This is a genomic window from Flavobacterium sp. UBA2787, from assembly GCA_002352205.1.
Lineage (GTDB): Bacteria > Bacteroidota > Bacteroidia > Flavobacteriales > Flavobacteriaceae > Flavobacterium.
In genome coordinates this window covers 403700-519042 of the sequence record DEHZ01000010.1, presented here as the reverse complement: position 1 = coordinate 519042, position 115343 = coordinate 403700, and the positions used below count along the sequence as shown (strand labels likewise).

Here is a 115343-nt window from a genome sequence, read left to right as displayed (position 1 = left end):
TGTCCATGTAAATGTTGTTCCTGCTAAACTAGATGTTAGTGAAATTGCCGTTGTTTCTCCTGAACAATACGCTAAATCGCCACTAAAAGTAGCGGTTGGAGTTGGATTAATCGTAACTGTCACCACACTTGAAACAGATTGAAAACAAAATGGACTTTGTAGCAATTCTGCACTCACCAATTGAAATGTTGTAGCGGAAGTTATTGCCTCAGTTGTTACAGTTGCTGTTCCGCTAGCATTCAAATCTATTGTTTGATTTGCTCCGCTATTTTGGTTATAAGTTATTTGTGTATTAGGTGTTCCGGTAAAGGTAAGCACAGTTGTCTCACCTTCACATATAGCTGATGGGCTAGCCGAAATGGCAGCGGTTGGCAATAGAACAACCGTAAACGTGATGGATTGATTTAACGTTTGCGAACAACCGCTTGCTCCCGTTGTTCTCACTTCCGTAAGTGCTACAACTGTAGTTGTAGTGATATTGGAAATCGCAACAGCTCTCTCACCTGTGGCATTTAAAACAGCAAACTGAATTGGTCCGCTGTTAATGGAGTAAAAAACTGTTGCGTTTGGGGTTCCAATAAATTGTATTGTTCCATTATCACCGGAACAAAGAGTGACATTACCTGAAATGGAAGCTGTGGGTGGTTGATTAACTGTAATGCTTACTGATCCTGAAATAGTTTGATTACAACTGGCTGAAATAGGCGATGCAATACTAACTAAACTATATGTAGAATTTGCGTTTAAAACCGGTGTCGTAATACTTGCAGAGCCACTTGAATTTAAAGTAATAAATTGGTCTACTCCTCCATCAATTTTATAGGTGATTTCGGCATCGGGAGTCCCATTAAAAGAAACTACCGTGCTATTACCGGCACAAATTGGACTTGTACTTGAAATCGAAGCGGTGGGCAGTGGCACTATTGTTAATTCTACCGGAATTCTTGTAGCACTTAAACAGTTTGATGTTAAATCAAACGTTTCAGCATAATAAATTCCGGCTGCAGAAGGCGTATATGTGGAGGAGTTTGATTGTAGCAAATTACCTCCGGTGGGTGCATCATACCAATTGACGCCCGAAGTGGCATTTGCAGTAACAGAAAGTGCCGGAAAAGTATCGTTACCACAAATTTCTATATCACCATTACTTATTGGAATAGTTGGTGAATTTAAAAATGAAACCGTGTAAACATTTGAAATAGTTGAACAAAAACTATTATTCAAATTGGCAATATCTTGAGCTGCTTTTGTTCTAAAATAAGTTGTGGAAGTGATGTTTGAAGCCGTATAAGTAGCAGAATTCTCTCCCGGAATATCTGTCCAAGTTGTTCCATCGCTACTGGACTGCCATTGATAAAAATGAGGCGAAGCACCTGTTGTAGCAGCTTGAAAAGTTAAAGAAAAAGGAGCTTCGCTAGAACACGCTTGAAAGGTCTGCCCTGACATCGGCGGACTAGTAATGGTGGTTAATTCTCCACAAGCTCTAAATTCAATGTCGTCGATTGCTAAATCATTTCCGCAACCTCCTAATCCATTGTTTTTCATTTTTAGAACGACTGAGGTTTCACTTCCTGTGGTAAAAACAAGAGCATATTGCAACCAAAGGGGTGATGCTGTTCCCATGATATTACCAGTATTACCTGAGCCTAACAGAACTGTTTCTGTATCATTCCATATTTCAAACCTTACATTAATAGGAATTTCACTTGCACCACAAAAACCCGAACCCGGATTATAAACATTCATTACCCAAGCCGAAAACTCAAACGTAGTGTTCACACATAATCCAGTTACTACGCGTCTGTAAAAATCTCCTGTTGTGTTAGCACTTGCATTCACTATCAATGTCTTTCCATTCACTCCATTGGTAGCGTCAGGTGTATGGTCTAACGAATAATGCCAAGTGCTGTAAAGATTTGTTCTGTAATATAGGGTATAACTCCCATCGTTGGGGTTTCCTACTACAAAGTTATAATTTGTTGTTCCGGCTGGTAAAGCAGGACCGTAATTTGTTCCATTTCCAAAATTTTCAGTAAAAATAGGTTCGCCTTTACTTCCCGTACAAAAACCCAATTGAGCAAAAGTGATTGATGAGGATAATAGAAGAAAAAAGGCAGTTATTATTTTTAAATGATTCATTTTTGGTAATATTATGCTTTGCAATTAACATTGAAGTAGATTTTTTTAAATAAAAAACTAATCTTCAATACTTTTTCTGATAGAATTATAACAATTTCTAAATTATGATTTAATGTTTAATACGCTTTATTGATGTAAATCCAACCTGTTTTGGCTTCAATATCTTCAAAATTGATAACATAGTAGTAAGTTCCATCCGGTAATTCATTACCCTTATTACACTGTCCGAACCATTCATTGCTATAATTTGCTTTGTTGTACACAGCAATTCCATAGCGATTGAAAATCTGTAATTCATTAACATTATATGAAGAAAGGTCAAAACTGTCATTAAGTCCATCATTATTAGGTGAAATACCTTTCTGTATACCACATAAAGTACTTATGACATTCACCATCTCCTCATTACTACATCCATTTTGTGAAACAACCAATCTGTATGTTCCTCCAGAAGAAATGGTAACCGAATCATTTGTTCCAATCTGAATATCAGACGGATTAAACCATGTGTAAGAAATAGTTCCATTAGTTGATTCAGCCACAGCACTTAACGTGTAACTCGAACCCACACAACCTTGTGAAATAGTAAATTGGGGAGCAGAAGTAACGGTAATCGTGAGCTCTGCATTCAAGGCACATTCTCCATCGGCTGGTGTAAAGGTATAGGTTGTTGTGGCTAAAGTATTTAATGATGGCGACCAAGTTCCGTTTATTCCATTAGTTGAAACCGTGGGCAATTCATCAATAGTAGAACCAATACAAATCGGTTCTATCACTTCAAACGTAGGAATTACGGGCGATGTGACTTGAATTGTAAGTACTGCTGTAGTCGCACATTGCCCTGCATTTGGTGTGAATGTATACGTAGTAGTTGCGGTGTTGTTTAATGCAGGTGACCAAGAACCTACTATACCGTCTTGTGAGGTAGTTGGCAATGGATTCAAAGTTTCGCCTGAACAAATTGGACTTACCGCTTCAAAATCAGGTGTTGATAATTGTAAAACTTGAATAGTTAAAGATGCATTTGAAATACAACTACTAGTGTCGTTCGGTGTAAATGTATAAGTAGTAGTGGCTGTATTATTTAGAGCCGGTGACCAACTGCCTTCAATTCCGTTTAAGGAAGTGGTTGGTAAAGCTGATAATGTACCTCCAGTACAAACTGCATTAACTGCATTAAAAGTTGGTATTACTTGCGGATTAACTGTTATTGTAACACTTTTTTCATACAAACAAGTTACAGTTTCGGCAAGGGAAATATCATCCAAAGCAAAGTCATTTCCATTATTAGCAAATTCTAAATTAAAAATACATATGGATGCTGTTGTGGAGGAACCGGAGTTCCATGAAAACGAATGCAGTGTCCATAAGCAGGTAGTTGAAGGAGCGTCCAAAGCGGCACCTAACGAAACACCATTAATCTCAACAACCATCGAAGCCGGATTTTCCGGTGCCACAGAAGCGATGTAGTAAGAAAAAGTATAATCTGTATTGGGTTCAACATTAATTAAATCTTCATTACACCATACTCGAATAGTTCCCGTTGGGTCTGTAGAACCATCAAAAACCATTAAATTTCCATCTCCGGTTGTATGATCACCACACGAAGCAAACGGTGCAAACCAAGCATTTGGATTTTGAACTATATCATAAGACGATTGAACTCCAAACGGATTTGGATTGGCAACTTGAGTGTAATCGGTTGTAAATCCTACATTTCCCAATGTGAAATCACCATTAAAAACCAAATTTGTCGGAGATATTTCAACACCTGAAGTAACAGTGTAAGTTGTAGTAACTAACGGACTAACATTCTGCGTAGCAGCATTTGGATCAGTAATAGAACTATCCGGTGGACTTGCTGTCCATGTATAGGAATTGATACCAGCACTCACTGTTAATTCTGTAGTTTCACCTTCACAAATTGTAGCGGGTTCACTAATGATTAAATCGTTTGGAGCAGCTAAAACAATATTATTAACGCTGTATTCCTCACCACTGCTGTCAATTATTGAAATAGTATAGGTTCCTTGTGGTAAATTGGAAAATATTCCGGTGGTATTTGAAAGTGTAACAGGTCCTATTAAATTGAAATTCCCATAAGGTAAAGAACCTCCAACTACTGAAACTGTGATGGAAGCATCTGTTGAAGTTGGACAAGTTGGATTAATAAATGTAAATGATCCTTCTAAAGGCAAAGATCCTTCTTCTATAACAAAATCATCAACTGCAAAATCATTTCCTAAAGCTCCACCATTAAGTGTTCTCAACCTAACTAAAATAGTAGGGGCTGTAGCAATAAAAGAATAACTAACTTTTTTCCAACCCTCTTCAGGTAGTGGAGCCAGATTACTTAAATTTGGTGGACTTATATTGTTTACACCAACAAAAAATGCTCCAATATTTGCTCGGGTAGTATTGCTAGTCACTTCATTAGAAACTGATTTAATCCAGTAGCTAAAAACATAACTAGTTCCTACTGTAAATCCGCCAATAGCTCCACCTGTATTACCCGTAGTCCAAAAGAACCCTCCTCCCGTTGTTGCACCATCAAATACTAACATATTTCCTGTACCGGTTGTATGGTCACCTCCTGAAATGTAATTTGTATTCATTAATGTTGGATTAGTTGTTCTTGCATATTGACCTGGACTACTTGTCCCGTTAACAGGGTTAATCAAAGTGTATGCTGTTACCAAAAAACCAACTCCGCTTCCACCCGACTCAAAATCGCCATTGTTGAGTAGGTTTTGAGCAAACAAATTTGAACTTAGTAATGATGTAAAAATGTATATCATTAAAAATGCTTTACAATAAGAGGGTATTTGTGATTTCATAAATTCAGTTTTTGTTATTCATAAAAATAGTTGTTATTTTTTTTTGAATTAAAAATTATGAGCTATAAAAACTATACAATTCATAATTTTATAACGATATAGTGCTGTTACACTCAAAACAATCATTCTACAACACAAAACCAATGTAAAATATGCTGTTTCTTTCATTTTGATGTAGTAATGTATAGTAGAAAGATGCCTATTTACTAAACTTTTTTTTATTAAATTTGAAAAATAACCAATAAATAGTAAAAAATGAATCCAATTTTTAAGAATATCGTAGCAGTTGTAATCGGAATTGTTATAGGAAGTACTATCAACATGGCCTTGATTAGCATAAGCAGCTCAATCATTCCTCCTCCTGAGGGAGCAGATATTACCACTATTGAAGGACTAAAAGCATCAATTCATTTGTTTAAGCCTATAAATTTTATTTTTCCCTTTCTTGCTCATGCATTGGGTACACTTATCGGAGCTTTTCTTGCTGCTAAATTAGCCGCTTCGCATCATATGAAGTTTGCTTATGGCATTGGCTTTTTTTTCTTATTGGGCGGAATAGCGAATGTATTTATGCTCCCTGCTCCAATGTGGTTTAATGTACTGGATTTAGTATTGGCTTATCTTCCAATGGCTTATTTAGGAGGAAAGATGGCAACCAAAAAGTAAAAAGATTGTTAATTATCATTATTTTAAAATCAATTTAACAGATAAAACAATAAGGGCGAGTATCTTTGAAAAATGAATTCACTAGAAGAAATTTTATCCCAACAAAGTGATGTGAGAGTTATTGACACCTCCATCCCTTATACAGATTATGTTCCCTTAGATTTGTCTGTAAATTCTAATGAATTAAAAAATCACAAACCTCAAACAGCCGATGAGTATGAAGCATTCATCACAAATTATTTATCCAAAAATCAAGGTAAAGTAGCCTATGGTGGTTATATGGAAAAACGAAATTTATACCAAAGAAGTTCAATTTTTAATTCGTTAGATACTTCTTCTGAAAGAAATATTCACATTGGTTTAGATTTATGGATTAAAGCAGGAACATCAGTTTTAGCCGCTTTGGACGGTGTTATTCATAGTTTTCAAAACAATAACGCATTAGGCGATTATGGTCCAACCATCATTATCAAGCATACGTTAAAAAATTGTGAATTTTATACGCTTTATGGACATCTTTCGTTAGAAAGTTTAGCTTTGCTAAAAATTAATCAACCGTTAAAAAAAGGGGATAAAATAGCCACCTTAGGAAACGCAAACGTAAATGGAGATTATGCTGCTCATTTGCATTTCCAAATCATTAATAACATAGGAGAATATCAAGGTGATTATCCAGGTGTTTGCAGTGAAAAGGACTTGGATTTTTACAAAAACAATTGTCCGAACCCCAATTTATTATTAAAAATTTAAGATGAAAAAAATCGCCCTATTATGCTCTTTAGTCTTGCTAATTGGCTGTAAATCGGGTAATACTTCCTCTTCAACAGCCAAAGAAGAAAAAAAACCCGAGTTTGTAAAACTCAACATAAACGAAGTCAATTCTTTTAAGAAAAATCGTTCTTACGAATTAGGTAAACGAGTGTTAATGACATGTAATTCTTCTGCTTTTAAACCTTTCACTAAAGAAGAAGCGACAGAAGAAGTGTTGAAAAAAATCAACAAAGATAAAATCGCAATGACATGTCAAAACATTTTACGTGTTTTTGGTCAGTTTCAAGATATGAAATTAGTGGAAGCCATTCGTTATGATGAAGATAAATATACGGTTTTCAGATACAAATGTGAGTACGAAAAGAAATATAAAATTAAAGAATTAAGAGTCTCAATTAACGACGAAAACAAAATAACAGCCATAACCACAAAAGACTGGAATGATACATACAACCCATAATGTCCTACTAAAATTCTATGATTCTTTCAGCAAACTCGATGCCAAGTCGATGGCCGAATGCTACCATCCCGAAGCCACTTTCTCTGATCCGGCGTTTGGTAAACTCAATCATGACGAAGTGTGTGCGATGTGGAAGATGCTCATCGAGCGAAGCAAAGGAAACTTATCCATTGAATTTTTCGATTTAAAAAGTTCGAAGAAAAATGGTACAGCCAAATGGATTGCAACTTATAATTTCAGCAAAACCAATCGAAAAGTCGTTAACGAAATCTATGCAAAATTCAAATTTCAAGACGGTTTAATCATCAAACACACCGATTCGTTTAGTTTGTGGAAATGGAGCGGAATGGCATTAGGTTTAAAAGGTTATTTACTGGGTTGGACACCTTTTATGCGAAATACAATCAGAGAGCAAGCCAAAGATTCATTGAATAAATACTTAGCCAAGTAAACTATAAGTTCAGCTGATTCACATCCCAATTCAAAGAAGGATTATAATTTAATTTTCCATTGACAACTTCCAGTGGACAATCAAAATTGTTGGTATAAAGTCCTCCGGTACCCAAACCTTGCGGCATCGGATTTTGAAGTGTAAACGTCCATTGAGCAATCGCATTCAATCCAATATTACTTTCTAAGGCTGATGTAATCCACCAATCAATTTGAAGCGATTCAGCAACATCAATCCACTCTTTTGTACCTCGTAAACCACCCACCAAACTTGGCTTCAAAATGATGAATTGAGGCTTAATTTTTTCAAGCAATTGCCTTTTTTCTTCCAATAAAAACACGCCAATTAACTCTTCATCCAAAGCAATCGGCAAAGGGGTGATTTTACACAGCTCTGCCATCCTGTCAGTATGGCTTTTTGCAATTGGCTGTTCGATGCTATGCAATTTAAAACCAGATAATTGATTTAATTTATCTAAAGCTTCATTTGAATCAAAAGCACCGTTCGCATCGACTCTAATTTCAATTGTTTTTTCATCAAAATGTTGACGAATATAACGCAATAATCCTAACTCTTTTTCAAAATCGATGGCTCCGATTTTCAATTTTATACAACGAAAACCTTGTGCTAATTTCTCTTCAATTTGAGCTTTCATAAACGACTCCTCGCCCATCCAAACCAATCCATTAATTTCCATATTTTTTTGACCGGAAGTAAATTCAGAAGGAAATAATTCAAACGGATTTTCACTTTCTAAAGACAAAAAAGCCACTTCAATTCCAAATTGAATCGACGGAAATTCGATCAAATTTTCCCAAAGTTCATCCACACCCAAATGAATGTTTTGACAAACCCATTTCAATTTTTCTTCATAATCGGCTCGGTCATCAATGCTTAATGTTCGCAAAATGCCACACTCGCCTATTCCTTTTTTACCGTCTTTTTCCAAGATGATAAACCAAGTTTCTTTTTGGGTTAAAACGCCTCTCGAAGTACCGGAAGGTCTTTTGAAGTCTAAAATATATTTGTGGTAAGAAGCTTTCAAGAATTACAACTCAATAAAATCCCCAATTTTCAACAACATCAAGTCTTTTCCACTGTTAAAGAATTTTTTAATCGCTTCTTCGTGATTGATTTCGATATAACCGAATGTATCGTAGTGAACGCCTAACACTTTATCACATTCAACAAAGTCAGAAGCAGTAATGGCATCTTCTACATCCATTGTAAAATTGCTTCCAATAGGAAGAATCGCTAAATCCAACTTCGTGCGAAGCGGAATTAACTTCATATCCATCGTTAAAGCCGTATCACCGGAAATGTAAATGTTTTTGTGTTCGCCTTCAATCACAAATCCGCCCGGATTTCCGCCATACGTTCCATCAGGGAAAGAACTGGAATGAATAGCGTTGACATATTTTACTTTCCCAAACTCAAAATCCCAACTTCCGCCGTGATTCATCGGATGGTTCTGAAAGCCTTTATTTCCGTAATAAGTAGCAATTTCCCAATTAGAAACAATTACTGCATTGGTGCGTTTTGCAATGGCTTCCACATCCAAAATATGATCTTGATGAGCATGTGTCAACAATATAAAATCAGCTTTCAACGAATGAATATCAATATGAGAAGCTTTTGGATTTCCTGAAATAAATGGGTCCACTAGAATGTGATTTCCGTTAACTTCAATTCCTAAAGATGAATGACCGTAAAATGTAATTTTCATAGCAATAAAAATTTAATTATTATACAATTATATCAGAGATAAAATAAATCAAACACAGCGACAACAATAGCGAAACCATAAAAGTACTAATTGCCAAACGTTTCAATTCCGGATCTAAATCAGCTGGATTTACTGTTCTTTTCACACGAAGTAAATGACTAATAATCGGAAGAAAAACAATCAAATAAATGTATTGATCAATCGCAAAATGCTGTAAAATACCAAAAACCAACAATAAAAGCATCGCTGTAATCACTAAGAAATAATGATACTGTCTGGCTTTTGCTCCACCAATTTTTACTACAATTGTATTCTTTCCGGCTTTTTTATCTGAAAACTCATCTCGCATATTGTTCAAATTGAGCACACCAACGCTTAAAAATCCGATGGCAATGGCCGGTAATAACAAATACCAATCGATGACTTTAGAAAACATAAAATAAGAACCATAAGTACTTACTAATCCGAAGAAAAAGAATACAAAAATATCGCCATAACCTTGATAACCATAAGCATTTTTACCCACAGTATAGCGAATCGCCGAAGCAATGGCAACAATTCCCAACACTAAAAAGATAAGTGAATAATAGAAGTTTTCTAATCCGAATGCGACATAAATCAACAAAACTGCTGAAATAAAAGTCAAAGTTGCTGTGATGATGATTGCTCTTTTCATTGCGGCTGGAGAAATTACACCACTTTGTAAAGCTCGTTTCGGACCGATTCTGTCTTCATTATCGGTACCTTTTACTCCATCGCCATAATCATTTGCAAAATTGGATAAAACCTGCAAACCGATTGTTGTTAACATCAACAACCCAAAAATTGTCCAACTAAAAACTTGTGTAGGCGTAAGTACATTTTCGGTTGGTTTTGACAAAGCGTAAAAACTTCCAACCAAAATTCCGGATACTGACAGAGGTAAAGTTCTAACTCTTGCGGCTTCAATCCAATGCTTCATTTTTATAAAATTTTATTCTGCAAAGGTAAGGGAAATTTAGTGATTTACATCCAATTTCGATCGGCTCGTTCAACTTCGTAAAGCCAATAATTAATCCACGGTTTTAGCGAAGAGTAATTCGCAAATTTGAACTTTAAATCGCCCGCAGCCGTGTGAAACGTAAGATGTACAATATCCGAACGCTTGTGCCACAGAAATTGTTTTGTAGAAATCCCTTGAATTTTAAACGGTTCAATTAATTGATGTTCAACATCCCATGCATTGCTTTTTATCACAATAAAATCTTTGCTCAACAACAATCTATAATTTCTAAATTGAAAAAATACGATGATGCCAATCATTAAAATATACGCCAAAAGCAATGGAAAATAGTTTTGCAATGGTTCATACACAAACAATCCCAAACAGATGAAAATGACGCAAGGCACAATTATTCCCAAACTAATCGCTTTAATTAAGTAGCGGAAATTAGGTTTAAAAACCTGTTCTGTTTTAGGCAATTTGCTCAAAATCATTTTCAAGATTTCGTCCTTCTCCACTCTACTGCAACCCGGAACTTCAATCGCATTGCTTCTTTTTCCCTCCTCATCTACCACATCGGAGGACGAAGCTTGCTTTAATTTTAAATCAATTAAATTAAGCTTTCGCTGAAAAAAATTCTGGCTATACGTCGTAATTTGAACTTTCGACGGTTTGAGTAACGTATTCTTTTTAGCAAATAATCCGAAATTAATCGCCAATGCTTTTCGTTGAACCACCATTTGATAATCGAAGAACTTGACAACCGTTCGAACTAAATTAATTAAAAGCACCAAAACCAAAATCGCCATTAAAAAAAAGGAAATCGAAAAATAGCCCATACCTTGATCGACTAAACCGTTGACTTCGTCTTCATCTACTTCAAATGAGGTGACAACATCTTGAAAACCGCCGTATAACGTACCAATAAAACCAATCAATAAGGCTATGCTTCTTCCGTAATTGGAAGTAATTCCAACTTTCAAAAGCGTCAAAAAGCTGATTTTTAAAAACGGTTTATTGGGTTCGATGCTTTCTTCTTCGGATGAAATACCTTCAGTATTTTTTTCAAAAGAGAGCAATTTATTTTTCAAATGCAACGCCACTTGGTTGTCAACCGCACGAATGCTGGCTTCTTTTTTATCGCTTCCGGCCGTATCAATATCCACACTATATACGCCAACTAATTTTTGAATAACCGACTGATTAATATTTACTTGCTGAATTTTATCTAATTGAATCGTAATCTTATTTTTGGAAATCACGCCCTTCTGAATCACAAATTCCTCTTTGGATTCATCTAAGAAAAAAGTAAAATTGATGTATTTTAAATAAGCGATTACGCCAATGATCATCATCAAAACCACCAAACCAATGATAAAATAAAGTAATTTATCCCAATCAAAACGGTAGATGATCAACAAAAGTGGCACCCAAAGACTTCGAATAATGCCTTGCAACGTATCGGCAAACATAATCGTAATTCCTTTGACCGATTGTCTTTGTGGCTGACTAAAATCGAATGATGGCATGTTAGTTCTTAGTTTCGTTTTCTGTATCCGATTCAGGCAATTTAGCAGATTGATGTTCAAATTGAATATCTTCTGAAGAAGTTTCTTCCAATTTTGAAGTCAATTCAACCGATTCTTTCTCCAACACAGTAATTTTATTCAACAAAAACGATTTGATGCTCTCGGCTTCTTCTTTCGGCAAACCCGGAATATGTAAGTCGCTGCTGCTTCCGCCGGCGGTGTAGACTTGTAATTCACTTAACTGATACATTCTCGAAAAAACACCTTCGTATAAAGCAACGTGCTGAATTCGGTTAAACGGAATCACCGTTGTTGTGGTTGATAAAATTCCCTTACGAAATAAAATATCTTTCTCCCGAAGAGCATACCCCTTTTTTCTAAAACTAATCGTTGAAGTCCAAAACAGCAAAGCAATGATTGCAAGCAAAATTGCAACCCAAACGATAACATTATCGCTGAAGAAATCATTAAAAATTAATAGAAAAGTAAGTCCCGTCGCCAGAAAAACAGAAAATATAGCGTTGCTGATATACACAACATTCAAATAATTCTTGTTTAACGGTTTAAACGGAACCGATTCAAATTTTGGCAACGAATCAAATGAAACCGTTGAATTTGTAAATTCTTCCAAAGTAGATGTATTTTAAAGGATTATGGAATCCATTTTTTCTCAAAGTTAGGCTTTCTTTTTTCCAAAAAGGCATTTCTTCCTTCTTTTGCTTCTTCGGTCATATAGGCTAAACGAGTGGCTTCGCCGGCAAAAACTTGTTGACCCACCATTCCGTCATCCGTTAGATTCATTGCAAATTTCAGCATTTTAATAGATGTTGGTGATTTCGCTAAAATCTCCTGAGCCCATTCATAAGCTGTATCTTCTAATTCGTCATGCGGAATCACGGCATTTACCATTCCCATTTCAAATGCTTCTTGTGCCGAATAGTTTCTTCCTAAAAAGAAAATTTCTCGAGCTTTTTTCTGTCCGACCATCTTGGCCAAATAAGCAGAACCATAACCACCATCAAAACTCGTTACATCAGCATCGGTTTGTTTAAAAATCGCGTGTTCTTTACTGGCTAACGTCAAATCGCATACCACGTGCAAACTGTGACCGCCACCAACTGCCCATCCGGGAACAACGGCAATCACGGCTTTTGGCATAAAACGAATCAATCGTTGCACTTCCAAGATGTTTAAACGGTGCATGCCATCATCGCCCACATAACCTTGATGACCACGAGCACGTTGATCGCCACCACTACAAAACGAATAAACGCCGTCTTTTGGGGATGGTCCTTCTGCGGAAAGTAAAACTACGCCAATCGAGGTATCTTCCTGAGCATCATAAAATGCCTGATACAATTCGGCGGTCGTTTTCGGACGAAAAGCATTGCGGACTTCCGGTCGGTTAAAAGCGATTCGGGCAACGCCATTGCACTTTTTGTATGTTATATCTTCAAATTCTTTTGCGGTTTGCCATTTAATTTCTGCCATAGTAATGTGATTTAAGCGTAAAAATACTATTTTTAACTTTTGAAATAAAGAAAACTTAGAATGAAAAATTACACCTCTTGGTTAAATGGTTTATTGTAAGTAGTTTATATTTCATTTAAAACTATAAAAAGTTAGTACATTTGAAAAAAATAATTTCATCAAAAGTTCTAAACTCTTTACTTTACCAGTTGTAAATTGTTTGATAAAAAAATATAACCTTAATTTAATTTTATGAAAAAGATTTTTATTGTGATGCTTTCCGTTCTAACCTATTCATCCGTTTTGGGACAAACAGAAAACCCATCTGTTTTTGTTACCAATTTATCAGAAGAAGCATTAGAAAGCAAAACCATCGTTAAAAAAGAGGAACTATCGATTGAAAAAATAAACTACATGACCGAACAAAACGGCGTGGTTATTTTGGCCTATGAATCAATTTATCCGATGGAATATATCAGTACATTAGATAAAGAAACTTTATCAAATCTACTTAAATCGATTAATCAAGAAGGTTTTGAAAAATTAAATGGGCTAATGGGAGCAACTCCTGAAAATGCGGTTGAAAAAAACATTAAATTCAAAAATGCTTCAGAAACCATTCAAACGACTGCAAAAGTAAATGGTTTGGACTTTGAATCAACCACACTCCGAAGTCAAAATAATTTTTTACAAATTATTTTTATTGGTGATGTAAAATCAAAGGATGCACAAGATTTTATGGCTCAATTAGAAATTATTGTTATAGAATAATGGTTGTAATTTTGAATTATTCATATTATAACAATAAGTATTCTTTATATAAAGTTGCTATTGTTTAACACAAAAAATGTTGAATTTTTAAAAATGAAGACGAGAGTATTTTATTCTGCTGTACATCCATTGACGAAAATAATACTTATTGGTTTTCCACTTATTTTACTGATATCGGCCGTTTTAATCATTTTAGATGAAAATCTAAAAACCGCCGATATATTCGCATGTTCCATCATGTTTGCAGCCGCACTATTTTTACTGTGGATTATAGCCGACACTAAATATGTCATCATAAACGAAACAATTCTGCACTACAACTCCGGACCAATTCGCGGTAAAATTGACATTCAAAGCATTCGAAAAATTGAATACCAACATGGATGGGTTTCCAAAAGTCTTTTAAAAGCATCCTTGGATAAAAACGGATTATATATTTACTACAACAAGTTTGACGACCTTTATGTTTCACCAAAAGACAAAGAAGCTTTTGTTAATTACCTGTTGAAAATTAATCCTAAAATTGATATAATTTAAATAATTTTAAGTTTAAAAAGTTTAGTTTTGTTTTTCCAACAAACTGAATACCCTATTTACGAATGTCTAAATTATCAATTGCTGTTGCAATCTCCATTATACTGTTCATTTTTTCCTGTCAGAAAAAAGAGGAAGCCCCGCTTTTAGCACAACATGTAGTGGAAGAAATTATACCTGTCGATTCTTCTTTAATTACCATTCCTTTTTCGTTAGAATTAAACCCTGTTTCAGAAGCTTATGCCTTTGAAAAAGAAAGACAGGTTTCAGAATTCTACAGCAAAAAAATAGGCTTATCCGATTTCAGCGGAGGTTTATTAGTCGCCAAAAACGGAAAAATTATCTTCGAAGACTATAAAGGCTATGCCAATTTTGCCAACAAAACAGCGGTTTCTGAAACTACAGCTTTGCATTTGGCTTCGGTGAGTAAAGTAATGACTGCCACACTAGTTTTAAAATTAGTGCAAGAAAACAAAATCGATTTAAACGAGAAAGTTCAAACCTACCTACCCGACTTTCCCTATCAAAATACAACCGTAAAAACGCTGTTGAATCACCGAAGCGGATTGCCACACTATTCTCGCTTCAGCGAAAGCGTAAAAGGCTGGAACTCGAGAAAAACCCTTACTAATGCTGATGTATTAGATTATTTAAAACGCTACAAATTTGCCTTGTTAGCCAAAAACGACACCAAATTCAATTACTGCAATACCAATTATGCCATGCTGGCACTCATTATCGAGAAAGTGACTGAAAAGAGTTATGCCGAAGCCATGCAAGAGCAAATCTTCACACCGTTAGGGATGAACGATACGTTTGTAATTGATTTTGAAAAGCAAAAAAAGGATGTTAGTCAATCCTACAAATCCAATTATGTCAATCACGGTTGGGATCAGTTTGATGCGATTTATGGTGATAAAAACGTCTATTCTACCCCTCGCGATTTAGTGAAGTTCGATTTAGCAACCTATTCTACAGAATTTCTCCGTAAAGATTTATGGGAAGAAGCCCTAAAAGGCTACAGCTACGAAAAACGTGGTGTAAAAAACTACGGTTTAGGCATTCGCCTCCGCGAGTGGGAAACCGGTCAAACCCTCCATTATCACAACGGTTGGTGGCATGGAAACACCTCATCGTATACTACTTTAAAAAAGGATACCATCGTAATTATTGCCTTGTCTAACAAATACACTCAAAAAACATATCAAGCGATGAAGCTTTCGGCTTTGTTTGGAGATTACCCTTTTGAGTTGAATGATAAGGAGTAGTTTTCGGTTGCAGGTTGCAGGTTTCAGGTTTCAAGTTTCAGGTTTCAGGTTTCAAGTTTCAGGTTTCAGTCGCAGATTTCACCCAATGTTGTCATTCTGTAGGAATATCCTCATAGTTTTCATCCAGTTTTGTCATTCCGTAGGACACGAGCGATAGCGAACTGGCGGAGCAATCTCCTCGTAGTTTTCACACAATCATGTTATTGCGAAACAATCTCACAAACAGTTTTTACCCAATTTTGTCATTGCGAAGCAGTCTAATTCCGTGCTTTTCGTGTTTTCTGTGAGAAAAAAGTCTTCACAAAATTTTTTAATTCTCTCGCAAAGACGCAAAGATTAAACTTTTAAACTTTTAAACTTTTAAACTTTTAAACATTTAAACATTTAAACCTAAAAACTATACTCCTCAAACCCAATCCCCAAATGCCTCAGTAAAAAAATCATACAAATAACATTCAGCAACAACCCAAACCAATGCAGAATATTAATTTCATACGTGTTTTTGATGATTTCCACACAATTCAGCAATGGCATAGCAAACACCAATAAAGTCGTTGGAATCCAGATGATATCAAACGTAACTCCGAACATGGTAATTGCAAAAAAACGCTTGACTATTCCCAAAAACAAAAGGATAAAAGCGAAGATGCTTAGCGAAAGGTATAGTTTGGGTTTTGTAATCATGTTTGGATGTTGGATTGTTGGATTGTTGGATTGTTGGATTGTTGGATTTTTGGATTGTTTGATGAGCACTCTATGTTTGTGAAATTTTACAAACAGCAACACAATGCCTTACTTCTCTACAAATTTGTTTTTTGCTATTTGCCCATCCTTCATAATTACCCAAAAGTTTACATCGGGTTGAGCGATTAAATCAATGTTTTCTATCGGATTTCCATCTACTAAAAGTAGGTCGGCCAACGCTCCTGGTTTAACAATTCCGATTTCACCCGTATAAGGACTTCGTTTACCGGATAGTGCCAATAATTGTGCATTATCGTAAGTAGCCATTTTTAAAATTTCATACGGTGTAAACCATTTTTTCAGTTTCAACAAATAATTATTCCGTTCATCATTCAACCAAGGTTCAAAAAGAAAATCTGTTCCCCAAGCGAGGTTGAGTTTCATTTTTTTAGCCATTGGCCACAACGCTTGCTGTCCTTCTATCACTGGCTTTCGTTTTTCTCGTCGCAACGGATCCATATCCGGAGTATCTTCCACAAGGTATTGGGTACTGAGCCACACTTTATTTTTCTTGATTAATCGCAACGTTTCTTTGTCTAAAAGTTGTCCGTGCTCAATACACTTTACACCTGCTTTTATGGCTCGTTGAATGGCTCTGGGCGTGTAGGCATGCACCGTAACATACGTTCCCCAGTCTTCTGCACTCTCTACCGCAGCCCTCATTTCATCAAAGGTATATTGTGTCACATCTACCGGATCATAAGCCGAAGAAGTACCACCACCTGCCATTAATTTAATTTGGCTGGCTCCAAATCGTAAATTCTCACGAACAGCAGTCAAAACTTCATCTCGTCCATCGGCTATAAAGGTAGCTCCAAGATTTTCTGCTCTTGAAATTGGACCAAAAAATCGTCGGGAACGTTCTTCCGGAGTTCGTAAATCGCCGTGTCCTGCGGTCTGACTAATCATAGCTCCTGAAGGCCAAATTCGTGGTCCTTTGCTTTTTCCTTCATCAATAGCTTTTTTAAGGTCAAAAACGGGTCCGCCTGCATCTCGTACAGAAGTAAAGCCTTGCATCAACATTTTTTCAGATTGTATAAATACTTTTCCAAATAAAGCTTCAGGTTTTGCATCGGGAGCCATCATATCTCCCATGGACAACGCTCCAAACACCATGTGTACATGCACATCAATTAATCCCGGCATAAGGGTTTTTCCTGTTCCGTCAATTACCAAGGTGTTGGGTGTTTCCTCCAGTGGCAGTGCCGAAATTACCTCAATTTTATTTCCTTTAACAAGTACATGCCGTTGCAGTAATAATGTACTATTTTTACCGTCAAAAATAGAAACATTCTTAAAAAGTATTGCCTCATGCGGTGCTTGAGCACAAATGGTATCCGTTGCAATAAGCAATAAAGAAACTGCAACAATTGCCTTCAACAAAAATTGATGTAATGCGTTAATTTGCTTCATAGTAGTGATTATTTTAAGATTTTAAAACCAACATTTTTAATAGTAAAAAAAGAGCTAGAGCCTTTCTTCCAACAAAATTGAATTAAAAACATTACCGTTTAAGTGTCCAAAAATCAAAACCCAATCCGATTCCAATGTATGGTTTTCGATTGTAATTCCAATCGTTGGTGTTTTTAGTCAATCCGATATCCCATCCATAAAAGCCTAATACCTTGAAGCCTCTAATGTTTAATCCAACACCAGGCGTAATAAATAAAATGAGACCTTCTTCTTCATTTGTATAATTTGCTCCGGAAAGTTGTGTGCTGCCTTCGTCTAATTTTACTCGACCCAACCCAAAACCCAAACCTGCGGAAATGCCATAAGTTCTTGTCTTGATGTCTAATCGTCTGTTTTTATAATATTCCCAATCATAATTTAAACTAAAAGAAGTTCCAATTTTCAACTCACTGGTTACTTGACTGTTTAAGCGATTTTTAATGGCGGGTCTAATGGTAAAAGGTATGGTAATGGCACTCCATTTTGTGTGCAAATGCGTTAAAAGCAATTCTTCATGAACGGGTAACGAAATATAAACCATTTGATTGAGTGGTGCATCTGACTCTTCAATAAAGGGAACAGGACTTAAATAAATTTTTCCCGGTGATTCGGCAGTATATTTGATTCCGGCTATTTTCCAATTCGATAAAACCGTCACGGTGCTATCACGAGGTGTAGAAATCAAAGTATCGTTTTCAAGCGTGCGTTGAATGGTAATTCCGGCTATTTCCTCTGTAATTGTCCAACCTGCCTTTAACTTCACTTTTTTTGTCCCGATGGGAACAATCACTTTGTCCTGATGTGGCCATTGATGATGCAACGTGTACACATTCACTATTTTTCGCTGCTGTTTCTGCTGACCGTAACACAGCACAACAGAGGACAAAAAAAAGATTGTAAAAAGTAAAAGAAACCTAACCGATTTCGGTTGGATTAATCCAAAAAACCAACCTAATTGAAACGTCATAAAGTGGAACTCTTAGTTGAATGAAAAAGCGTTTCGTACTGGTTAGGTGAGCTGCAACGCCAGACTCAAAGGTCTATTTTCAAAATTAATTAAAATTTAATTAATCTCATAACTTTTTTTTTATTAGTCTAGCAACAGGTAGAGTGTGCTTTTTGAGTAGTGTTTTTTTCTCGCAAAGTCGCAAAGACGCCAAGCAGTAAACCTTTTAAACCCTTAAACCCTTAAACTTTTAAACCTTAACCAAATAAATCCCATCCTCCCTAATCTCAATCAACTTCTGTCTATATAAAGCACCAATCGCCTTTTTAAACGTCTTCTTACTCATTTTCAACACCGTTTTAATATCCTCCGGATGGCTATCATCGGTAAGTCTAAGAAAACCGCGACTCGCTTTCAGTTCATCAAGAACAATTTGAGCATTCTCCTCAATACTTTCAAAACCTACTTTATGTAAAGAAACATCTATTTTACCATCGGGGCGAACGAGCTTCACGTACCCTTTTGTTTTGTCGCCCGGACGAATTTTATCATCATACACCTCATTCTTATACACTAAACCGCGAAACCTGCCATTAATAATCACATTAATACCAATATCGGTAATGTGCGAAATAATCAAATGCACTTCCTCACCGCTTTCCAACCCCGAAGGCTCTTTGTCTAAAAACTGATTAATCTTGCTGGAACCTACCAAACGATTCGTTCGCTCATCCAAAAACAAATGCACCAAATAGCGTTTGCCTTGCTCCATTGGGCGTGCTTGCTCTTTAAACGGAACAAACAAATCCTTCTCCAAACCCCAATCCAAAAAAGCACCAAACTGGTTGGTGTAGTTCACCCGCAAAAAGGCATAATCACCCAACGTGATATACGGTTTTAGCGTAGTAGCAACAGGACGTTCCTCATGATCTAAATACACAAAAACAGTAAGCTCCTGCCCTATTTCATAGTCGTTAGGAACATATTTAACAGGAAGCAACACATCGTCTTTTCCATCGGTTAAAAACAGACCCACTTGGGTACTTCGGTCAATTTTAAGGGTATGATGAACGCCAATCGTAAGCATAAGGATGATTTTGGGCAAAGGTAGGGAAAATGTGGCGATGTGGCAATTGGTTGATGGGGGGATGTGGTGATGTGCGAATATGGAAATGATAGATTTATTATTAATTGATTTTTTAGGATGACTTCTTGTTACAATAATTAATAATTTCCATTTCAAATAATTTGTCATTATGTCTCTAAAATATCAACAGCTTGCATATTTGTAACAAAAAATGATTAAATAAGTTTTATAATTAATTAGTCAATTATAAAATAAATTTAAATAAAAAATGGAAATAGACTACAACGCAATTAAAAGCAAAGTTGAAAGAGAAAGATGCACCGAACATAATCAAAATGCAAAATTTACAAAGACAAGAGATGGTTATTGTATAAAAACTTGCTGTGAGAAGTTTGAAAAAAAGATTGCAAAGAAAGCAGAAACATTTCTGGAGAAAGAAATAGAAAATTTATTAAATAAGATGCTCCGTTAGAAAACAGATAATTCTTTATTTAACCCAGCTTTTTTTGCATCTTCTTTGATAGCACGAAGAGCTGCGATGGTCTCGTTCGCTACAAGGTTCTCACGCATAAACATTCATAAATTTATAAATTCAGAGCAAATAACCAGTTGATTACTTTTGCTTTTTTTATTAGTAAAATAGTAATCAGCTAAGGTTTTTGTTTAGGTGAGAGATGAAACAAAGTTCCATAGTTGTTTAAAAAGGACTTCTTTACTTTGTGAGGTAATAGTAAAACAAAACTCTTTGTGATAGATATGAATAACTTTAATTGACATTATCAATGCTTTCAAGTAATTTTGGTCTTGTTAAAGAAATGATTTGAATTTATTACAATTGTAAGTATTTATTTAAGAATATGCTTTAAACATGCATTTTGTCGATAAAGTGCCGGGAAATAATTTTGTAGATTTTAATTAACTGTATTTATCAAGTAAATTTGAAGAATAAAAAAACCGGAAAATCTGACCTTTCCGGAATTTAATTAATGTTTAATATTTTTAAGAAGATTAAGTTCTTTGACTTTACCTTTCTGAGGATAAGGTTTAAGAACTAATCTAAAGGGAGAATGAGTAACAGGATGTTATTCGCTCCTCAGTTTAGAACCATCTGTTGTAGCAGGTGGTTTTTTTGTTGTACAAATATACAAATTGATTTTAAATATATGTCAATACTTTGACATAGTCATCGATTTTTTTTCGATTTTTAACGTTTTGTGGCTCTCATGTTACAACATATCTAAATTATTTTTGTATTGGAGCTATGCTCTGCTTTTTTTTCTTTGTGGTTTTACCTACATTTTTAATTTTACTTATGCTATTTTTTACTAAATCCACAACCTGCTCCGCAAAGTGTTCTAGCAAATATTTCCTATAAAAAGCTCCGCAAATGTCTCCCGACTTTGCAGAGTTTGAAAAAGTAAAAATAAAACTAAAATTGCCCCGCTGCAGCACAAATCCCTTCGTCTGGCAATTCAAAACCTCGAAGCAATTAATCACTCAATCACTTCACAATCAAACTATTTTGTATTTTTGATATAGCAATTCTCTCAAAAATGTGCAAGGTTTATAATTCAGTAGGTTGTTTAACGCAAATACAATCCCGCTTGCGTGAGCAAAACGTGGGTGGAAATGAATCTGTTGAGGAGCTAATTCATTTTCAACAGAATTATGGTAATGAGAGAGAAAAAATAATTGGTCATCATGCGTTTTTACTTGAACAGGAAAAAGAAAAGTTAAGCGAAGAAATCGTTCAGTTGACAATGGCTATCAACGCAACCAAAGGTGAAGTTGAAGAAAAATTAACTTTACAATTAGAACAGTTAAAGTTGAGATTAGAAAACTTACCTTCTACCCTTTCCACAGTAATGCAGGTGTATGAGTACTACTTTAAGAAAAGTGTTCTTTCTACAAAAATTTGGTTTTCGGAACTTCTTTTTAACTATCGATTAAACTATTCTATCCGGCATTTGAATCCACAATTAACCGAAAAAAACAATCGTTTTCAATATTTGGATTCTAATTTTGAGGAAGCATTAAACAATAGCAGTTTGATTTCGCTTACTACAGTTGACCAAAAGAAAAATATAATTGATGAGCTATCTAATTCCATCTATGGAGCTATTGGAGAACAAAAAGTGGTAGCAGAAATTGAAAAATTATCTAATGATTACATCTTAATTAACGATTTCAATTGTATTTTTAATCCTCCACTCTTTCATCCTGAACAAAAACAGAAAATCAATTCTATTCAGATTGATCATTTACTAATTGGACCTTCCGGTATTTTTTTAATTGAAACTAAAAACTGGAGTTTAAAGTCAATTGAAAATATGAACTTGCGTTCGCCCATTCAACAAATAAAAAGGTCTGGATATGCTTTATACAAACTATTGAATGGAAAAATGGCTACTTCAACATTTAATTTAAAAAAGCACCATTGGGGCGACCAAAAAGTTCCTGCAAGAAATGTACTTGTTTTATTAAATCATAAACCAAAAGAAAATTTCAAGTTTGTCAAAGTTGTTAACTTGTCGGAATTGTTGAGTTATGTGCATTATTTTGAACCCTGTTTATCAAATAATGAAACAACAAGTATTGCTAATTACTTGAATTGGCTAAATGGTAAAGTTTTGTAGAATATCAACGACAAGGCAAAGGTATCCGTGCGACTGCGGAAGTGACTTACAACCAACAACACTATGAATTTATTACAAATATAAAAACAAATAAATCAGCTAAATTGTGTTTCTTTAAACACGAGAATCCCTTTAGAATCAATACTACTAAGGTTTGCATTCTTGATATAAAAGTGTAAATTAGCCGAAAATTTTCGTTAAATAGCAGAGATTATTAAAAACGAATTATTTTATCAGCGAGTACTACAATTATATTATCTTATGAAAAAATTGGTTCTTAATATTTTTTTACTTTTTATTCCAATTATTGTTTTTGGACAAGAAAATTGTAACAATGGCATTGATGATGATGGAGACGGACTTATTGATTTAAATGATCCTGATTGTGTTTGTTCATCTTCTTCTCCTAACTTTATAAGTAATCATGATTTTGAACAACTAATTTATTGTCCTTTTGATTTTGCTCAATTCGATGCTGTATCCAATTGGTTTATGCCAAGTTCTGCAACATCGGACTATATCAATTCTTGTGATTTTGTTCCTGTATCTGCTTTAAATGCCGGAGTATATCCGTTACCCACTTCGAATGGAAATGGTGTTGCCGGAATATTAGTTTCTCAAGATTATAAAGAGTTTATAGGAATTTGTACTAATACTCCACTTTTAGCCGGAACAACGTATCAATTAAATTTTGATATTGCTTCTTCAACTTCCGGTAGAATTCTTAGTACAAGTCCTAATACTGGTAGTGTGTGTAATGATGGCATACTTAATGCCGGGAAAATTGATATAACTTTATATGGTAGATCATATTGTAATACCACTACTCCACCAAATACAAATAATTTTCCGGCAGGATGGCAACCTTTGGGAACTGCCACCTATTTACCTTCAAAAAACTGGAATCAGTTATCTATACTTTTTACACCTACCACCAATATTAATTCTATTATGATAGGTTCACCTTATACGTTACCCAACACTTATGTAAATGAAATTGGGTATTTATCATGTTTTCCTTATTTTTATTTAGATAATATTATTTTGGACAATGCATCTAATTTAGGAGTCAATATAAGTCAAACAGGAAGTTTTTGCGATAACACGTTAGTTCTTATTGCGGAAATAGATTCCAGTATTGGTTCAGGCTATTCTTATCAATGGTATAAAGATGGTATTGCAATTGTTGGTTCGACCTCCATTTCATTGCCTATTAACAATCAAACAAATAACATTGGAAACTACCGAGTTAAAATAACTAACTCAAGTTCATGTAAAATTAGTCCTTATATAAACGTAAATACTGTTTTTGATGTACCCGATTACAGTATTAATCAATCACATTGTTTTCCCGGAATTACTACAGTAAGTATAACAACCGAAGCGGATGAATATAGTTTTGACAATGGTGTTACTTGGTCTACTAATCCAATAAAAGAAAATCTAACAGCACTTTTTAATCCTATTAGAATTTTAGTTAAAAAAAATGGTTGTATATCTAACACAAGATTTCTAGTGTTAACTTACCCTCCAATAGAAACTGTCTATACGCAACCAGAAGTTGAAGTAGTCCAAGCTGGTTGCCAAACAAATGGATCTATAACAGTAACTACGCCAGCTCTGGAATATAGTTTTGATGGAGGCAATACATGGACAACAAATCCAACTATAATTATTTTACCTACTGACCCTTACCATGTATATAGTGTTAGAATAAAAACATTATTAGGTTGTATTTCAATTCCTAGAGGTGTTATAATGCATTCTTTTCGTTTACCCGAGCCAACATACGAAAAAACCAATGTTTTTTGTGGTATTGGTGGAAGTATTACTTTTACAACCTTAGCACAAGAATATAGTATAAACGGAGGTGCAACTTGGTCAACGAGTCCCGTTTTTACTAATTTAAATGTTGGTACTTATAATTTAATAATCAAGAATGAATTTAATTGTATTTCTTTTATCGAAGTAGCTTATATAGTTACAGATAATTTGCAAAAACCTCAAGTTTCATTTACCCAGCCCGAATGTGGAGTATTGGGAACAATTACTGTATTAACAAGTGCTGCTGAATACAGTTTTGATGACGGAGTAACATGGTCTACAAACAATATCGCAACAAATTTAACTTCAGGCTATTATAGAGTAAAAGTCAAAGATTCTCAAAATTGTACTTCATTAGCTGAAACGGTTTATATACAAGCTTTTCAACTAGATATTGATATTGAATTTACAATCACTAACTCCAGCTGTACTAATAATGGAAGTATCACAATTTCAACAGTTGCTCAACAATATAGTATTGACAGTGGATTAACTTGGACTTCTAACCCCATATTTACAAACCTTTCATCAGGGTCATATTTTATAAAGGTTAGAAATGGGTTAAATTGTGAATCAACCACAATGTATGTTGATTTATATGATTTTACAGATATTAGTCCTAATTATCAAATTACTGATGCGGGTTGTAACTCATATGGAAATATCACAATAACAACAGTTGCTGATTTTTATAGTTTTGATAATGGAATTACTTGGTCTGTAAATAATATTATTTCAAATTTATCAGGTGCTTCAACTTTTATTTTATTAGTCAAAAACGATAATTGTATATCTCAAGGAATTAGTGTTGATTTTAATTCAAATTATATTTCAAATCCAATAGTTAATGATTTTGATGCTTATGTTTGTGATAGCAACAATAACCAAATCGAGAGCGTAAATTTGACTGATTATAATTCTAATATATCTGAAAACGATACTAATCATGACTTTTATTATTTCACCAACTTGATAGATGCTCAGAATTTAAATTTTATAAACCAAATCCAAAATGTTAACAATTTTGAAATTACTTCTGGTTCTTTTGTATATGCACTAGTAGAATCTTCTGAAAATTGCTATAGTATTGCTGAAATTTATTTTACGCTATTACTTAGTCCAAGCATCAACTCTATTCCAAATGATATTATATTGTGTGAAAATAATACCGTTACTGTAAGTGCGGGAACAAATTTTGATAGTTATTTGTGGTCTACAGGTGAAAGTTCAAATTCCATTCTTATTGACCAACCTGGAAATTATTCTGTTACGGTTACTCATGAGTATTTTAATCAAACCTGCTCTGTAACTAAAGACTTTAATGTAAATTTATCGAGTCCTGCAAACATAACGAGTATTACTACTGAAGATTTTACTGATAGTAATAATGTAATAGAGGTTAATGTAACTGGTTATGGCAATTATGAATATTCTGTAGATGGTATTTTATATCAAGATAGTACTATTTTTAATAATTTAGAAAGTGGTATTTACACTGTTTACATTCGTGATAAAAACAATTGCGGTATAGTAACTGATGAAGTTTTTCTATTAATGTATCCTAAATTTTTTACTCCAAATGATGATGGATATAATGACACGTGGAAAATAAATTTCTCTGAGTTTGAAGCAGAACTGGTAGTTTCTATTTTCGATCGATACGGGAAACTTCTTAAAGTATTAAATCAATCATCAGCTTGGGATGGCAAGTTCAATGGTACTAATATACCGTCTGATGATTATTGGTTTGTTGTGAAACGAAAATCAGGTAAAGAATATAGAAATCATTTTACTTTAAAAAGGTAAAAAACTCATAATCATCTACTGTCCCAATTAGTAAAATTTTGTATTCATAATAGCCCAGCTCCCCTAAATCTTCTTAAATAGTACTAATGCTCTGCGAGCATATCCCGACCTCGCAGCAAATAATCAATTCCAATTTAAAAAAACATCAAACCAACTTTCAAATTTTTATTATATTTGATAATAACACCCGCTTTAGTACCAGAACGTTGGTGTGCATTTAATTAAACTAACTATGAAAAGAGAGAATGAGGTGTACAGTCTGAGCGGAGGTTATAGTCCCTTTATTTATAAAAATAAGACTGGTCTTATATATTGCTTCCCTGTTTCATCAGGTCATGCGGATATGGAATTTGAGTTCGATATTTCAGAACAAGATTTAGACGTATTAAAGTCAAGCAACTATAGATTTAAAGCACTTTATTACATACTTTTCAATGAAGCTCAGTCTACGTTTGGGACTGGCCATCCTAATCCACGTAGATATACAACTGAAGAATTTGAGGATGCCAAAAATAAAGTGTTATATAAATCAGAACGTGAGTTAGAGTTATATATTAAGGAATTCTCTAAAAAGAAGAATATAGCTGAAGATTACTTTCAATTGTTTTCTAAAAATGTCTTTCTACCTCGCAGCAAATAATCAATTCCAATTAAAACAACCATAAAATGAAAGTCGCTCTCACTATTTTACTCACTCTCCTACTATCAGTTTCAATCATTACTTGTAAAAACGCAAAAAAAGAAGAGTTTAAACCTAAACTAGTTTACGAGTCGGCTATTTTGCAAGTGACCCAAATAACAGAAAATTCTTTTATACACACGTCATTCTTGCAAACCAATGATTTTGGTAATGTTCCTTGTAACGGCCTAATTGTTTCAGATAGTAAAGAAGTAATTATTTTTGACACACCCGTAAACGACAAAAGTGCAGACGAATTGATTAAATGGATAAACGAAACACTTCACTATAAAATAAAAGGTATTATTCCAACACATTTTCACGATGATTGTTTAGGAGGACTCAACTCATTTCATACTAACAAAATACCTTCTTATGCCTATCTAAAAACGATTGAACTTGCAAAAGAAAATAATTTTACTATTCCTCAAAACAGTTTCAACGATTCACTACTCCTGAAAGTAGGCAATAAAACAATTCTAGCAAAGTCTTTTGGAGAAGGACATACGAAAGATAATGTTGTTGGCTATTTTCCAAGCGAAGAGTTGTTGTTTGGTGGCTGTTTAATTAAAGAATTAGGTGCTAATAAAGGTTATTTAGGAGATGCCAATGTAGCCGTTTGGTCAACTACCGTTGAGAACATAAAAAAAAGATTTCCAAACCTAACGCTTGTTGTTCCCGGTCATGGAAAATATGGAAATGCAGAATTACTGGATTATACAATTGATTTATTTAGGACGAAATATTTTGGTGAGGGTAAATTTGAATCTAAGTAATTTATTAAAAAAGCTTACTAAGTCTTTTTAAATAGTAGGAAGCTCTGCGATTCCGGTAACCATCGGGACGACTTCGCAGCAAATAATCAATTCCTACTACAACCTAATTTCACAATTTTTATTATATTTGATAAATACAAAGTATATAATAGCTCAACTGAAAACATTAAAGAAACTAAACATTCCTAATGACCACCGTAGAGCTTCGATTAAACATAAAATGGTGGGAATCAAAACGATGGATTTCCTTTGCATTCGTATGTATTTTTTGTGGAATATATTTTAATTTTGATGTTATGAGTCGATACGTGAACAAAACCGTTTTATTTCATTTTATTGTACTATTTCTGTTTTCCTGTCAAAACAAAAAAGAGGAAACTACTTTCGTATTTGAGAAAAGTGCTTTACCGGAACTCCATTCCAATTTGCCGGAACAGCCTACCGCTTGTGACTGCTTGAAAGAAATGGACCAACTTTTAGATGCCTTACTTATTATTCAGGATGATTTTAAACGTTTAAAAGCACTGTATGAAAAAGAAACAGAACAAGATATCAAAAATCAAATAAGTGATTACCTACTTGATTTGGACAAAAGCACAAAACCGTATAAAACCCAATTGGTTCTTGTTGAGGAAAAATGTGCTTTTAGCGACGAAGCATTTGAAAGCTGTGGCTTCTTTGAAAAAACTAAGGAGAAATTTGCGAAACTTGAACAGTAAATAGTGGTTGGTTCTGTTTTGTCCTAAGTCTTGTTTAATTGTAAGAAGCTTAATGAGTGTCTCCCCCCTCGCTGCCGCAAGAATCCCTTCGTGTGGCAATTTACTTAAGTAAGAGATAGTAGGCAGTTCCACCAAAATTTAAAAAGTAACGCGAAACCTCAAAAGCAATTACTTATCCAACAACCGCTCCAAATAAGCAACCTTATCTTGTTCCGCTTTCAACAAACGTTCAAACAATTTTTCCTTTTCATCATAAAGTTCAATCACTTTTTCAAGCGGATTGAACGTACAGTTTGTAACACCAAATGCTCCGATATTATTGCCTTGACTAGAACTATTATCGTAAAAATTAAAATAATTAATCACGTTTTCCTCAGAAAAATTCTTTATTGCCTCTTGTGAAACGCCTAATGCTTTTGCAATTTCTTGTAGCTTATCATCGTCAATAGTTTCACTATTTTCAATATTAGAAATAGTTTGCTGGCTCACGCCAATAGCAAAAGCCAATGCCTCTTGCTTCATGCCGCGTAATTCTCTAATCTTACTTATTTTTCGCCCAATGTGGCCTGTTTTTTCTGCTGTGTTCATGGTATAAAAATATAAAAAAAATAAACAATTGGTCTTAGTAAACTACCAAAAATTTTGGTAAAGTACTACGCCTATTCACTTACAAATTCAAGTGATGATGTAGCGTAAAAATGGCGTTCTTACAAAAATACAAATTTTACGTATTGGTTGATCAAAATAATAAATAGTTTTTAAGTAGGTGTCTTTGGCAATTTTCAAGAAAATGCTATCTACTTTCTTCCCTACTAACCAGAACTTTTTAAACATAACCAATTCTGCTGACATACATTCCGTGTTTTTTGTGTTTTCCGTGAGAAAAAAAATCAAAACCACACATCGCCTTTTCCTCCATACCATCCCCCTATCCTGAGTATAGATAGTGTATGAGTAGTGTATGAAAAACATTATGTATAATAGAAAGAAATCAAACAAACCTAACCACATCTTTTACAACTTATTTACCCAAACCAACAACCATCAACTCTACTATCATAAAACCATCAAACCCATCGTTCCGCTCGTCCTACTTTACGTTATTCTTTCCAACATGCCAACAATCCGAACCCCTACATCTTATTTAATAAGACGAAACTCTGCGATAGCCTTACAACCTCGTAACAAAATAAAAGCGTATATACATTGAATAAAAATATATATTTATTGTTTATCAATAATAATTTATTATATTTGCGATGTAATTTTAAATCATAATTCGTATGTCAAAAAGAGATAACCTCATTTTTAAAGGGCTACACATTATTGCTTGGATCATTTTCGTGGCTTTATGCATTGAAGCAGGAGCTTTGCTTTTCAATTTCATTTTCAGCATTTTCAAACCTGAAGTGGTAAAAAATTTATATCAAAAATTAGATTTGAGTGAGATGTATCAATTTAACCAAGGTATCTTTTATGGTATTTACAGTTTTATTTTATTTATCGCTGTTCTAAAAGCCTATCTTTTCTATCTTGTTATTTTGCTCTTGAGTAAAATGGATTTGTCTAAGCCGTTTAGCAGTTATGTTTCTACTAAAATTACAAACATAAGTTACCTAACACTATCAGTCGGATTAATTAGTTACATTGCTCAACAAGTCGTTAAAAGTCTCGAACATTATGGCTTAGTGAGTGAGCAACTCAACCCTTTTTGGGCAGATAGTCAAGCATACATACTAATGTCGGCTGTTATCTACGTGATTGCTACTATTTTTTCAAGAGGTGTAGAAATTCAAAACGAAAACGACTTAACTGTTTAGAAAATGCCAATTATTGTAAACCTAGATGTCATGATGGCCAAACGGAAAATATCGTTAAACGAACTTTCCACCCGAGTCGATTTAACTTTATCCAACCTCTCGATCTTAAAAACCGGAAAGGCAAAAGCAGTTCGATTTAGCACCCTCGAAGCCATTTGCAAAGCATTAGATTGCCAACCCGGTGATATTTTGGAGTTTGTGGAAGATGAGTAAATGATAGTGCAATTTAATAATTTGTATTAAACCTTTTTAATCTTTTAGAGTCAAAGCAACAACTATTAAAAAAAGCTCTATGAAAACCTTACTCTTTTTGCTACTAGTTGGATGTACTACTTCAGTTGTTGGTCAGGAACTCTATTTTCCGCCCAACACAGGAACAGCGTGGGAAACTACTCCGCCAAGCACTTTAGGCTATTGCCCTGAAAAAATTGCAGAACTATACACTTTACTCGAAGAAAATCAATCCAAAGCCTTCCTCCTACTAAAAGATGGAAAAATTGTATTAGAACAATATTTCGACGGTTTTCAACCCACCGACAATTGGTATTGGGCTTCCGCCGGAAAAACGATTACCGCTTTTACGGTTGGTATTGCTCAACAAGAAGGTTTTTTATCTATTGAAGACACTTCTGCTGATTATTTAGGAGAAGGTTGGACAACAGCACCAGCAGAAAAAGAGCAACAAATTACCATTAAAAACCAACTCAATATGACAAGCGGATTGGATTATACAGTTCCAAATTTGGGTTGTACAGATCCGGAGTGTTTGGAATACCTATCCGATGCCGGTTCCCAGTGGTATTATCACAATGCCCCCTATACCTTGTTAGACCAAGTCATAGAAACGGCTACCAGCTCAACGTTGAACCAATACTTTTCGCAAAAAGTTAGAAACCCAATCGGAATGAATGGTGCCTTTATTCAAGTAGAAGAAAACAACGTATATTTTAGCACTCCCCGAAGTATGGCTCGTTTTGGATTATTGATGTTGAATGGTGGAAGTTGGGGAACTACGCCGATTATGACCGATACGAACTACTTCAACGAAATGATAAACACCTCGCAATCGCTTAATTTGTCCTATGGCTATCTGTGGTGGCTTAATGGAAAAAGCTCTTATATGTTGCCGGGTTCAACTCTGGTTTTTCCGGGTTTTCTAATTCCTGACGCACCCGCAGACACCTACGTAGCAGCCGGAAAAAACGGTCAATTTCTAAATATTACGCCCAGCGAAGGATTAGTTTGGGTGAGAATGGGTGATACTCCCGACGATTTGCTCGTGCCCTTTTTCTTGAACAATCAGATTTGGGAAAAAATAAACGAGTTGGTTTGTCCCTTATCAACCACAGATTCAGCATTCAAAAAATGGCAAATTGCTCCTAATCCGGTTAAAGATCAATTGTTGATTCAGAACCCGACCGCTGAGTCGTACAATTGGGAATTATACGATAGTTCGTCCCAGATTCTAGAAAAAGGAAACCAGCAATCATCCCCAACATTAACCGGCTATGCGAACGGATTCTACTGGTTAAAAATTCAGTCAGGAAACGATGTGCAATGGGAAAAAGTTATAAAAAAGTGACGCTAAAAGAAGTGATTTTATCCAATAAGCCATAACTATCATTTTTACTCTGGATAAAATAATGGAAAAACGGAAAATGTAGTTTGATTGATTATACTCGAAGCCATTTGCAAAGCATTAGATTGACAACCGGCGGTATTTTTAGAGTTTGTAGAAGATGACGAAAAAATAAAAAGTAGCAAATTTCTTGTTCAGAGCAGAAAATCAAAAAAGTATATATTTGTGAAAAAATTACCTCTATGAATAAATTGTTCTACATTATTTTATTTTTAAACTTCTTTACAGGGATAGTTACCTCTCAAAATATTTCGTTTACTGATGCTCAATTTGAAGCTAAACTTTTGGAAGCTTCTCCGTTGAATGATATTGCGTTAGACGAAAACAATAATCCAATTACAATTGATAGCAATAACGACGGAATTATTCAAGAAAGTGAAGCCTTGCAGGTTATCAAATTAAATGTTTTTAATGGTGGAATTTCTTCGTTAGATGGAATTGAGTATTTTACGAATATGATCGATTTAATATGTGCGATGAATAACTTAGAATCATTAGTGCTTCCTGAACTACCAAATTTACTTTATTTACAATGTCAATTAAATCAATTGGAAGTATTGGATGTTTCGCTCACAGAAAACCTAATGTTACTAGAAGCCGAAATGAATAATCTGCACACGATTACTTTTCATCCCAATTCACAGTTGTATTCAATTAATCTTAGATATAATAACTTTGTAGCATTTGATTCAAGTGGTTTATCGCAATTAGCTGTATTGTTTATTAATCAAAATTCTTTAGAGCAATTAAATGTAAGTGAATCGTCAAATTTAATTAGTTTACAGTGCCAATACAACAATTTAACTACTTTAAATTTATCAGGACTCCCTAATTTAGCAGGTATAATGTGTAATAACAATCAACTTACAAACTTAGAACTAAACGAATTACAAAATTTGATTGCATTGGAGTGTCAAAACAATCAGTTGGTTCAAATGGATGTGAGTGACTCACCGTTGTTGGAATATGCTTTTTTTGAAAACAATAATTTGGTTGAATTGAATTTAAAAAACGGAGGTAATGAATCAGCTTCTTTCAGTGGAAACCCAAATTTAAGCTATATCTGTTGTGATGAAGCAGAAATTGAATCTATTGAACTTTTAATAATAGATTGGGAGATTCCAAATTGTACGGTTGATTCCAATTGCACTTTAGATACGAACGATTTCGTTTTGAACAATCGCTTTATAATTTCGCCAAATCCTGTTGAAAATGCTTTTTCCATCTATACTGACAAAACTGTTTTGAGTGTTTCTTTATATGATTTGAATGGAAGATTAATTGAAACTTATCCTTCCAAACAAAGCAATTTGTATGAGTTGAATATTGAAAATGGTATTTATCTTGTAAAAGTGATAACAACTGATTCGATAGTAACGCAAAAGATTTTGAAGGAATAATTTTTTAAGTTAAGAATATGAATAAACGTAGTAAATTATTCATTCTAATAATTATTCAATAATATAAATAAGTTTATCTTTTTAGTATAAAATTAAAACATGAAAAAAATTATACCTACAGTTTTCTTATTGTTCACAATTACATGTTCCTATTCACAAAATAAATTTGGAGCTTTTGCAGGTTTAAATTACAACTATTTAACACAAGGAAATTATGAAGCATTTTTATCTGAAAGTTCCGTTTCGCTTCATGTTGGTGTGTTATATGAAATGCCTTTAAATGAATCAATTAGTTTTCGACCTAAGTTGATGTATTCTACACAAGGTGATCGAAAAAAAACTGACCAATCCGAATTTAACCTAACTGCTGTTGATTATAAATTATCCTATATTAATGTCCCGCTGGATTTTAAATTTTGGAATAAAATATACCTTATTGCCGGACCACAGATTGGGTATTTAATTAACACCGAAAAAATGAGTGACGATTATGGCGATGTTGAATCTAAAATTGATTTTGGAATAAATGTTGGTGCAGGCTATACCATAAATAAAGTATTTATTGAATTCAGTGCCTATAAAGGTTTTTCAAAAATTATTGAATATGAAGATCAATTCAATAAGCAAAATAGCTTGACAAATACATTGGTTCGATTATCGGTGGGATACTATTTTTGACAATAATGCTATGATTACTTACCACAAACTTCTAAAATATTCCTTCAACAGCTTATCGTTTTCATACGTTGGTGTGAAGATTTCCAGAATTTAAAATGTATTACCCGATTTAGATAGCAGGTGAAACTAATTTTACTTTACTTACGCTCACACCTTTTGAAACAGTAAATCAATGTTACTCAAATTTTTGTTTACTTTTTTGTTTTAAACATTTGCACTATTACCCAAACATGCGGAAAAGTGATTGCCGCCAAAAATGCAAAAAATAAAGCGTCAAAATAATGTTGCTGATTAAAAAGGAAATACAATAGTGCTATTCCAGTTAAAGCTACCAGCCAATAAATAGCAGCAGATTTAAAATACTGTTTGAAATTTTTCCATGTAAACGAGCCATAAAGAAAATTGATTTGATCTTTGATGGATGGAATACTGTGCCAAATGATAAAGTAGAGTGCAAATCCCCAAATTAAAGTTGATGTTTGAAACAAAACAGCTAACACAATTAACAATAAAAGTTCAACTCCTAAAGGCCTCTTATGATGTTTGGTTTTTCTAAAAATGATTAAACCAAATAGTAATGTACAAAAAAGAGAGAAGTATAAAAACGCTATGATAAGGTTATTTGAAATTTTAAAACCGGAGATATCCAGCATAATTCGTTGTACATCTTCTTGATGACAAACGAATAAAAGGGCTAAAATTAGCAGACCATAAAACAATTGAAATAAAAATTCAAACCAATAACTTCCAGTTTTGATATCAAGTTGCCAATGTTGCTGCCCAAAATGATAACCGCTCACCAAAATAAATAATGCAAGTGCTATGGCAGGAAAAAAGTAAAATAAAGCAACCCCCAAAACCACAACAATACAATAATAAAGTAGAATTTTTGTAGTATAAATGAACTTTTCAATGGATTGCGTTTTGCCAATTAGTAATAAATCATTAGCTCCATGGAGGATTCCAAATGAAAAAATCAAAATAAATCCTACATAAGTTTGCGTCGTCTCGTTAAAAAAAGACTTGAGCCATAGTCCTAAAAAGCTTACTATGATTAAGAAGCTAATAAATTTTGACATGAACAACTATATTTTGTTTAAAGATATGTAAAAAATATTAAACAAAATAATTCTTTTTTTGTTTAATGTTTTGTAGCTTTGATTAAACAAAAATCTTAAAAAAAATGTTATGAAAAATTTTATGTTAATTGCCGATTTAGTTCCAAAGCTAGATCCAACGGATTATGTTGGTTTTACGTTCTTTGTAGGGTGCATGGCTATGATGGCTGCCTCTGCATTTTTCTTTCTTTCTTTGAGTCAGTTTGACAAGAAGTGGCGAACATCAGTTTTAGTTTCTGGGTTAATTACTTTTATTGCTGCTGTTCATTATTTCTACATGCGTGATTATTGGGCAGCACACATGGAATCACCTACTTTCTTTCGTTATGTAGATTGGGTATTAACGGTGCCATTAATGTGCTTGGAATTTTACTTAATTTTAAAAGTAGCCGGAGCAAAACAATCTTTGTTGTGGAGAATGATTGGATTCTCAATCTTGATGTTAGTTACCGGGTACTTTGGTGAAGCTGTTGACCGCGATAATGCCGCTTTGTGGGGTTTTATTTCAGGTTTGGCTTATTTTGTGATTGTGTACGACATTTGGTTAGGTGCTGCATCAAAATTAGCAAAACAAGCCGGTGGTGATGTTTTGGCTGCACACAAAATCTTGTGCTGGTTTGTATTGGTAGGCTGGTCAATTTATCCGTTGGGCTACATGCTTGGCACAGACGGATGGTATAGTGGTCTTCATGCCCTAAACCTTAACATTGATGTGGTTTACAACATTGCCGATGCAATCAATAAAATTGGATTCGGTTTGGTTATTTACACCTTGGCTGTAAAATCAAGCAAATAATTAACCCATTTCAAAATGAAACCGGACTTGATAGGTCCGGTTTTTTTTTATGTAATAATTTAATTACCAGAAACTCGTTTGGTGTAATTAAATTTTGAAATAGTTTTACCACTAATGCACTAATTTTTCAGGAAGATTATTCGCTTAAATTCGAATTTTCATCAAAGATGAACAAATTATCATGGTAGTTTATTTTCAAATTCGAGAATTCGTGGTAAAATAGCTAGAATATTATTGAATAAAATAATTAAAAAAAAAGAGTTAACTAGAAGTTACTTTTTAAAAATTCCATAACTAAATTACACAGAATTAATTATCAAACCAACTTTCTGAAATAATCCTTCAACAACTTATCATTTTCATACGTTGGTGTAAAGATTTCCAGAATCTGCGGTACTTCTGTTTCTGCAAAAAAAGACTTCAACGCCTTCTCTACCGTTTCAATAGTGCTTGCTTTTCGATACCCAAAACGATACATAGCCGCCAATTGTTCAGCTGTTAAACAATGAGCCGTTTCAAAATAGGTATGAAACGTTTCGTTTTCCTCGTGACCGGGCAAAATACGAAAGATGCCTCCTCCTCCATTATTAATGATAATAATTTTAAAGTTTTTAGGGATGTAATTGTTCCATAACCCATTACTGTCGTAAAAAAAACTCACATCTCCGGTAATCAACAACGTATCTTTTTCTGATGCTATTGCGGCTCCAATGGCGGTTGATGTACTTCCATCAATTCCACTTGTGCCTCGATTGCAAAAAACCTCAACTGATTCCGGTAAATCAAACAACTGCATGTAGCGAATAGACGAACTATTTCCCACTTGCAACAAAATATTTTCCGGCAGTTGATTCACGATTTGCTCAAACGCTTTAAAATCACAAAACGCTAAATTAGCCATATAGGTCGCATGTTTTTCTTTCCGTACTGCTTTAATTCTCAATCCTAAATCGCGGTAATTGCTTTCAATATACTTTGTATAAGGCAAAAATTGATTAAAAAAATCATTCGGATTAACTTCAAAATGATAGGTTAAGCTTCCAAATGTGTTGTATGCTCTAAGTCTATCCACATGCCAATGATGCGTTGGCTGATAATTTCGCAAGAATGATTTAATGCGTTTCGATACAATCATTCCACCAAATGTAAGCACAATATTCGGTTGAAAATCTTGAAAATCTTCTATTGAAAAAGGTGTAATAATCGAATCGATATTATTTAAAAACGATTGATGATGCAAATTAGAAGTCGTTTCCGTCATCACTAAAACCGAAGGATCATTAGCTAAATGATTGATGATAGAGATATCTAATTCATTCGGGGGAAATGTTCCAACAAGCACTAATTTTTTACGGGCTGTATTCCAAATATTCGTTGAAGCAATAATATCTTCAAACGGAATTGTTTTATAGACTTTCCCAAAAGTTGAAATCATGGTATCTACGGTTGGAACAGTTATCGTTTCATACAACGGTTCCTCAAACGGAGCATTGATATGCGTTGGCCCTGACTTTGAAAAGGCTTTATTGAACGCTTCATTAATTAAAAAGTCGTTTTCTTCCGAAGCAATTTCAGTCAAATTGGCATTAAAATGGGTATGATTTGCCAAGACGTTTTCTTGACGAATGGTTTGTCCGTCACCAATATCCACCATTGATTTTGGTCTGTCGGCAGAAATAATTACTAACGGAATCATGCTGTAAAAAGCTTCGGCAACAGCCGGATAAAAATTCAAAACCGCAGAACCTGATGTGCAAACAACTACCACAGGTTTACCGATTTGTTGAGCAATTCCCATTGCAAAAAAAGCGGCACAACGTTCATCTGCAATACTGTAACAAGTGAAGTATGGATTAGCAGTGAAACCTATGGTCAATGGTGCATTTCGTGAACCAGGTGCAATAATAATGTTTTGAATTCCTTTGGCATGACAAATTTCGATGATGCTTTGGGCTAACGCTATTTTGGGATAAATCATTTCTTTTTGATGAAAATTAATTGCAACAAAAAAATGCTGAAGCAACAAACAAAGTTATTATTTTAACATCGAAAAAAGGTTGTTACAACGATTAAAGTTTTGTTATATTTGAACATACTTTTCAACAAATGACAATTCAAATCCGACCTTATTCTGAAGCTGATGTTCCTAGTATTTTGGACATTATTAACGATAACATCTTGCATTCTACTTCCTTGTATGACTATGAACCAAGAAGCTTAGCCAATCAAAGTGATTTATTAAAAGATAAAATAGCCAAAAACTTTCCGGTTATCATAGCCGAAATCGATGGTAAAATTGCCGGATTTGGCATGTATGGCGAATTTCGCTTTCGCGATGCGTATCGGTTTACAGTAGAACATTCTGTTTATGTTTCCAAGGATTTTAAAGGAAAAGGTGTGGGTGGAAAGTTGCTTCAATCCTTAATTGATATAGCCAGAAAGCAAGGCTTACACACGATGATAGGTGTGATTGATGCAGAAAATACGGAAAGTATTCTCTTTCACGAAAAATATGGTTTTAAAAATGTTGGAATTATTAAAGAATCCGGTTTTAAGTTTAATCGTTGGTTGGATTCTGTTTTTATGCAGTTAATTTTGGAAGAAAATACATAAACGAAAAACACAGAGTAAAGAAATCTATAAAATTTTAAAAATTTATCTGATTTTTCTAATCTGTGTTCCTTACCTGTTTGGTCAATAAAAGTTAAGTTAACTTGCTAACCAATCTAATATTTCTTTATCTTTTGGACTGGTTCTCGGACTGATAACTTTTTCTAATTCGCCCTTTTCATTCAGCAAATATTTTTGAAAATTCCATTCTACATCACTATCCTGCAAACCGTTTTGTGATTTTTGAGTTAAAAATTGATATAGCGGATGCATGTCTTTTCCTTTTACCGAAATTTTACTCATCATCGGGAAAGTCACGCCGTAATTCTTTTCGCAGAAAGCACCGATTTCTTCATTGGTTCCCGGTTCTTGCTTCATAAAATCATTGGCCGGAAAACCGATAATTACCAATCCTTTGTCTTTATATTCTTCATATAATGATTGAAGATCTTTGTATTGTGGGGTTAATCCACATTTGGAAGCCGTGTTTACAACCATGATTTTTTTTCCTTTCAAGGAAGCAAAATCAAATTCTTTTCCTTCCAAATCTTCTACTTTAAAAGTATATATTGATTGTTTCATAGTGGTGTCTGATGCTATATTTTCTTTTTTAGTTTGAGCCTGATTTTGGCAGCTCATCAACATGAAAAAAGAAAAAATGATTAAAAAAGATGATTTCATACTAATTATTTTTATTTCAAATTTACATTTTTATAAAAGATGAACCTACTAAACAAATCACAAATGATTACTAAACTATTTTTTATAATATTTTTTGTATTTTAAATAAGAAGCTATTCCCAATATTGTTATAACAGCTACAGAAATATATACAAAACTTGGTGTTACAACTTTATCCCCACTCGCATACGAATGCAATCCGGTGAGGTAAAAATTCACTCCAAAATACGTCATCATAATCGAATAGAAAGCGAAAATACTCATCAAATTAAACACCCAAGTTCCACGTAACGAAGGCACAAATCGAGCGTGAATCACAAACGCATAAACCATAATACTAATTAAAGCCCACGTTTCTTTTGGATCCCAACCCCAGTAGCGGCCCCAACTTTCGTTGGCCCATTGCCCGCCTAAAAAGTTACCAATCGTTAGCATTACTAAACCAATGGTTAACGCCATTTCGTTGATGTAGGTGATTTCTTGAATGCTTAATTTCATTCGCTCTTTATTTTTGTCATTGGTTAACAAAATCAATAAAAGCGATACTATTCCGAGAATCATTCCTAACGTAAATGGTCCATAACTCCCTACAATTACTGATACGTGAATCATCAACCAATAGGAATCTAAAACCGGTTGTAAATTTGCAATCGAAGGATCCATCCAACTCCAGTGTGCAATCATCAAAATCATCGAAGCAACAAATGCTCCCGAAGCAACGGTTAATTTCGATTTTCTGTCAAACGCCAATCCGAAAAACATTGTTGCCCAAGCTACATAAATCATACTTTCGTAGGCGTCACTCCACGGTGCGTGACCTGAAATGTACCAACGTGCAATTAATCCTAACGTATGTAAAACAAAGAAAAATCCGATTAGAATATGAAAAGCATTGATCGTATAATTGATGAATTTGGATGATTTTACAATTTGAATTACCGTAAAAATCAACATCAAAACGCCCGCCAACATATACAAATAATACAAATTCTTGAAAATATCGTATTTGTTATATAAGATTTCCGAATCAATTTTTTTATCAGATGGACGAACTTCGCTTCCGTACTTGACTTGAAATTTCTCCATTCCGCCGATGATGTCATCCGCCATTTTATAATCTTGTGTTTTACTTGCCTCTCCTAAAATTTGCATATAAGCCGGAAGAATATTTTTTAGGTTGGCAAGTTCTGTATCTTGGTATTCATCTAATTCTAAATACGAAATCCATTTGTTGTTATCATCATTCGGAACCGGGAAAATTTTGAGAATGCTTCCGCTTAAAGCCGAATTTAACAACACAACTTTTTTATCCACTTCAATAAAATCCTTCTGAAATTGATTTGGAATTGTCGCTTTATAAGCATCATCCAAAAACGGAGATAATTTATAATTCCCTTTATCATCAAAGAAACTGATGAATGGAGCAAATTTAGCCTCCTTGGAAACCCCTAAAATATTTCTGATACTATCGTTACCACGTTTTAAATAAACCAACGGCACTTCGAACCAAGCGTTTGGTGTTTGCGACATCGATAGAAAAACCTGATCAGAAGTATAACCTTTGTAATTGTCACTTTTACTGACTTTACGTAGTAATTCCGACGAAAAAGTATTCACCGGTTTCATTCTTCCACCCGCATCCTGAATCACTAATCGTCCAAACTTGGCTGCATGTTCGGGTTTTGGAATAGTTGTTTCCAGAAACTTCTCAACTTCTGCTAGTGAAGGTCGTTGATGCTTGTGATTCTCCTCAGCATTTTGAGAAAATCCTATCAACGAAAAAAGCAAAAATGAAAGGGATAATAAAGCCGATTTCTTTTTCTTCACTTTTTCCAACTTCACTTTAATATCATTGAAACGTGTGTTTTTATCAAACAGAATTGCCATCATCGCAATGTAAAGTAAAAAATAGCCAATGTAAGTGAGCCAAGTTCCCCAGAAATCGTGATTAACTGAAAGAATAGTTCCTTTTTCATCTTGATCAAATTGAGCTTGAAAAAATCGATAACCTTTGTAATCCAAAATGTTGTTCATATAAATATGAGCATCTTGCTTTTTATCGCCATCTAAAACGGTTACTTTACTTTCAAAAGCAGAATAACTGTTAATGGTTCCGGGATATCGCTTCGCAATAAAATCATTTAATTGAATACTGAATGGCAATTCGTAAATTTTGCTACCAAACATCAAAGTAATATCCAAATCGCCCATTGTAACGGTTTGCGGAACACCTTGTTTTCCTTTGGAACCCACTAATGTCACTTCTTTTGTTTTGCCATTGGCTTCAACCTCTACAATCAACGCATCATCAGTTGACATATCTTTCCAATCATTATTGGAAACGAATTCTTTTTTACCTTTCACTGGTGCGTCTGGCAAAACAAATTGAGCTCCTGCAATATTGTAAAGCGAACGGAACATCAGCGGTTGCAACGAATCTTTGACAACCAAGCCTTTCATTTGATCGGCCATTCGCATAAAATCGCCACCAAAAGTAGATTTGATAAAAAAGGAATCTCCATCTTGAATGATGTTAATTGCTCCGTCCGTTTCTTTGTTGTAGGCAAAAAGAATTCCGTGTAAACTTTGTACTTCGCCTTCTTTTAAGTGATGTTCGTGACGAGTTCCTCCACTCGATTCGACTAATTTTAAAAACGTTTCGCCACTTTCATCCGGTTTGATGCTTTCGGTGGCGTTCATAATAAAATTTTTATAGCGAATGGTGTATGGTTTCGTGTCAAACTTATCGTTAATCGTAAAACTATTATTGGCTGCTTGAGATAAAATTAGCGGTTTTTCGATAGTTTTTCGCTTGGTTTCACCTCTGTAATCGCCATCGGTTAGAACAGTAAGGAACGTTTTATCAGAATAAAATCGTTTTTCTGAAGCACCTTCACGAATTGGCATCATTCCTTCAAAACTGATGTAACGTGTAACGAATGCTCCTACAAGGATAAAAATAAATGAAAAATGCAGTAATAAAGTCGCCCATTTTTCTTTTTTCCAAAGTTGATACCGTTTGATATTTCCAATAAAATTGATGACAAAAAACACCATAATTACTTCAAACCACCAGGCATTATAAACCCAAATTCGGGCAGTATCTGTATTATAATCATTTTCGATGAAGGTTCCAACTGCCATCGCTGCGGCAAATACGATAAATAAAAAAGCCATTAAACGAGTGGAAAAAAGGAAGGAAAGTATTTTTTTGTCCATTTTGAGAAGGGTAATTTTTGAAAGCACAAAAATACTTATAAAAGAAAGAATCTTATCTATTTTTATAGAATTTTTAAGGTAAGTTTAATCAGTCTTTTATTCTTATTAATTTTAATCGGAAATCGGCTGTGTTTTTATTATTTTTGACGAATGATTTCAATCGTTATTATCGGTTCCGGAAATGTAGCTCAACATTTGATTACTGCTTTTTTGCAAAGTAATGAAGTTGAGCTGATTCAGGTTTTTTCGCGGCAAAAAGAAAGTGTTTCACATTTGATTTCTTCGGATAAAATTGTTTCTGATTTTGCTAAAATTAAACAAGCGGATTTATACCTAATTGCCATTTCGGATAATGCGATTGGTGATGTTTCGACAAAACTTCCATTTGAAAATCGATTAGTTGTTCATACATCCGGTAGTATGCCGATGGAAATATTGGATTCAAAAAATCGTCGGGGTGTTTTTTATCCATTACAAACATTTACTAAAAATAAACCGGTTAATTTTAAAGAAATTCCGATTTGTTTGGAAGCTGAAGATGAGAAAGATTTTAAAACAATTGAAACTGTTGCTAAAACTATTTCATCGGTTGTGCAATCTATTTCATCTGAACAACGAAAAGCATTGCACGTGGCGGCTGTTTTTGTGTGTAATTTTGTCAATCATTTGTATAAAATCGGAAATGAAATTTGTGAAGAAAATCAACTTTCATTTGAATTATTGAAGCCTTTGATTATTGAAACGGCTCAAAAAATCATCCATTTATCTCCTGAAAATGCTCAAACCGGACCAGCCAAAAGGAATGATAGCGAAACAATCAATACCCATTTGAATTTTTTGTCTGATGAAAATCAAAAAGAAATTTATAAACTTCTAACTAAATCAATTATTGACGATGGCAAAAAGCTATAAAGAATTAATGAATGAAATAACCACCTTCATTTTTGATGTAGATGGCGTTCTAACGGATAGTTCTGTTCACATTACTCCTACCGGCGAAATGCTTCGCATTATGAATATTCGAGATGGTTTTGCGTTAAAAGCTGCAGTTGAAAGCGGTTATCACGTTTGTATTATTTCCGGCGGAAGTAACGAAGGCGTTCGAATTCGTTTAAAAAATCTCGGCATTTCTGACATTTATTTGGGTTCGCCCGATAAAGTGGAAACATTCAGAGAATACTGTGCCATTTACAACATAAATCCTGAACAAGTTTTGTATATGGGTGACGATATTCCCGATTATCATGTGATGAAATTGGTTGGATTACCTACTTGTCCGCAAGATTCGAGTCCGGAAATTAAAGCGATTTCAAAATACATTTCGCATAAAAATGGAGGAAAAGGTGCCGCTCGTGAAGTAATTGAACAAGTGATGAAAGTGCAAGGGAAATGGCATTTGTATTATGATGGGAAGCATGATTAGAAGTTGCGGGTTGAAAAGTTGCGGGTTTCGGGTTGCGAGCTACACACCGCTTTTTGTCATTGCGAAAGATGACGAAGTCGAAAGAGGACACGAGCGATAGCGAACTGGCGAAGCAATCTCCTGCGAAGCAGGCAAAAAAGCAAATAATTTTATTCTAAAAAATAAACAAAGATTATATCCTTTAAAGAAAATGATTTATCTAAAATTAATACGATACAAAAACCTACTCCTACTTGCTTTAATGCAATTAATTTTTCGTTACGGATTTTTAAAACAACAAGATGGTTATGCATTAACCGATTGGCAATACGTATTGTTGATTTTATCAACGGCATTGTTAGCTGCTGCCGGTTATGTGATTAATGACATTTTTGATCAAGAAACCGATACCATCAATCGACCGGAGAAAGTAATTGTTGGAAAAGCCATTTCCGAATCAAGAGCCTACAATATTTATGTAGGACTTAATATTGCCGGTGTTGCCATTGGTTTTTATCTTTCCAATTTAATTAATAAACCAAGTTTTGCTACGATTTTCATCTTCATTGCAGCCTGTCTTTATTTTTATGCAACCACTTTGAAGAAGATGTTGTTGCTAGGTAATCTTTTAATTGCTTTTATTCTTGGATTAAGTGTTTTAATTATTGGTGTTTTCGATTTATATCCGGCTACTTATGATGGAAATCGTGAGAAAATGGGTTTACTATTTAAAATTCTTACCGATTATGCCATTTTTGCTTTTGTAGTAAATTTTATTCGGGAAATAATTAAAGATGCGGAAGATACAAAAGGTGATTATAACCAAGGAATGCAAACGCTTCCAATTGTTATGGGTATTAACAGAACAGCTAAAATAATTTTCGTTTTATTGCTTGCTGCAATTGCTATTATATTTTGGTATACGAATCAGCATTTGATGGATTTTAACTTGTATTATGCTGTTTTATATGTACTTTTCTTAGTTATTGGTCCTCTTTTATATGCTTTAATTAAAAGTTGGAATGCTAAATCCAGTTCAGATTTTCGTCATTTGAGTATCATTTTAAAATGGGTTATTTTCTTTGGGATTTTGTCGATTGCTGTGATTACATATAACATCAAAATCAATACAAATGCTTAGAGAAAAACTAAAATCGTATAAAATAATTTTAGCTTCGGGTTCGCCCAGAAGACAACAGTTTTTTAAAGATTTAGACATTGATTTTGAAATTCGTTTAAAAGAAGTGGAAGAAATTTATCCGCCACATCTTCAAGCAGAAGAAATTACTAATTATTTAGCGGAATTAAAAGCCAAAGCATTTGATGGAGAAATAAAACCAAACGAAATTCTAATCACGAGCGACACTATCGTTTGGCACAATAATCAATGTTTAGGTAAGCCTAAAGATGAAGAAGATGCTTTTAAAATGTTGCAATCTTTGTCTAATTCTACGCATGAAGTGATTACTTCAGTGTGTTTTAAAACAAATTTAAAAACCGAAACATTTCATGAAGTCACAAAAGTAACATTTCGTGAACTTTCTGATGAAGCAATTCGTTACTATTTAACCAATTACAAACCGTTTGATAAAGCCGGAAGTTATGCCATTCAAGAATGGATTGGCTACGTTGGCATCAGTAAAATTGAAGGTTCATATACCAATGTTGTTGGGATGCCAATGCATTTAGTTTATCAAAAAATGCTTACTTTTGTCCCCTAATTCAACACCATGGAGTTTGTTAATTTATATATAAAAGAAGTTGTTGCTTCGGGCATAGTTATTGTTATTGCTATTATCTTACGTTTATTAGTTGCGAAAATTGTTAGAAGGTTTGCTCGAGTTAGTGAAATCCTTGTGCATCGAACAAATCTTGTTATCAAATATTTTAATATTTTAATTGGAATAATCACAATAATTGAATTATTCATTATTTGGGGTGTAAAACCACAAAATGTTATCTTAGTTACCTCTTCTGTTTTTGCTGTAATTGGCGTGGCAATGTTTGCTCAATGGTCCATTTTGAGTAATGTTTCATCAGGAATTATTTTGTTCTTTTCGGCTCCTTTCAAAATTGGTGATACCATCAGAATTCACGATAAAGATTTTCCGATAGAAGCAGAAATCGAAGATATTAGAGGATTTCACACGTATTTGAAAACTGCAGAAGGCGAACTTATCACATATCCAAATAGCTTACTACTTCAAAAAGGGGTTACTGTGATTAAATTTCCACGAGAAGAAAAGGAATTCATAGATTAACATTTTATTTATAGTAGTTTAATTGGTTTTAGCGTTATATTGCAATAAATATATGAACCAAAAACACTTTTTTACGCTATTTTTTCTCTGTTTGTTTTTGTTTTCCTCAGGTCAAGAGAAAAAAACAGAAACAGATTCAACTTCACTTACTTATAAAAGAATTGAAAACTACTCTAAAAAAAATAACTTTACAAAGTTTCTTCATAAACTTGTTTTTAAGACTACAAAAGTCACTCCAATTAAACCAAAAAGCGTAAAAATTCCTGAAAAAAATCATACTCTTTACGAGGGTAAAATCATTCGAAATATTAATATTCAAACTCTTGATCCATTTGGATATTCTGAAAAAGATACAGCAAAAAAGCCAAAACGATTTACTGAAAAAGCTGCCAATTCTATCCATGTAAAATCTAAAAAATTTGCCATTAGAAATATTGTTCTTATTAAACGAAATAAACCCTATGACAGTTTGATGATTAAAGAGACAGAGCGTTTAATACGTTCGCAACGATTTATAAGAAGGGTAGATATTTCTAGTGAATTGGTCTCAGCACAATCTGACAGTGTAGATATAAACATTACAGTATTAGATTCATGGAGTTTGATTCCTAATGCCAGTTTATCTTCTTCAAGAGGATCTTATGAATTAACTGAACGTAACTTTCTCGGAACTGGCCACTTATGGGACAATCGTTTTCAACATGATTTAGACGACAAAAGAAATGCTTTTTCAACACGTTATGTTATTCCAAATATTAGAAATAGTTATGTTCAAACGGCATTCAATTATCAAATTGATTTAGATAATAATTATGCTAAAAGTATTGAAATGGAAAGAAGATTTTTCTCTCCTTATACCCGCTGGGCCGGTGGTGTTTTTTTGGAAAATAGATTACGAAGAGATAGTTTGCCGGATTTTAGTCAAGAATATAAACTGCAGACTTTTAAATTTAATATGATAGATATTTGGGGAGGCCATTCATTTGATATCACGAGAGAGAATAATGTGAATGAACGATCAACTAACTTTGTTACTACTCTAAGATATTTAAAAATAAACTATTTAGAAGACATAACCAGTGATTTTGACCCAATCGATTTTTATACAAATGAATCTTTTTGGTTAAGTGGAATTGGAATTTCTTCCCGAAAATTCGTTCAAGAAAAATTTGTTTTTAACTATGACATTGTGGAAGATATTCCGATTGGAAAATATTACGGAGTTACGATTGGAAATCAACTCAAGAACTTTGATAATCGATGGTATGTTGGAGCGAGAGCAACATTTGGGAATTATTTTAAATGGGGCTATTTAAGTACAAATTATGAATATGGTACTTTTTTTAGAGACAAAAAAAACGAACAAAGTGCTTTTGTTGCTCAAATAAATTATTTTACTCCTTTAATGGAATTTGGAAGATGGAAATTACGTCAGTTTTTTAAAAGTGATATAATTCTTGGAGGTCATCGCTTAGACATTCAAGGCGATAAAATATCTATAAATGAATCAAACGGAATTTCAGGATTTAATGATCCTAAGTTTTTAGGAACAAAAAAAATGATTTTTTCTTTTCAAACACAATCCTACTCTCCTTGGGATTGGGCCGGATTTCGATTCAGTCCATTTTTTAATTTTTCAATGGCGTTTTTGGGAAATACAGAATACGATTTCCAAAAAAGTAAGGGATACGCTAAGTTAGGAATGGGTGTTTTGATTACAAATGACTACTTAGTATTTAATTCTTTCCAAATTTCTTTTGCCTACTACCCAAGTATACCTAATGATGGTGAAAATTTATTCAAATCTAATACGTTTAAAACAGATGATTTTGGTTATTTAGATTTTGAAATTAATAAGCCAAGAGTTGTTTTGTATCAATAAATTTAAGTATTTAACAAATTTTTTATAAAATAAATCAAATATTAACTATTTTTCATTTATATTTTAATTATCTTTACATGACATTATTCATTTCGATAACTTAATTAAAAAATACCACTTACGATTTTATTAATTTTAATCTAATAAGTCATGAAAAGGGTATGTTTGTTTTTAATTATTTTCTTTTTATTTCCAACAAAACTTTTATTGAGTCAGTCCTATTCTTCGGTGTATAATTTAGAAGAATATAACCAAATTCAAGTTCCTTTAGATTCAATTCGTTACTACTATTATCCAAATCTTCAAGCTTACTATGACACTCATAAAAAAGAATATATTTATAAAAAAAGTGGTGAATGGATTCGCGAAAAATCAATTCCAAATGATTACAGAGGCTACTCATTATTCAACAAAAATTATGAAATAATAAATGGCTTAGTGAACGAAGACAATCCTGAAAAACACATTGAAACACATAAAGATAGCTATCCACAAATATTTACCGCTAAAGAAATGCGAAAAAAACTGGAAAAAATAAAGCAAAATGCTTTAACCTACAATTAGAATTGGTTTTAATAAGGGAAGACAGTCTGAATGAGTTATTTATTCGGACTGTTTTTTTATTGTTAAAGAAATTCTAATTAAAAAATCAACTTATTTAATTCACTATATTTGACTTTTACTGAAAAACTGTGCATTCAATGGGGTTAAAAAAATACTTTATACTTTTATTATTACTTTTTGCTTCAACTTTATTGGCTCAACAGCCGCAAAAACCGTCTTCGGTGGAAATCTATCATCAGATTCAAAAACTTAATTTTTTAGGTTCTGTATTATATGTTGCTGCTCATCCGGATGACGAAAATACGCGATTAATTTCCTACATGGCTAATCATGTAAAAGCCAGAACTGGTTATTTATCTATTACTCGAGGGGATGGTGGTCAGAATCTTATCGGAACAGAATTACGTGAATTATTAGGCGTAATTAGAACCCAAGAATTATTAGAAGCCAGAAAAATAGACGGCGGGGAGCAATTTTTTACTCGTGCTAATGATTTTGGTTTTTCAAAAGTACCTGATGAAACCCTTAAAATTTGGAATAAAAATGAAGTCCTTGAAGATATGATCTACATCATCCGAAAATTTAAACCGGATGTTATCATTAATCGTTTTGACCACCGTTCACCCAGAACAACACACGGTCATCACACTTCTTCTGCAATGCTTTCGATTGAGCTTTTTGATCAAACAAATGATCCAAAAGTTTATCCAAATCAATTAAAATTTACTTCTACTTGGCAACCTAAAAGATTGTTTTTCAATACTTCATGGTGGTTTTATGGTGGGAAAGAAAAATTTGATAAAGCCGACAAAAGCAAGTTGAATAATTTTGACATGGGTGTCTATTATCCTTCTTTTGGAAAATCAAATCAGGAAATTGCCGCTCTCAGCCGAAGTCGCCACCAATCACAAGGATTCGGAAGCACCGGTTCAAGAGGTGATGAAATTGAATATTTAGAACTTATTAAAGGTGAAGCAGCCAAAGACAATAAAAATATTTTTGAAGGAATTGATACATCTTGGAATCGTGTAAAAGGAGGAGCAGAAATTGGAAAATTAGTGACTCAAATTGAAAAAGATTTTGATTTCAGAAATCCATCAGCGAGCATTCCAAAGTTAATTGAAGCTTATTCCTTAATTCAAAAATTGGATGACGAACATTGGAAAAAGATCAAAACCGAAGAAATAAAAAAAATCATCTCCGGATGTGCCGGATTATTTTTAGAAGCTATTGCCGAAGCACAAAGTTCAACTCCTGGAAGCACATTAAAAGTTAGAATTGAAGCCATTAACCGCAGTAATCAGCAAATGGTTTTGAATGGTATTAACACTTCACCGTCATCAATTACAACTTTTACAACTACACCTTTAACAAACAATCAACCGCAGTATATCGATGTGGAGCTCAATCTTGATAAAAATCAGGAATACACTGCTCCCTATTGGTTAAAAGAACAAGTAACTGTTGGAATGTATGCCGTTTCTAATCAAGAAAATATTGGAATACCAGATATCATTAGAACAATTTCGGTTACTTTTTTGGTGGAAATTAATGGGACTGTAATTCCTTTTGAACGAGAAGTAATTTACAAATATAATGATGAAGTAAAAGGCGAAGTTTACAAACCATTTGATGTTGTACCGGTAGCAACTTCATCGATTTTAGATAAAGTAAAAATCTTTAATTCTGAAAAAAATAAATCGGTTGGTGTAAAAATCAAAGCCGGAAAAGATGATGTAAGTGGAAATGCATTTCTTACAGTTGCTCAAGGTTGGAAAGTATCACCCGAATCCATTCCATTCCAAATCAACAAAAAAGGTGGAGAAACAACGGTTTATTTTGAAGTCACTCCTCCCAAAAATTCTGCTGAAATCACAGCGACAAGTTATTTGGTTGTAGATGGCGAAAAATTAGACAAAGAGCAAATCAACATTCAATACGAACACATTGCTCAACAACAAGTTTTAGCAAATTCTGAAGCCAAATTCAGCAAGTTAGATATCATCATCAAAAATGAAAAAATAGCTTACATCATGGGAGCCGGCGATGAAGTTCCGCTTTATCTTTCGCAAATGGGATATGAAGTTACGATTTTAAAACCTGAAGAAATCACACTTGAAAATCTTCAAAACTTTCAAGTCGTTGTAATGGGAATTAGAGCTTACAATACAGTAGACGAATTATCATTCAAACAACAATTATTATTCGATTTTGTCAAAACCGGCAATACAATGATTGTGCAATATAATACAACAGGAAAACTTACTGTAAAAGAATTAGCTCCATTTTCACTAAAATTATCAAGAGACAGAGTGACAGAAGAAGATGCAGAGGTTCGTTTCTTGTCTCCAAATCATAAAATTTTAAACTTTCCTAACAAAATCACTTCCAACGATTTTAAAGGATGGGTTCAAGAGCAAGGTTTGTATTATCCAAACGAATGGGACGCAACCTTCACCCCTATTCTCTCATCTAACGACAAAGGTGAAGATCCAAAAAACGGAGGTCTTTTAGTGGCTCAATACGGAAAAGGATATTATATTTACACCGGTTTGAGCTTCTTTAGAGAACTTCCGGCAGGTGTTTCAGGAGCGTATCGCTTGTTTGCAAACATGATTTCTATCGGAACCAAAACAAATTAGTACATGGAAGAGAAAAAAAAAATAGCCATAAAAAGCATTTACATTTGGGTGTTAGTTGCTAATGCTTTATACATCATTTTGTTTTACTTTATTAAGACTTATTTTTCCTAATCCATGCAAACACTCGATTGGTTCATACTCGTTTTTACGCTACTTTTTATTGTAGTCTATGGTGCATGGAAAACAAAAGGTAGCGAAAATGTAAAAGATTATATTTTAGGAAATAACGAAACCAAATGGTGGACAATTGGAATTTCAGTGATGGCAACGCAAGCCAGTGCGATTACTTTTCTTTCTACACCCGGCCAAGCTTTTCATGATGGAATGGGGTTTGTGCAATTCTACTTCGGATTGCCAATAGCTATGGTAATTATCTGCATATTTTTTATACCAATATATCATAAACTCAATGTTTATACAGCTTATGAATTTTTAGAAAATAGATTCGACTTAAAAACCAGAAGTTTAGCAGCGGGTCTTTTTTTAATTCAAAGAGGTTTGGCAGCAGGAATTACGATTTATGCTCCGGCCATTATTTTATCTTCCATTTTGGGATGGAATCTAAATTTACTCAATTTCATTATTGGTATTTTAGTGATTATTTACACCGTTTCCGGCGGAACAAAAGCCGTGAATGTGACCCAAAAGCAACAAATGTTCATCATTATGTCTGGAATGTTCATTGCTTTTTATTTAATTTTAAGTTATTTACCTGAAGAAGTTTCTTTCAGCAACGCTCTTCAAATTGCAGGTGTGAATGAAAAAATGAATATTCTTGATTTTTCTGTTAATCCTAACAGCCGCTACACATTTTGGAGCGGAATCACCGGTGGATTATTTTTGGCTCTCTCCTATTTTGGAACCGATCAATCGCAAGTGCAACGGTATCTTTCAGGAAAATCTGTTCGCGAAAGTCAACTCGGACTTATTTTCAACGGATTTCTGAAAGTGCCGATGCAGTTTTTTATTCTGCTTACCGGAGTAATGGTTTTTGTGTTTTTTCAGTTCAATAAAGTGCCGCTAAATTTTAATCCAACGAGTCAAATTGCGGTTGAAAAATCAATTTATGCCGAAGAATACAAAGCTTTGCAACTGGAACTGGAAGAAATTCATGAGGAAAAGAAAATTATAACACTCACCTATGCCAATCAGTTAAACATTGATGTTGACAATCCAACGTTGCGAAAAAGAATGATTGGATTATACGAAAAGGAAAAATTATTAAAAGAAGAAGCAAAAACAATCATTAAAAGTCTAAATCAAGAATCGAACGACAAAGATTATGTGTTTATTCATTTTATTCTGCATTATCTACCAACCGGATTAGTGGGATTATTGTTGGCAGTTATTCTTTCAGCAGCCATGTCGTCAACAGCTTCAGAACTCAATGCTCTTTCATCCACAACCGTAATCGATATTTATAAACGGAACATAAAAGGTGAAAAATCAGATAAACATTTTGTTCTAGCTTCAAAATTTTTCACTTTCCTTTGGGGAGCAATTGCTATTCTTTTTGCTTGTTTCGGAACTTTAGTAGAAAATCTTATTCAATTAGTCAATATCATTGGTTCTGTGTTCTACGGAACCATTCTTGGCATATTTCTTGTGGCATTCTTTATTAAATTTATTAAAGGAAATGCAATTTTTTATGGTGGTGTAATTAGTCAGTTAGTCATTTTTGTGATTTATTACCAATGCATTCATATTTATCCATCCGGAAAAGAAATATTGGGATATTTATGGCTTAATGCAATTGGAGCAGCACTTACCATTGGATTGTCCTTTTTTATTCAGGTTTTATCAAAGCCTAAACTTAACTAAGATTGTTATGCATAAAAATTTACTTGGATTTATATTAATCCAGTTGTTTTCATTTGGATTATTTGCCCAAGAAGTAACCGTTAAAGATGAAGTTTCAGGTGAAAGCCTAGAAGCCGTTACATTTAATTCCAATCAACCCAAACTTTCAGCAGTTACTAATCAAATGGGGATTGTTAATCTTACTGAATTTAAAGATGTAAAGAAAATCTATATCCGCATGTTAGGCTATGAAACATTGACATTAAGTTATAATCAGATTGAAAGACTAGGATTTAAACTCTTTTTAACTCCGGAAAGCACATCGCTTAACGAAGTAGTTTTATCCGCTTCAAAGTGGGAAGAATCCAAAAAAAGTGTACCGAATTCCATCGTTACATTCAAACCAAAAGACATAATTTTAGCCAACCCGCAAACCACAGCCGATTTGTTAACGAACACCGGAAAAGTATTTGTTCAAAAAAGCCAACTTGGAGGTGGAAGTCCAATGATTCGTGGCTTTGCAACCAATAGAGTTTTAATTAATGTGGATGGGATAAGAATGAATAACGCCATTTTTAGAAGTGGAAATGTGCAAAATATCATTTCAATTGATGCTAATTCTATTCAAAATACCGAGGTCATTCTTGGACCCGGAACTGTTATTTATGGTAGCGATGCCATTGGTGGAGTTATGAATTTTTATACTTTAGAACCTGAATTCACACCCAATAAGAATCAATATTATTTTGGAAATGTTATGAGCCGATGGTCGTCTGCCAATAACGAAAAAACATTACATTTTGATTTGAATGTTTCTTCCAAAAAATGGGCTTTTGTCACTTCGGCATCATTTAGTGATTTTGAAGATTTAAGAATGGGAAATCACGGACCGGATGCCTATACTCGACCAGATTATGTGCAAACCATTGACGGTGTGGATGAAATTATCACAAATGACAACCGTGAAATGCAAGTAGCTTCCGGTTACAATCAAATCAATTTCATACAAAAAGTAGCTTATCAACCCAATGAATTTTGGAAATTTACGTATGCTTATCACTATTCAACTACTTCCGATTTTAATCGCTACGATCAATTATTAAGACGAAGAAACGGCAATCTTCGCTTTGCAGAATGGTACTATGGTCCGCAAGAATGGACGATGCATCATCTAAAAATTAATTTTACAAAAGGGAATAAATGGTTTGATAAAGCTCAGTTTAATGCTGGTTTTCAACAATTTGAAGAAAGTCGTCATAACAGAAACTTGAATGGACTAACTAGATATAGCAATATTGAAAATGTTGATGCCTACTCTGTTAACTTTGACTTTATTAAAAAATTTGGTTCAAAAAACAGAATCTCCTACGGTTTAGAATATATTTTGAATAATGTAAACTCAACCGGATTTCAAAGAAACATTGAAAGCCGTGAACAACAAAATGCACCTTCCCGTTATCCCGATGGTTCAAAATGGCAATCGTTGGCGGCTTATTTGCAATATGAAAATAAATTGTCTGATAAATTCACTTTTCAATCCGGAATACGATTTAATCAAATTTGGTTGGATGCAACGTTTGACAAAACCTTTGTAGATTATCCGTTTGATGAAACTAAAATAAATACGAGTGCTTTTACAGGAAGTGTGGGTTTTACATATTTGGCAGCAAAAAATACAGCTTTATTTTTTAACGTCGGAACAGCCTTTCGTTCACCGAATGTGGATGACGTGGGAAAAATTTATGAGAGTACGCCCGGAAATTTAGTAGTTCCCAATCCAAATTTAGAATATGAATATGCGTATAATGCTGAAATTGGCATTCAACAAAAAATAGGTAAATCAATTTCATTTGATGTAACCGGATTTTACACGCATGTGATAGATGCTCTAGTGCGAAGAAATTTCACATTAAACGGAGAAAGTACTATCGAATTTCAAGGAGAAGTAAGTAATATTCAAGCCATTCAAAATGCTGCAAAAGCCAATGTGTATGGAATTCAAGCAGGATTAAATGTCGAACTTTTAGCCAATTTAAATTGGAGAACTAACGCAAATTGGACCAAAGGGGAAGAAGAATTAGACAATGGTGATACTGCTCCTTTACGACACGCAGCTCCATTTTTTGGAGATACTCGCTTGAGTTTTAAAACCAATAAATGGACAACTGATTTATTACTGGTTTATAATTCCAAAATTAATGCAGAAGATTTAGCTCCTTCAGAAGTTGAAAAAGAATATTTATATGCTGCCGATGCCAATGGAAATCCGTATGTGCCGAGTTGGTACACATTAAACCTCAAATCAGTATATAAACTCAATGAAACCTGGTCTTTTTCCGGGGGAATTGAAAATATTACAGATCAACGGTATCGACCTTATTCCTCCGGAATTACTGCCGCAGGAAGAAATCTAATTTTAGCGGTTCGTACTTCGTTTTAAACTATTAGAAATAAAAAAAATCCTATCACACGAAATGATAGGATTTTCAATTTATAAAAAAGTAAGATTATTTTTTACTCCACTCAGCAATGCTGTCTTTGTTCATTTTAACATAATCTGCATTACCCTCTTTTTCAGCTGCTTCTAAAGAGACTTTTGCTGTTTCAATTGCACCTTTTTTGTCTCCGGCTTTCGCTTGAATAAGAGATTTTAAACGGTTATACCAAAATGGTGTTCCTTTTTCCGCAGTCATTTCAGTTGCTTTGTTCACATATTCCAAAGCTTTTTTGATATCACCATTTGATTGATAATAATATTGTGCTGAGGCAAAATAATCACTAGCAGCAGGTCCGGCTAATACTTTTTCAATATTTGCCATCGCTGTTTTCTTGGTCGGTACTTCAATTTTTACTGCAGCAACCGTTTTTTCCCAAGCAAACTCTAGATGAGCAAAATCGTTATCCACATTATTCAATGAAATAGTGAAAGTTTCTACGTGACGATTCAACGTTTCCGGTTTCACATTTACACGAGCGGCCACTTTAGACTCTTCAAATTTTTCAGGTGTTCCCCAGTTTTCTGTGTTTGTGTAGAAAATCACTTCCCAGTTATCAGCTTTTGGCGTAACAAAAAGTGCATATTTACCTTTTTTCAACGTTTTTCCGTCAACCGTAACATCATCACTAAAAGTAATCATTGAATTCTGGTTGGCTCCTGTTCTCCAAATTTTTCCGAACGGAACTAAGTCACCAAAAATTGCTCTGCCTTTTGCACTCGGACGGCTGTAATCAATTTCAATATCGGTTAATCCAACTGTTTGCTCAAAATTAGCTCTCGGACTTGCTGCCGGAGTTTTTACTTGAGCTGATAAAGTGAAAGAAGCAACAAAAAATACCGCTACTAGTACTATTTTTTTCATAATTAAATAAGTTTAGTTAATTCTTCAAATTTACAGTTTCCAATTGGCAGAAACTGTTAAAGAAAGTATAAATCGAAAATATTTTGTTTAACTTTTTGTTCAAAATAATAAACAATAATTATCTTTACAAAAAAATTATATGAAAATATATACATTACACACCAAACAAAATCTTCCCATTTCTATTGATGAAGCTTGGGAATTTTTGTCAAGTCCAAAGAATTTAAAAACTATTACTCCTACTTATATGGGATTTAATATCTTGAGTGGGGCAGAAAAACCAATGTTTCCCGGACAAATTATACAGTATATTGTGACACCGGTTTTGGGCATTCCAACAAAATGGGTAACCGAAATTACGCACGTTCGCGACAAGGAATATTTTGTAGATGAACAACGATTTGGTCCTTATTCATTGTGGCATCACAAACACTTTTTAAAAGAAATTCCGGGCGGAGTTGAAATGGAAGACATTGTGGACTATAAACTTCCAGTGGGAATTCTAGGTCAATTGGTTCATCCGATATTGGTTAAACCAAAACTGAAGGAAATATTTGATTATCGTCAGAAAAAATTAATTGAACTTTTTGGAGAATTTAAAGGATAAAAAATGAAAAATATCTTATTAATAGGTGGTTCGTATGGAATTGGATATGCCATCGCAAAAGAATTACAATTTGAATGTAAAGTTTATATTGCTTCAAGAACATTTGAAAATAGTGATGAGTTGAATGTAGTTCATATTTCATTTGATGCATCGAAAGATATATTAGATACATCTAAACTTCCCGAAGTTATTGATGGATTAGTTTATTGCCCTGGAAGTATCAATTTACGACCGTTCAAAGGCATCAAACCGGAAACTTTTGAAGCAGATATGCATATTAATTTTATTAGTATGGTAAAAGTCATTCAGACAATTTTACCAAACTTATCGGCTTCCAATCAAGCTAGTATTGTGCTTTTCAGTAGTGTGGCTGCGAGTATGGGAATGCCTTTTCACACCAGTGTTGCCGCCGCTAAAGGAGCCATTGAAGGGTTTGCAAAAGCTCTTGCCGCAGAATACACTCCTAAAATTAGAGTCAACGTGATTGCACCTTCCTTAACGGATACACCGCTTGCAGATAAATTTTTAAATAATGATGTGAAACGAGAAAAATCAGCAGAACGTCATCCACTCAAGCGATTTGGCACAGCCGTTGATTTGGCTCAAATGGCTACTTTTCTTTTGAGTGATAAAAGTAGTTGGATTTCAGGACAGATTTTCCATGTTGATGGTGGAATGTCAACTTTGCTTGTAAATGGTTAACTTTGACCTATTACCCATTACCATTAACCCATTACCCAACTTATGACTATTTTCTGGTTCCGAAGAGATTTACGTTTAGATGATAACATCGGTCTTTTTCATGCTTTAAATATTAAGGAAGAAGTACTTCCCATTTTTATTTTTGATGAATTTATTCTTTCTCAATTACCAAAAGATGATGCTCGGGTGACTTTTATTCACGAATTAGTTTCTAAAATTCAAAAGCAATTAGAAGAAAAAGGTAAATCATTAGCTGTATTTTATGGAAAACCAATTGATATTTTTCAAAAATTAATTTCGGAAAATAAAATTTCAACGGTTTACACTAATCATGATTATGAACCGTATGCTCGCAAAAGAGACAAAGAAATGTTTCAGTTATTTAAGGAGAATGAAATTGAGTTTAAAACCAGTAAAGATCAAGTAATCTTCGAAAAAAGTGAAGTGGTAAAAGACGATGGTTTGCCTTATGTGGTTTATACTCCGTACTCAAAAAAATGGAAAGAGAAGTTCAAAATGATTCAGTTAGTTCATTACGATTCTGAACAAAAGTTAGATAAAATTGTAAATCACTCCTACCCTTTTTTGAGTTTAAAGGATATCGGGTTTGAGTCTTCTAAAATTAAAGTCTCATCATTTGATATTTCAGATAAATTAATTTCAAATTATGAAGCTACTCGAAATTTTCCAGCTGTAAATGGCACTTCGATGTTGGGAGCTTATCTTCGATTTGGAGCTGTTTCTATCCGAAAAATGATTGCAAAAGCCATCGAAAACAAAAACGAAACCTTTTGGAACGAGCTTATTTGGCGTGAATTTTTTATGCAAATTCTGTGGCACTTTCCACACACCATCAGCAAAAGTTTTAAAGAAAAATACGATCGAATTGAATGGAACAACAACGAAGAGGACTTTAAAAAGTGGTGCGAAGGTAAAACCGGCTACCCAATGGTAGATGCCGGAATGCGTGAACTCAACGCGACCGGTCATATGCACAACCGCGTTCGAATGGTCGTTGCCAGTTTTTTATGCAAACACTTATTAATTGATTGGCGTTGGGGCGAAACCTATTTTGCTCAAAAATTGTTTGATTATGAACAAGCGAGTAATGTTGGAAATTGGCAATGGGCAGCCGGTTCGGGTGTGGATGCTGCTCCGTACTTCAGAATTTTTAATCCGACTGAGCAAATTAAGAAGTTTGATAAAGATTTAAAATACATCAAAAAATGGGTGCCGGAAGTAGAAAGTTTTGATTATCCGAAACCCATAGTTGACCATAAAGAAGCGAGAGAACGTTGTTTGAAAGTGTACAAAGAAGCAGTCGGATAATTACAAAATAAGTAAAAATGAATGTGGTTTGGTTCAAAAGAGATTTGCGATTATTCGATAACGAAGCTCTCTTTCGAGCTTTAGAATCGAATGAACCTACCCTTCTACTCTACATTTTTGAACCTTCTCTGTTCAAAGATCATCACTACAGTAAACGTCATTTTGATTTTATTAAACAGTCATTGGAAGAACTTCAAACTCAATTGAAACCCTATCAAACACAAATTTTAATTATTGAAAGCGAAGCAGTTGAAGCGTTTGAAAAAATCTATCAAACTCAATCCATATCAACCCTATTTTCCTATCAAGAAACCGGAATTAAACTCACTTTTGATCGTGATAAAGCGGTTGCCACTCTTTGTAAGAGGAATAAAATTGTTTGGAACGAATACATTACGAACGGCGTAAAACGAGGCTTATCCAACCGAAAAACTTGGAAAGACGATTGGGTTGAATTTATGGATTTACCACAGTTTCCATTTAAGCCAAAATTAAATTCATTTCTTACTATTGATAACTTTAAAAAGCTAAGTTCAACTTTCAAATCTGTTTCATTAGCAACTCCAAAAGATACACCTTTTCAAAAAGGAGGAACAACAACCGGAATGCGGTATTTAAAATCATTTTTGGAAGAAAGAGTGGTTAATTACAGTAAACACATTTCCAAACCGGAATTAGGAAGACACAGTTGCAGTCGAATTTCACCCTACATTGCATGGGGAAATATTTCTATTCGACAAGTTTGTCAATTGGCTTTGAAATTTAGAGATCATAAAAAAAACGTTCGTCAGATTGATAATTTTGCTTCGCGTTTACGATGGCAGGCTCATTTTATTCAGAAATTTGAAATGGAATGCCATATGGAATTCATCGCTGTGAATAAAGGTTATCGAAATCTCAATCAAACCGTAATTCCAGAATTTCACCAAGCCTGGGCAGAAGGAAAAACCGGGGTTCCTCTCGTAGATGCTTGTATGCGATGCTTAAACACAACCGGTTATTTAAATTTTAGAATGCGTGCTTTGGTGGTTTCGTTCTACACACATCATTTATTTCAACCGTGGCAAAATTGTAGTCCGCACCTCGCACAGCAATTTCTTGATTTTGAACCGGGTATTCATTATCCACAAATTCAAATGCAGGCGGGAGTCACGGGAATCAACACTTTGCGAGTTTATAATCCTGTGAAAAACTCGTATGAACACGATCCGGAAGGGATTTTCATTAAAAAATGGGTGCCTGAATTAAATTCTATTCCAATTGAATTTATTCATGAACCTTGGAAGCTAACTCCAATTGAACAAATGTTATATGATTTTGAAATTGGGGCAGATTATCCTTTTCCTACTGTTAATTTGGAGGAAGCAAGAAGATTTTCTAGTGAATTCTTTTGGTCGATGCGAAAGAATAGTGAAGTTAAAAAAGATAGTAATCGAATAATTAATAAGCATACTTTATCTGATAGAGATGCTAAACGTTAATTTATAGTATCTGTCAGTTAAATTCACTACCTTACCAAAAATAAAAACTAAATATTATGAACAAAAATGTAATTCTTGCTTCTGTTTTCACAACTTTATTTTTAATTTCTTGTGGTAAAAAAGAAGAACAACCTGCAGATACAATCATCATTGAACAACCTTCTGAAACTCCTGCTCCAGCTCCAGCTGAGCCAGTTGAACAAGACGGAACTTCGTTAGAAATTGGAAAAGATGGTGTTAAAATCAACACTAAAGATGGTGATAATAAAACCACAATTGATGTTTCTGACAAAGATGCAAAATTGGAAATTAAAGACTAAATTTTATCAAATTCCCCTTCAAAAAAGGGGAATTTTTTATTTATTTGATGTTTCTTATCGACTCAAAACTCAATTCATTAAAATGACTGATGACTTTATCGGCTGATGAATAATCTTGTAGTTTAGAGTGAAAACTATCGTAGCCAACACAATATATTCCGGCGGATTTGGCTGCTAAAATTCCGTTAGTACTATCTTCAATCACAATGCAATTTTCAACGGCTGTTTGGGCTAATTCGGCTGCTTTCAGAAAAATAGCAGGATGTGGTTTCGATTTTGGAAAATCTTCACCTGAAACTTTGTGTGCGAAGTATTTATCCAACATAAATCGATTAAAAATACGTTGGATAGTTACATTGGCTGAAGATGAAGCCAAAATCAATTGCATTCCGTTTTGATATAATTCTTTGATTAAATCTTCTACTCCATCCAATAAATACAAATCTTCCTTTTGATCAAATGCATCATTAAATAAATTTCTTTTAGTTTCTACTAAAGTTTGAACGTCTTCCTTTAAATCATAAATCGTTTTCAAACGTTCGTAGATATTTTTGGTGGAATTACCTGTAAAGGAAGCATACATTTCAGGTGAAACGTCAATGTTTAATTGTTTAAAATGTTGAACATACGCAAAATGATGCACCGGTTCGGTGTCAACGATTACGCCATCCATATCGAAAATTACGGTTTGTATCATTAGGATTGCTGAGTTTAAATTTAAAAAAGGAACGCGGATTTTTTTGATTAGCTGAAGCTAAACGCGGATTTTAAGAGATTTTGTTTGCTTAGTAAACGCAATTAAATATTTTTTAATGTATGGAACACATATCTTAAAAAATTTTAAAATTTTAAGAATGCTATTAATTGTCACATTGACTAATTGACAAATTGCCTCATTAGTTTTTCTTCAACAAATACTTCACCACAGTTTCTGCTGCATACAACCCAAAAAGGCAGGGCATCCAACTGTTGGTTCCGTAGAATGATTTTTTAAAGTTTTTGCCATCGGTCATTTTTAAACTTGTTTCATCCGGCATTTCAGTTGAAAAAACAGCTTTAATTCCTTTTGAAATTCCTTCTTTCTTTAATCGCTTTCTAATTGTTTTGGCTAGCGGACAATATTCTGTATTACTAATGTCTCGCGCTTTCACTTTAGAAGCTTCATATTTTCCTCCTGCTCCCATATTACTAATAACTTTTACTTTTTTGCGTTTGGCGGCGATAAGTAAATTTAATTTTGGAGTGATGCTATCGATACAATCTAAAACATAATCAAAATCGGAAGTAACCAATTCAAAAGCTCGTTCCGGTTCTAAAAACTCCTCTAAGCGAGTAAGATTTAATTCCGGATTAATATCCATCAAACGATCACCAACCACGTGTACTTTTGGCATTCCAACAGTAGAATGCAAGGCCGGTAATTGACGGTTTACGTTGGTAATATCCACCACATCACCATCCACAATCGTCATGTTACCCACGCCGGCACGGGCGAGAAATTCGGCTGCAAATGAACCTACTCCGCCTAATCCAACTACGAGTACGTTTGCGTTTTTTAAATTGTTTAATCCTTCTGTTTTAAATAAGAGCTCTGCTCGTTCTTGCCATTTAGCCATTGCTAGGTAATAGGTTAAAGGTTATGGGTAATCGGTCTATCGTCCATTTTCATTCTAAAAACATTTTCAAAATTTGCTTTTACGATGGACTTTATTTCTTCAATTTCTATGTTTTTATAGTTTGCTGCTAACGCATAAACTTCTTCTAACGATTCATCCACCGTGTCGGTTTCAAGAAAAAAACGATCATTTGGTACGGATTGAAACACTGATTTTAACTCGGGATTTCGCAATAAGTATTTCCCGAAGGAAAGATAAAATCCGTTATCCAAAAGTTGCTTTGCGGTTTGTTCGTTTTTAGAAAATCCGTGAATAATCATTGGAACTGTAACGTTTTGTTCTTTTTTGATTTGGATGATTTCCTGAAAAGCGACAACGCAGTGCAAAACTAATGGTTTTTGATGTTCTTCTGCTAATAAAATTTGTGCTTTGAACACTTTTTTTTGAATTTCTATAGGAATTTCGATGCGTTTGTCTAATCCACATTCGCCTAGAGCGAGGCAATTTTGAAGAGAAAGTTTTTCGTCAATTGTCTTTAAATCAGATGACAATCTGCTTTCGTCAATGTACCAAGGATGAATTCCGATGGAATACAATGGAATTTTTTCATCAAATTCCCATGGGTATTGATTGACCAGTTCGAGGATGTTTTCTTGGCTGGTGAAGTTGTGTGTATGGAGGTTGAATAATTTTGACACGGATTTCACGGATTTTCACGGATTACTAATTTCACGGAGCTTACCATATAATTTAATCATTATTTCTATTTGGAAAAACATAATTACTCCAAAATTGCTCATCATATTTTATGGTTTGAAACAAATGTTGTTCGTCTTTAAAATTTATTTTAGAAGGATTTGACATTTTAAAATCATTCCAAAAAGATCTAATAGTCGTATTGAAATCAAGTGAGCTCCCTTCCAAATTTATTATTTTACCTAAAATAGTAATTGATGAACTTGAAATAAAATATTTGTCGTAACTCTCTCTGAAATCAGTAATAATTGATTCGTTTAAGTAATCTTTCCTATTATATTCTGACATTTCTCCAATCAAATTTAATCCTTCTCTGTGTTGTTCAGGAAAATCGGTGATCTCCCAATTTTCAATAATTCTGACAACCGCATAATCTTCTTTATTAATGTAAATAAGCCCGGAATAATTGCTAAGATATGTTCTTTTGGTAAAAGTTGAATGATTTCTTGATGTTGAAAACCGAATGATGTAAACTTCAGATTTATTATACTCTTTTACTTCTTCCAAAATAAAATCAAACTTAACAAATTTTCTTTTGTTCAAAAAAGCGGCATTTTTAATCGGATTATTATTGGTTAACCCATAAAATTCTCTAATGTTTTGAGGTTCATAAGTACTTTTAGAGTTCCATCTTACGTGCTTTAAATTCTTCACGCTTCGCTCATAATTAAAATAACTTTTTTCATATTGATCTAAAACAAAATCGATATCCAAAGAAGTTTTATTGTCAATATCTGTTGTGATATTTGAATACATCGTTGAAAAAACAGGCGTTGTTGGATAATTTTTTTCCAAATTATCAATTGTTTTTCGAATGATTTGATACGGAGTTCGTTTGTTATAAACAATCACTTCGGCTAAGGCAATTGTTGAAGTGTCTTTCTGTGTATGTGTGAAATTTTCATTTGAAAAATTTGTCATTTTACCCGATTCTTCCTCGTCAAGAAATGCTTTTAAGAAATCTTCGCTTGGCAAAAGAATAGTTGATTGTTTGACTTTATTCAAGTAAATGTAACCATCGTGAAGCAAGTCTAAACGCGATTCTACAAAAGTAATCGGACTAAAAAATCGGCTAGAAATAACTTTTTTCATTTCGGGTTGACTGGAAGAAATGAAAAGATTGTGATTGTTTTTCCTTTTTAAAAAATCTTCAAATGAGTTGTTTTCAATAGGTGTTTTCTCCCATTTGTTTTGAATAAAAATCGAATCGGAAGTTGTAATAGTCGCTAGACTGTAAACTTTGTTTTTTAGCTCCTTTTTTAGATACGTTCCCATTGGAACAAATTTTTGAAGAATTTGGTTCTTGACAGAAGACATATCGTTTATCAAATGACTATTGGCCGCCCAAATAATAATTTTTTCGTTGGGATGTTTTTTTAGATAGGCCAATACATTATCAGCCATTTGTTTATCGCGAATATTGTCTTTTGAATCAACGTAAAAAGAGTGTAAATCATCCAAACTTGAAAATCGTTCTTCTCCCAAAGCCAATAATCCTGTAATAACTTGAAACCAATAAAAATTTTCTTCACTTTCAGGTTTTGATGAAATTAATTTGAGTAATTCTTTCAAAGAAGATTGATATAAAGCATAACTAATATCTTCTTCGTCAAAAAATCCTGATACGTTCATCGATTCAATCAAAAGAGAAAAATCATCTTGCTTGAGTTTAAATTTGAAGTTGTTTTTTTTACAATAGGTATACAAATCAGCAACTAAATCTTCTTCACCGTATTTTCCGGAAATTTGATTATCGAAACCAAAAACTTTTAAATCTGCTTTATTTTGACTATAAAATTGAATGAAACTTTGAAATTCGTTTCGTTTTGACCAAATACTAAACAATGATTTTGTGAAGGCTTCTTGAACATCTTTTCCTTCATTTATAGCTGATTGTGCTCTCCAAACATCATAAATTCCCGATTCAAAAGCAATCGTTTTAAATCCCATTTCTTGGAATAAATAGTTGACAACCTTTGTTTTTAATTCAAAAACATTACCGTGAAAATGTGAATCTTCGCCTACTAAAACAATTTGTGCATTTTTTAATTCTTCTTTCAAAAAAGACAATTCTGTTTCATTTATGTCTTCAGAAAGAATAATTGCTTTAGGATTAAAGGATTGAGCACTAACTGTTAAACTCAGAAAACTAAACAGAATGTAGATGACTTTATTCAATTTGAAATTTGTTTATTACTTCTTAAACGCCTTTACCCCTGCTTTTATTTCCACTTTCAAATCATTTTCTTGTGGAACGATTGGGCAGGAATAGACTTCGTTGTAGGCACAATACGGATTGTAGGCTTGGTTGAAATCAATTGTCCAATTTTTTCCTTTTTGGATTTCGAGGTCGATGTAGCGGCCACCACCATAACTTTCTAACCCCGAAGTGTAATCGGTAAATGGAAGAAATAAACTGTTTTTGTAACCCGGTTTTTTTGAAAATTCAACATTTTGATAGACGTTTAATTGACACTGAATTCCGTCGATTTCGAAATGGAGTTCGCCATATTTTACGTAAATTGGTTTTCGGGATGTTGTCGTTTTCATTTCAAACGGTTTTTCCTTTTTGGTGCGGATGAATTTGGCATTCACAAAATAGTTTTCGCTAATTGGAAAAAATTCCAGTTCCTTAAAAACAGCTAAATCTTTTTTCTTGAGCGGACTTTTGGCTGAATCAGCGTAATGTTCATTCATATTTTTTTGAAATTGAATGACAGAATCGCGTTCAAATTTTTGTTGAGAAAAAGCAACTTGTGTAAGCAGCAATAGAAATAATATTTTTTTCATTTTTTTGTAGTCTGATTGTTAATTACTCTTTCACAAAAACTTTATACGACCAAGGAGCCATTGAAAAAGTAGTATCTTCCTTGAATGTTATCATTTCTTGCGTTGTAAAATCCCGATACGTACCATGGTATAAATCATCTTTAAAAGTCACATTTTGTGTTTTTGTAGAAAAATTAAAAACACAAAAAACTTTATCTTTTTCATTTTGTCTAACAAAACTAAATACTTCTGTTTCATTTGTGTTTGGCACTTTTATCATAAGAGCACCCCATTGAGCATGCCACAACGCAGTATTTTGTTTCATTAAGGTGAATAATTTTTTATATAAATCACCGATTGGGTGTTGTTTCCAAATGATAGGATCTTTTTCAAAAAAGGCTAAACGCTTGGGTTCTCCGGCTTCTTGACCGTTATAAATCAAAGGCATTCCGTCACCAACAACTGAGAGAACTATTGCTGCTTCAAGTCCATCACCAAATTGTTCCCACATGGTTCCTTCCCAAGCATTTTTATCGTGATTGCTCACAAAAGTCATTCGTATGCTGTTATTAGGAAAGAAACTTTCATTCCAAGAATAATAAATATAAAGCTCATTTACATTGGCTTGACCTTTACAAATTTTGTGAAGTTTTTCGTTCCAACTCCATGCATAAGTCATATCAAAAGCATTAGCATGCATATCACGAGATTCCCATTCGGCCAACATAAAAACCGGTTTAATTGCATCTAATTCTACTCTTAGATTATCCCAAAAATCAATTGGAACAAATCCTGCAACATCACATCGATAGCCATCAATATCGGCTTCTTTTACCCAATATTTCATAGCTTCGGTCATGTATTTACGCAATTCAGGTTTACTGTAATCCAAATCAATAATATCATCCCAATCCCACCAAGGCGTTGGTCTGAAATTGCCTTTATAATCTCTTTTGTACCATTCAGGATGCTCAGTTACTAAATTATTATCCCAAGCGGTATGGTTGGCCACCCAATCTAAAATAACATACAATCCGAGTTGATGGGCTTCTTTTACAAAAGCTTTTAAATCGTCTAATGTTCCAAATTCTGGATTCACCCCGTAATAATCTTTAACGGAATACGGACTACCTAAAGTTCCTTTTCGATTTTTTTCACCAATCGGATTGATTGGCATAAGCCAAATAATATCTATGCCCATTTCTTTTAATCGGGGTAATTCTTTTTGAGCGGCTCGAAATGTTCCTTCGGCAGAAAACTGTCGGGTATTTAATTGATAAATTGCCGCATTTTTTGACCATTCCGGATGTTGTACCTGCACATATTCTTTTGGAATATATTGATTGTCTTTTGATGAAACTTCAGTTGTTTTTTTTGTTTCTGTGGAATTACAAGCTATTAGTAAACTGATAACGAAAATCATTGGTAAAACTTGACGTGTTTTCATAGTGAACAAGAATTTGATTTTGAATGTATAAATATAAATAAAAAGGCTACATCTTTTTAATTGAAATGGCATCATTGAATTAATTTTTCTTTTGAAGCACAATACCATAGCCCGGATAGAAGTGAAAAGCCTTTTGAAGGATTGTTGTATTTTTTCTTGGCAAAAAAAGAGCTTCCTTTGGTCGCTTTTTTTTGCCTTAGAAAAAAACAACAAGACAAAAAAGCTTGTAACGGATAGCCGGAATAGCTTCTGAAAAAATCATACACATTTTTTGTTGTTATGATAGCTTTTTAAACACACGCAACTTTGTACCTTTGCACTACTCAATTTTTACCGATGCTCAAAACTGCTTTTAATCGTTATATCAATTCTTTTCGAGGTTTTAGGAGGGAAATTTGGATTCTGACGTTGATTACTTTTATCAACAGAGCGGGTACGATGGTGTTGCCTTTTTTGACTAAATATTTGAATGAAGATTTGAGTTTTAGTTATTCGGATGTGGGAACAATTATGGTATTTTTTGGTTTGGGTTCGATGTTAGGATCTTATTTGGGCGGAAAACTCACGGATAGTATTGGTTTTTACAAAGTAATGATTTTCAGCTTATTTGTAAGTGGCTTGTTGTTTTTTGGTCTTCAATATGTGACCTCTTTTTATGGACTGTGTATTGCAATGTTTGTGATTATGACTATTGCCGATATGTTTCGTCCGGCAATGTTTGTTTCACTCAGTACTTATGCCAAGCCTGAAAACCGTACGCGAGCTCTGACTTTGGTTAGATTGGCAGTTAACTTAGGTTTTGCGGCCGGTCCGGCTATGGGTGGATTGATTATCATGAATATTGGTTATCACGGTTTGTTTTGGGTTGATGGTGCTTCTTGTATTATTGCGATTTCTATTTTCTGGTTGTTGGTAAAAGAAAAGAAAAAACTAATTGAAGAAAATGCAGTTTCTGAAAATGTTGCGGTGAAATCGGTTTACAGCGATCGTCCGTTTTGGGTATTTTTATTAGTGATTTTTATCACGGGAATGATTTTCTTTCAACTATTTACTACGCTTCCACTCTATCATCAAAAGGCTTATGGCTTGACGGAATTTGAAACCGGGTTACTCTTAACCCTTAATGGTTTTTTGGTCTTTTTGTTGGAAATGCCCATTGTGAATTACTTTGATCGCAAGCAAGTGAATAAAGTAAAACTTGTTTTAGTTGGATCGTTGTTTATGGCTTTAGGGTTTTATGTTTTGTTATTAAATGTTTGGGCCGGTATTTTAGTCATCAATATTTTATTTTTGACTTTTGGAGAAATTTTTGCATTTCCATTTTCCAATTCATTTGCCTTAGGTCGTGCTCCACGTGGACAAGAGGGACGCTATATGGCTTTTTATTCTATGAGTTTTAGCTTAGCTCACATTATGAGTTCGAAAACAGGTATGAATATTTTTGATCATTTTGGTTACTTGACCAATTGGGTTGTAATGGGAACATTAGGATTGGTAGCCGTTGCATGTTCATTTTGGGTGATGAAAATGGTTAGGCAGGAAAATTAATCTATCGCTGTAAATCTCAAATTTTTACTAGTTGAATACATAGCCATTTCATTTGGTGAACTAAGTGAAATTATAAATTCATCATTTAGTTTTTGAAGTTGTGCATCAGAATTGTTCAAGTGCATTTTGAAATTATTATAGCTTAAAAACTGTCCTTCCAATGTTATGTAAAAAACACTCCAACTGCCGGATACACTATTATCACTTCCAATTACATCAACTGTGTTATTACTTTTAAAAGCAAAGACATAGTCTGAAAACAGTTCTGTTTCATCAATTAAATCAATAGTAAAATTTGTAATCACAAAATTTTTATTCTTTAAATAAGTGTATGCAGGATTTTCCGGTTCACTAGTTTGATGGGAACAAGACACAAGAATAATCAATATAGTAATTACACAAAATCTCATAATTGTTTGATTATCAGATACAAATTTAAAATAAAATTATGAAATAAAAAACAAAACTTAATTATTAGTTAAATAACTAATTTTATAGTTGTGTAACTAAAAAAATAGTTGTAGGTTTGTTTTAAACTTTACAACTATGCAAAAGCTCACGAATAAAGAAGAAGAAATTATGCACATTTTATGGAAGCTAGAAAAAGCATTCGTAAAAGATGTGATGGCTGAAATTAAGGAAGATCAACCGCATTATAACACCCTATCGACTATTATTAGGAATTTAGAGGAGAAAGGATATGTTTCTCATCAAGCGTATGGAAACACGCATCAGTACTTCCCTATAATTAGTATGGAAAAGTACCGCAAAACATTTATGAATACTGCAATTGAGAATTATTTTAATAACTCATATAAGAGTATGGTTTCTTTTTTTGCGGAAGAAGAAAAAATTTCTGCCGAAGAACTTAGAGAGATTTTAGCTATTATTGAAAAAAAGAAATAGTATGGAAAACTTTTTTCTATATGTTGCCAAAGCAAGTGGGTTATTGACAGTCTTTTTTATGGCCTACTATTTTTTGCTGCAAAAAGAGACATTTTTTAATGCCAACAGATGGTATTTGATTCTAGGTTTATTGACCTCGGTATTGTTGCCTTTATACACGTTTACAAAAATCATTTATGTTGATCCTCAACCTCAAAATTATTTAGAATATGATACATCTCATCCTATATCTGTGCAAGAATCTTCTCCTTTTGATTGGTCTCTTGTTATCACATGTCTTTATATAGTAATTACTATCTTTTTATTTATAAAAGTTGTTATTAACCTTGCATCGGTGATGCGACTTTTATCCCAAAAAGAAAAATTTAAAAGAGAAACTTATTCCTTAGTCAATTTAACTGAAAATTTGGCTCCTTTCTCCTTTTTTAATTACATCGCCGTTAATCCGGATTTATATACTGATGAGGAGTTAGAAAGTATCTTATTACACGAAAAAGTTCACAGCCGAGAGAAACATTCAGCCGACATTTTAGTAGCCAATTTGTTCTGTGTGCTATTTTGGTTCAATCCATTTATGTGTTGGTATAAAAAAGCCATTGTTCAAAATTTAGAATACATTGCAGATCAAAAGGCAATTCAATATTGCGAAAATAAAACTAATTATCAAAAAGCATTATTACGGGTGGTGACTAATCAAAACTACCTTTCTATTACTAATCATTTTAATCAATCATTAATCAAAAAACGAATCGTTATGTTAAACACAAATCAATCAAAAAAGCAAAATTCACTCAAGTATCTCCTAGTAATTCCTATTCTAATTTGTTTTGTTATTATATTTCAGACGAATGTCATTGCCCAAGAAAGATTTACAACAACTAGTATCAACAAATCATTGGACGAAATTATTATTCGAATGGATATTAATAAAAATACGACTGATGCTGAAATGAAAAAAGAAAAAGAAATTTTCAAAAGGGAATTTGATGCTGACTTAAAATTTTCAAAGGTAAAACGAAATACAAAAGGAGAAATTACATCAATTAAAGTTGACTTAAAAGCAGGAACAGGAAAAGGTAAATCGGAAACATATCAATTCTCAGGAAATGAGCCTATAAAATCGTTTACTGTTTTTGCTTCCAAAGATAAAGATGGTATTGTTTCTGTAGGATACGGAAAACCGGAAAGAAGAAAAATATTTACAAATGGTGAAAAAACTATTGTGATAAGTGGCGATGCCAATGATTACGATTTCAGTTTCGAAATGCCGGAAGTACCCGAAGCACCTGAATTTCCAGACGGAGTTGATTTTCTTGACGTTCCTTCTGCTCCATCCTATCCACACAAATCTGAAAAAACGGTGATAATTAGAAAGGATAAAGACGGGAAGAATAAAACCGAAGTTATCGTAAATGGCGAAGTAATTGTAGATACAGATGAAATTATAGCCGAAATTGAAAATGAAGAGAACTTTAGTTACACTTTTAATTGGGAAACAAAAGATGACGATGTTGTTATATCTAAAGAAAACTTAAAGAAACTCAGAGGTGAAGCAATTGAAAAAGCAAAAGCTGAAATGGCAAGAATTAGACCTGAAATAGAAAAATCGAGAGTTCAAATTATGAAATCGAGAGAAAATATAGAATGGTCTAAATTAGACCTAGAAAACTCTAAAAAAGAAATTGAGTTAGCTAAAAAAGAGTTGGAAAAAGCTCGAGAAGAACTAGAAAAAGCAAGAGAAGAATTGGAAAAGACCAGCCGGAAAAAACAATAATTCTGAAAACAAAAACGGCTATCATAATTGGTAGCCGTTTTTTATTATTTTTGTAAAAAAAGAGTATGTATTCATTATTAGCCAAACTCAATAAATTATTGCTTCCAAGCTTTAGCAAAAAGCAATTAGATTTAGCCAAAGCCAAAAAATGGCAAATGGCGATTATCGGTTGGCGATATTTTGTGACAACACGAGCTTTGGATAAAAATAATTAATACGTTATCGCCGCAAAAACAGGATATTCTTTTATTTTTTCTCTTCCGTTTAAGAAGGATAATTCCATTAAAAAATTCACTTGAATAATTTCTCCTCCTAATTTTTCTACTAATTCACAAACTGCTTTTGCTGTTCCTCCGGTGGCTAACACATCATCGTGAATTAAAACTTTATCTCCTTTTTGAATTGCATCGATGTGAATTTCCAACGAATCTGAACCATATTCCAATTCGTAGGAAGCTGAAATGGTTTCAAAAGGAAGTTTTTTCGGTTTTCGCACCGGAATAAATCCCGCTTTTAATTCTTGAGCTAACAACGTTGCAAAGAAGAAACCGCGACTTTCTACACCCACAACTTTATCAATTTTCTGATTATTTAAACTTTCTAAGAGCAGTTTCAAGCATTCTGACGTTGCTTCTGAACTATTAAGTAACGGCGTAATGTCCTTAAAAACAATACCTTTTTTAGGAAAGTCAGCAATGTCACGAATATATTTTTCAAGAGCCATAAAAAAGTGGTTTTTAAACTAAATTTGGTTTGCAAGTTACATAAAAATAACTATATTTGCACCCGCATTAAGGCCTCGTGGCGCAACTGAATAGCGCATCTGATTACGGCTCAGAAGGTTACTGGTTTGAATCCAGTCGAGGTCACTTAAGAATGAAAAGCCCAAGCGAAAGCTTAGGGCTTTTTTGTTAGTAATTTTGAATGTTGAGCTTGCTCATAAAATTCAAAATTACTAACAAAAAAGTTTTTAAATCTCTGATTGAAAAAACTTTTCATTTCCAACAAGGAGTTCATTCTGGATCAACAATGTTAATCCAGTCGATGTCACGAAAAAATAGCAAAAATGAAATCAGATTATAGTTACGATAAAGAAATTAAGGACGTTGTTTATGAAAATTCATCTATTCGTTATAATGAATTTGAGCAATGTATTTTTAGAAACTGCGATTTTACGGCTTGTGATTTCGCCGGAGTGATGTTTGTTGAATGCACGTTTTATGATTGCATTTTCAGAGAAACGAAAATCAATTATGTATCCTTAAGAGATGTTCAGTTTGTTGGATGCGATTTTACATCGGTGAATTTTGCGATGACAGATCAAGTGATTTATAATTTTAATTTTACGAATTGTTTGTTGGATTATGCTCAATTTTATGCTTTGAAATTAAAAAAGATGCAATTTATTAATTGTAGTATGATTTCTGTAGATTTTATGAATAGTGATTTAACGGAGGCTTTGTTTGATAATTGTAATTTGAGAAGAGCGGTTTTTATTGATACAAATCTTCAAAAAGCCGACTTTTATTCAAGTTATGATTTCGTCATTGATCCCGAAAAAAATAAAATGAAAAGGGCAATCTTTTCAACCGAAGGTTTAAAAGGATTGCTCTCTAAATATGATTTGGTAATCAAATAATTATTTCAAAATTATAAATTCGCATCGACGGTTAATAGAATGTTCTACTTCTGAACAGTTATCACCACATTTAATCAACTGAACACGCTCACCATAACCTTTAGATCGCATACGATTTCGACTAATTCCGTTTGAAACTAAATATTCTAATGCTGCTCCTGCTCTATCGTGCGACAAGCGTAAATTATAAGCATCTGAAGCTCTTGAATCGGTGTGAGCACCTAATTCAATTTCCATACGAGGATATTTTTTCATAATTGCAACCAAAACATCCAATGTTCTGGCGGCTTCTTCTTTAATGTCCCATTTATTCAAATCAAAATAAATGTTTTCCAATTGAATATATACTAATCCATCGTCTTTGGTCACAATAATTTCTTCAGCATCATCATACGATTCAATTTCTAATTCAATCGTAAAACGCACTCTTCCATCATCGGTGGTTTCAAATGTTTCTTCTTTTGATATGTAAAAATCTCTTTCGGCTACAATTTTATACTTCGTATTGGGCTCAGAATTAAACACATAATCTGCATCTGCACCTACCACTAATTGACCGATTAATTTATCATCCATATCATATAACGTAACCGTTGTGCCAGGCAATAATTCTTTGGATATTTTATCTCGAACATCACCTTCTACAACAAATCGTCGTTCATTTTCTTCTCTAATAAACGAATAAAGATTATCTGTTCCTTTTCTATTGGAAGCAAAATAACCTAAGTTTTCTCCGCTTTTTAAAACATAAGCAAAATCATCCATTCCGGTATTGATGGTTTCGCCTAAATTGATTGGCTTTCCATATTCATCATTATAAATTCGTGCCATAAAAATATCCAAACCACCCAAACCTTGTAAGCCATCGGAAGCAAAATATAATGTTCCATCTTCTGCCACAAAAGGAAATTGCTCTCTATGAATGGTGTTGATATTATTACCTAAATTTTGCGGTTCTGTAAATCCTCCATCTTCTAAAATATCAACATAAAAAATATCAAAAGAACCTAACGATTCGGGTCTATCACTCGAAAAATACAATTTCTTTTCATCCACACTCAAAGCCGGATGTTGTGTGGAAAACTGATCGCTGGAAAATGGCAATTCTTCCACATTTGTCCATTCATTTTCAACTAATTCAGCTCTAAAAAGTTTAACCGAAGCAAATTTTTCTTCACCAACCTGAACTTGCTTATCATTAGTTCTACTAAAATACATTGTTTTGCCATCTTTGGTAAAAACGGCATTACTTTCGTGCGTTTTGGTATTGATTTGCTCTGAGAAAGGTTTGATATTTTCTAATATACCATCTTTTGAAACGGTAGCTTCATATAAATCTAAATACGGTTTTTCATTCCATTTATAGAGCGGACTTTCTTCACTTCTTAACGACGCAAAAACAACTTTTTCTCCAAAAAATGAAATTCCGAAATCGCCAGTGCTGGTACTTCTGGTCATTTGGTTGACCTTGTAATTATAAGGTACAATGTTGTTGAGATGTTCTTTGAATTTTTTAGTATCTACAGGATATTTTAAATAATCACTCATGATTTTATCGCCTCGCTCATAATCTTCAATTCCTTTTAATGCGTGAGCATATCTAAATAAATAGTCCGGTTTTACGCTGTCTTTGTATTTAAAAACTAAATTGCCATAATTATCTGCGGCAAACTTCATTTGAGCATTATAATAATAAGAGTCTCCTAAATTTTGTAAAACATTTTGGTCTTGCTTTTCCTTAAACTTTTCATACATTTTTGCTGCTTCCACATAGGCTTTATTCGCAAAAAGTTCGTTTGCTTTTTTGAGCGATGGTTTTTGAGCCAATAAAATCTGGCTTATTAGCAAAAAGAAAATTATGTATCTGCTGTTTCTCATTTTAATTTCTTTAGAAAAAACGTGGGGATTTATCATAACCATTGCTACTTCCTTTTTTGTTCAAATCAAACAATATCATAATTTCATGACTTCCTGAATTAAATCTTCCCAAGTTAGAAAGTGTGTAATCATAGGCATAGCCAATTCTGAGTGACGGAGAAATTTTAAAATTCACTAATCCGCTCACTGAATCATCCCATCTATATCCGGCACCAATTTCAAACACATTATTGATCAAAAAATTGGTTGTGATATCAAAAGATATTGGTGCTCCGGTTGCTGCTTTGGTCATAAAAGCGGGTTTGAATTTCAAATTATCATTCAAATTAAATACATAACCTCCTGTAAAAAAATAGTGTATTTCTTCCACACCGGTTGCTATAATACCATCTTCTCTTTCTAAATGTTTAGTTCTTAATAAATTGGGACTCGATAAACCCAAATAATAATTTTCACCAAAATAAAAAGCCCCTACTCCAACATTCGGAAAAACTCTACTTAAATTATTGGCAAAAGCCGGATCAGGTAATTCATCAGAATATACAAATCCGTCAAAACTCGTATTAAAAAAAGTGGCTCCTCCTTTAATTCCAAAAGAAAGTTTATTTTTTTCATTCAATTTTAAAACATACGCAAAATCAACAAAAACATTGGTTTCATTCACCACATCGCCAATTTGATCGTGGATAACAGAAAGTCCCATTTCAATCTTTTTAGCAATAGGTGAATGAGCAAAAAACGAACCTGTTGTTGGTCCGCCCACCGATCCAACCCACTGTGCACGATAAAGTGCTCCAAAATTAATGACATCCGGATTGTCAGTTGCATAGGCAGGATTGAGCACACTCATATTATACATATATTGCGTGTATTGCGGATCTTGTTGAGCTTCTGCCACAAACGAGAAGAGCAATAGCAATAATTGAATTTTATATTTCAAAAGTTTTTTCATAACCAATGTTGTAATTATCTGCTTAAATAAACCCTTCCTTGCAATGGTTCTCTATTTCCGTCATTAAAATTGATGATAAAGAAATAGACGCCTGCCGGAAGTTTATTTCCTCCAATTTGAATTCCTTTATCGGATGTTCCATCCCAATCTTGAGAAGCTGCATTTCCTTTATAGAGAATGTTTCCGTAACGATTGAATATTTCTAAATCAAAATTCGGATATAATATTCTGATGTTTTTAATCACAAAAAAGTCATTAATTCCATCATCATTTGGTGAAAAACCATCAGGAATAATTATGTCTGTACAATCTCTAATGGATACTGTTACCGCTAATCGAAGAGTGCTTCCGCAACCGCTTGAAGATTGAATGGAAGCATAATAAACTTGCCCATCAACCAAAACAGTTGAATCAGAATAGGCATTTCCATTCAAAGGAGCATCATACCAAATAATGGTTTGGTCACTATCGATGTTGTTGCTTAAATTGGCAATGGTAGCATTTACATCTTCACAAAATGAATTTCCACCTTCAATAAGTTCAGGAGTTTCAACATTTTCTATAGTTAATGTTACTGAATTAAAAGTATGACCAGGTGTGCCACAAGCATTTCCTATATTTGAATTTATTTGATTGATGGAAAGTGTAATTTCACCAGCACTGACTAAAACGTTAGAAGGAATAATAAAACTGCCTACTCCGTCCAAAATCTCAACAGAAATTGTATCGTTATGCGTAATTGCTCCTGTAATTTGATAGGTTACTTGGTATGTTCCATTTGATAAGTTTGTGGCATTTGTTATAGAAACGGTTCCGTCTGAATTTGCACAAATCGCAGAAAGTGAAACCAATGCTTCAGTTATGGTAGCAGCCGGTAAAATTTCAAATGAAACAGAAACAGCCGGATTCAAATTATTACAAGGTAAAGTTTCACTTGTTATCGAATTAAAAGTCAACGTATAATTTCCAGCCGTTGGAAATACTGAACCCGGAATTGTAAATTGACCCGCTCCATCAGTAATAACAACATCTCCTGAATTTCCTGTTATTGGATTTGCATTCGGAATAGAATAAACAAATTGATATGTTCCATTTGTAAGATTAGTTGCACCTGAAATTTGAACAATAATCGGTGTTCCCAAACAAACATTTGGAACAGTCAAATTATTATTAGCTAAAGCTAATAGTGGTAAAATCTCAATCTCAAAAGATAATCCGATCAACACCGTTTCACAATTTGTACCGGTATTTAGAATTGAATTAAAAACTAAAGTTGTTGTTCCTGGATTTGATAATTGTGTGGCATCTATATCAAAACTCACTTCGTTATCTACTACGGTAAATAAAACTATTTGGTTGTCTAATGTATTACTTCCTGTGAGCGAATAATTCAATGAATAATTTCCATCCGCTAGATTGAAAATAGTAACAGTTGAATTTTCTCCTTGACAAATAGGTGAAAGAACAATCACGTCTTCCGGAAGAATTTCCGTTCCTTGAATAATAGTTAGTTGAACAAGTGCTGAATCGGTATTACAATCGGTTGTTACTGTGTAAGTATAATTATACGTTGCAGGTGATAAATCAGTTATTGTTATCACATTTGAAACTGTGTCGCCTTGATTATCTGTCCAAGTTCCACCTGTTTGTTGTGTTCCATCTAATAATGTATTCAAATCAAATGTATCTTCTGAAGCACAAACACTTTGAATACCGGTAAAAGTTCCTGCATTTGCAGTTGATTCTATTGTAACAGTTATAGTAGCTGAACTATCCCCACAAGGCAGTGATCCAATAATAGTATAGGTGTAGATTCCTGCAGGATCAACCGCCGGATTGAAAATTCCAGTACCACTTGCTAACGTTGGTAACCAGCTTCCGCCTAATTCTGGATTATTTCCTAAAAGCGTGAATAAATCAAAACTTGCATCGGTAATACAAACCGTTGTTTCTCCATTAGTGCCTGCGTTAGGAATAGAATTGATGGTTACCGTGACAGTCGTGCTTTGTGGATTGCACTCATCATCTCCGCCAACGGTGTACGTATAAACGCCTGCTGTATCTTGGGCTGGATCGAAAACACCTGTGCCACTTGCTAACGGTGGTGACCAAGTTCCACCCGCATCTGGAGTTCCTCCTAAATAATTGAATAAATCTTCCGGTACTCCGTTTTCACAAAAAGGTGCTGAACCAGCTGTGCCCGGATTTGGAATTGGATTAACCGTTACTGTAATTGTAGCTGAACTATTGTCACACGGTGGTGTGCCGATAATCGTATAGGTGTAAACGCCTGCTGTATCTTGCGCATGGGTCGAAAACACCCGTGCCACTCGCCAATGCCGGTGACCAGCTTCCGCCTACTTCAGGGTTGTTTCCTAGTAAAGTGAATAAATCGATTGCCGCATCAGTTTCACATAAAACAATCGCATTACTTGTTCCTGCGTTGGGTATGGGATTGATTGTTACCGTAACCGTGGTGCTTTGCGGATCACATGGTCCTAAATCATTTACGGTATAAGTATAAACGCCTGCTGTATCTTGGGATGGGTCGAAAACACCTGTACCACTCGCAAGTACCGGTGACCAAGTTCCCCCTGCATCAGGAGTTCCTCCTAAATAATTGAATAAATCTTCCGGTGCTCCGTTTTCACAAAATGGTGCTGAACCTGCTGTACCCGGATTTGGGATTGGATTAACCGTTACTGTGATAGTAGCTGAACTATTGTCACACGGTGGTGTGCCGATAATCGTATAGGTGTAAACACCTGCTGTATCTTGCGATGGGTCGAAAACGCCTGTCCCACTCGCCAATGCCGGTGACCAGCTTCCACCTACTTCTGGGTTGTTTCCAAGTAAAGTGAATAAATCGATTGCCGCATCAGTTTCACATAAAACAATCGCATCACTTGTTCCTGCGTTGGGTATGGGATTGATTGTCACCGTTACCGTGGTGCTTTGCGGATCACATGGGAATATCCCATTTACGGTGTAAGTATAAACGCCTGCTGTGTCCTGGGCCGGGTCGAAAACACCTGTGCCACTTGTAAGTGCCGGTGACCAAGTTCCCCCTGCATCAGGAGTTCCTCCTAAATAATTGAATAAATCTTCCGGTGCTCCGTTTTCACAAAAAGGTGCTGAACCTGCTGTGCCCGGATTTGGAATTGGATTAACCGTTACTGTGATAGTAGCCGAACTATTGTCACAGGGTGGTGTGCCGATAATCGTATACGTGTAAACTCCTGCGGTATCTTGGGCGGGGTCGAAAACACCCGTGCCACTCGCCAATGCCGGTGACCAGCTTCCGCCTACTTCAGGGTCGTTGCCTAAAAGGGTGAATAAATCAAAACTTGGGTCGTTTTCACAAACGATTGTTGCTCCATCGGTTCCCGCATTAGGAATTTCATTGATAATTACTGTTACTGTAGATGAAGTTGGCGGACATTCTGTTGAAGAATTTACACTATAAGTAAAAACATAAGGACTACCCGATAATGATAACTGCGACAAATCTAACGTACCTAAATTTCCATTTGATGTTACTATCGGACCACTCCAAATACCCGTATTAAAAGGACTTCCTCCTAAACTATCAAATAAATTAATTGGTAAAGAAGTAGATAAATCATCTTCACAAAAAGAAACAATTCCATCTGAACCGGCATCATTTGGCAATTGAATAGAAACTAAAACTTCCAATCGTTCATCACTTTCGCAAGGTGGATCAACCGTTGTTGCATAATAAGTTTGACCATCTATTAATGGCGTATCCAATTCTAGTGGCAATGCAGACGAACTTGTTAAATACCAATTATTATCTCCACTTGCATCCAAATCGGCAACCGTAGGAGGATTTAAAGGGTCTTGACAAAAAGTCTGGACAGCAGCTCCAGTTGGAACAGGAACAACGCCTATACTAACAAAAACAGAAAGTCTAGATGTTTGACACCCTGTGTCCGGATTTGTTTGACTTGCATAATAAATTGTATTTGGAATTAAGACTGTACTTTGAGGCAAAGGAGATCCACCACTTGGAACATTATACCATTGCACATTGTTTCCTATAGCAATTAAACTTGCAATTGTTGCTTGTTCTGGGGAATCAACACAAGGTCCTTGAAAATTCTGTCCGGTGGGTGCAGAATAAATTGTAACTACAACTCTAATTCTGCTTCCACAATTACCTGAACTATTATCTGCAAAATAATCTTCGCCGTTTATTAGCCCAGTTCCCGATGTTAATGGTGTAGTTGATGTATCTGTAGCATACCAAGCGATTCCTCCTCCATTATTGATTGCCTGTAAACTGGCAATAGTTGGCGACTGAATATCACAAAAAGATTGATTTAAATTTGTAACGGTAGGACATTGTGCAAATACTGCACTTCCTGAAAGCAATAAAATAATCAGTAATAATTCAATACTAACTAAATTTTTAGCGGTAAAAGGAATAATTATTTTGTAAAAATAACCCATACATGATTGAGTTTATAGTCTTTAATTCGCAATTTTTATGTTTGAATCTGTATCAAATTGAAGAATATATCCACCCTTGTTAGAATATCCTCCATTTGAATCTTTAAAATATTGAAATCTATGATTTAACTGTTCTGTAATTTCATCTTTGGCCAATGCTTCAAAACTCTTGTCTTGAAACAATCTAATCAAAGTATCAAAAGTGACATCAAAACCTTTTATGACTTCTTGGGAAGCCTCAAAATTGTATTTTTGTTTAAAATCCGCTTTAAACTTATTCACCTCATTAATGTTATTTCGATTAGAATAAGACGGATAAATGGTGTTTAAAGCTTTAAATCGCATTTCAGAAAAACCTTCTTTTTGAATCGATTCTTTGGGTTCTAATAAGGCTAATTGAATTGTATATTCTTTGGAATGCTTTAATAAAACAGTAGTAGCATTTAAAATTAATCCATTTTTATCAGTGTTTAGAAGAACATAATTTTTTCTATTTAAAATAAGTTCATTAGTTAACGCATCATCTTCTAACACATCTTTCTCAGAAATTTTAACAAACCTTGCTTTTGGAAAATTTTGCAAAATAAAATCTTCATTTAAAGCACTAACGGCATCACTTACAACAATTAAATTTCCGTTTTTATCAGAAATATATTTTAAAACCATCAGTGCCAAATCATTTTTGGATGGAATACTCACAAAAGTTGTAGCGGATTTTTGAGCACTTTCTTCAAAAGTGTTTACAATAAAAGGAATACTGTTTTTTGCAGCAAAATCTCCTATTTTTTCTGTGTTGATTCCATCAGAATAATAGAAAACTGCCTTTGATTTATCTACATTGTTTTTTTTGAGAGATGAAACATCTGCTTTGGCGTCTTTGCTGATTTCAATTTGAGTGTTTTTCATTTCAACCATCACTCCAATTTTTTTGAGTGAGTCAATGGCAAAATTCGCTCCTGCAAAAAATTCAATTTCTTTGCTTGGTTCCGCTATTGGGTTTTGAATAAAACTTAAATATTTTTCATTGGAAAAGGATGTCAAAAATGCAATTTCTTTTTTTTCAATTTTATTTATTGTTTTCAAAAGACCAAGTGCTTCAGTTTTATTTTGTATTACTGAACTAGTTTTTGTTTTGGTAATGGTTGCTTCAGGTTTTTTATATTCTGAAACTTTATCAGATGGCATTTTTATAATTATTCCTGATTTTACACCTTCATTCAGAATCGGATTCACTTCAATCAATTTATCTTGAGAAACTCCGGCCATTCTTGATAAACCAAACAATGTTTCTTTTGGTTGAATTTCATAATCTATCCAATTATCACTTGCTATTTCTGAGTTAACCAATTCTTTTTCAGCTACTTTTGTTTCCGGTTTTTCTTCTTTTTGAGGTTCTGAAATCACTACTACTTCTTCAACTTTCTCTATTTGGGTTGGAGTTCCAACTATTTCAGGTTCCACTTTTGGAGATTCAACAACTTTTGATTCCTGTTTTGTTTCTTGTTTTTGAACCACATTTGAAGAAATTCTTCCCGGTATAACAATTCGTTGTCCGGTTTGAAGCATTCGAACAATTTGTGGGTTTTTTTGCTCTAATTCATCAATTGTAACACCGTATCGCTTAGACAACCCATATTTTGTTTCTCCTTCTTGAACTAAGTGAAATTGACCGTTTTCATCATTTTCTTTTAAATTAGATTTAACCGGAATTTGTAAAATCTGACCACTTCTTAAAATTCCAACCAAATTATTTGCATCCATCAAATCATCAACCGTAAGTCCGTATCGTCTGGAAATTCCATACAAAGTTTCTCCCGGAAGAACTTCATACGTTATAAAATTTGATGTTGAAAAACTTGATTTTGTGTTTTGTGATTTTGTTGGATTAGTATCAAATCCTCCTCTAATTTCCAATTGATGACCAGCTTGAAGCATGTTGACAATATGCGGATTTTGCCTTTCTAATTCTTTTATAGAAACGCCATATCGTTTTGAAAGTCCGAACTTAGTTTCTCCAAATTGAACATTGTGATGAATAATTTCATCAACCGATTTGTTAGAATTATTCTCCGATTTAACATTATTTGATTGAGAAATTATAACTAATTTTGGAATACTAATCACCTGACCTTCTTTGATTCCATCAAAAATATCCGGATTCAGTTGATATAAATCGTTTGGTGTAACTTTATATTTTCTGGCAATGGAAGATACTGTTTCGCCTTTAATAACGGTATGTTTGGAAGTATTTTCCTGAGCGAACCCAAAAAAAACAGTCAATTGAAAAACAATTAAAAACAGTAAAGTATGTTTGTTCATTTGTTGATTTTACAATAGTAAATAAAAACTTACTTTTAATGTATAAATTTAAAAAAAAACCTTCAGAAGTAAATCACTTCTAAAGGTTGTTATTAAGATTGTTATTAACAATTTTTTAATACACAAAAATGGCTCTTTCACCCATAAAATCATTTACTTCATTTGCCACTTCTTCGATGATTTCTTCGTTTGTATGATTCATAATTACTCGATCAATCATTTCCACAACAGTTTCCATATCTTCTTCCAACAATCCTCTAGTTGTAATTGCTGGCGTTCCCACACGAATTCCAGATGTCACAAAAGGTGATTTATCGTCAAAAGGAACCATATTTTTATTTACCGTAATTTCAGCTTTTACCAATGCATTTTCCGCTTCTTTTCCGGTGATATTTTTATTTCGTAAGTCAATCAACATCATGTGATTATCTGTTCCTCCAGAGATAATATCATAACCTCTTTTCACAAATGCTTCGGCCATTGCCTTTGCATTTTTTTGAACTTGAAGAGCATATCTGAAAAACTCATCAGACAAAGCTTCTCCAAACGCAACCGCTTTTGCAGCAATGATATGTTCTAATGGTCCACCTTGATTTCCGGGGAAAACAGCGGCATCCAAAAGTGAAGACATCATTCTGATTTCTCCTTTTGGTGTTTTAATTCCGAATGGATTTTCGAAATCTTTACCCATCAAAATCATTCCACCACGAGGTCCGCGAAGGGTTTTGTGAGTTGTAGTGGTTATAATATGACAATGTGGAACAGGATCATTCATCAAACCTTTTGCGATTAATCCGGCAGGATGTGAAATATCGGCCAACAAAATCGCACCTACACTATCTGCAATTTCTCTGAAACGTTTAAAATCCATATCACGAGAATAGGCAGAGGCTCCGGCAATTATCATTTTCGGATTTTCTTTTATAGCTATTTCCTGAATCTTATCATAATTTAATAGACCCGTTTCTTTTTCAACACCATAAAAAACAGGATTGTATAATCTTCCTGAAAAATTTACAGGAGAACCGTGCGTTAAATGTCCGCCGTGTGATAAATCAAAACCTAAAATTTTGTCTCCCGGTTTCAAACATGCAAAAAATACGGCTGTATTGGCTTGCGAACCCGAATGCGGTTGAACATTCGCATACTCAGCACCAAATAAAGCTTTTGCTCTGTCAATAGCAATTTGTTCAACTTGGTCAACCACTTCGCAACCGCCATAATAACGTTTGCCGGGATAACCTTCAGCGTATTTATTGGTTAATACAGAACCTGCTGCTTCCATGACTTGATCGCTCACAAAGTTCTCTGATGCAATCAATTCTAATCCGTGAATTTGTCTGTCTTGCTCATCTAAAATAAGCTCAAAAATTTGTTCGTCGCGTTGCATTTGATAATATTTCGTTAAATTGAGCTCAAAATTACGAAAATCGTTTGTTAAATTAATAGTTAATAATATATTTGATTGATAATTTTTCAACATTTAATAAACACCCAAATATGCCCATAACAGCAAACAACCCGAACAGAAAATCTTGGATAGATGTCCAAACAGACAGTGATTTTCCTATTCAAAATATTCCTTTTGGCGTTTTTTTAACCAAAGATGATATAATAACTATTGGAACTCGAATTGGAAATTGTGCCATCGATTTAGGAGCTATGCAGCAATTAAACTATTTTGAAGGAATCGAATTGACCGACGATATGTTTATGCAAGACACGTTAAATGATTTTATTTCGGATGGAAAAAAAACGTGGCGATTGGTGAGAAACCGAATCGGCGATTTATTTGACAGTGAAAATCCAAAATTAAGAGATAATAAAGCTCATCGTGATATCATTATTTTTGATATTAATGAAGTTGAAATGCAATTGCCGGTTTTGATTGGCGATTATACTGATTTTTATTCCAGTAAAGAACACGCTACCAACGTTGGTAAAATGTTTCGTGATCCTGAAAATGCGTTATTGCCAAACTGGTTACATATCCCGGTAGGCTATCACGGAAGAAGTTCTACGATTATTCCGTCAGGAATTCCGGTGCATCGACCTATGGGACAAACATTGCCAAATGGCGATACACAGCCTGTTTTTGGTCCTTCACGATTAGTGGATTTTGAATTGGAAATGGCGTTTATAACGACCGATGCTAATATAATGGGTGAAAATATTCCGGTTTCTGAAGCGGAAGATTATATTTTTGGAATGGTTTTGTTGAATGACTGGAGTGCAAGAGATATGCAAAAATGGGAATATGTGCCACTCGGACCGTTTTTGGCTAAAAATTTCGCTTCTTCCATTTCACCTTGGATTGTAACGATGGATGCGTTGGAACCTTTTAGAACGAAAGGTCCGCAACAAGAACCTGCCCCACTTCCTTATTTACAACAAAAAGGTAAAAAAGCATTTGACATTAATTTAGAAGTATATCTAACTCCTAAAGATGGCGAAGCAAATTTAATTAGCAAATCGAATTTTAAATATATGTATTGGTCAATGGCTCAGCAATTGGCTCACCATACTTCAAACGGTTGTAAAGTAAATTCGGGTGATATGATGGGATCGGGAACGATTTCCGGACCAACTCCTGAAAGTTTTGGATCGATGTTAGAATTGACTTGGGGAGGAAAAAACCCAATCAAATTATCGAATGGAACCGAAAGAAAATTTATTGAAGATAACGATACGGTTACGATGAAAGGCTACTGCAAAAACAGTCAGTTTAGGATTGGATTTGGAGAAGTTTCGAGTAAGTTGCTTCCTGCTTTTGTGAGAAAATAATAATTGGCTCCGGTTTTTGACCGGAGTTTTTTTATCTATATTTTTCTTTTCTCTATTTTCTCCTTTTACTTCTTTGATAGCACAGATTTCTAGCCCGGATTGAAGTGAAAAGCCTTTTGCAGTCTTGTTGTATTTTTTCTTGGGAAAAAAAAGCGACCAAAGGAAGCTCTTTTTTTGGTTTAGAAAAAAACAACAAGACAAAAAAGCTTGGAACGGAAAGCCGGATTAGCTTCAAAAAAATAAATATATTTGCTAAAATTTTAACAGATGAAAAAAATTACTTTTTTGCTTGTATTTCTTATTTTGGCTTCGTGTGGTGTGAAGCAAACGACTAACAGATTGACTTCGGGCGATTATGACGGTGCTATTGAATCGGCGGTGAGAGGTTTACGTGGTAATAAAAATGCTAAAGGAAAACAAGATTATGTTTACCTATTGGAAGAGGCATTCGCTAAAGCAAAAGAGCGTGATTTGCGAAATATTGAAACATGGTCTCAAGATGCAAATCCTGTCAATTTGGAGAAAATTTTCAATACTTATATATCATTAAATAATCGACAAGAGTTGATTAGACCCTTACTTCCGCTGAAATTAATCAACGAAGGTAGGGATGCGATTTTTCCGATGGAGAATTATTCGACTGAGATTGTAAATAGCAAAAATGCCTTGTCGAATTATTTATATACTACTTCAAAAAACGAATTAAAAACCGCTAATAAACTGCAAGCCAGAGCTATTGTGGATGATTTAACTTATTTGAATCAGATTAATCCGGGCTTTAAAGATGTGAACAGTTTGTTGGAAGAAGCTCGTTTTAAAGGAACTGATTTTGTGCACGTTTACACGAAAAACGAGACAAATGTGATGATTCCGGTTCGTTTGCAAAATGATTTATTGGATTTTAGTACGTATGGTTTAAACGATAAATGGACGGTTTATCACAGCAACAGACAGCAAGGAATTGTGTATGATTTCGGAATTATTTTGAATTTTAGGCAAATTAATATTTCACCCGAACAAATTCGCGAAAAAGAAGTTACACAAGAAAAACAGATTAAAGACGGTGTGAAAAACTTGGTGGACGCGAATGGAAATATCGTTCGTGATAGTTTAGGCAACGCAATAAAAGTAGATAAATTTATTACTGTGAAAGGAACTGCCTATCAATTTACGCAATTCAAAGCGTGTCAAGTGACGGCAAAAGTGGATTATATTGATTTTAATACTAATCAGTTAATTAATGCTTATCCATTAGCGAGTGAGTTTATTTTTGAACATATTTATGCCACCGTTCGTGGTGACCGAAGAGCTTTTGACGAACAATTTATTTCGTATTTTGGACGAAGAGCGGTTCCGTTTCCGAGTAACGAACAAATGGTTTATGATACTGGTGAGGATTTGAAAATGAAGTTGAAGGATATTATTTCGAGGAATAGAATTAGACGATAATTCCTAAACAAACTCTTTCAATCCCGCAACCTCAATCCCATCGTGTGATTCATCATAAACACATTTTCCGTCTTTAATTAGAAGGATTTGTGGTGATTGATGCATCACATTAAACCGATTGGCAATTTCGTTTGAAATGTTTCTGTATTCTAGTAAATCTAAAAAATACGGTTGCAATTCTTCTTCTGAAAAATCATATTCGTTTTCAAAGTTTTTCAACGCAAAGCGACTGATGCTGCATCGCGTGCTGTGTTTAAAAATTAAAACCGGTTGTTGATGGGATAATTCGATTAGTTCATTAAGCTGACCCAAATCGGTTAGCATCCTCCATCCTACTTTGGATAAATTTCCCTCCTCTGAATTCCCGAATAAATTAGTAAAAAAACTCATTTTTGACGTGTTTCAAGACATTTTGACTTGCTTTTGATGCGATTTCACTCAAAAATCAGTCATTTTGTCTTAGTTTTAGATTTGGAATAGTAGTTGACTAAACCTCTACAAAGATACCGAAATACTAGGCATTTACTTGTCTTAAAAACATAAAAATAAAACAAATGAATTTAAAAAATTTAACCATTAAATCGCAAGAAGCTTTGCAACAAGCTCAGCAAATTGCACAAGGTTTTGGTCAGCAACAACTGGAAAACGAACATATTTTTAAAGGAATTTTAGAAGTAGATGAAAACGTTGCTCCGTTTATTTTGAAAAAAATGAATGTGAATGTCAACTTGTTCTCCCAAATCTTAGATAGTACAATTCAAAGTTTTCCAAAAGTTTCCGGTGGCGAAATTATGCTTTCCAGAGAGGCCGGAACGATGTTGAATGAAGCATCCATCATTGCCAAAAAAATGAATGATGAATATGTTTCGATTGAACATTTACTATTAGCTATTTTCAAATCCAAAAGTAAAGTCGCTCAGATTTTAAAAGACCAAGGTGTAACCGAAAAAGGTTTAGAAGCCGCCATTTCAGAACTACGAAAAGGCGAACGCGTAACTTCTGCTTCAGCCGAAGAAACCTATAACGCGTTGAATAAATACGCCAAAAACCTCAACGAATTAGCCAAAACCGGCAAACTCGATCCCGTAATTGGTCGTGATGAAGAAATCCGCAGAGTGCTACAAATTCTATCTCGCCGAACCAAAAATAACCCCATGTTAGTGGGTGAACCCGGTGTTGGTAAAACTGCCATTGCCGAAGGTTTAGCCCACCGAATTGTAGATGGCGACGTTCCCGAAAACCTGAAAGACAAAATCGTTTTTTCGTTAGATATGGGTTCGTTAATCGCCGGTGCAAAATACAAAGGTGAATTTGAAGAACGCTTAAAATCAGTTGTCAAAGAAGTCATTGCTGCCGAAGGCGACATTGTCTTATTCATTGATGAAATTCACACCTTAGTGGGTGCAGGAGGTGGCGAAGGTGCAATGGATGCTGCCAACATTTTAAAACCTGCATTGGCTCGTGGCGAATTGCGTGCAATTGGTGCAACGACTTTAGACGAATACCAAAAATATTTTGAAAAAGACAAAGCTCTCGAACGACGTTTTCAAAAAATTATGGTGGATGAACCGGATACTGAAAGTGCGATTTCAATTTTACGTGGAATTAAAGAAAAGTATGAAACGCATCATAAAGTGCGAATCAAAGACGAAGCGATTATCGCAGCAGTTGAATTATCGCAACGCTATATTTCCAACCGATTTTTGCCGGACAAAGCCATCGATTTAATGGACGAAGCTGCTTCTAAATTGCGAATGGAAATCAATTCAAAACCCGAAGAATTGGATGTTTTGGATCGAAAAATCATGCAATTGGAAATTGAAATCGAAGCCATCAAACGCGAAAATGACGAAGCAAAACTGAAAATATTAGGACTGGAATTAGCCAATTTAAAAGAAGAACGCAATGAGATTTTTGCTAAATGGAAATCGGAAAAAGAAGTAGTTGATAACATCCAAAACGTCAAAATTGAAATTGAAAACTTCAAGTTAGAAGCCGAACGTGCCGAACGCGAAGGCGATTACGGAAAAGTAGCCGAAATCCGTTACGGAAAAATCAAAGAAGCTCAAGAACGTTTAGACAAATTGCAAATTCAATTGCAAGAAAATCAGTCCGGAACTTCGTTAATCAAAGAAGAAGTAACCCGTGAAGATATTGCCGAAGTTGTAGCCAAATGGACCGGCATTCCCGTGACCAAAATGCTGCAAGGCGAACGCGATAAATTATTAAAATTAGAAGACGAATTACACCACCGTGTCGTTGGTCAGGAAGAAGCCATCGAAGCCATTAGTGATGCTGTTCGCAGAAGTCGTGCCGGATTGCAGGATATGAAAAAACCTATCGGAACGTTTCTTTTCTTGGGAACAACTGGAGTCGGAAAAACCGAATTAGCCAAAGCGTTAGCCGAATATTTATTTGATGACGAAAATGCGATGACCCGAATCGATATGAGCGAATACCAAGAACGTCACGCCGTGAGCCGATTAGTAGGTGCTCCTCCGGGATATGTGGGTTATGATGAAGGTGGTCAATTGACCGAAGCCGTGCGTCGCAAACCGTATTCTGTTGTATTGTTGGACGAAATTGAAAAAGCTCATCCCGACACCTTCAACATACTTTTACAAGTGTTGGATGAAGGCCGATTAACCGATAACAAAGGTCGTGTTGCCGATTTTAAAAACACCATTATCATTATGACGTCGAATATGGGAAGTCATATTATTCAAGAGAAATTTGAAAATCTCTCCGGTGGAATTGAAGCCGCAACTGAAGCCGCCAAAGTGGAAGTTTTAGGTTTATTAAAACAAACTGTTCGTCCTGAATTTATCAATCGAATTGATGAAATCGTAATGTTCACACCATTATCCAATGCAAACATTCGAGAAATCGTTGGTTTGCAGTTAAAAAGTGTCACCAAAATGTTAGCTCAGCAAAACATCACAATGGATGCCACTCCGGAAGCAATTGATTATTTAGCGAAGAAAGGCTATGATCCTCAATTTGGAGCCAGACCGGTGAAACGAGTGATTCAACGCGAAGTATTAAACAAATTATCAAAAGAAATTTTGAGCGGCACTGTAAAAACCGATAGCATCATTTTGCTCGACAGTTTCAATAACGAATTGGTTTTTAGAAACCAAAGTGAGTTAGTAAAATAAAAGAGTTTTTATACTTAACCACATAGATACATAGGGAAAAGTGTCGGATAGACCAATTATTGGTTTCACATAGCTATGCTTTTCTCAAATTGAGTGAAACGTTTTTACAAGTAACAAAAACCTATGTTTCTATGTGGTTCAAAATAAATAAAGCTAAATATAATTTTTAAAAGTAAGTAGTTTTTTCATATTGATTAGTTAGGTTGAAAGCACCAATCCGTTTCCGGATTGGTGCTTTTTTTTTATGAAAATATTCACAGCAATTATATACTTTTATCACGAAAATTGAGTTTTATATTCATTAAATAACCTGTATGAAATCATTAATCTGTCTATTAGTATTTACACTCACATCCTTTGCACAAACCAATGCGGAGTATGCCAAAAAATTAAACCATACCGTTTCCGGTGAAAAAGTATATCTGGAAAGCGAAGTAGATGTAAAACCCAAATTAATGTATGGCGAAAATGCCATGCAACGTTTCATCGCACGAAACCTAAAACAAGACATCAAAGAACCATTGGTTCCCAAAATTGTATGTAGTTTTATAGTAGAAATTGACGGAACCATCTCCGACATCCAAGTATTAAATTCTATCTCAGCTCATTATAAAGCACAAACCATCAAAGTATTCACCAAGTTCGACGAACCTTGGTATCCCGCCGTCAAAGATAAAAAGCAAGTGCGTTGCCAATACGTTTACACCATTAATTAATAAAAAATTTGACACGAATTTCACGAATTAACACGAATTGAATGTTTAAAAATTCGTACTAATTCGTGAAATTCGTGTCAAAAAGCCACAAAAAAAACACCAACCGGCACAGTTGGTGTTTCAACTTAACAAACTAACTAGAGATCTATTGCGAATAATAGATTCTGTTTATCGGTATAATAGTTCCTTGTTTCAAAATCACTTTATCGTCTGTAATTCCCCAAACGGTAGTTTCTACTACACGTTTAAACAACTCATCTTCAAAGTAAATTTTGGTCTTAATGTGTTCTAAATTGCCAAGTGCCAACGCTCGTGAAAGACCGGCAATTCTGGTTCTTTTTAATTGTTTGTCTTCCAAAACATCCTCCTGCGGAAAATGTAATAATTGAATCGTCTCTTTCTCGATAGGCTCAAAGAAAGTGGTAGCAGTTTCTATCATAAATAGGATTATTAATTATAAAACTTAAACGTCCTATAAATTCTATTAATCGGAATACCAATACCTTGGGTCAAAATCACGCGGTTTTTCGTAACACCACATACTTTTGCTTCCACAACCTTCTTGGACTGATTGTCTTCAAAATAAATTTTAATTTTAAAATAATCAAGATTACCGAATGTTAAGGCCATTTTCAACTCAGAGAGCCGTTGAAGAATTGCTTCATTTCTACTCAAAACATCGGACTTAGGGAACACGAGAGAAGAAATTTTCTCGTTTTCGATGGATTCGTAAACAGTAGCCATAAATAGTCAATTTAGGTTAATAATAGATTTAAGGGGACTCAAATTTAACATAAAAATTTAAATAACAACATTTTTATTAATATTTTTTTAATTATTTTCTAATGAATAATGAAAATTCAAGAAAATTACTCCATTTTCTACTCTTAATCCAACCTAAAACTTGAAACCTGAAACAAAAATTTCAAACTTGAAACCTTTAAAATTGCTTCGCTTTTAAATGGAACATGGATTAGACAGATGAAACAGATCTTCACGGATTTGATAGCTTAGCTATAATGGATTGAAACGGATTCGTTTGGAGAACATTTTCTTTTGAACAACTCCCGACCTAAAACCTGAAACCTGAAACTTTTAAACTAATTTTTAATGGGGCGTGCCCCTCCGACAAGCTCCGGGTCAGGCTTTCCGTTACAAGTCCTCGTTCGTCGTGCCTCCTCTCTGTGGGCTTTCCACTTCAATCCTTCACGCGGGTGCGGTGCTAGGAAGAAATTTACTGTTATCAAACATCTTTTATCACCTACCCAACTTTTAGTAAAATTATTTTTGTAGTGATTGATATGTTATAATTTAATGTTATTTTGGTCTGGAATAATTATTAGATAACTAAAGATTCATAAAAAATGACTCAACTCATCTTACTTTTAATCGCTGTTTTCATTGGTGTATATTATATCAGAAAATATAGCAAAAAAGCTAAATTAGATATTCAAAAATATAGTCAAATTAAAAATAAAGCTGACTATTTGACCACAAATATCTTTACTAATCTTAAAAATAGGAATGATGGTTTTGATGTAGAATCGATTTACTATTTTTCTGAATCTGACTTTGAAATTGTTATTAATAGAATTGAAAAACTCGGTGTAGGTATTTTTGGAATTGAACCTTGGTTAGATGGAGAAATGTACGATGTGAAAAGTGTCGAAGATTACGGGGGAGTTTCTACGGATTCAAAATGGTACAAAACAGCTTTTGAAGAATTTAAAAAAGAAAATAAAAATCTTTTATATTCAGCAACTTATGATATTAAGCAAAATTAAAAACTGTTGGTGAATTTCTCCGCTCAACGATGTCTACCGACTTCACAGTTTTGATTTTAAAACTTGACTACAAACCCTTAGCCTTGTCATTTCGAGGCACGAGAAATCTCATAAAGTAACTAATAAAATATCAATCGTGATGTGATTTGCTTTGTCTGTTCGCTACCGCTCGGTTCTACTATCGACGAAATGATACAGAAAACCGCAGAATCATTAATTTGCAGAAAAAAAACCAAAAAAAAAAGCGTTCCCCACAACGAGAACGCCTTTAACAAACAAACTAAACTTCAATCATAAATATTGTTATACCGGTAAATCCATTTTAGCAATTGAGGTATCTGCTTTTACGTGAGCGGCATTCGCTCTTCCGCTTGGATCTTGGTTTTCTTGCCATTTCGGAATCCATTTTCGAACCGTTTGAGCTGCCGCTACTTGTGGAAAATGTTTATGAAAAATTCTTCTGTAAAAGAATGCTTCTTTTGTAATGGGTGTGTTGTACGGATATAGTTCTGCCGCTTTTTCAAACTCCTCCTCAGTAACTTGACTTGAACAATAGTCGATTAATGTATCAATCCAGTTATACCCTACTCCATCTGAAAATTGCTCTTTTTGACGCCACAATACTTCCTCCGGTAAATACGGTTGTTCCGGTGTGTCAAATGCTTTACGAAGAATATATTTTTCAATTCCGTCATACGTTGATGGCATTTTTTCTTCCGGTTTCACTTTAATCGCTAATTCCAAAAATGCTTTATCTAAAAACGGAACTCTTGCTTCAAGTCCGTGAGCCATCGTCGATTTGTCTGCACGCAGTAAATCGGCTGTAAATAGCTTTTGCACACGTTCAATCGTTTCTTTCTGGAAATCTTCTACACTTGGAGCATTTCTAAAATATAAATAACCTCCAAAAATTTCATCGGCCCCTTCTCCTGAAAGAACTACTTTTATTCCCATATCGGTAATCGCTTTTGACAAAAAGTACATTGGCGTACTCGCACGAACGGAGGTGACATCATACGTTTCCAAATGCCAAATCAATTTATCTAAAATTTCAATTCCTTGTTCGATGGTAAAATGAATTTCGTGATGTTGTGTTCCTAAAAACTCCGCTACTTTTCGGGCTGCTTTGGCATCAGGTGCTTCGGCATCTAAACCAATTGAAAAAGAATGCAGGGTTTTGCCCATCTCTTTCATGTAACGAGAAGCGATGGAAGACGTTAACGACGAATCTAATCCACCGGAAAGCAACACTCCGATTGGCACATCGCTCATCAAACGCTTACGAACTCCTTCGGATAAGGTTTCACGAATGGCTTTTAAATCTAGTTCTTCAACCGCCAACGTTTCATCTTCCCATTTTGGTTGATAGTATTTTACAAAACCTGTTTCTTGTGTATAATAATGTCCCGGAGGAAAGGTTGAAAATGTTTTACATTGATCGGCAATCGCTTTCATTTCGGAAGCAAAAAACATTCTTCCTCTTTCATCTATACCGTAATAAAGCGGTTTTATTCCGAGTGGATCGCGGCCGGCAATATAATCGTCGCCGTCAATTACTACGAAAGCAAACATTCCGTCGAGCATATCACAAAAATCGTAACCGAATTTTTCATACAAATGCACAATTACTTCCGAATCAGATGTAGTTCTGAATTTGTGGTCTTTTAAAATTCCGTCTCTTAATTTTTGATGATTGTAAATTTCGCCATTGTGAATCATCCAAGCGGATGATGTTCCTTGAATAGGTTGTTTTCCGGTATGCAAATCAACGATAGACAAACGTTCGTGAGCTAAAAAATGACCGTTTTCGGTGATGTGTATATCACTTTCGTCCGGACCGCGATGCGACATTCTTTTAGACAATTCTTGAACTAATGATTCGTCTTTTCCTTTTCCTATAATGGCTAAAATTCCACACATACTATTTTGCTTTTCTAATTATACTTTATTTGATGAAGCAAAAATGATAAATATGTTTATTTATGTAAACACAAATTGATAATTTAGTTATAAATTAAAACTTAAAAAACGAATAAACACAAAATATGAAACTAAAAGCAATTGAATTATATTGAAAACTTTAAAAATCTAAAAATCATTCCAAGTCATTGATTGTATAATTCAGCTGATTTACTTCAATTGAATCACCTAAATCCCTTCCGATTAATTTTTGGGCTAACGGAGCTTGTGGAGATATGGCAAAAATAGTCTTCTCTTCTAGTTCAACTTTTGGCAAACTGACTGAAATTAAAAAATAAACATCATTGGCTAAAACTAAACTTCCAAGAGAAACTTTTGTATTGTTTTTTTCAAAATCAATCGACTCAAAAATAGCTTTGGCTTCTAAAAATTCTTTTAACTTTTGATTCAACTTTTCTTGTTCCAAATGCATCATTGACAGAGTCGTTTCGTGTTTATCGCCTGCTGAACCCTTGGCATCGTTTTTTGCATCTTCGGTTAAATCAGCAATCATTTGCCGAAGTGAATCGATTTTGGTTTGGATAAAGTTGGAATAGTGTTGAATTATTTTTTGTTTCATTTAGAGTTGCTGAGTTGCTGAGTTGCTGAGTTTAAAAAAGTCCGCAAGGTTCGATAAAACTTTGCGGACTTTGTGAAAATCTTTCTGTATTTGGTGGTTAAGAAAAAATTAAAAATCAAATTTATAATTCGCTCCCAAAACCACTTGAATTTGTTGTGCCGGGAAATTCATCCACTTTTCATACGATTGATTGAACAAGTTGTTTCCTCTTAAAAACAAGGTCAAACGTTCGTTGTATTTATAACCTACGTTAGCATTCACATCAAAATAACTGTCTAAGGTTTTAGTTGTGAAAGCATAAAAAGCAGGATCATTCAAAATATCCGGTGCAATAACTTGGTCTTTTCTTTCTCCAACAAAGAATAAATTCAATCCCGCATACCATTTTTCAGTAATGATCGCATCTACATTGGCTCCAAAAGTGATGGACGGTAAATTCCATACCTCTGCTTCATCTTTTGCAGAAAGGCTTCTGAAAGTTCCATTGATTCCGGCTGAAATATTTTTAGACAAATCAGCTTTTACTTCTCCAAAAAAGCTCAATGTTTTTACATCATCATACACCACATCAAACGAGTTTCCAAAAGCATAAGGTTCAACATTATTTGGTAAAGCAGGATCTACAGCCAACGGAAACGCATTATTTCTAAACAGAGCCTTATCGTTTTCTTGCATGTATGAACCACGCACATTATAACTTACATTTCCGGCTAATTTACCTTTTAAGCCTGCAAAAACATCATAAGGTTTGCTGGTTGGACCTATATATAATGTTGGTGATAAAAATGGATTTTCATTGGTGAAATCACGATAAGAATTTTGTTGTAAATTTCCATCGGCTCCGGCATAAAAAATCATCAAATCGCCTACTAATTTATAGGAAGCTGTGATGTTTGGATAGATAAAAAACTTACTTTCGCTATGTTCTAAATCGGCACTGTAAAACAATGAAACACCCACATCAAAAGCCCAATCATCCTGCGTTAAAGAAATGGAAGGATTCAATCCGAAATTGGTGAAACCATATTTAATTTCATTCAAATTAAAATAATTGCGTTCGAAACTTCCGGAAACATAATCTACGATTACATTGGTTTTAACGGCAGCATCCATGATATCAAATTCAAACGAAGGCTTTACCAAAAAACGATTTTCGGCCGATCCGTAATTATCCCAAAAACGATTGTATTTTAAACTGGCTCCAGTGAAAAAACTGTCTTCAAAACCAATTTTTCCACCTAAATAAAAGTTATGATAGGTGTGTGATGGATCGATTGCCACATAAAAAGCTTCGTCTCTGTTGAAATAGGCTTGATCAATTCCGTACCAATTATAAATTTGGTGTTGATAACCTAAATCGGCATTCCAATTGAAATTCCGTTGCTGACTTCCATACGTTAAATCCAAAGAGGTGTTGTAGAATTTATCATCTAAAATCGCTTCTTCAATTCCTCCTTGCGAAGAGTGGTGACGCAACATTCCACCCACATAATCCGAACGGCTCAATTGTTCTGTTACGAATAATTCGCCAATAATTCTACCATAATTTCCAAAACCTAACGTGGCATAATTGCTGAATAATTTCTCTTTTTTAGGCTTATCAACACCCGCTGCTTTTCCTTTGGCCGGTGTGAATGTAGAAGCTACCGGAAAAGAAAAAATGTTGTATTGAATTGTTTCTTTTTTAGAGTTATCATCATCGTCTAAGGATGGTGTTTCTTTCACTTTAAACGCATCTGAAATGGTTGCAGAATAAGGCTTAACAACGTTTACCACTTCGGTTCCGATGTTCTCGTCTTTCTTTTGAGCAAATCCAATTTGGCTTATTAAAAGTAAACCTGCAATTGTTAATTTATATCGATTTGAAATCTTCATACTGTTTATTTTTTGTGGTCTCAATTTAGTTTTGAATGGATGAATTACGTTTTGATTCTTCTGCTTTAATAGCATCTAATTCTTTTTGAGCTTCTTCCACTACATCCGAATAATCGGTGAAATTTTTAATCACACTTTCTAAAATGTAAGTTGCTTGGAAGCTGTCGTTTAAAGCGTAAAAATTCTTAGCCATTAATGTCAATCCTTTTGCACTAAAATATTTGTAACCCGAATAGTCTTTTGCTAATTTTTGGATAACAACGTTTGATGGTTCATATTTACCTTCTTTATTTTTAAAATAAGCATCATAATATAAAGCCTCGGCAGCCAATTCACCTTTTGCAATGGTTTGTAATTTGACATAAGCTGCTTTTGCTTTCGCTTCATCATTGGTTTTAATGGCAGAACGAGCTACAATCATTTGAGCATCACTTTTGATTCTGTCATCTACTTTTGGATTGGCTAACACTTTATCGGCATACAAAACCGCATTGGTATAGTCTTTTTGCTCATAATACGATTTCATCAAATTAGATTGTGCAAAAGTGATGTTTTGAGGGAAATCGGCTTCTGTTTCCAAGCGTTTTAGGGCCGGAATGGCTTTAGCATAATCTTTTTTCTTTAAATGAATTTCTGTTAAACGAGCTAAACTTTGTTCGGTGAATTCACTTCTTGGTTTGGAAGCTACAAATTCATAATGTGGAATGGCATTATTTTCTAAACCATCTGCAAAGTACAATTGAGCTAAATAGAAATTAGCTTTCAGCGAATGAATTCCGTTTGGAAAACGAGTTACATAATTACTAAATCCGGTAATTGCTCCTTTTGGGTTGTTTTGCAAATATTGTTTTTCTGCGGATTCATACGAAGTATTGTCTAAATCGGCATCGGAAACTTCAACATAATCAAGTGTTTTTACCCAATCGGCATATTCATTTACATTTCCGGTATCTACATAAATTTGACGAGCCGTGTTCACCGCTTCTAACGATTCCGGAGTTCTTGGGTATTCTGCAGCTACTTTTTTCAGTTTTGTAATGGCCAATTGCGGTTTATTATCGTTGTAATAAATCAATCCCTGACGCAAAATAGCTTTCGCTGCAAACGAACCATTTTTGAATTCACTAATTAACTGATCATACGTTTTAAGAGCTAAATCTGATTTGTTATTGTTGGTATAAGTGTTTCCTAATTCAAACAAAACATCATCACGGTATTGTGATTTTGGATAATTTTTTAGGAATAAATTCAAATCTTCAATTTTCTTGTCATTTCTGTTTACAAATCCGTAGCTCAATGCTTTTTGATAAGCGGCATAATCGGCATCAACACCTTTCATTTCAATGGCTTTGTTGTAAGCTTCCATTGCCGGCCAATATTTTGCAGATACAAAATGACTATCACCCATTCGCAAATAACTGTCGTTCAAACGAACTTTATCATCTTTTACAGCATCAATATGGTTTTGAAAATAGGTTGCCGCTTGATCGTATTCTTTCAACTTGAAGTGCGTATAACCAATGTTGTAATTGATGTTTTTGTATTCCGGAGTTGATTTAGCTTCCGCAAAACCAGTAAATTGTTTGAATGTAAGCATTGCATCAGCAAAATTATCCAACACATACTCTGTTTCACCTTTCCAGAAAGTGGCACGAGCGGTGAATTTTGCATCTCTTGGTTCGGCAATTGATTTTTTAAACATTTTCATGGCTTCTGTAAAATCACCATCGGTATATAATTCCAAACCTCTATAAAAAGTAACTTTTTGATAAGCCGCTTTGTTCGAGAAATTTTTACTTTTTTCAATTAATTCTAACGCTCCTCTGTAATTTTTTGAAGTAATGAATGAATTAATCAACAAATTTTCTACTTCTAATTTGTTTGGATTGTTTGGGTATTTTTCCAAAAAAGCTGACAAAACACCAGGAATAGTTTGGTATGAATTTCCGATTTCGTAACTCAATTTAGCATAATTTAAAAAAGCATCTTCTTGAATTTTTAAATCAAATTCCATTTCCGACGCATTTTTAAACGCATTCAACGCTTGTTGCTTTTTGTCTGTTTTTAAATAACTTTCTCCTAAATGATAGTAGGCATTTTGAGCAACACCATCATTTCCGTTGATAATTTTATTGAATTGATTAATCGCATTTTCATAATCACCTTGTTTGTAGTAGGAATATCCGAAAAGATAATAATCGGTATTACTCCACTTTCCTTTTTTTCCTTTGTAATTTTTTAGGTAAGGAATGGCATTATCATATTGTTTCAAATTGAAATAACTTTCGCCGATAATTTTGTTTAACTCTGATTTTTCCATGGCATCACTTTTTGCCATCGCAGCAATTCCTAAATCGATTGCTTTTTGAAAATTCCCGAGTTTAAAGTTCATGTCTGCTTGATAGTAGGACATTTTTTCTTTGTACTTCTGCTCACCTTCTACTTGCTCAAAATATTCGTTGGCTACTTTATAATCGTCTTTTTCATATGACATGTACCCTAAATAATATTTTGCTTGCGAGCCGTATTCTTTAGAATTGACAACTTTATTGAAATAACTGGTCGCTTCTTTTTTCTTTCCTCCGGTAAAATTGGCATATCCCTTTTGGAAATTAAATCGTTCACGTTCACCGGCTGTCAGATTGCTTTCATCTACTTTTTCAAACCATTGCAATGCTTGCGGAAATTTTCCTTCATCAAAATAATAATGAGCTACTTCAATAAAGGCTTGATTGTGTTTGGAACTGGTTGGATAATCCGCTACGAATTTCTCCATTAACAAATCGGCATTCGGTTGATTAAGGCGAATGGCACAATTGGCGATGTAGTAAGCACAATCTGATTGCACTTCGTCATTAGCCTTTTCTTCACTGACTTTCTTGAAAATAATTTGAGCCGATTGATATTGTTTTTCTTTGTATAATTCAATGGCACGATTATACTCTTTTAAGTCATGAGTATAAATTTCTGTTTTTTGGGCTAAAGCAGTGAAATTTACCGTTATCCAAAATAGGAAAATAAACCAATTTTTCTTTTGCATGGGATTCAGTTTTGTTTAATTTACAAATTTAGGGTTTGCTTTGTGTAGTAACGAGGTAATGGTTGTGTTTATTATGAACAAGGTTTTAAACAATTCTTAAAGTTGCCGGTTGCGAATTACTAGTTTGAAAGTTGAAGTTTATGCATGAAGTAAAATAAAATTTTGAAAACCATCGTTAACTTAGTACTTTTACCACTTAAATTATAATTTATGTCGAATACAATCGCTTCTTTAAAAAACGTCAATATTTTTCAGGAACAAAACATGATTTTAAAAAATGTCTCTTTGGAAGTAAACCGTGGAGATTTTATATATGTTATTGGAAAAACCGGTTCCGGGAAAAGTAGTTTTATGAAAACGCTTTATGCTGATTTACCATTAACAGAAGGCGAAGGTTCGATTGTAGATTTTGATTTAGCCAAATTAAAAGAAAAAGATATTCCGTATCTGCGACGAAAAATCGGGATTGTTTTTCAGGATTTTAAATTGTTACCGGACAGAAGTATTTTTGACAACCTTGAATTTGTTCTAAAAGCAACCGGTTGGATTGAAAAAGCCGAAATGAAACAAAAGATTGATGAAGTGATGGAAAAAGTAGGTATGAAATCCATGCTTCACAAAATGCCACACCAACTTTCGGGTGGTGAACAACAACGAGTAGCCATTGCAAGAGCTTTGTTAAACGATCCTGAATTAATTTTAGCCGATGAGCCGACAGGAAACCTTGATCCGCAAACTAGTGTAGAAGTTATGGAAGTATTACGAAAAATCAATCAAAACGGTAAAACGATTATTATGTGCACGCATGATTATGCCTTGATTATGAAATTTCCATCGAAAACATTGAAATGTGAAGACAGCACTATTTTTGAAGTGGTGCAAAGAACGGTTTAGATTTTAAATAATTGGCTAACAAAACTAGCGTAAACGGATAGGTAATGATATGGAAACGATCACCTTGATCGCTTGAAATTCCTGATATTCCGATGATATAAATTACTAAAAGAGCAGTGAAAAATAAAAACACATCTTTTCTGTAATATTTTATTAGGGTAAATAAACTCAAAACAATTCCTAAAACCGTCATCATTCTGTTTTGGTACTTTGAAATCCAGTATAAACTACTTTGTATTTTTGGAAAATTCGAATCATTTAAAACATTTGAATATGAATTAATTATAATATTTCCGGATAAAGAATTCCAAGTGAAATTATGAAAATAAGCCTTTACTATATTGATTTTATTATTCTGAATCTGTTCTAAAATATCTTCTTTTGCTATTTTCTTTTGTTCATGCACTTTTTTCGTGAATAAATATTCCGCTCTCGGATTATCTATCTGTGTATATTCTACTCCTTTTCGATAGCAATCTGCTTTAGAAAATAAATAGTTGTGAAAGGTTACATTATCAATATAACTAATTGTAAAATCACCAAATTGATATTTTAATCCAGCCGCTTGTGTAAGACAAAGCAGAATGGATACATAAAGGAAAATCATCACTTTTTGTTTGTAATGTAAGACAAGTATTTTGCTAAAATAAATTAGTAATAGAATGGCAAAAAACTTACTCCCCGGCTTAATCAACATACTCAAAACAAGAATTGACAAAGCTATAACCAGCCATTTTACAACTTTAGTTTGACTATATTTTTGTAGAAAATAAAAACTTGAAATCAGAAAAAAAAGAAAAGGAATTTCGGCTAACAAATGAAAGTTAAATAATGTAATTCCAACAGAAAAAACAAATAACAACGAAAGCCAAAATGCTATTTTTTTTGAAACATAATGCTGTATTATTTCAAACATTAACACAATTAAAATCAACCATAAAACTATATTAATATAAGTTGCAATGCCGTACAAATCTGTATCCGAAGCTCCAAATAGTAAAGGAAATCCGTAAATGGAGGCCATCAATAGTGGTCTATAACAATGTCCACGTAAATGCCAATACAAATTAGTAGCAGATTCATTATAATTTCCTGCATCAGGAAAAATTATCTTTTGCAGATGAATATCTAATAAACCACATAAAATGAGCAGCCAGATTATACCAACAAAAATTAAAAGCAATTGATAAGGGTACTTTTTAAAAAAAAGTGTCATAAATTTTAATAAATAAGTTTACTATTTGTTGAAAAAAGCTAAATTGCTCAATCAAAAATAATAGTCAAAAATAGGACATTATTTTCAATTCTATGGAAAACAAAAGCAGTCCAAAAAAATTATCAATTATTATTCCGGCTTACAACGAAGCTCAAACGATTCATTTAATTTTGAATAAAGTTAAGCTAGTTGAATTGTCCGATAACATTTTAAAAGAAATCATCGTCGTAAATGATGCTTCTACTGATGATACAGAAAATGCTTTGCTTAGTTATCAATCTGCGAATCCGGACACTATCATTCTCTATTACAAACATGATTTTAATAAAGGAAAGGGAGCCGCTATTCACACCGGAATAGCAAAAGCTACCGGAGATTATATTATCATTCAGGATGCCGACTTGGAATATGACCCGAATGAATACAACATTTTGCTAAAACCTATTTTAGAAGGGCATGCCGATGTGGTTTATGGTTCTCGTTTTATGGGTGGGAAACCTCATCGAATTTTGTTTTTTTGGCACACAATTGGTAATCGATTTTTAACGTTTCTCTCAAATATGTTTAGCAATTTGAATTTGACAGATATGGAAACCTGCTATAAATTATTTGATGCACAGATTTTGAAATCAATTAATCTAAAAGAGAAACGATTTGGTTTTGAGCCTGAAGTTACCCAAAAAATAGCACGTGTAAAGCGTATTCGAATTTATGAAGTAGGAATATCCTATTATGGAAGAACGTATGAAGAAGGAAAAAAAATCAGTTGGAAAGATGGTTTTAGAGCAATTTGGTGTATTTTTAAGTATGGTTTATTTAAAATATAACTATGTTATCCATTCTCATTCCAATATATAACAACACTGTTTTTGAACTTGTTCAAAACATTCATCAACAATGTATGAATTGTAGCATTGAGTTTGAAATTATTTGTTTGGATGATAATTCGGTAAACCAATTTCAACTTGAAAATCCAAAAATTAAAAAATTAACTCATTGTTTTTATAGTGAAAATGAAACGAATTTTGGAAGAACAAAAACCAGACAAATTCTGGCCGAAAAAGCTAAATTTGATTGGGTTTTATTTTTAGATGCCGATGTTATTCCGGAAACTGAAAACTTTATAAAAAATTATATTAGTTCCATAAATGAGACAAACGCTGTAATTTTTGGTGGCTATAAATATGAAAAAAAACAACCGGAGTCACCAACAACATTACGTTATAAATACGGCAAAGAAAGAGAAGAAAAATCACCAGAATTTAGATCTAAAAAGCCATATCAATACGTTTTTTCAGGTAATATGATGATTCAGAAAAAGTTGTTTTTAGAATTAAATTATGATGAAAAAGAGAAGTTCTATGGCATGGACATCTACTTTGCCTATCAACTTTTTTTAAGAAAAATTTCTATTCATCATATTGATAATTCCATTTTCCATCTTGGATTAGAAACCAATGAAGTCTTTTTCGAAAAATCGTTACAAAGTGTTGTTTCCAGAAAGAGACTTTTAGCAGATAAAATAGACATTGAGCAATTGAATCCATTGCTATCCCATTATAAAAAAATTAAAAAATACAGATTAATTCTTGCAACAAAAATTATTTTCAACATTTTTGAGCAATTTTTAAAAAGAAACATTTTGAGTAAAAACCCGAATCTATTCTATTTTGATTTATATCGTTTAGGTTATATTTGCTCAGTAAAATAAATAAATGCAACCTTTTTTTTCCATAATTGTTCCGCTTTACAACAAAGAAAATTCGATTGAAAAAACATTGAAAAGTGTTTTTAATCAGTCGTTTACAGATTATGAAGTGATTGTGATTAATGATGGTTCTACTGATAAAAGTGAAGAAAAAGTAAATGCTTTATCAGATGCACGTTTACGATTGATTTCTACCGAAAACAAAGGTGTTTCACAAGCAAGAAATTTAGGAATAAGCGAATCAAAAGGAAAGCTAATTGCTTTTTTAGATGCGGATGATTATTGGTTTCCAACTCATCTGTCATCATTGCATCAATTATATAAAAATTTTCCTGAAGCCGGATTATTAGCCACCAATTATCAATTTTATTATTCGGATAAAAAAATAATTCAGCCTGTTTTTGATGGAATTCCAACTGAAAAATGGAGTGGAATTGTTCCCGATTTTTTTAAAGCAAGTATGAAATTCCGTTTGGCATGGACCAGTGCCGTAGCGGTTAGAAAAGATGTTTTTCAATCACTTGGTTATTTTGATGAAAACATCACCTTAGGAGCAGGCGAAGATACGGATATGTGGATACGAATTGCATTGAACTATCCTGTTGCTTTTGACAATGAAGTTTCTGCCTATTATCAAATGACGACAGAAAACCGAATTTCGTTGAGCAAAACGCTTGAACGACGATTTTCTAAATTAGATAAATTTTCAAACGAAGAAAAAACAAATTCTTCACTAAAAAAATATTTGGATTTATATCGTTCAGAATTTGCTTTGAAACACAAATTGGCTGGGGATTTAAAATCATTTCACTTTTATAAAAAAGCCATCTCAAAAGAAAATTTGCATTGGAAAACAAAATTATTGTTTAATTTACCCTCTTTTCTTTTACAAATTTTATACTATTTCAAAAAGAAATTGGAACATTTTAATATTCAAACCAATGCTTATCGCTAATTTTTTGAAGCTAAGAATTCATTAAAATCTCTAATGTAATCTGCTTCTTCAAATACTTCAGAAGCTATTACCAAACAAACAGAACCGGATGAAAAGTTTTTAAGTTCTCGCCAAATACCTTCATTGATTAATAACCCTTCATAGGGTTTGTTTAAAGCAATTACCTTTTCTGATTGCCCGTCATTTAAAATCACATCAAAACTTCCGCTGAGGGCAACAAGAAATTCTTTTTGTTCTTTATGAGCATGTCCACCTCGCTCTGCTCCTGCCGGTACATCATATAAATAGTAAACGCGTTTGATTTCAAAAGGAATTAAATCGTTTTCAATAACCGAAAGATTACCACGCGTATCTTCAATTTTAGGAATTTTAATTAATTTACTATTCATTATTTATTCTGCTTTTAAAAACGTTTTCCAATGTTCCATTGTTTTTTCAAAGGAATGCAAATCTTTTTTATTTTGAGCATTTTTTTTACAGTTTGAATACAATTCTTTATCTGAAATCATTCGCTCCATCGCATTTTTAAGGGCTTCAAAATTTTGATTTTCGACCAACAATCCATTGATTTCATGCTCAATAATTTCATTTGGACCCGATTCGCAATCAAATGAAACAACTGGTGTTCCACAAGCTAAAGCTTCGTTTAAAACAGTTGGAAAACCTTCATTTTTGCTGGATAAAACTAAATATCTCGCTTTGCTAAAGTAGGCATAGGGATTTTTCTGAAATCCTTCAAACAAAACATTTTCAGATACATTATATTCATTTGCAAGAATTTCTAATCTGCTTTTATCTGTTCCATCTCCCAATAAAACTAATTTTATATTCCATTCAGGTAATTTTGATTTCGAATAGGTTTCAATCAAGCGGTCAAATTGTTTTAAATGTTCATCAGAATCCATTCTTCCGGCTGCAATTACAAAATTTCCATCAATAGAAATACTTTCTTTTGATAATCTATTAATTTGTTCTAAATCTAAGGGATTTAAAATTGTTTGAACATTTTTATAATTATAGTCTTCTTTTACTTTTACTTCTAAAGCTTTTGAAACCGTTACTATTCCGTAAGCATTTTTAAAAATAAGAGAACCTAAAAGTTTATTTTTTGGAATATAATATTCTAAATAAAAACTCCTTATTGTAGGAATATAGGGAACTGTATAAATAAAATTTAGTACAAAAAATTCCTGTAAAATTTTGCTTCTGTCTCTAAAATCTATGATGAAATCAAATTTATGCTTCTTTATATAATCTCGTAATAAGTAAAAACGTTTGATTCTGTTCAAGATTCCATTGGATTTATGTAAACCCAAATTAAAAAGTTCTCCTCCATAATCAAATGAAATTGAATTAACGACAATAACATTATGGGTTTCAAAACCATGTTGATGAAACATTTTTGAAATCAAAGCCTGATTTTTATTGGCTCCACCACCGGACAAACTAGTTCCTATTAAACAAACTTTAGTTTTCTTATCTTGCACAAGATTTTATTTATTTAAATACAAATATAATTGATTCATGCGAATACTGTTGCTTGGCGAATACAGCAGATTACATAATTCTTTGAAAGAAGGACTCGTTCAACTTGGTCATGAATTAGTAATTGTGGGCGATGGAGATGATTTTAAAGACTATCCTGTTGATTTTTCTATTGATGCTAAGTTTAGCAAAAGTAAACCAGTTGTTTATTTCAGAAGATTAATTCATCGTCTTTTTAAGTATGATTTTGCAAAAACAGAACGTGGAATTCGTTTTTATTTTTTATTAAAGAAATTAAAAGACTTTGATGTAGTGCAACTTATCAACGAATCTGCTATCAAAACTACATCTGGATTTGAAATCTTTCTGCTAAAAAAAATTATACAACAAAACAAAAAGTTGTTTTTGCTTTCCTGTGGAACTGATGCGGTTTGTATGCAATATATGGTCGATAAAAAATTTAAGTATTCAACCCTTACACCCTATTTTGAGTCAGAAAACAGAAGCAATATTTATCATTTCATGTTTGAATACCTTTCTAAAAGTCACTTAAAATTAAATCATTTTTTATATAAAAACATCGAAGGTGTCATTGCTAGTGATATGGATTATGCTATTCCGTTAGAAGGAAATTCAAAATTTTTGGGTTTAATTTCAAACCCTATTAACACGAAAAAGATAGTTTTTAATGAATTACTTATTAAAGATAGAATTATCATTTTTTTAGGTATTAATCGTCATAGTTATCAACGAAAAGGACTTGATTTATTTGAAAAAGCGTTGGAAAGTATTGAAAAAACTTATTCTAATAGAGTAAAAGTAATTAAAGTAGAAAACCTACCTTATCACGAATATTCAACAATTTTAGACCAATCTCACATTGTTCTGGACCAAGTTTATGCCTATGATCAAGGTTATAATGCTCTTGAAGCAATGGCGAAAGGAAAAGTAGTATTCACTGGTGCTGAACAAGAATTTCTTGATTTCTATCAGTTAAAAGAGCGAGTCGCGATTAATGCTTTACCTGATTTGAATGAATTGGTAAAAGAATTATCATTTTTAATCGAAAATCCGCACGAAATCATTAAAATTGGAAAAAATGCGAGGAATTTTATTGAAAAGGAACATGATTATGTAAAGATTGCTGAAAAATATTTGAAAGTTTGGATGGATTAGTGTTTTTCTGATGTAAATATTGTTTTTCTAAACATAAATACCACAAGGATAAAATTCAAAAAATTAGCAATTAAATATGCTCGAACAACTCCTGATGCGGAAAGCTCTTTCACTAAAATAAAGGAAAAAACAAAAAAAGCAATGTTATAGAATAATTCAACTGTAAAGTATTTTTTCATCATTGTTTTAACCAGAATTTGATACCCAAAAGCCAAAGTTAAAAGTTTGAAAAAATCTCCCGCCAACTGCCAAAATAAAAGTGTTTTTACTTCTTGAAACTCCTGGGTTAAAGCAATTTGGATAATTAAACTTTTAAAGAAAAAAAACACGATAACAAGAAGTGTAAAAATTGGTATGACTGTTTTAAAATAATTTTTTAACTCAACTTTAAATTCCGATTGTGTTTGGATTGATGATAATTTTGGAATGTAATAAAATGAAAATCCTGTCGTAAAAAATAACATGTAAAAGCCTGATATTCTGCTTACAGCATCCCATATCCCGGCTTCCTGAACTGAATGAGTATCTATGATGAGATTACGAATTAATATAAAATTTAAAGGCACAATTATTCCGCTTAAAAGTGCCATCGCTGAAAAATTACGAATTACTTTTAAATACTTTTTTGATATAATCTTTTGTATGTCGAATTGTAAAAAAGTTTTATTTTGAAAAGCAACAAATAATACGATTAAAAAAAGAATAAAGTCAGCTAAAGCTATGGATAAGAGTGCTCCTTCAATCCTTTGATAATAGATCAATAAAACGGTGGTAATAAAAACTAAAATGGAAGAAATAATTTGTAGAAATACAATTTTTTTAAACCACAATAATCCGTTAAACACAGAAGACATAAACGATTGCAAAGCAAAAAATGGCAGAATAAGCCCAAAAATTTTAATGTATAAACTATATTGATTATCCCGCAATACAAAAGAACCAATCATTTCGGAAAATGATATGATTAAAACTCCAAAAAAAACCGACAACAAAACATAAAGCCAAAAGAAAGTTGATACTACAGTAGAAACCTCTTTTTTATCCTGTTTATTTTCTACAAATAATCTAATTAGCGATTGAGAAAAACCATTTGTTGATAACGATTTAAAAAGAGTCGTGAAATTCCTAAAACTTCCTGTTAGAGCCATTCCTGGCGTACCTAAATAAACGGATATTACTTTTAAAGAAACAATTCCTAAAATAAAATTTACAATCACTGAAAGAGAGTTCAGGGAAAGTACTTTTAACAGCGTATTTTTTTTTATAAAATTCAGCACTATAAATCTTTGATAACACGAGCCGGATTGCCGGCCGCAATTACATTTTTAGGGATAGAATTTGTCACAATTGATCCGTTTCCTATTATGCTATTTTCACCTATTGTCACACCTTTTAGAATTGTCACATTGGAACCGATAAACACATTTTCTTCGATTATAACTTCTTTAGAATTAGGTAAAATATGACGTTTATCTCTATCCAAATGATGAGCATCATTATCCATAATCGTACAATTACTTCCAATCAAAACGTTGTTTTTTATTTCAATTTTTGAAAAAGCAACAGCAGAAAATGCATTATTTATAGAAACATTGTCACCTATTTGAATGCTGCTTTTTTCATTTCTAGCCTCTAGATAAGTATAATGTGAGTAGTAGTTTGGTGAAGCAATAACTCCGATTTGAACTTTTTGACCAAATTGAATAGTTCCTTTTCCTTTGAGCAATAATGGATGATAAAGCATAGGTTTTCCTATTGTCCTTTTACAGTCAGATAAAATTTTGAACTTCATAATTCGAAGTTCCACAAATAGTAATTGCTTTATTTTATAGAATATTCCCATTAATAACGATTTATTACTTGAATTACATGACTCACTTCCTCTCTCGTCAGCACCGGACTCATCGGCAAACTCAACACTTCACGATGAATTTTTTCTGTGATTGGGAAAGATAACGAACTAAATGCTGCCAACGCCTTTTGTTGATGTGGTGGAATTGGATAATGAATCATCGTTTCAATTCCTTTTTCGTTTAAATATTCTTGTAATTCATTTCTGTTTTCTGTACGAATTACAAATAAATGAAACACATGATTGGCTGAACCATCATAAAAAGGTAACACAATTTTATCATTCCTAATTTCAGTCAAATAACGATTAGCAATTTCTCTTCGCTTTTGATTATCCTGATCTAAATCGTCCAATTTTACATTCAAAAAAGCGGCTTGAATTTCATCCAAACGAGAATTAATCCCAATAAAATCATTCACATATTTTTTTTCAGAGCCGTAATTTCTCATCGCTTTAATCACCCGACTTAATTCATGATCATTTGTAACTACCGCTCCACCATCGCCTAAACAACCTAAATTTTTGGAAGGATAAAAGCTGTAAGCAGAAGGGTGATGAGCGATTGGAGATGGAATATGAACTCCGTGTGACTGAGCGGCATCTTGAATGATTAACAGATTATTTTGCTTTGCAATCGCATCAATTTTATCCATTTCAGCTAATTGTCCGTATAAATGAACAACTAAAATAGCTTTTGTTTTGGAAGTAATTTTTTCAACTATTAAATTCGGATTTAAATTGAAGGTTTCTAACTTTGGTTCTACTAAAATAGGAACTAAATCGGCTTGTAAAATCGATAAAACACTGGCGATGTATGTATTAGCCGGAATAATCACTTCGTCTCCTTTTTGCAATTTTCCTAATTCGATGTAGGCTTTGAAAATCAAAACTAATGCATCAAGTCCGTTTCCTACACCAATACAATGTTTTGACTGACAATAGTTTGCAAAATTTTCTTCAAATAATTTAACTTCATCACCTAAAATATACCAACCTCGCTGCATGAATTGTTCTAACTTTTCATGGAAAGCTTTTTCGTAAGGCTGGTTAACTTTTTTTAAATCGAAAAATTTTATCATATAATCACTCCCTCTAATTTGGAAAAATTTTTAGTTTGAACTTCATAAAAATCTTGGGTTAAAATTTGAGCACCAAAACTTTCTTTCCAGTATGAAAGTCCGCCATTCAATTTTCTGCCTTGCTCTTCATTAGAAATTCCAAAATCAAAAAACTTTTTATTTTTAAACACATCTGTTATCAAATAATGATGAAGATAATCCAATGTTCCATATTCATTTTTAAGCGAGTTGGCAGAAATATATTGAGAATGAGCAACATTTTTACTTTCAAAAATTGTTGTTCCTCCAATTAGTTCATTTTCTTTATAAACGTTGAACTGTCTTATGTTTATTGGAAACTTCTGTTTTAAAAACATAATTTCTTCTAAAGTATGAACCGGTTTAGCATTGTGTTTATTCATTAAATTCGGAATTAAAATAGTATTCCAAAACAATGACAAATCATCTTCCTCTTTAACTATCAATTGATTTTTTAAACCTTTTTTTACACCTTCTATTCTATTTTTTGCTATCAGTATTTCTTTTGACAAATCAATAACAGCAAGTGTGTCTCTTTTTATCAATTTTGCTTCTGTTAAAAATAAAGCATACTTTATTTCATCAGAAAAAAAATCACAATAAACAACAGGTATTTCTTTTAAAATCAATTTATTAACTTCTTCTTCATAAAGTTTTTTTGCAAGTGATTTAAAAACAAAAATTACTTTTTCTAACTTCAAATCTTCTTTAAAAACTAAACCGCCATAGGTTAAACCCTGATGCGAAAAAACCTCATCACCTACTCTATTTGCCGGTAAAATTGCAACCCAATTGTTTTCTTGTTCAATAATTAATGAATAATCTTCAAATCGATCTTGATGGTATTCCATAAAATCACGATGAAACAAAAAAGTTGCATTTTTGGCTTGATTGATAAAATCATTCCATTTTAAATAATCTTCTGAAGTATATTTTCTTACGGTATAATTTTGCACGAAATGTTGTTAATTGTTTATCTTAATCAATAAAAATAGTATCTTTAAAATTCTATTTAAGTAGAAATTCAATATGAAACGAAAATACAACTATTTTCTGTTATTGTTGTTACATTTTTTTGCAATCGTTGCTTTTGGGCAGGATGTTACTTTCTATGAGCAAATTAATGGTCATTATGATTTTACGATGATTGGAAATACATTAAATACAGGCGAAAATAACTATCAGCAAACGTTACAATTTTTAACCGAGTCAAGTGCGGAACTTGATTTAAATACTGATGATACGATTCATAAAGCCTATTTATACTGGGCTGGCTCAGGATTAGGTGATTTTGACATTACACTTAATGGAGTAGATTTTTCTGCAGAAAGAACTTTTTCACATTCAAGAATTATCAATGGAATTCAGTTTGACTTTTTTGGTGCATTTACAGATATTACTCAATTTGTGCAAAATTTCGGCAACGGAACTTACACTTTTTCTAATTTAGATATCGTTTCTGCTTTACAAAATCATTTTCTTTTTAGAACCAATTTTAGTGGTTGGTCGATTGTTATTATTTATGAAAACGAGAATTTACCACTCAATCAAATTAACATCTATGATGGTATGGAAGGTCTTCCTTTTGAAATAAATTTTGTGTTGGATAATTTATACATTACAGATACAAGTAATTCCAAAGTTGGTTTTTTAGCTTGGGAAGGCGACAACTTTCATACCAATAATGAAAATATTCGAATTAACGATAACATTGTCTCTGCTCCACCACTGAACCCAATTAATAATATTTTTAACAGCACTAATTCGGTTACAGGTTCTAATAACCTCTGGAATATGGATATTGACATCTTTAGTTTTGATGAATTTGTGAATGTGGGCGATACTACTGCAGATATAAAAATAACTTCTAACGGAGATTTTGTTTTGATAAATACTGTATTAACAAAATTTACTACAGAAGCAATTGACGCAACAATTGTTATTGACAATGTTTTGACAGAATGTAATGAAAATCAGATAACAGTTGATTATTCTACTTTTAATTCTAACGCAACCGGAGTATTGCCGGCAAATACACTTATCGCGATTTATGTTAATGATATTCTGGTGCAAACTACTGAAACGGTGAATAACATTCAAAACGGTGAAAGCGAGTCAAATACAATTGTAATTACTATTCCTCCTGCAGTTGAAAGTCCATTTGAACTCACTTTTGTTGTAGACGATGACGGAACCGGAGTAGGCAACGTCACTGAAACAAATGAAGAAAATAATTGGTTTACTGTTGATGTTAATTTATCAATTTCAACTTCATTACCAACCATTGAGCCTTTTAAATCCTGTAATTTAGGTTTTGGAAATGGTTCCTTTAATTTAGAGGAATTGGCCAATCAACTGGCGGAACAATATGAAGGAGAAATTAGCTTACACGAAAATCTTTCTGATGCACAAGTGGGAATCAACGCAATTTCAATACTTTCAAACTACCAATCTGAAACACCTAAAAAATTGTATATCAGACTGGAGACTGATCCTTGTTCATCAATAACTTCAGTTGATTTAGAAGTAAGAAATTGTCCGCCTACTGTCTACAATTTCATTTCAGCCAACGAAGATGGTTTCAATGATTTTTTCTTTATTGATGGTTTACGGAATATTTTCTTAAATTTTGAAATTGAAATCTACAATCGTTGGGGACAACTTATTTGGAAAGGAAATCAAAACACAGATGATTGGCGTGGCGAAGTAACCGAAGATGTAAAATGGAGTGGCGATATTTCGGCAGACGGAACATACTTTTATTTACTTTTTCTAAACGATCCTAACTATCCAAAACCAATGCAAGGCTTTTTGTATATAACTTATTAGTGAGTTAATTATCGACAAGTTTACTTTGTATTTCATCGAATGATCAATCAATTTTACATTGAAATAATTCTCAAATAGTATCTTTGTAAAAAATTGCCGAAAACTAATTGATGAAACAAAACTTCAACTGTATAACGTTTCTTTTATTTCTCTTATTTTCTATCGCTTTAAGCGGACAGGAATTGAGTCTTTATCAACAATTCAATGGCCGATTTGATTTTACTTTTATTGGAAACACATTAAACACGGAGGAAAATAGAGGGATTTTAAATTCCCCTTGTATAATTAACACTTTTTCCTCTGCTGAACTTGAATTACAGCCTGATGATACTTTAGAAAAAGCCTATTTATATTGGGCTGGCTCTGGACCGGGAGATTTTAATGTAAAATTCAACGACATTGATATTGTTCCCGATCGCACATTCAACTTAATTCAATCAACTTCCGGATTGATATTTTTTAGTGCATTCAAAGATGTTACAGAACAAGTTCTTTCAACAGGAAACGGTGAGTACACACTTTCTGAATTAGACCTTTCAGCTATTATTCCAAATTATTGTCCGAATGCCACCAACTTTGCAGGTTGGGCAATAATTATTGTATATAAAAATGATAATTTACCTCTTAACCAGCTCAATGTTTATGATGGTTTGGATTATATTAGTTTGGGAAATGAAAATCTAAATTTTTCCCTTAGTAGTCTAAATGTAATTGATAATGTGGATGCAAAAATTGGTTTTATTGCATGGGAAGGCGATTCAAGTCTGGCAGAAAATGAAACACTTCGTATCAATGGAAATATATTGAGCAATCCTCCTCTGAACCCGGCAAATAATGCTTTTAACGGAACAAATTCAATCACAGGCAGCAACGAATTGTACAACATGGATTTGGATATTTATGAAATTCAAAATTTTATACAACCCGGAGACCAAACAGCAGAAATTGCCCTGACGTCAGATCGAGATTTTGTGATGATTAATGCTGTTGTAACGAAATTGAACAGCCAAGTTCCCGATGCTAACATTGTGATTGATGATTTATTTTTGACTTGTGATTCAAGAGAAATTACCGTTGATTACACCGTTTATAATTTAGAATCAACTAATCCGCTTCCTGCCAATACACCAATTGCCATTTATGCAAATGATATTTTGATTGGAACAACTAATACAATTGACGTAATTGAAATTAACGGAAATGAATCCAATTCAATAACACTTCAAATTCCGAATGAAATTCCAACCGTTTTTGAATTGACTTTTTCTGTGGATGATACTGGAAATGGAACCGGAACTGTGAATGAAATCAATGAAAATAATAATACAGATAGTGCAGAGATTTCACTCTTACTTTCCCCTGAATTTAATTTGTTAGAGCCTATTTTTAGTTGCAACGAAGGTTTTAGTGTAGGAACTTTCGATTTAACTTCAATTGAAAATTCGTTGCTTATTGATTTTTCAAATAACATCAGCTTCCATGAATTATTATCTGATGCAGAGATGAATTTGAATCCAATTATAAACCTGAGTAATTATCAAACCAACAGCGGAACTATTATTTATATCCGAATTGAAAATGAATTCTGTTCCAGCATAACAACAATTGAATTAAGAACAAAAAACTGTCCGCCTACTGTTTACAATTTCATTTCAGCAAACGAAGATGGTTTTAACGATTTTTTCTTTATTGATGGTCTACGGAATATTTTCTTAAACTTTGAGATTGAAATCTACAATCGTTGGGGACATTTAATTTGGAAAGGAAATCAAAACACTGAAGATTGGCGTGGCGAAGTGACCGAAGAAGTAAAATGGAACGGAGATATTTCGGCAGACGGAACTTACTTTTATCTACTTTTTCTAAACGATCCTGATTATCCAAAACCTTTGCAGGGTTTTCTCTACATTACTCGTTAAACCTTCCCTATTGTTGGCAAATACCATTTGAATTTCACAGCCATTAAACGAATCGTAATGATGACTAACGAAGTTATTAAATACAAAACATCATTATTCAAATTAAAATATTTTAGAGCAAAAAATACCATTCCGCCAATAATACAAATGGTGGCATAAATTTCTCTTCTAAAAATAATTGGAATTTCGTTGCATAAAATATCGCGA

General features: G+C 33.6%; 100 protein-coding genes and 1 tRNA gene (2 of these 101 running past the window's edge). 53 read left to right on the top strand and 48 right to left on the bottom strand.

Translation table 11 applies throughout. From position 1 onward, the window contains the following. Positions 1–2139: the 5' portion of a T9SS type B sorting domain-containing protein gene (locus B4N66_RS08985; protein ID WP_291094089.1), read on the bottom strand. Its footprint begins 894 nt before the window's first position; 2139 of the gene's 3033 nt are visible here — the first part of the coding sequence; it begins with the start codon at positions 2137–2139; the stop codon falls past the left edge of the window. A gap of 116 nt (positions 2140–2255) precedes the next feature. Beyond that, entirely contained in the window at positions 2256–4976 is a 2721-nt protein-coding gene (locus B4N66_RS08980; RefSeq protein WP_291094087.1) for a gliding motility-associated C-terminal domain-containing protein, read from the bottom strand. A 255-nt stretch (positions 4977–5231) separates the two neighbouring features. Here B4N66_RS08980 and B4N66_RS08975 point away from each other — a divergent pair, with 255 nt between their 5' ends. The 4 genes from B4N66_RS08975 to B4N66_RS08960 all read left to right on the top strand — a co-directional run bounded on the left by B4N66_RS08975 (position 5232) and on the right by B4N66_RS08960 (position 7324). Beyond that, positions 5232–5642: a hypothetical protein gene (locus B4N66_RS08975; protein WP_291094085.1), complete on the top strand. Its 411-nt coding sequence runs from the start codon at positions 5232–5234 to the stop codon at positions 5640–5642. Between the two features lie 72 nt (positions 5643–5714). Further along, on the top strand, positions 5715–6392 hold the full coding sequence (locus B4N66_RS08970; RefSeq protein ID WP_291094083.1) for a peptidoglycan DD-metalloendopeptidase family protein: 678 nt from the start codon (positions 5715–5717) through the stop codon (positions 6390–6392). A gap of 1 nt (position 6393) precedes the next feature. Then, the gene (locus B4N66_RS08965) at positions 6394–6873 is read left to right on the top strand and encodes a hypothetical protein (RefSeq protein WP_291094082.1); all 480 of its coding nucleotides are present in this window, start codon (positions 6394–6396) and stop codon (positions 6871–6873) included. Further along, complete coding sequence (locus B4N66_RS08960) at positions 6854–7324, top strand: nuclear transport factor 2 family protein (RefSeq protein WP_291094080.1); 471 nt, start codon at positions 6854–6856, stop codon at positions 7322–7324. Before B4N66_RS08965 ends, B4N66_RS08960 begins: the two co-directional genes overlap by 20 nt. A 1-nt stretch (position 7325) precedes the next feature. On the opposite strand, the gene B4N66_RS08955 is transcribed toward B4N66_RS08960, so the two are convergent. Genes B4N66_RS08955 through B4N66_RS08930 form a run of 6 tightly spaced genes read right to left on the bottom strand, consistent with a single transcriptional unit; the run spans position 7326 to position 13052 of the window. Then, complete coding sequence (locus tag B4N66_RS08955) at positions 7326–8369, bottom strand: o-succinylbenzoate synthase (protein ID WP_291094079.1); 1044 nt, start codon at positions 8367–8369, stop codon at positions 7326–7328. Between the two features lie 3 nt (positions 8370–8372). Then, positions 8373–9050, bottom strand: coding sequence for a metal-dependent hydrolase (locus tag B4N66_RS08950; RefSeq protein ID WP_291094078.1), 678 nt, complete (start codon positions 9048–9050; stop codon positions 8373–8375). Positions 9051–9069: 19 nt separating this feature from the next. Then, complete coding sequence (gene menA, locus B4N66_RS08945; RefSeq protein WP_291094077.1) at positions 9070–10011, bottom strand: 1,4-dihydroxy-2-naphthoate octaprenyltransferase; 942 nt, start codon at positions 10009–10011, stop codon at positions 9070–9072. A 44-nt stretch (positions 10012–10055) separates the two neighbouring features. Beyond that, complete coding sequence (locus B4N66_RS08940; protein ID WP_291094076.1) at positions 10056–11561, bottom strand: PH domain-containing protein; 1506 nt, start codon at positions 11559–11561, stop codon at positions 10056–10058. A 1-nt stretch (position 11562) separates the two neighbouring features. Continuing rightward, complete coding sequence (locus B4N66_RS08935) at positions 11563–12192, bottom strand: PH domain-containing protein (RefSeq protein WP_291094074.1); 630 nt, start codon at positions 12190–12192, stop codon at positions 11563–11565. A gap of 20 nt (positions 12193–12212) precedes the next feature. Then, positions 12213–13052, bottom strand: coding sequence for a 1,4-dihydroxy-2-naphthoyl-CoA synthase (locus tag B4N66_RS08930; protein WP_291094073.1), 840 nt, complete (start codon positions 13050–13052; stop codon positions 12213–12215). A 231-nt stretch (positions 13053–13283) separates the two neighbouring features. On the opposite strand from B4N66_RS08930, the gene B4N66_RS08925 reads away from it, so the two are divergent. The 3 genes from B4N66_RS08925 to B4N66_RS08915 all read left to right on the top strand — a co-directional run bounded on the left by B4N66_RS08925 (position 13284) and on the right by B4N66_RS08915 (position 15604). Continuing rightward, positions 13284–13802 carry a hypothetical protein gene (locus tag B4N66_RS08925; protein WP_291094072.1) on the top strand — a complete coding sequence of 173 codons (519 nt, stop codon included), beginning with the start codon at positions 13284–13286 and terminating at the stop codon, positions 13800–13802. A gap of 93 nt (positions 13803–13895) precedes the next feature. Beyond that, positions 13896–14339, top strand: coding sequence for a PH domain-containing protein (locus B4N66_RS08920; protein WP_291094070.1), 444 nt, complete (start codon positions 13896–13898; stop codon positions 14337–14339). Between the two features lie 62 nt (positions 14340–14401). After that, a complete protein-coding gene (locus tag B4N66_RS08915; protein ID WP_291094068.1) occupies positions 14402–15604 on the top strand; it encodes a serine hydrolase domain-containing protein in 1203 nt (400 codons plus the stop codon). Positions 15605–15994: 390 nt separating this feature from the next. On the opposite strand, the gene B4N66_RS08910 is transcribed toward B4N66_RS08915, so the two are convergent. The 4 genes from B4N66_RS08910 to B4N66_RS08895 form a co-directional block, all read right to left on the bottom strand. Further along, on the bottom strand, positions 15995–16357 hold the full coding sequence (locus B4N66_RS08910) for a hypothetical protein (protein ID WP_291094066.1): 363 nt from the start codon (positions 16355–16357) through the stop codon (positions 15995–15997). Between the two features lie 39 nt (positions 16358–16396). Further along, on the bottom strand, positions 16397–17761 hold the full coding sequence (locus B4N66_RS08905; RefSeq protein ID WP_291094064.1) for a metal-dependent hydrolase family protein: 1365 nt from the start codon (positions 17759–17761) through the stop codon (positions 16397–16399). Positions 17762–17852: 91 nt separating this feature from the next. Then, on the bottom strand, positions 17853–18767 hold the full coding sequence (locus tag B4N66_RS08900) for a hypothetical protein (protein ID WP_291094063.1): 915 nt from the start codon (positions 18765–18767) through the stop codon (positions 17853–17855). Positions 18768–18996: 229 nt separating this feature from the next. After that, positions 18997–19833 (bottom strand): CvfB family protein, encoded by an 837-nt coding sequence (locus B4N66_RS08895; RefSeq protein WP_291094440.1) that lies wholly within the window; start codon positions 19831–19833, stop codon positions 18997–18999. Between the two features lie 268 nt (positions 19834–20101). Between B4N66_RS08895 and B4N66_RS08890 the strand changes: the two genes are divergently transcribed. The 6 genes from B4N66_RS08890 (at position 20102) to B4N66_RS08865 (ending at position 28273) form a co-directional block, all read left to right on the top strand. Beyond that, the gene (locus tag B4N66_RS08890; protein WP_291094062.1) at positions 20102–20305 is read left to right on the top strand and encodes a hypothetical protein; all 204 of its coding nucleotides are present in this window, start codon (positions 20102–20104) and stop codon (positions 20303–20305) included. Positions 20306–21386: 1081 nt separating this feature from the next. After that, the gene (locus tag B4N66_RS08885) at positions 21387–22469 is read left to right on the top strand and encodes a nuclease-related domain-containing protein (RefSeq protein WP_291094061.1); all 1083 of its coding nucleotides are present in this window, start codon (positions 21387–21389) and stop codon (positions 22467–22469) included. Positions 22470–22730: 261 nt separating this feature from the next. Continuing rightward, positions 22731–26099 (top strand): T9SS type B sorting domain-containing protein, encoded by a 3369-nt coding sequence (locus tag B4N66_RS08880; protein ID WP_291094060.1) that lies wholly within the window; start codon positions 22731–22733, stop codon positions 26097–26099. A gap of 232 nt (positions 26100–26331) precedes the next feature. Next, on the top strand, positions 26332–26739 hold the full coding sequence (locus tag B4N66_RS08875; RefSeq protein ID WP_291094059.1) for a hypothetical protein: 408 nt from the start codon (positions 26332–26334) through the stop codon (positions 26737–26739). Between the two features lie 26 nt (positions 26740–26765). Beyond that, complete coding sequence (gene bla / locus B4N66_RS08870) at positions 26766–27554, top strand: subclass B1 metallo-beta-lactamase (protein ID WP_291094058.1); 789 nt, start codon at positions 26766–26768, stop codon at positions 27552–27554. A 188-nt stretch (positions 27555–27742) separates the two neighbouring features. Next, positions 27743–28273 (top strand): hypothetical protein, encoded by a 531-nt coding sequence (locus B4N66_RS08865; protein ID WP_291094057.1) that lies wholly within the window; start codon positions 27743–27745, stop codon positions 28271–28273. Between the two features lie 168 nt (positions 28274–28441). Here B4N66_RS08865 and B4N66_RS08860 read toward each other — a convergent pair whose 3' ends face one another. Both B4N66_RS08860 and B4N66_RS08855 read right to left on the bottom strand, forming a co-directional pair. Next, positions 28442–28861, bottom strand: a complete 420-nt coding sequence (locus B4N66_RS08860) for a helix-turn-helix domain-containing protein (RefSeq protein WP_291094055.1) — start codon at positions 28859–28861, stop codon at positions 28442–28444. Positions 28862–28948: 87 nt separating this feature from the next. After that, entirely contained in the window at positions 28949–29125 is a 177-nt protein-coding gene (locus B4N66_RS08855) for a hypothetical protein (RefSeq protein WP_291094054.1), read from the bottom strand. 431 nt (positions 29126–29556) lie between these two features. On the opposite strand from B4N66_RS08855, the gene B4N66_RS08850 reads away from it, so the two are divergent. The 5 genes from B4N66_RS08850 (at position 29557) to B4N66_RS08830 (ending at position 33810) form a co-directional block, all read left to right on the top strand. After that, entirely contained in the window at positions 29557–30093 is a 537-nt protein-coding gene (locus B4N66_RS08850; protein WP_291094052.1) for a DUF2975 domain-containing protein, read from the top strand. Positions 30094–30096: 3 nt separating this feature from the next. Beyond that, positions 30097–30306, top strand: coding sequence for a helix-turn-helix domain-containing protein (locus B4N66_RS08845; protein WP_291094049.1), 210 nt, complete (start codon positions 30097–30099; stop codon positions 30304–30306). Between the two features lie 79 nt (positions 30307–30385). After that, on the top strand, positions 30386–31675 hold the full coding sequence (locus B4N66_RS08840; RefSeq protein WP_291094047.1) for a serine hydrolase: 1290 nt from the start codon (positions 30386–30388) through the stop codon (positions 31673–31675). Positions 31676–31914: 239 nt separating this feature from the next. After that, positions 31915–33132 (top strand): T9SS type A sorting domain-containing protein, encoded by a 1218-nt coding sequence (locus B4N66_RS08835; RefSeq protein WP_291094046.1) that lies wholly within the window; start codon positions 31915–31917, stop codon positions 33130–33132. 99 nt (positions 33133–33231) lie between these two features. Then, positions 33232–33810 carry a porin family protein gene (locus tag B4N66_RS08830; RefSeq protein WP_291094045.1) on the top strand — a complete coding sequence of 193 codons (579 nt, stop codon included), beginning with the start codon at positions 33232–33234 and terminating at the stop codon, positions 33808–33810. A 191-nt stretch (positions 33811–34001) separates the two neighbouring features. Here B4N66_RS08830 and B4N66_RS08825 read toward each other — a convergent pair whose 3' ends face one another. Beyond that, positions 34002–34889, bottom strand: a complete 888-nt coding sequence (locus B4N66_RS08825; protein WP_291094043.1) for a Brp/Blh family beta-carotene 15,15'-dioxygenase — start codon at positions 34887–34889, stop codon at positions 34002–34004. A 109-nt stretch (positions 34890–34998) separates the two neighbouring features. Between B4N66_RS08825 and B4N66_RS08820 the strand changes: the two genes are divergently transcribed. Then, positions 34999–35724, top strand: a complete 726-nt coding sequence (locus tag B4N66_RS08820) for a bacteriorhodopsin-like (RefSeq protein ID WP_291094041.1) — start codon at positions 34999–35001, stop codon at positions 35722–35724. Between the two features lie 316 nt (positions 35725–36040). Here the strand turns inward: B4N66_RS08820 and menD are convergent, their stop codons facing one another. Next, positions 36041–37702: a 2-succinyl-5-enolpyruvyl-6-hydroxy-3-cyclohexene-1-carboxylic-acid synthase gene (gene menD / locus B4N66_RS08815; RefSeq protein ID WP_291094039.1), complete on the bottom strand. Its 1662-nt coding sequence runs from the start codon at positions 37700–37702 to the stop codon at positions 36041–36043. Between the two features lie 128 nt (positions 37703–37830). Between menD and B4N66_RS08810 the strand changes: the two genes are divergently transcribed. After that, a complete protein-coding gene (locus B4N66_RS08810; RefSeq protein WP_291094037.1) occupies positions 37831–38337 on the top strand; it encodes a GNAT family N-acetyltransferase in 507 nt (168 codons plus the stop codon). Positions 38338–38433: 96 nt separating this feature from the next. Here the strand turns inward: B4N66_RS08810 and B4N66_RS08805 are convergent, their stop codons facing one another. Next, entirely contained in the window at positions 38434–39015 is a 582-nt protein-coding gene (locus tag B4N66_RS08805) for a glutathione peroxidase (protein WP_291094036.1), read from the bottom strand. Positions 39016–39090: 75 nt separating this feature from the next. Next, positions 39091–42234: a cytochrome c biogenesis protein CcsA gene (gene ccsA / locus B4N66_RS08800; RefSeq protein WP_291094034.1), complete on the bottom strand. Its 3144-nt coding sequence runs from the start codon at positions 42232–42234 to the stop codon at positions 39091–39093. 150 nt (positions 42235–42384) lie between these two features. On the opposite strand from ccsA, the gene B4N66_RS08795 reads away from it, so the two are divergent. From B4N66_RS08795 to B4N66_RS08750, 10 genes are all read left to right on the top strand, one after another. Next, complete coding sequence (locus B4N66_RS08795) at positions 42385–43146, top strand: Rossmann-like and DUF2520 domain-containing protein (protein ID WP_291094033.1); 762 nt, start codon at positions 42385–42387, stop codon at positions 43144–43146. After that, the gene (locus tag B4N66_RS08790) at positions 43130–43657 is read left to right on the top strand and encodes a KdsC family phosphatase (protein WP_291094032.1); all 528 of its coding nucleotides are present in this window, start codon (positions 43130–43132) and stop codon (positions 43655–43657) included. Before B4N66_RS08795 ends, B4N66_RS08790 begins: the two co-directional genes overlap by 17 nt. Positions 43658–43847: 190 nt before the next feature. Beyond that, positions 43848–44777 (top strand): geranylgeranylglycerol-phosphate geranylgeranyltransferase, encoded by a 930-nt coding sequence (locus tag B4N66_RS08785; protein ID WP_291094031.1) that lies wholly within the window; start codon positions 43848–43850, stop codon positions 44775–44777. Continuing rightward, positions 44770–45357, top strand: a complete 588-nt coding sequence (locus tag B4N66_RS08780) for a Maf-like protein (RefSeq protein ID WP_291094029.1) — start codon at positions 44770–44772, stop codon at positions 45355–45357. The genes B4N66_RS08785 and B4N66_RS08780 overlap by 8 nt, the downstream gene beginning before the upstream one ends. A 9-nt stretch (positions 45358–45366) precedes the next feature. Then, positions 45367–45897, top strand: coding sequence for a mechanosensitive ion channel domain-containing protein (locus tag B4N66_RS08775; RefSeq protein ID WP_248434053.1), 531 nt, complete (start codon positions 45367–45369; stop codon positions 45895–45897). Positions 45898–45949: 52 nt separating this feature from the next. Next, positions 45950–47779: a hypothetical protein gene (locus B4N66_RS08770; protein ID WP_291094028.1), complete on the top strand. Its 1830-nt coding sequence runs from the start codon at positions 45950–45952 to the stop codon at positions 47777–47779. 150 nt (positions 47780–47929) lie between these two features. Next, positions 47930–48343: a hypothetical protein gene (locus tag B4N66_RS08765; protein WP_291094027.1), complete on the top strand. Its 414-nt coding sequence runs from the start codon at positions 47930–47932 to the stop codon at positions 48341–48343. Between the two features lie 137 nt (positions 48344–48480). Further along, positions 48481–50985: a PIG-L family deacetylase gene (locus B4N66_RS08760; protein ID WP_291094026.1), complete on the top strand. Its 2505-nt coding sequence runs from the start codon at positions 48481–48483 to the stop codon at positions 50983–50985. A 114-nt stretch (positions 50986–51099) separates the two neighbouring features. Further along, positions 51100–52806 (top strand): sodium:solute symporter, encoded by a 1707-nt coding sequence (locus tag B4N66_RS08755; protein ID WP_291094025.1) that lies wholly within the window; start codon positions 51100–51102, stop codon positions 52804–52806. A 7-nt stretch (positions 52807–52813) separates the two neighbouring features. Continuing rightward, positions 52814–55225: a TonB-dependent receptor gene (locus B4N66_RS08750; RefSeq protein WP_291094024.1), complete on the top strand. Its 2412-nt coding sequence runs from the start codon at positions 52814–52816 to the stop codon at positions 55223–55225. Between the two features lie 67 nt (positions 55226–55292). Here B4N66_RS08750 and B4N66_RS08745 read toward each other — a convergent pair whose 3' ends face one another. Beyond that, positions 55293–56144 (bottom strand): DUF2911 domain-containing protein, encoded by an 852-nt coding sequence (locus B4N66_RS08745; RefSeq protein ID WP_291094023.1) that lies wholly within the window; start codon positions 56142–56144, stop codon positions 55293–55295. A gap of 139 nt (positions 56145–56283) precedes the next feature. Between B4N66_RS08745 and B4N66_RS08740 the strand changes: the two genes are divergently transcribed. The 5 genes from B4N66_RS08740 to B4N66_RS08720 are packed head-to-tail and all read left to right on the top strand — an operon-like array spanning position 56284 to position 60583. Next, positions 56284–56751 (top strand): SRPBCC family protein, encoded by a 468-nt coding sequence (locus B4N66_RS08740; RefSeq protein ID WP_291094022.1) that lies wholly within the window; start codon positions 56284–56286, stop codon positions 56749–56751. A 3-nt stretch (positions 56752–56754) separates the two neighbouring features. Beyond that, the gene (locus B4N66_RS08735) at positions 56755–57453 is read left to right on the top strand and encodes an SDR family NAD(P)-dependent oxidoreductase (protein WP_291094021.1); all 699 of its coding nucleotides are present in this window, start codon (positions 56755–56757) and stop codon (positions 57451–57453) included. A 42-nt stretch (positions 57454–57495) separates the two neighbouring features. Continuing rightward, the gene (locus B4N66_RS08730; protein ID WP_291094019.1) at positions 57496–58782 is read left to right on the top strand and encodes a cryptochrome/photolyase family protein; all 1287 of its coding nucleotides are present in this window, start codon (positions 57496–57498) and stop codon (positions 58780–58782) included. Positions 58783–58799: 17 nt separating this feature from the next. Further along, positions 58800–60263: a cryptochrome/deoxyribodipyrimidine photo-lyase family protein gene (locus B4N66_RS08725; RefSeq protein WP_291094018.1), complete on the top strand. Its 1464-nt coding sequence runs from the start codon at positions 58800–58802 to the stop codon at positions 60261–60263. Between the two features lie 56 nt (positions 60264–60319). Next, positions 60320–60583, top strand: a complete 264-nt coding sequence (locus tag B4N66_RS08720) for a hypothetical protein (protein ID WP_291094017.1) — start codon at positions 60320–60322, stop codon at positions 60581–60583. Positions 60584–60623: 40 nt separating this feature from the next. On the opposite strand, the gene B4N66_RS08715 is transcribed toward B4N66_RS08720, so the two are convergent. From B4N66_RS08715 to B4N66_RS08690, 6 genes are all read right to left on the bottom strand, one after another. Further along, positions 60624–61280: an HAD family hydrolase gene (locus tag B4N66_RS08715; protein ID WP_291094015.1), complete on the bottom strand. Its 657-nt coding sequence runs from the start codon at positions 61278–61280 to the stop codon at positions 60624–60626. 199 nt (positions 61281–61479) lie between these two features. Beyond that, a complete protein-coding gene (locus B4N66_RS08710; RefSeq protein WP_291094013.1) occupies positions 61480–62199 on the bottom strand; it encodes a tRNA threonylcarbamoyladenosine dehydratase in 720 nt (239 codons plus the stop codon). Between the two features lie 14 nt (positions 62200–62213). Further along, positions 62214–62897 (bottom strand): TatD family hydrolase, encoded by a 684-nt coding sequence (locus B4N66_RS08705; protein WP_291094012.1) that lies wholly within the window; start codon positions 62895–62897, stop codon positions 62214–62216. A gap of 52 nt (positions 62898–62949) precedes the next feature. After that, on the bottom strand, positions 62950–65133 hold the full coding sequence (locus B4N66_RS08700) for an erythromycin esterase family protein (RefSeq protein WP_291094010.1): 2184 nt from the start codon (positions 65131–65133) through the stop codon (positions 62950–62952). 15 nt (positions 65134–65148) lie between these two features. Beyond that, on the bottom strand, positions 65149–65745 hold the full coding sequence (locus tag B4N66_RS08695) for a DUF1684 domain-containing protein (RefSeq protein ID WP_291094009.1): 597 nt from the start codon (positions 65743–65745) through the stop codon (positions 65149–65151). Between the two features lie 22 nt (positions 65746–65767). Next, positions 65768–67171 carry an alpha-amylase family glycosyl hydrolase gene (locus B4N66_RS08690; protein ID WP_291094007.1) on the bottom strand — a complete coding sequence of 468 codons (1404 nt, stop codon included), beginning with the start codon at positions 67169–67171 and terminating at the stop codon, positions 65768–65770. Positions 67172–67507: 336 nt separating this feature from the next. On the opposite strand from B4N66_RS08690, the gene B4N66_RS08685 reads away from it, so the two are divergent. After that, on the top strand, positions 67508–68719 hold the full coding sequence (locus tag B4N66_RS08685) for an MDR family MFS transporter (protein WP_291094006.1): 1212 nt from the start codon (positions 67508–67510) through the stop codon (positions 68717–68719). On the opposite strand, the gene B4N66_RS08680 is transcribed toward B4N66_RS08685, so the two are convergent. Next, on the bottom strand, positions 68716–69129 hold the full coding sequence (locus tag B4N66_RS08680; protein ID WP_291094004.1) for a hypothetical protein: 414 nt from the start codon (positions 69127–69129) through the stop codon (positions 68716–68718). The genes B4N66_RS08685 and B4N66_RS08680 overlap by 4 nt on opposite strands. 136 nt (positions 69130–69265) lie before the next feature. Between B4N66_RS08680 and B4N66_RS08675 the strand changes: the two genes are divergently transcribed. From B4N66_RS08675 to B4N66_RS08665, 3 genes are all read left to right on the top strand, one after another. Then, complete coding sequence (locus B4N66_RS08675) at positions 69266–69625, top strand: BlaI/MecI/CopY family transcriptional regulator (RefSeq protein WP_291094002.1); 360 nt, start codon at positions 69266–69268, stop codon at positions 69623–69625. A 1-nt stretch (position 69626) separates the two neighbouring features. Next, a complete protein-coding gene (locus B4N66_RS08670) occupies positions 69627–71399 on the top strand; it encodes a M56 family metallopeptidase (protein WP_291094001.1) in 1773 nt (590 codons plus the stop codon). Positions 71400–71464: 65 nt separating this feature from the next. After that, complete coding sequence (locus B4N66_RS08665; RefSeq protein ID WP_291094000.1) at positions 71465–71614, top strand: SsrA-binding protein; 150 nt, start codon at positions 71465–71467, stop codon at positions 71612–71614. Here the strand turns inward: B4N66_RS08665 and B4N66_RS08660 are convergent. Then, positions 71611–72123 carry an adenine phosphoribosyltransferase gene (locus B4N66_RS08660; protein WP_291093999.1) on the bottom strand — a complete coding sequence of 171 codons (513 nt, stop codon included), beginning with the start codon at positions 72121–72123 and terminating at the stop codon, positions 71611–71613. The genes B4N66_RS08665 and B4N66_RS08660 overlap by 4 nt on opposite strands. 71 nt (positions 72124–72194) lie before the next feature. On the opposite strand from B4N66_RS08660, the gene B4N66_RS08655 reads away from it, so the two are divergent. Both B4N66_RS08655 and B4N66_RS08650 read left to right on the top strand, forming a co-directional pair. Then, a tRNA-Arg gene (locus tag B4N66_RS08655) sits at positions 72195–72268 on the top strand. A 197-nt stretch (positions 72269–72465) separates the two neighbouring features. Next, positions 72466–73038 (top strand): pentapeptide repeat-containing protein, encoded by a 573-nt coding sequence (locus tag B4N66_RS08650; protein ID WP_291093998.1) that lies wholly within the window; start codon positions 72466–72468, stop codon positions 73036–73038. Here the strand turns inward: B4N66_RS08650 and B4N66_RS08645 are convergent, their stop codons facing one another. The 6 genes from B4N66_RS08645 to glyA form a co-directional block, all read right to left on the bottom strand. After that, positions 73039–74916, bottom strand: coding sequence for an OmpA family protein (locus tag B4N66_RS08645; protein ID WP_291093996.1), 1878 nt, complete (start codon positions 74914–74916; stop codon positions 73039–73041). It lies immediately after the preceding gene. Between the two features lie 10 nt (positions 74917–74926). Further along, the gene (locus tag B4N66_RS08640; protein WP_291093993.1) at positions 74927–75868 is read right to left on the bottom strand and encodes a PorP/SprF family type IX secretion system membrane protein; all 942 of its coding nucleotides are present in this window, start codon (positions 75866–75868) and stop codon (positions 74927–74929) included. Positions 75869–75882: 14 nt separating this feature from the next. Next, positions 75883–78189: a gliding motility-associated C-terminal domain-containing protein gene (locus tag B4N66_RS08635; protein WP_291093992.1), complete on the bottom strand. Its 2307-nt coding sequence runs from the start codon at positions 78187–78189 to the stop codon at positions 75883–75885. Beyond that, the gene (locus B4N66_RS08630; RefSeq protein ID WP_291093991.1) at positions 78119–80341 is read right to left on the bottom strand and encodes a hypothetical protein; all 2223 of its coding nucleotides are present in this window, start codon (positions 80339–80341) and stop codon (positions 78119–78121) included. Before B4N66_RS08630 ends, B4N66_RS08635 begins: the two co-directional genes overlap by 71 nt. A gap of 21 nt (positions 80342–80362) precedes the next feature. Continuing rightward, positions 80363–82660, bottom strand: a complete 2298-nt coding sequence (locus tag B4N66_RS08625) for a LysM peptidoglycan-binding domain-containing protein (protein ID WP_291093989.1) — start codon at positions 82658–82660, stop codon at positions 80363–80365. A 115-nt stretch (positions 82661–82775) separates the two neighbouring features. Beyond that, positions 82776–84050: a serine hydroxymethyltransferase gene (gene glyA, locus B4N66_RS08620; protein ID WP_291093988.1), complete on the bottom strand. Its 1275-nt coding sequence runs from the start codon at positions 84048–84050 to the stop codon at positions 82776–82778. Between the two features lie 110 nt (positions 84051–84160). Here glyA and fahA point away from each other — a divergent pair, with 110 nt between their 5' ends. Together fahA and B4N66_RS08610 are read left to right on the top strand one after the other, a co-directional pair. Beyond that, a complete protein-coding gene (gene fahA, locus B4N66_RS08615; RefSeq protein WP_291093987.1) occupies positions 84161–85444 on the top strand; it encodes a fumarylacetoacetase in 1284 nt (427 codons plus the stop codon). Between the two features lie 267 nt (positions 85445–85711). After that, positions 85712–86893, top strand: a complete 1182-nt coding sequence (locus tag B4N66_RS08610; protein ID WP_291093986.1) for a hypothetical protein — start codon at positions 85712–85714, stop codon at positions 86891–86893. A gap of 3 nt (positions 86894–86896) precedes the next feature. Here the strand turns inward: B4N66_RS08610 and ytxJ are convergent, their stop codons facing one another. Then, the gene (gene ytxJ / locus B4N66_RS08605) at positions 86897–87283 is read right to left on the bottom strand and encodes a bacillithiol system redox-active protein YtxJ (RefSeq protein ID WP_291093985.1); all 387 of its coding nucleotides are present in this window, start codon (positions 87281–87283) and stop codon (positions 86897–86899) included. Between the two features lie 164 nt (positions 87284–87447). On the opposite strand from ytxJ, the gene clpB reads away from it, so the two are divergent. Continuing rightward, on the top strand, positions 87448–90051 hold the full coding sequence (gene clpB, locus B4N66_RS08600) for an ATP-dependent chaperone ClpB (RefSeq protein WP_291093984.1): 2604 nt from the start codon (positions 87448–87450) through the stop codon (positions 90049–90051). A 314-nt stretch (positions 90052–90365) separates the two neighbouring features. Next, entirely contained in the window at positions 90366–90767 is a 402-nt protein-coding gene (locus B4N66_RS08595) for an energy transducer TonB (RefSeq protein WP_291093982.1), read from the top strand. A gap of 145 nt (positions 90768–90912) precedes the next feature. On the opposite strand, the gene B4N66_RS08590 is transcribed toward B4N66_RS08595, so the two are convergent. Further along, a complete protein-coding gene (locus B4N66_RS08590; protein WP_291093981.1) occupies positions 90913–91206 on the bottom strand; it encodes a hypothetical protein in 294 nt (97 codons plus the stop codon). Between the two features lie 11 nt (positions 91207–91217). Beyond that, the gene (locus B4N66_RS08585) at positions 91218–91511 is read right to left on the bottom strand and encodes a hypothetical protein (protein WP_291093979.1); all 294 of its coding nucleotides are present in this window, start codon (positions 91509–91511) and stop codon (positions 91218–91220) included. Positions 91512–92131: 620 nt separating this feature from the next. Here B4N66_RS08585 and B4N66_RS08580 point away from each other — a divergent pair. Then, positions 92132–92551 carry a hypothetical protein gene (locus B4N66_RS08580; protein ID WP_291093978.1) on the top strand — a complete coding sequence of 140 codons (420 nt, stop codon included), beginning with the start codon at positions 92132–92134 and terminating at the stop codon, positions 92549–92551. Between the two features lie 303 nt (positions 92552–92854). Here the strand turns inward: B4N66_RS08580 and asnB are convergent, their stop codons facing one another. From asnB to B4N66_RS08560, 4 genes are all read right to left on the bottom strand, one after another. Then, positions 92855–94471: an asparagine synthase B gene (gene asnB / locus B4N66_RS08575; protein WP_291093976.1), complete on the bottom strand. Its 1617-nt coding sequence runs from the start codon at positions 94469–94471 to the stop codon at positions 92855–92857. 175 nt (positions 94472–94646) lie between these two features. After that, positions 94647–95090, bottom strand: a complete 444-nt coding sequence (locus tag B4N66_RS08570) for a hypothetical protein (protein ID WP_291093975.1) — start codon at positions 95088–95090, stop codon at positions 94647–94649. Positions 95091–95198: 108 nt separating this feature from the next. Beyond that, positions 95199–96965: a TonB-dependent receptor gene (locus B4N66_RS08565; RefSeq protein WP_291093972.1), complete on the bottom strand. Its 1767-nt coding sequence runs from the start codon at positions 96963–96965 to the stop codon at positions 95199–95201. A 25-nt stretch (positions 96966–96990) separates the two neighbouring features. Further along, on the bottom strand, positions 96991–100005 hold the full coding sequence (locus tag B4N66_RS08560) for a tetratricopeptide repeat protein (RefSeq protein ID WP_291093971.1): 3015 nt from the start codon (positions 100003–100005) through the stop codon (positions 96991–96993). Between the two features lie 210 nt (positions 100006–100215). Between B4N66_RS08560 and B4N66_RS08555 the strand changes: the two genes are divergently transcribed. After that, a complete protein-coding gene (locus B4N66_RS08555; RefSeq protein ID WP_291093970.1) occupies positions 100216–100899 on the top strand; it encodes a cell division ATP-binding protein FtsE in 684 nt (227 codons plus the stop codon). Here B4N66_RS08555 and B4N66_RS08550 read toward each other — a convergent pair. Next, positions 100868–102115 carry a hypothetical protein gene (locus tag B4N66_RS08550; protein ID WP_291093969.1) on the bottom strand — a complete coding sequence of 416 codons (1248 nt, stop codon included), beginning with the start codon at positions 102113–102115 and terminating at the stop codon, positions 100868–100870. The genes B4N66_RS08555 and B4N66_RS08550 overlap by 32 nt on opposite strands. A gap of 92 nt (positions 102116–102207) precedes the next feature. On the opposite strand from B4N66_RS08550, the gene B4N66_RS08545 reads away from it, so the two are divergent. From B4N66_RS08545 to B4N66_RS08535, 3 genes are read left to right on the top strand one after another with little or no spacing between them, the layout of a single operon-like run. Next, entirely contained in the window at positions 102208–102942 is a 735-nt protein-coding gene (locus tag B4N66_RS08545; protein WP_291093968.1) for a glycosyltransferase family 2 protein, read from the top strand. A gap of 2 nt (positions 102943–102944) precedes the next feature. Beyond that, complete coding sequence (locus B4N66_RS08540) at positions 102945–103826, top strand: glycosyltransferase family 2 protein (RefSeq protein WP_291093967.1); 882 nt, start codon at positions 102945–102947, stop codon at positions 103824–103826. A gap of 4 nt (positions 103827–103830) precedes the next feature. After that, complete coding sequence (locus tag B4N66_RS08535; RefSeq protein WP_291093966.1) at positions 103831–104778, top strand: glycosyltransferase family 2 protein; 948 nt, start codon at positions 103831–103833, stop codon at positions 104776–104778. Here the strand turns inward: B4N66_RS08535 and B4N66_RS08530 are convergent. Both B4N66_RS08530 and B4N66_RS08525 read right to left on the bottom strand, forming a co-directional pair. Continuing rightward, positions 104775–105167, bottom strand: a complete 393-nt coding sequence (locus B4N66_RS08530; RefSeq protein ID WP_291093965.1) for a sugar 3,4-ketoisomerase — start codon at positions 105165–105167, stop codon at positions 104775–104777. The two genes, B4N66_RS08535 and B4N66_RS08530, sit on opposite strands and share 4 nt — an antisense overlap. A gap of 3 nt (positions 105168–105170) precedes the next feature. Continuing rightward, positions 105171–106265 (bottom strand): glycosyltransferase, encoded by a 1095-nt coding sequence (locus B4N66_RS08525; RefSeq protein WP_291093964.1) that lies wholly within the window; start codon positions 106263–106265, stop codon positions 105171–105173. Between the two features lie 37 nt (positions 106266–106302). Here B4N66_RS08525 and B4N66_RS08520 point away from each other — a divergent pair, with 37 nt between their 5' ends. Then, on the top strand, positions 106303–107439 hold the full coding sequence (locus B4N66_RS08520; protein ID WP_291093963.1) for a glycosyltransferase: 1137 nt from the start codon (positions 106303–106305) through the stop codon (positions 107437–107439). On the opposite strand, the gene B4N66_RS08515 is transcribed toward B4N66_RS08520, so the two are convergent. The 4 genes from B4N66_RS08515 to B4N66_RS08500 are packed head-to-tail and all read right to left on the bottom strand — an operon-like array spanning position 107436 to position 111344. Further along, entirely contained in the window at positions 107436–108716 is a 1281-nt protein-coding gene (locus tag B4N66_RS08515; protein ID WP_291093962.1) for an O-antigen translocase, read from the bottom strand. The genes B4N66_RS08520 and B4N66_RS08515 overlap by 4 nt on opposite strands. After that, the gene (locus B4N66_RS08510; protein WP_291093961.1) at positions 108716–109282 is read right to left on the bottom strand and encodes an acyltransferase; all 567 of its coding nucleotides are present in this window, start codon (positions 109280–109282) and stop codon (positions 108716–108718) included. Before B4N66_RS08510 ends, B4N66_RS08515 begins: the two co-directional genes overlap by 1 nt. Then, a complete protein-coding gene (locus B4N66_RS08505) occupies positions 109282–110370 on the bottom strand; it encodes a DegT/DnrJ/EryC1/StrS family aminotransferase (RefSeq protein WP_291093960.1) in 1089 nt (362 codons plus the stop codon). Before B4N66_RS08505 ends, B4N66_RS08510 begins: the two co-directional genes overlap by 1 nt. Further along, positions 110367–111344 (bottom strand): GNAT family N-acetyltransferase, encoded by a 978-nt coding sequence (locus tag B4N66_RS08500; RefSeq protein WP_291093959.1) that lies wholly within the window; start codon positions 111342–111344, stop codon positions 110367–110369. Before B4N66_RS08500 ends, B4N66_RS08505 begins: the two co-directional genes overlap by 4 nt. Before the next feature lie 73 nt (positions 111345–111417). Here B4N66_RS08500 and B4N66_RS08495 point away from each other — a divergent pair, with 73 nt between their 5' ends. Together B4N66_RS08495 and B4N66_RS08490 are read left to right on the top strand one after the other, a co-directional pair. After that, a complete protein-coding gene (locus tag B4N66_RS08495) occupies positions 111418–113217 on the top strand; it encodes a gliding motility-associated C-terminal domain-containing protein (protein WP_291093958.1) in 1800 nt (599 codons plus the stop codon). 110 nt (positions 113218–113327) lie between these two features. Then, complete coding sequence (locus tag B4N66_RS08490) at positions 113328–115136, top strand: gliding motility-associated C-terminal domain-containing protein (RefSeq protein ID WP_291093956.1); 1809 nt, start codon at positions 113328–113330, stop codon at positions 115134–115136. Here the strand turns inward: B4N66_RS08490 and B4N66_RS08485 are convergent. Next, positions 115133–115343, bottom strand: partial view of a trimeric intracellular cation channel family protein gene (locus tag B4N66_RS08485; protein ID WP_291093954.1) — the end only. The gene runs 392 nt beyond the window's last position; only the last 211 of its 603 coding nucleotides appear in the window; its start codon lies off the right edge, out of view — the gene reads right to left on this strand; the stop codon is at positions 115133–115135. The two genes, B4N66_RS08490 and B4N66_RS08485, sit on opposite strands and share 4 nt — an antisense overlap.

Bases quoted from the DNA above. Each gene is read 5' to 3' on its own strand.
- B4N66_RS08930 (WP_291094073.1), bottom strand. From the start codon at position 13,052: ATGGCAGAAATTAAATGGCAAACCGCAAAAGAATTTGAAGATATAACA.
- B4N66_RS08645 (WP_291093996.1), bottom strand. From the start codon at position 74,916: ATGAGAAACAGCAGATACATAATTTTCTTTTTGCTAATAAGCCAGATT.
- B4N66_RS08660 (WP_291093999.1), bottom strand. From the start codon at position 72,123: ATGGCTCTTGAAAAATATATTCGTGACATTGCTGACTTTCCTAAAAAA.
- B4N66_RS08905 (WP_291094064.1), bottom strand. From the start codon at position 17,761: ATGAAGCAAATTAACGCATTACATCAATTTTTGTTGAAGGCAATTGTT.
- B4N66_RS08795 (WP_291094033.1), top strand. From the start codon at position 42,385: ATGATTTCAATCGTTATTATCGGTTCCGGAAATGTAGCTCAACATTTG.
- B4N66_RS08730 (WP_291094019.1), top strand. From the start codon at position 57,496: ATGACTATTTTCTGGTTCCGAAGAGATTTACGTTTAGATGATAACATC.
- B4N66_RS08855 (WP_291094054.1), bottom strand. From the start codon at position 29,125: ATGTCAGCAGAATTGGTTATGTTTAAAAAGTTCTGGTTAGTAGGGAAG.
- B4N66_RS08845 (WP_291094049.1), top strand. From the start codon at position 30,097: ATGCCAATTATTGTAAACCTAGATGTCATGATGGCCAAACGGAAAATA.
- B4N66_RS08675 (WP_291094002.1), top strand. From the start codon at position 69,266: ATGCAAAAGCTCACGAATAAAGAAGAAGAAATTATGCACATTTTATGG.
- B4N66_RS08760 (WP_291094026.1), top strand. From the start codon at position 48,481: ATGGGGTTAAAAAAATACTTTATACTTTTATTATTACTTTTTGCTTCA.
- B4N66_RS08550 (WP_291093969.1), bottom strand. From the start codon at position 102,115: ATGACACTTTTTTTTAAAAAGTACCCTTATCAATTGCTTTTAATTTTT.
- B4N66_RS08770 (WP_291094028.1), top strand. From the start codon at position 45,950: ATGAACCAAAAACACTTTTTTACGCTATTTTTTCTCTGTTTGTTTTTG.
- B4N66_RS08850 (WP_291094052.1), top strand. From the start codon at position 29,557: ATGTCAAAAAGAGATAACCTCATTTTTAAAGGGCTACACATTATTGCT.
- B4N66_RS08885 (WP_291094061.1), top strand. From the start codon at position 21,387: ATGTGCAAGGTTTATAATTCAGTAGGTTGTTTAACGCAAATACAATCC.
- B4N66_RS08780 (WP_291094029.1), top strand. From the start codon at position 44,770: ATGCTTAGAGAAAAACTAAAATCGTATAAAATAATTTTAGCTTCGGGT.
- B4N66_RS08545 (WP_291093968.1), top strand. From the start codon at position 102,208: ATGGAAAACAAAAGCAGTCCAAAAAAATTATCAATTATTATTCCGGCT.
- B4N66_RS08915 (WP_291094068.1), top strand. From the start codon at position 14,402: ATGTCTAAATTATCAATTGCTGTTGCAATCTCCATTATACTGTTCATT.
- B4N66_RS08495 (WP_291093958.1), top strand. From the start codon at position 111,418: ATGAAACGAAAATACAACTATTTTCTGTTATTGTTGTTACATTTTTTT.
- B4N66_RS08970 (WP_291094083.1), top strand. From the start codon at position 5,715: ATGAATTCACTAGAAGAAATTTTATCCCAACAAAGTGATGTGAGAGTT.
- B4N66_RS08510 (WP_291093961.1), bottom strand. From the start codon at position 109,282: ATGGGAATATTCTATAAAATAAAGCAATTACTATTTGTGGAACTTCGA.
- B4N66_RS08650 (WP_291093998.1), top strand. From the start codon at position 72,466: ATGAAATCAGATTATAGTTACGATAAAGAAATTAAGGACGTTGTTTAT.
- B4N66_RS08670 (WP_291094001.1), top strand. From the start codon at position 69,627: ATGGAAAACTTTTTTCTATATGTTGCCAAAGCAAGTGGGTTATTGACA.
- bla (WP_291094058.1), top strand. From the start codon at position 26,766: ATGAAAGTCGCTCTCACTATTTTACTCACTCTCCTACTATCAGTTTCA.
- B4N66_RS08565 (WP_291093972.1), bottom strand. From the start codon at position 96,965: ATGAAGATTTCAAATCGATATAAATTAACAATTGCAGGTTTACTTTTA.
- B4N66_RS08685 (WP_291094006.1), top strand. From the start codon at position 67,508: ATGCTCAAAACTGCTTTTAATCGTTATATCAATTCTTTTCGAGGTTTT.
- B4N66_RS08900 (WP_291094063.1), bottom strand. From the start codon at position 18,767: ATGACGTTTCAATTAGGTTGGTTTTTTGGATTAATCCAACCGAAATCG.
- B4N66_RS08745 (WP_291094023.1), bottom strand. From the start codon at position 56,144: ATGAAAAAAATAGTACTAGTAGCGGTATTTTTTGTTGCTTCTTTCACT.
- menD (WP_291094039.1), bottom strand. From the start codon at position 37,702: ATGATTTATCCCAAAATAGCGTTAGCCCAAAGCATCATCGAAATTTGT.
- B4N66_RS08690 (WP_291094007.1), bottom strand. From the start codon at position 67,171: ATGAAAACACGTCAAGTTTTACCAATGATTTTCGTTATCAGTTTACTA.
- B4N66_RS08740 (WP_291094022.1), top strand. From the start codon at position 56,284: ATGAAAATATATACATTACACACCAAACAAAATCTTCCCATTTCTATT.
- B4N66_RS08980 (WP_291094087.1), bottom strand. From the start codon at position 4,976: ATGAAATCACAAATACCCTCTTATTGTAAAGCATTTTTAATGATATAC.
- B4N66_RS08595 (WP_291093982.1), top strand. From the start codon at position 90,366: ATGAAATCATTAATCTGTCTATTAGTATTTACACTCACATCCTTTGCA.
- B4N66_RS08625 (WP_291093989.1), bottom strand. From the start codon at position 82,660: ATGAACAAACATACTTTACTGTTTTTAATTGTTTTTCAATTGACTGTT.
- B4N66_RS08965 (WP_291094082.1), top strand. From the start codon at position 6,394: ATGAAAAAAATCGCCCTATTATGCTCTTTAGTCTTGCTAATTGGCTGT.
- B4N66_RS08790 (WP_291094032.1), top strand. From the start codon at position 43,130: ATGGCAAAAAGCTATAAAGAATTAATGAATGAAATAACCACCTTCATT.
- B4N66_RS08665 (WP_291094000.1), top strand. From the start codon at position 71,465: ATGTATTCATTATTAGCCAAACTCAATAAATTATTGCTTCCAAGCTTT.
- B4N66_RS08680 (WP_291094004.1), bottom strand. From the start codon at position 69,129: ATGAGATTTTGTGTAATTACTATATTGATTATTCTTGTGTCTTGTTCC.
- B4N66_RS08610 (WP_291093986.1), top strand. From the start codon at position 85,712: ATGAAAAAAATTACTTTTTTGCTTGTATTTCTTATTTTGGCTTCGTGT.
- B4N66_RS08530 (WP_291093965.1), bottom strand. From the start codon at position 105,167: ATGAATAGTAAATTAATTAAAATTCCTAAAATTGAAGATACGCGTGGT.
- B4N66_RS08835 (WP_291094046.1), top strand. From the start codon at position 31,915: ATGAATAAATTGTTCTACATTATTTTATTTTTAAACTTCTTTACAGGG.
- B4N66_RS08825 (WP_291094043.1), bottom strand. From the start codon at position 34,889: ATGTCAAAATTTATTAGCTTCTTAATCATAGTAAGCTTTTTAGGACTA.
- B4N66_RS08590 (WP_291093981.1), bottom strand. From the start codon at position 91,206: ATGATAGAAACTGCTACCACTTTCTTTGAGCCTATCGAGAAAGAGACG.
- B4N66_RS08880 (WP_291094060.1), top strand. From the start codon at position 22,731: ATGAAAAAATTGGTTCTTAATATTTTTTTACTTTTTATTCCAATTATT.
- B4N66_RS08950 (WP_291094078.1), bottom strand. From the start codon at position 9,050: ATGAAAATTACATTTTACGGTCATTCATCTTTAGGAATTGAAGTTAAC.
- B4N66_RS08640 (WP_291093993.1), bottom strand. From the start codon at position 75,868: ATGAAAAAACTTTTGAAATATAAAATTCAATTATTGCTATTGCTCTTC.
- B4N66_RS08695 (WP_291094009.1), bottom strand. From the start codon at position 65,745: ATGAAAAAAATATTATTTCTATTGCTGCTTACACAAGTTGCTTTTTCT.
- B4N66_RS08630 (WP_291093991.1), bottom strand. From the start codon at position 80,341: ATGGGTTATTTTTACAAAATAATTATTCCTTTTACCGCTAAAAATTTA.
- B4N66_RS08580 (WP_291093978.1), top strand. From the start codon at position 92,132: ATGACTCAACTCATCTTACTTTTAATCGCTGTTTTCATTGGTGTATAT.
- B4N66_RS08785 (WP_291094031.1), top strand. From the start codon at position 43,848: ATGATTTATCTAAAATTAATACGATACAAAAACCTACTCCTACTTGCT.
- B4N66_RS08490 (WP_291093956.1), top strand. From the start codon at position 113,328: ATGAAACAAAACTTCAACTGTATAACGTTTCTTTTATTTCTCTTATTT.
- B4N66_RS08840 (WP_291094047.1), top strand. From the start codon at position 30,386: ATGAAAACCTTACTCTTTTTGCTACTAGTTGGATGTACTACTTCAGTT.
- ytxJ (WP_291093985.1), bottom strand. From the start codon at position 87,283: ATGAGTTTTTTTACTAATTTATTCGGGAATTCAGAGGAGGGAAATTTA.
- B4N66_RS08890 (WP_291094062.1), top strand. From the start codon at position 20,102: ATGGAAATAGACTACAACGCAATTAAAAGCAAAGTTGAAAGAGAAAGA.
- B4N66_RS08940 (WP_291094076.1), bottom strand. From the start codon at position 11,561: ATGCCATCATTCGATTTTAGTCAGCCACAAAGACAATCGGTCAAAGGA.
- fahA (WP_291093987.1), top strand. From the start codon at position 84,161: ATGCCCATAACAGCAAACAACCCGAACAGAAAATCTTGGATAGATGTC.
- menA (WP_291094077.1), bottom strand. From the start codon at position 10,011: ATGAAGCATTGGATTGAAGCCGCAAGAGTTAGAACTTTACCTCTGTCA.
- B4N66_RS08810 (WP_291094037.1), top strand. From the start codon at position 37,831: ATGACAATTCAAATCCGACCTTATTCTGAAGCTGATGTTCCTAGTATT.
- B4N66_RS08540 (WP_291093967.1), top strand. From the start codon at position 102,945: ATGTTATCCATTCTCATTCCAATATATAACAACACTGTTTTTGAACTT.
- B4N66_RS08975 (WP_291094085.1), top strand. From the start codon at position 5,232: ATGAATCCAATTTTTAAGAATATCGTAGCAGTTGTAATCGGAATTGTT.
- B4N66_RS08560 (WP_291093971.1), bottom strand. From the start codon at position 100,005: ATGCAAAAGAAAAATTGGTTTATTTTCCTATTTTGGATAACGGTAAAT.
- B4N66_RS08750 (WP_291094024.1), top strand. From the start codon at position 52,814: ATGCATAAAAATTTACTTGGATTTATATTAATCCAGTTGTTTTCATTT.
- B4N66_RS08875 (WP_291094059.1), top strand. From the start codon at position 26,332: ATGAAAAGAGAGAATGAGGTGTACAGTCTGAGCGGAGGTTATAGTCCC.
- B4N66_RS08585 (WP_291093979.1), bottom strand. From the start codon at position 91,511: ATGGCTACTGTTTACGAATCCATCGAAAACGAGAAAATTTCTTCTCTC.
- B4N66_RS08765 (WP_291094027.1), top strand. From the start codon at position 47,930: ATGAAAAGGGTATGTTTGTTTTTAATTATTTTCTTTTTATTTCCAACA.
- B4N66_RS08895 (WP_291094440.1), bottom strand. From the start codon at position 19,833: ATGCTTACGATTGGCGTTCATCATACCCTTAAAATTGACCGAAGTACC.
- B4N66_RS08535 (WP_291093966.1), top strand. From the start codon at position 103,831: ATGCAACCTTTTTTTTCCATAATTGTTCCGCTTTACAACAAAGAAAAT.
- B4N66_RS08820 (WP_291094041.1), top strand. From the start codon at position 34,999: ATGAAAAATTTTATGTTAATTGCCGATTTAGTTCCAAAGCTAGATCCA.
- B4N66_RS08715 (WP_291094015.1), bottom strand. From the start codon at position 61,280: ATGATACAAACCGTAATTTTCGATATGGATGGCGTAATCGTTGACACC.
- B4N66_RS08720 (WP_291094017.1), top strand. From the start codon at position 60,320: ATGAACAAAAATGTAATTCTTGCTTCTGTTTTCACAACTTTATTTTTA.
- B4N66_RS08570 (WP_291093975.1), bottom strand. From the start codon at position 95,090: ATGAAACAAAAAATAATTCAACACTATTCCAACTTTATCCAAACCAAA.
- clpB (WP_291093984.1), top strand. From the start codon at position 87,448: ATGAATTTAAAAAATTTAACCATTAAATCGCAAGAAGCTTTGCAACAA.
- asnB (WP_291093976.1), bottom strand. From the start codon at position 94,471: ATGTGTGGAATTTTAGCCATTATAGGAAAAGGAAAAGACGAATCATTA.
- B4N66_RS08805 (WP_291094036.1), bottom strand. From the start codon at position 39,015: ATGAAATCATCTTTTTTAATCATTTTTTCTTTTTTCATGTTGATGAGC.
- glyA (WP_291093988.1), bottom strand. From the start codon at position 84,050: ATGCAACGCGACGAACAAATTTTTGAGCTTATTTTAGATGAGCAAGAC.
- B4N66_RS08775 (WP_248434053.1), top strand. From the start codon at position 45,367: ATGGAGTTTGTTAATTTATATATAAAAGAAGTTGTTGCTTCGGGCATA.
- B4N66_RS08960 (WP_291094080.1), top strand. From the start codon at position 6,854: ATGATACATACAACCCATAATGTCCTACTAAAATTCTATGATTCTTTC.
- B4N66_RS08860 (WP_291094055.1), bottom strand. From the start codon at position 28,861: ATGAACACAGCAGAAAAAACAGGCCACATTGGGCGAAAAATAAGTAAG.
- B4N66_RS08865 (WP_291094057.1), top strand. From the start codon at position 27,743: ATGACCACCGTAGAGCTTCGATTAAACATAAAATGGTGGGAATCAAAA.
- B4N66_RS08725 (WP_291094018.1), top strand. From the start codon at position 58,800: ATGAATGTGGTTTGGTTCAAAAGAGATTTGCGATTATTCGATAACGAA.
- B4N66_RS08555 (WP_291093970.1), top strand. From the start codon at position 100,216: ATGTCGAATACAATCGCTTCTTTAAAAAACGTCAATATTTTTCAGGAA.
- B4N66_RS08925 (WP_291094072.1), top strand. From the start codon at position 13,284: ATGAAAAAGATTTTTATTGTGATGCTTTCCGTTCTAACCTATTCATCC.
- B4N66_RS08520 (WP_291093963.1), top strand. From the start codon at position 106,303: ATGCGAATACTGTTGCTTGGCGAATACAGCAGATTACATAATTCTTTG.
- B4N66_RS08735 (WP_291094021.1), top strand. From the start codon at position 56,755: ATGAAAAATATCTTATTAATAGGTGGTTCGTATGGAATTGGATATGCC.
- B4N66_RS08920 (WP_291094070.1), top strand. From the start codon at position 13,896: ATGAAGACGAGAGTATTTTATTCTGCTGTACATCCATTGACGAAAATA.
- B4N66_RS08755 (WP_291094025.1), top strand. From the start codon at position 51,100: ATGCAAACACTCGATTGGTTCATACTCGTTTTTACGCTACTTTTTATT.
- B4N66_RS08830 (WP_291094045.1), top strand. From the start codon at position 33,232: ATGAAAAAAATTATACCTACAGTTTTCTTATTGTTCACAATTACATGT.
- B4N66_RS08710 (WP_291094013.1), bottom strand. From the start codon at position 62,199: ATGGCTAAATGGCAAGAACGAGCAGAGCTCTTATTTAAAACAGAAGGA.
- ccsA (WP_291094034.1), bottom strand. From the start codon at position 42,234: ATGGACAAAAAAATACTTTCCTTCCTTTTTTCCACTCGTTTAATGGCT.
- B4N66_RS08505 (WP_291093960.1), bottom strand. From the start codon at position 110,370: ATGATAAAATTTTTCGATTTAAAAAAAGTTAACCAGCCTTACGAAAAA.